General features: G+C 58.8%; 101 protein-coding genes and 1 tRNA gene (1 of these 102 running past the window's edge). 54 read left to right on the top strand and 48 right to left on the bottom strand.

Annotation, left to right across the window (positions count from 1 at the left end):
• The 4 genes from VK574_RS01310 to VK574_RS01295 all read right to left on the bottom strand — a co-directional run.
• Positions 1-376: the 5' end (the start) of a protein kinase domain-containing protein gene (locus tag VK574_RS01310; RefSeq protein WP_472797984.1), read on the bottom strand. The gene continues 2,090 nt to the left of window position 1, outside the view; only the first 376 of its 2,466 coding nucleotides appear in the window; the start codon lies at positions 374-376; its stop codon lies beyond the left edge, outside the window.
• A gap of 334 nt (positions 377-710) precedes the next feature.
• A complete protein-coding gene (locus VK574_RS01305; RefSeq protein WP_472797983.1) occupies positions 711-965 on the bottom strand; it encodes a hypothetical protein in 255 nt (84 codons plus the stop codon).
• Positions 966-980: 15 nt separating this feature from the next.
• Positions 981-2,810: a sodium:solute symporter family protein gene (locus VK574_RS01300; protein ID WP_472797982.1), complete on the bottom strand. Its 1,830-nt coding sequence runs from the start codon at positions 2,808-2,810 to the stop codon at positions 981-983.
• A 198-nt stretch (positions 2,811-3,008) separates the two neighbouring features.
• Complete coding sequence (locus VK574_RS01295; protein ID WP_472797981.1) at positions 3,009-4,145, bottom strand: cation:proton antiporter; 1,137 nt, start codon at positions 4,143-4,145, stop codon at positions 3,009-3,011.
• 105 nt (positions 4,146-4,250) lie between these two features.
• Between VK574_RS01295 and mtnA the strand changes: the two genes are divergently transcribed.
• From mtnA to mscL, 3 genes are all read left to right on the top strand, one after another.
• Positions 4,251-5,300, top strand: coding sequence for an S-methyl-5-thioribose-1-phosphate isomerase (gene mtnA, locus VK574_RS01290; protein ID WP_472797980.1), 1,050 nt, complete (start codon positions 4,251-4,253; stop codon positions 5,298-5,300).
• Positions 5,301-5,327: 27 nt separating this feature from the next.
• A complete protein-coding gene (locus tag VK574_RS01285; RefSeq protein ID WP_472797979.1) occupies positions 5,328-5,624 on the top strand; it encodes a permease in 297 nt (98 codons plus the stop codon).
• Between the two features lie 161 nt (positions 5,625-5,785).
• Positions 5,786-6,178, top strand: coding sequence for a large conductance mechanosensitive channel protein MscL (gene mscL, locus VK574_RS01280; RefSeq protein WP_472797978.1), 393 nt, complete (start codon positions 5,786-5,788; stop codon positions 6,176-6,178).
• A gap of 19 nt (positions 6,179-6,197) precedes the next feature.
• On the opposite strand, the gene VK574_RS01275 is transcribed toward mscL, so the two are convergent.
• The gene (locus tag VK574_RS01275) at positions 6,198-7,499 is read right to left on the bottom strand and encodes an MFS transporter (protein WP_472797977.1); all 1,302 of its coding nucleotides are present in this window, start codon (positions 7,497-7,499) and stop codon (positions 6,198-6,200) included.
• 130 nt (positions 7,500-7,629) lie between these two features.
• On the opposite strand from VK574_RS01275, the gene VK574_RS01270 reads away from it, so the two are divergent.
• The 9 genes from VK574_RS01270 (at position 7,630) to VK574_RS01230 (ending at position 15,946) form a co-directional block, all read left to right on the top strand.
• On the top strand, positions 7,630-9,774 hold the full coding sequence (locus tag VK574_RS01270) for a M28 family metallopeptidase (protein ID WP_472797976.1): 2,145 nt from the start codon (positions 7,630-7,632) through the stop codon (positions 9,772-9,774).
• A gap of 122 nt (positions 9,775-9,896) precedes the next feature.
• Positions 9,897-10,433 carry a cytochrome c maturation protein CcmE gene (locus VK574_RS01265; RefSeq protein WP_472797975.1) on the top strand — a complete coding sequence of 179 codons (537 nt, stop codon included), beginning with the start codon at positions 9,897-9,899 and terminating at the stop codon, positions 10,431-10,433.
• Positions 10,434-10,437: 4 nt separating this feature from the next.
• The gene (locus tag VK574_RS01260; protein ID WP_472797973.1) at positions 10,438-11,121 is read left to right on the top strand and encodes an ABC transporter ATP-binding protein; all 684 of its coding nucleotides are present in this window, start codon (positions 10,438-10,440) and stop codon (positions 11,119-11,121) included.
• On the top strand, positions 11,118-11,636 hold the full coding sequence (ybaK, locus tag VK574_RS01255; protein WP_472797972.1) for a Cys-tRNA(Pro) deacylase: 519 nt from the start codon (positions 11,118-11,120) through the stop codon (positions 11,634-11,636). The genes VK574_RS01260 and ybaK overlap by 4 nt, the downstream gene beginning before the upstream one ends.
• A 127-nt stretch (positions 11,637-11,763) precedes the next feature.
• A complete protein-coding gene (locus VK574_RS01250; protein ID WP_472797971.1) occupies positions 11,764-12,432 on the top strand; it encodes a heme exporter protein CcmB in 669 nt (222 codons plus the stop codon).
• Between the two features lie 72 nt (positions 12,433-12,504).
• The gene (ccsA, locus tag VK574_RS01245; RefSeq protein WP_472797970.1) at positions 12,505-13,215 is read left to right on the top strand and encodes a cytochrome c biogenesis protein CcsA; all 711 of its coding nucleotides are present in this window, start codon (positions 12,505-12,507) and stop codon (positions 13,213-13,215) included.
• A gap of 33 nt (positions 13,216-13,248) precedes the next feature.
• A complete protein-coding gene (locus VK574_RS01240; protein WP_472797969.1) occupies positions 13,249-13,398 on the top strand; it encodes a hypothetical protein in 150 nt (49 codons plus the stop codon).
• 141 nt (positions 13,399-13,539) lie between these two features.
• The gene (aroF, locus tag VK574_RS01235) at positions 13,540-14,616 is read left to right on the top strand and encodes a 3-deoxy-7-phosphoheptulonate synthase (RefSeq protein WP_472797967.1); all 1,077 of its coding nucleotides are present in this window, start codon (positions 13,540-13,542) and stop codon (positions 14,614-14,616) included.
• A complete protein-coding gene (locus VK574_RS01230) occupies positions 14,597-15,946 on the top strand; it encodes a YncE family protein (RefSeq protein WP_472797966.1) in 1,350 nt (449 codons plus the stop codon). The genes aroF and VK574_RS01230 overlap by 20 nt, the downstream gene beginning before the upstream one ends.
• Before the next feature lie 14 nt (positions 15,947-15,960).
• Here the strand turns inward: VK574_RS01230 and VK574_RS01225 are convergent, their stop codons facing one another.
• Positions 15,961-17,592: a tetratricopeptide repeat protein gene (locus tag VK574_RS01225; RefSeq protein WP_472797965.1), complete on the bottom strand. Its 1,632-nt coding sequence runs from the start codon at positions 17,590-17,592 to the stop codon at positions 15,961-15,963.
• Between the two features lie 130 nt (positions 17,593-17,722).
• Positions 17,723-18,670, bottom strand: coding sequence for a YihY/virulence factor BrkB family protein (locus VK574_RS01220; protein WP_472797964.1), 948 nt, complete (start codon positions 18,668-18,670; stop codon positions 17,723-17,725).
• 457 nt (positions 18,671-19,127) lie between these two features.
• Between VK574_RS01220 and VK574_RS01215 the strand changes: the two genes are divergently transcribed.
• Together VK574_RS01215 and VK574_RS01210 are read left to right on the top strand one after the other, a co-directional pair.
• Positions 19,128-19,337, top strand: a complete 210-nt coding sequence (locus tag VK574_RS01215; RefSeq protein WP_472797962.1) for a cold-shock protein — start codon at positions 19,128-19,130, stop codon at positions 19,335-19,337.
• Between the two features lie 188 nt (positions 19,338-19,525).
• Positions 19,526-19,936 (top strand): VOC family protein, encoded by a 411-nt coding sequence (locus tag VK574_RS01210; protein WP_472797961.1) that lies wholly within the window; start codon positions 19,526-19,528, stop codon positions 19,934-19,936.
• 185 nt (positions 19,937-20,121) lie between these two features.
• Here VK574_RS01210 and queG read toward each other — a convergent pair whose 3' ends face one another.
• Entirely contained in the window at positions 20,122-21,243 is a 1,122-nt protein-coding gene (gene queG, locus VK574_RS01205) for a tRNA epoxyqueuosine(34) reductase QueG (RefSeq protein ID WP_472797960.1), read from the bottom strand.
• Between the two features lie 323 nt (positions 21,244-21,566).
• Here queG and VK574_RS01200 point away from each other — a divergent pair, with 323 nt between their 5' ends.
• Positions 21,567-21,926, top strand: coding sequence for an STAS domain-containing protein (locus VK574_RS01200; RefSeq protein WP_472797959.1), 360 nt, complete (start codon positions 21,567-21,569; stop codon positions 21,924-21,926).
• A gap of 596 nt (positions 21,927-22,522) precedes the next feature.
• Here VK574_RS01200 and VK574_RS01195 read toward each other — a convergent pair.
• Positions 22,523-23,203, bottom strand: coding sequence for a hypothetical protein (locus VK574_RS01195; RefSeq protein ID WP_472797958.1), 681 nt, complete (start codon positions 23,201-23,203; stop codon positions 22,523-22,525).
• Positions 23,200-23,655 (bottom strand): hypothetical protein, encoded by a 456-nt coding sequence (locus VK574_RS01190; RefSeq protein WP_472797957.1) that lies wholly within the window; start codon positions 23,653-23,655, stop codon positions 23,200-23,202. Before VK574_RS01190 ends, VK574_RS01195 begins: the two co-directional genes overlap by 4 nt.
• A 671-nt stretch (positions 23,656-24,326) precedes the next feature.
• Between VK574_RS01190 and ppdK the strand changes: the two genes are divergently transcribed.
• A complete protein-coding gene (ppdK, locus tag VK574_RS01185) occupies positions 24,327-27,062 on the top strand; it encodes a pyruvate, phosphate dikinase (RefSeq protein WP_472797956.1) in 2,736 nt (911 codons plus the stop codon).
• A 203-nt stretch (positions 27,063-27,265) separates the two neighbouring features.
• Here ppdK and VK574_RS01180 read toward each other — a convergent pair whose 3' ends face one another.
• The gene (locus VK574_RS01180; RefSeq protein ID WP_472797955.1) at positions 27,266-28,255 is read right to left on the bottom strand and encodes an energy transducer TonB; all 990 of its coding nucleotides are present in this window, start codon (positions 28,253-28,255) and stop codon (positions 27,266-27,268) included.
• A 130-nt stretch (positions 28,256-28,385) separates the two neighbouring features.
• Here VK574_RS01180 and VK574_RS01175 point away from each other — a divergent pair, with 130 nt between their 5' ends.
• Positions 28,386-29,246 (top strand): transglutaminase-like domain-containing protein, encoded by an 861-nt coding sequence (locus tag VK574_RS01175; RefSeq protein ID WP_472797954.1) that lies wholly within the window; start codon positions 28,386-28,388, stop codon positions 29,244-29,246.
• A gap of 25 nt (positions 29,247-29,271) precedes the next feature.
• Here the strand turns inward: VK574_RS01175 and VK574_RS01170 are convergent, their stop codons facing one another.
• From VK574_RS01170 to VK574_RS01140, 7 genes are all read right to left on the bottom strand, one after another.
• Positions 29,272-30,456 (bottom strand): VWA domain-containing protein, encoded by a 1,185-nt coding sequence (locus VK574_RS01170; protein WP_472797953.1) that lies wholly within the window; start codon positions 30,454-30,456, stop codon positions 29,272-29,274.
• Between the two features lie 230 nt (positions 30,457-30,686).
• Entirely contained in the window at positions 30,687-31,421 is a 735-nt protein-coding gene (locus VK574_RS01165) for a hypothetical protein (RefSeq protein WP_472797952.1), read from the bottom strand.
• A 193-nt stretch (positions 31,422-31,614) separates the two neighbouring features.
• Complete coding sequence (gene zwf, locus VK574_RS01160) at positions 31,615-33,015, bottom strand: glucose-6-phosphate dehydrogenase (RefSeq protein WP_472797951.1); 1,401 nt, start codon at positions 33,013-33,015, stop codon at positions 31,615-31,617.
• Between the two features lie 177 nt (positions 33,016-33,192).
• A tRNA-Glu gene (locus VK574_RS01155) sits at positions 33,193-33,267 on the bottom strand.
• 89 nt (positions 33,268-33,356) lie between these two features.
• Positions 33,357-33,632, bottom strand: coding sequence for a DUF507 family protein (locus VK574_RS01150; protein ID WP_472797949.1), 276 nt, complete (start codon positions 33,630-33,632; stop codon positions 33,357-33,359).
• Positions 33,629-33,907: a DUF507 family protein gene (locus tag VK574_RS01145; RefSeq protein WP_472797948.1), complete on the bottom strand. Its 279-nt coding sequence runs from the start codon at positions 33,905-33,907 to the stop codon at positions 33,629-33,631. The genes VK574_RS01150 and VK574_RS01145 overlap by 4 nt, the downstream gene beginning before the upstream one ends.
• Before the next feature lie 197 nt (positions 33,908-34,104).
• Positions 34,105-34,506 carry a (2Fe-2S) ferredoxin domain-containing protein gene (locus VK574_RS01140; protein ID WP_472797946.1) on the bottom strand — a complete coding sequence of 134 codons (402 nt, stop codon included), beginning with the start codon at positions 34,504-34,506 and terminating at the stop codon, positions 34,105-34,107.
• 104 nt (positions 34,507-34,610) lie between these two features.
• On the opposite strand from VK574_RS01140, the gene VK574_RS01135 reads away from it, so the two are divergent.
• Both VK574_RS01135 and recJ read left to right on the top strand, forming a co-directional pair.
• Entirely contained in the window at positions 34,611-35,087 is a 477-nt protein-coding gene (locus VK574_RS01135) for a hypothetical protein (RefSeq protein WP_472797945.1), read from the top strand.
• A gap of 5 nt (positions 35,088-35,092) precedes the next feature.
• Entirely contained in the window at positions 35,093-36,877 is a 1,785-nt protein-coding gene (gene recJ, locus VK574_RS01130; protein ID WP_472797944.1) for a single-stranded-DNA-specific exonuclease RecJ, read from the top strand.
• A 94-nt stretch (positions 36,878-36,971) separates the two neighbouring features.
• Here recJ and VK574_RS01125 read toward each other — a convergent pair whose 3' ends face one another.
• Together VK574_RS01125 and VK574_RS01120 are read right to left on the bottom strand one after the other, a co-directional pair.
• Entirely contained in the window at positions 36,972-37,979 is a 1,008-nt protein-coding gene (locus VK574_RS01125; RefSeq protein WP_472797943.1) for a YXWGXW repeat-containing protein, read from the bottom strand.
• Positions 37,980-38,251: 272 nt separating this feature from the next.
• The gene (locus VK574_RS01120; protein WP_472797942.1) at positions 38,252-39,220 is read right to left on the bottom strand and encodes a DUF3034 family protein; all 969 of its coding nucleotides are present in this window, start codon (positions 39,218-39,220) and stop codon (positions 38,252-38,254) included.
• A gap of 275 nt (positions 39,221-39,495) precedes the next feature.
• On the opposite strand from VK574_RS01120, the gene tmk reads away from it, so the two are divergent.
• Positions 39,496-40,155: a dTMP kinase gene (tmk, locus tag VK574_RS01115; protein ID WP_472797941.1), complete on the top strand. Its 660-nt coding sequence runs from the start codon at positions 39,496-39,498 to the stop codon at positions 40,153-40,155.
• Positions 40,156-40,204: 49 nt separating this feature from the next.
• On the opposite strand, the gene VK574_RS01110 is transcribed toward tmk, so the two are convergent.
• A complete protein-coding gene (locus VK574_RS01110) occupies positions 40,205-43,159 on the bottom strand; it encodes an endo-1,4-beta-xylanase (protein WP_472797940.1) in 2,955 nt (984 codons plus the stop codon).
• Between the two features lie 509 nt (positions 43,160-43,668).
• Here VK574_RS01110 and VK574_RS01105 point away from each other — a divergent pair.
• Both VK574_RS01105 and VK574_RS01100 read left to right on the top strand, forming a co-directional pair.
• Positions 43,669-44,922 carry an alkaline phosphatase family protein gene (locus VK574_RS01105; RefSeq protein ID WP_472797939.1) on the top strand — a complete coding sequence of 418 codons (1,254 nt, stop codon included), beginning with the start codon at positions 43,669-43,671 and terminating at the stop codon, positions 44,920-44,922.
• A 316-nt stretch (positions 44,923-45,238) separates the two neighbouring features.
• Positions 45,239-45,970 carry a hypothetical protein gene (locus tag VK574_RS01100; protein ID WP_472797938.1) on the top strand — a complete coding sequence of 244 codons (732 nt, stop codon included), beginning with the start codon at positions 45,239-45,241 and terminating at the stop codon, positions 45,968-45,970.
• Between the two features lie 301 nt (positions 45,971-46,271).
• On the opposite strand, the gene VK574_RS01095 is transcribed toward VK574_RS01100, so the two are convergent.
• Together VK574_RS01095 and VK574_RS01090 are read right to left on the bottom strand one after the other, a co-directional pair.
• Positions 46,272-47,549 carry a hypothetical protein gene (locus VK574_RS01095; RefSeq protein ID WP_472797937.1) on the bottom strand — a complete coding sequence of 426 codons (1,278 nt, stop codon included), beginning with the start codon at positions 47,547-47,549 and terminating at the stop codon, positions 46,272-46,274.
• 135 nt (positions 47,550-47,684) lie between these two features.
• Positions 47,685-48,095: an ArsR/SmtB family transcription factor gene (locus tag VK574_RS01090; RefSeq protein ID WP_472797936.1), complete on the bottom strand. Its 411-nt coding sequence runs from the start codon at positions 48,093-48,095 to the stop codon at positions 47,685-47,687.
• An 80-nt stretch (positions 48,096-48,175) separates the two neighbouring features.
• Here VK574_RS01090 and arsM point away from each other — a divergent pair, with 80 nt between their 5' ends.
• Both arsM and VK574_RS01080 read left to right on the top strand, forming a co-directional pair.
• Positions 48,176-49,105 (top strand): arsenite methyltransferase, encoded by a 930-nt coding sequence (arsM, locus tag VK574_RS01085; protein WP_472797934.1) that lies wholly within the window; start codon positions 48,176-48,178, stop codon positions 49,103-49,105.
• Between the two features lie 14 nt (positions 49,106-49,119).
• On the top strand, positions 49,120-49,533 hold the full coding sequence (locus VK574_RS01080) for an arsenate reductase ArsC (protein ID WP_472797933.1): 414 nt from the start codon (positions 49,120-49,122) through the stop codon (positions 49,531-49,533).
• Here VK574_RS01080 and VK574_RS01075 read toward each other — a convergent pair.
• Positions 49,530-50,012, bottom strand: coding sequence for a DinB family protein (locus tag VK574_RS01075; protein WP_472797931.1), 483 nt, complete (start codon positions 50,010-50,012; stop codon positions 49,530-49,532). The two genes, VK574_RS01080 and VK574_RS01075, sit on opposite strands and share 4 nt — an antisense overlap.
• 166 nt (positions 50,013-50,178) lie before the next feature.
• On the opposite strand from VK574_RS01075, the gene VK574_RS01070 reads away from it, so the two are divergent.
• From VK574_RS01070 to VK574_RS01045, 6 genes are all read left to right on the top strand, one after another.
• On the top strand, positions 50,179-50,439 hold the full coding sequence (locus VK574_RS01070; protein WP_472797930.1) for a hypothetical protein: 261 nt from the start codon (positions 50,179-50,181) through the stop codon (positions 50,437-50,439).
• 96 nt (positions 50,440-50,535) lie between these two features.
• Positions 50,536-50,895, top strand: a complete 360-nt coding sequence (locus VK574_RS01065; RefSeq protein ID WP_472797929.1) for a hypothetical protein — start codon at positions 50,536-50,538, stop codon at positions 50,893-50,895.
• A gap of 45 nt (positions 50,896-50,940) precedes the next feature.
• Positions 50,941-51,327 carry a hypothetical protein gene (locus VK574_RS01060; protein WP_472797928.1) on the top strand — a complete coding sequence of 129 codons (387 nt, stop codon included), beginning with the start codon at positions 50,941-50,943 and terminating at the stop codon, positions 51,325-51,327.
• A 115-nt stretch (positions 51,328-51,442) separates the two neighbouring features.
• A complete protein-coding gene (gene secA / locus VK574_RS01055) occupies positions 51,443-54,436 on the top strand; it encodes a preprotein translocase subunit SecA (RefSeq protein WP_472797927.1) in 2,994 nt (997 codons plus the stop codon).
• Between the two features lie 236 nt (positions 54,437-54,672).
• Positions 54,673-55,146 carry a hypothetical protein gene (locus VK574_RS01050; RefSeq protein ID WP_472797926.1) on the top strand — a complete coding sequence of 158 codons (474 nt, stop codon included), beginning with the start codon at positions 54,673-54,675 and terminating at the stop codon, positions 55,144-55,146.
• A 607-nt stretch (positions 55,147-55,753) separates the two neighbouring features.
• Positions 55,754-56,110, top strand: coding sequence for a hypothetical protein (locus VK574_RS01045; protein ID WP_472797925.1), 357 nt, complete (start codon positions 55,754-55,756; stop codon positions 56,108-56,110).
• Here VK574_RS01045 and VK574_RS01040 read toward each other — a convergent pair.
• Entirely contained in the window at positions 56,100-56,675 is a 576-nt protein-coding gene (locus tag VK574_RS01040; RefSeq protein ID WP_472797924.1) for a class IV adenylate cyclase, read from the bottom strand. The genes VK574_RS01045 and VK574_RS01040 overlap by 11 nt on opposite strands.
• Between VK574_RS01040 and VK574_RS01035 the strand changes: the two genes are divergently transcribed.
• Entirely contained in the window at positions 56,668-57,816 is a 1,149-nt protein-coding gene (locus VK574_RS01035) for an L-threonylcarbamoyladenylate synthase (RefSeq protein ID WP_472797923.1), read from the top strand. The genes VK574_RS01040 and VK574_RS01035 overlap by 8 nt on opposite strands.
• An 11-nt stretch (positions 57,817-57,827) precedes the next feature.
• Here VK574_RS01035 and VK574_RS01030 read toward each other — a convergent pair whose 3' ends face one another.
• From VK574_RS01030 to VK574_RS01010, 5 genes are all read right to left on the bottom strand, one after another.
• Positions 57,828-58,172 (bottom strand): RNA chaperone Hfq, encoded by a 345-nt coding sequence (locus tag VK574_RS01030; RefSeq protein ID WP_472797921.1) that lies wholly within the window; start codon positions 58,170-58,172, stop codon positions 57,828-57,830.
• A 268-nt stretch (positions 58,173-58,440) separates the two neighbouring features.
• Positions 58,441-59,541 (bottom strand): DNA polymerase III subunit, encoded by a 1,101-nt coding sequence (locus tag VK574_RS01025; protein ID WP_472797920.1) that lies wholly within the window; start codon positions 59,539-59,541, stop codon positions 58,441-58,443.
• Positions 59,542-59,624: 83 nt separating this feature from the next.
• On the bottom strand, positions 59,625-61,052 hold the full coding sequence (locus VK574_RS01020) for a cytochrome P450 (protein ID WP_472797919.1): 1,428 nt from the start codon (positions 61,050-61,052) through the stop codon (positions 59,625-59,627).
• Between the two features lie 104 nt (positions 61,053-61,156).
• Complete coding sequence (locus tag VK574_RS01015) at positions 61,157-61,540, bottom strand: TlpA disulfide reductase family protein (RefSeq protein ID WP_472798039.1); 384 nt, start codon at positions 61,538-61,540, stop codon at positions 61,157-61,159.
• A gap of 20 nt (positions 61,541-61,560) precedes the next feature.
• Positions 61,561-62,022: a hypothetical protein gene (locus VK574_RS01010; RefSeq protein WP_472797918.1), complete on the bottom strand. Its 462-nt coding sequence runs from the start codon at positions 62,020-62,022 to the stop codon at positions 61,561-61,563.
• 222 nt (positions 62,023-62,244) lie between these two features.
• Between VK574_RS01010 and VK574_RS01005 the strand changes: the two genes are divergently transcribed.
• Together VK574_RS01005 and VK574_RS01000 are read left to right on the top strand one after the other, a co-directional pair.
• Complete coding sequence (locus tag VK574_RS01005) at positions 62,245-64,293, top strand: ABC transporter ATP-binding protein (RefSeq protein WP_472797917.1); 2,049 nt, start codon at positions 62,245-62,247, stop codon at positions 64,291-64,293.
• 71 nt (positions 64,294-64,364) lie between these two features.
• Complete coding sequence (locus VK574_RS01000; protein WP_472797915.1) at positions 64,365-65,831, top strand: DHA2 family efflux MFS transporter permease subunit; 1,467 nt, start codon at positions 64,365-64,367, stop codon at positions 65,829-65,831.
• An 85-nt stretch (positions 65,832-65,916) separates the two neighbouring features.
• On the opposite strand, the gene VK574_RS00995 is transcribed toward VK574_RS01000, so the two are convergent.
• Entirely contained in the window at positions 65,917-68,523 is a 2,607-nt protein-coding gene (locus VK574_RS00995) for an alkaline phosphatase family protein (RefSeq protein WP_472797914.1), read from the bottom strand.
• A gap of 690 nt (positions 68,524-69,213) precedes the next feature.
• On the bottom strand, positions 69,214-70,266 hold the full coding sequence (locus tag VK574_RS00990) for a ketose-bisphosphate aldolase (protein WP_472797913.1): 1,053 nt from the start codon (positions 70,264-70,266) through the stop codon (positions 69,214-69,216).
• Between the two features lie 322 nt (positions 70,267-70,588).
• Here VK574_RS00990 and VK574_RS00985 point away from each other — a divergent pair, with 322 nt between their 5' ends.
• On the top strand, positions 70,589-71,983 hold the full coding sequence (locus VK574_RS00985; RefSeq protein WP_472797912.1) for a M28 family metallopeptidase: 1,395 nt from the start codon (positions 70,589-70,591) through the stop codon (positions 71,981-71,983).
• 314 nt (positions 71,984-72,297) lie between these two features.
• Positions 72,298-74,298, top strand: coding sequence for a CocE/NonD family hydrolase (locus VK574_RS00980; protein WP_472797911.1), 2,001 nt, complete (start codon positions 72,298-72,300; stop codon positions 74,296-74,298).
• Between the two features lie 69 nt (positions 74,299-74,367).
• On the opposite strand, the gene rph is transcribed toward VK574_RS00980, so the two are convergent.
• A complete protein-coding gene (gene rph, locus VK574_RS00975) occupies positions 74,368-75,111 on the bottom strand; it encodes a ribonuclease PH (RefSeq protein ID WP_472797910.1) in 744 nt (247 codons plus the stop codon).
• Positions 75,112-75,461: 350 nt separating this feature from the next.
• Here rph and VK574_RS00970 point away from each other — a divergent pair, with 350 nt between their 5' ends.
• The 4 genes from VK574_RS00970 (at position 75,462) to VK574_RS00955 (ending at position 80,869) form a co-directional block, all read left to right on the top strand.
• Positions 75,462-76,340 (top strand): sensor histidine kinase, encoded by an 879-nt coding sequence (locus VK574_RS00970; RefSeq protein ID WP_472797909.1) that lies wholly within the window; start codon positions 75,462-75,464, stop codon positions 76,338-76,340.
• A gap of 96 nt (positions 76,341-76,436) precedes the next feature.
• On the top strand, positions 76,437-77,867 hold the full coding sequence (locus tag VK574_RS00965; protein WP_472797908.1) for a sigma-54-dependent transcriptional regulator: 1,431 nt from the start codon (positions 76,437-76,439) through the stop codon (positions 77,865-77,867).
• Positions 77,868-77,963: 96 nt separating this feature from the next.
• On the top strand, positions 77,964-78,494 hold the full coding sequence (locus VK574_RS00960) for a hypothetical protein (protein ID WP_472797906.1): 531 nt from the start codon (positions 77,964-77,966) through the stop codon (positions 78,492-78,494).
• Between the two features lie 143 nt (positions 78,495-78,637).
• Complete coding sequence (locus VK574_RS00955) at positions 78,638-80,869, top strand: spermidine synthase (RefSeq protein WP_472797905.1); 2,232 nt, start codon at positions 78,638-78,640, stop codon at positions 80,867-80,869.
• Positions 80,870-80,935: 66 nt separating this feature from the next.
• Here VK574_RS00955 and VK574_RS00950 read toward each other — a convergent pair whose 3' ends face one another.
• From VK574_RS00950 to VK574_RS00930, 5 genes are all read right to left on the bottom strand, one after another.
• Positions 80,936-82,294: an aminotransferase family protein gene (locus VK574_RS00950; RefSeq protein ID WP_472797904.1), complete on the bottom strand. Its 1,359-nt coding sequence runs from the start codon at positions 82,292-82,294 to the stop codon at positions 80,936-80,938.
• A gap of 141 nt (positions 82,295-82,435) precedes the next feature.
• Positions 82,436-83,845, bottom strand: a complete 1,410-nt coding sequence (locus tag VK574_RS00945; RefSeq protein WP_472797903.1) for a M16 family metallopeptidase — start codon at positions 83,843-83,845, stop codon at positions 82,436-82,438.
• A complete protein-coding gene (locus VK574_RS00940) occupies positions 83,842-85,233 on the bottom strand; it encodes a M16 family metallopeptidase (RefSeq protein ID WP_472797902.1) in 1,392 nt (463 codons plus the stop codon). Before VK574_RS00940 ends, VK574_RS00945 begins: the two co-directional genes overlap by 4 nt.
• Positions 85,234-85,452: 219 nt before the next feature.
• The gene (locus VK574_RS00935; protein WP_472797901.1) at positions 85,453-87,918 is read right to left on the bottom strand and encodes an ATP-dependent Clp protease ATP-binding subunit; all 2,466 of its coding nucleotides are present in this window, start codon (positions 87,916-87,918) and stop codon (positions 85,453-85,455) included.
• A gap of 329 nt (positions 87,919-88,247) precedes the next feature.
• Positions 88,248-89,039, bottom strand: coding sequence for an ABC transporter ATP-binding protein (locus VK574_RS00930; RefSeq protein ID WP_472797900.1), 792 nt, complete (start codon positions 89,037-89,039; stop codon positions 88,248-88,250).
• A gap of 322 nt (positions 89,040-89,361) precedes the next feature.
• On the opposite strand from VK574_RS00930, the gene VK574_RS00925 reads away from it, so the two are divergent.
• Positions 89,362-90,195 carry a hypothetical protein gene (locus tag VK574_RS00925; RefSeq protein WP_472797899.1) on the top strand — a complete coding sequence of 278 codons (834 nt, stop codon included), beginning with the start codon at positions 89,362-89,364 and terminating at the stop codon, positions 90,193-90,195.
• Here VK574_RS00925 and VK574_RS00920 read toward each other — a convergent pair.
• The 6 genes from VK574_RS00920 to VK574_RS00895 all read right to left on the bottom strand — a co-directional run bounded on the left by VK574_RS00920 (position 90,192) and on the right by VK574_RS00895 (position 97,932).
• Positions 90,192-91,628 (bottom strand): NCS1 family nucleobase:cation symporter-1, encoded by a 1,437-nt coding sequence (locus tag VK574_RS00920; RefSeq protein ID WP_472797898.1) that lies wholly within the window; start codon positions 91,626-91,628, stop codon positions 90,192-90,194. The genes VK574_RS00925 and VK574_RS00920 overlap by 4 nt on opposite strands.
• A gap of 441 nt (positions 91,629-92,069) precedes the next feature.
• Complete coding sequence (gene hydA, locus VK574_RS00915; RefSeq protein WP_472797897.1) at positions 92,070-93,467, bottom strand: dihydropyrimidinase; 1,398 nt, start codon at positions 93,465-93,467, stop codon at positions 92,070-92,072.
• A gap of 115 nt (positions 93,468-93,582) precedes the next feature.
• Positions 93,583-95,004 carry an NAD-dependent dihydropyrimidine dehydrogenase subunit PreA gene (preA, locus tag VK574_RS00910; protein WP_472797896.1) on the bottom strand — a complete coding sequence of 474 codons (1,422 nt, stop codon included), beginning with the start codon at positions 95,002-95,004 and terminating at the stop codon, positions 93,583-93,585.
• Positions 94,997-96,325 (bottom strand): FAD-dependent oxidoreductase, encoded by a 1,329-nt coding sequence (locus VK574_RS00905; RefSeq protein WP_472797895.1) that lies wholly within the window; start codon positions 96,323-96,325, stop codon positions 94,997-94,999. Before VK574_RS00905 ends, preA begins: the two co-directional genes overlap by 8 nt.
• Before the next feature lie 100 nt (positions 96,326-96,425).
• Positions 96,426-97,295, bottom strand: coding sequence for a nitrilase-related carbon-nitrogen hydrolase (locus tag VK574_RS00900; RefSeq protein WP_472797893.1), 870 nt, complete (start codon positions 97,293-97,295; stop codon positions 96,426-96,428).
• Positions 97,296-97,452: 157 nt separating this feature from the next.
• A complete protein-coding gene (locus VK574_RS00895; protein WP_472797892.1) occupies positions 97,453-97,932 on the bottom strand; it encodes a nucleoside deaminase in 480 nt (159 codons plus the stop codon).
• Positions 97,933-98,087: 155 nt separating this feature from the next.
• Here VK574_RS00895 and allB point away from each other — a divergent pair, with 155 nt between their 5' ends.
• From allB to pucL, 10 genes are all read left to right on the top strand, one after another.
• Positions 98,088-99,452, top strand: coding sequence for an allantoinase AllB (gene allB, locus VK574_RS00890; protein ID WP_472797891.1), 1,365 nt, complete (start codon positions 98,088-98,090; stop codon positions 99,450-99,452).
• Between the two features lie 47 nt (positions 99,453-99,499).
• A complete protein-coding gene (locus VK574_RS00885; protein ID WP_472797890.1) occupies positions 99,500-100,675 on the top strand; it encodes an allantoate amidohydrolase in 1,176 nt (391 codons plus the stop codon).
• A 32-nt stretch (positions 100,676-100,707) separates the two neighbouring features.
• Positions 100,708-101,445 carry a (S)-ureidoglycine aminohydrolase gene (gene allE, locus VK574_RS00880; protein ID WP_472797889.1) on the top strand — a complete coding sequence of 246 codons (738 nt, stop codon included), beginning with the start codon at positions 100,708-100,710 and terminating at the stop codon, positions 101,443-101,445.
• A gap of 2 nt (positions 101,446-101,447) precedes the next feature.
• Positions 101,448-102,692, top strand: coding sequence for a M20 family metallo-hydrolase (locus VK574_RS00875; protein WP_472797888.1), 1,245 nt, complete (start codon positions 101,448-101,450; stop codon positions 102,690-102,692).
• 75 nt (positions 102,693-102,767) lie between these two features.
• Positions 102,768-105,029: a xanthine dehydrogenase family protein molybdopterin-binding subunit gene (locus VK574_RS00870; protein ID WP_472797887.1), complete on the top strand. Its 2,262-nt coding sequence runs from the start codon at positions 102,768-102,770 to the stop codon at positions 105,027-105,029.
• Positions 105,026-105,517: a (2Fe-2S)-binding protein gene (locus VK574_RS00865; protein ID WP_472797886.1), complete on the top strand. Its 492-nt coding sequence runs from the start codon at positions 105,026-105,028 to the stop codon at positions 105,515-105,517. Before VK574_RS00870 ends, VK574_RS00865 begins: the two co-directional genes overlap by 4 nt.
• Positions 105,507-106,385, top strand: a complete 879-nt coding sequence (locus VK574_RS00860) for an FAD binding domain-containing protein (RefSeq protein ID WP_472797885.1) — start codon at positions 105,507-105,509, stop codon at positions 106,383-106,385. The genes VK574_RS00865 and VK574_RS00860 overlap by 11 nt, the downstream gene beginning before the upstream one ends.
• Positions 106,382-106,891, top strand: coding sequence for a 2-oxo-4-hydroxy-4-carboxy-5-ureidoimidazoline decarboxylase (gene uraD / locus VK574_RS00855; protein WP_472797884.1), 510 nt, complete (start codon positions 106,382-106,384; stop codon positions 106,889-106,891). Before VK574_RS00860 ends, uraD begins: the two co-directional genes overlap by 4 nt.
• Positions 106,888-107,253, top strand: a complete 366-nt coding sequence (gene uraH, locus VK574_RS00850; protein WP_472797883.1) for a hydroxyisourate hydrolase — start codon at positions 106,888-106,890, stop codon at positions 107,251-107,253. The genes uraD and uraH overlap by 4 nt, the downstream gene beginning before the upstream one ends.
• Before the next feature lie 3 nt (positions 107,254-107,256).
• The gene (pucL, locus tag VK574_RS00845) at positions 107,257-108,099 is read left to right on the top strand and encodes a factor-independent urate hydroxylase (protein ID WP_472797882.1); all 843 of its coding nucleotides are present in this window, start codon (positions 107,257-107,259) and stop codon (positions 108,097-108,099) included.
• Positions 108,100-108,101: 2 nt separating this feature from the next.
• Here pucL and VK574_RS00840 read toward each other — a convergent pair whose 3' ends face one another.
• Positions 108,102-108,689, bottom strand: coding sequence for a nucleotidyltransferase family protein (locus tag VK574_RS00840; protein ID WP_472797881.1), 588 nt, complete (start codon positions 108,687-108,689; stop codon positions 108,102-108,104).
• Between the two features lie 87 nt (positions 108,690-108,776).
• Positions 108,777-109,274, bottom strand: a complete 498-nt coding sequence (locus VK574_RS00835) for a DUF2165 family protein (protein ID WP_472797880.1) — start codon at positions 109,272-109,274, stop codon at positions 108,777-108,779.
• Positions 109,275-109,559: 285 nt separating this feature from the next.
• Here VK574_RS00835 and VK574_RS00830 point away from each other — a divergent pair, with 285 nt between their 5' ends.
• The 4 genes from VK574_RS00830 (at position 109,560) to VK574_RS00815 (ending at position 113,401) form a co-directional block, all read left to right on the top strand.
• A complete protein-coding gene (locus tag VK574_RS00830; protein WP_472797879.1) occupies positions 109,560-110,573 on the top strand; it encodes a putative zinc-binding metallopeptidase in 1,014 nt (337 codons plus the stop codon).
• Positions 110,574-110,612: 39 nt separating this feature from the next.
• Positions 110,613-111,653: a D-alanine--D-alanine ligase family protein gene (locus VK574_RS00825; RefSeq protein ID WP_472797877.1), complete on the top strand. Its 1,041-nt coding sequence runs from the start codon at positions 110,613-110,615 to the stop codon at positions 111,651-111,653.
• 67 nt (positions 111,654-111,720) lie between these two features.
• Positions 111,721-112,056, top strand: a complete 336-nt coding sequence (locus VK574_RS00820) for a cupin domain-containing protein (protein WP_472797876.1) — start codon at positions 111,721-111,723, stop codon at positions 112,054-112,056.
• A gap of 43 nt (positions 112,057-112,099) precedes the next feature.
• The gene (locus VK574_RS00815) at positions 112,100-113,401 is read left to right on the top strand and encodes an amidase (protein ID WP_472797875.1); all 1,302 of its coding nucleotides are present in this window, start codon (positions 112,100-112,102) and stop codon (positions 113,399-113,401) included.
• A 393-nt stretch (positions 113,402-113,794) separates the two neighbouring features.
• Here VK574_RS00815 and VK574_RS00810 read toward each other — a convergent pair whose 3' ends face one another.
• Both VK574_RS00810 and VK574_RS00805 read right to left on the bottom strand, forming a co-directional pair.
• A complete protein-coding gene (locus VK574_RS00810; RefSeq protein WP_472797874.1) occupies positions 113,795-114,574 on the bottom strand; it encodes an NIPSNAP family protein in 780 nt (259 codons plus the stop codon).
• 28 nt (positions 114,575-114,602) lie between these two features.
• A complete protein-coding gene (locus VK574_RS00805) occupies positions 114,603-115,061 on the bottom strand; it encodes a nucleoside deaminase (protein ID WP_472797872.1) in 459 nt (152 codons plus the stop codon).
• Between the last annotated feature and the right edge of the window lie 282 nt (positions 115,062-115,343).

Raw genomic sequence — 115,343 nt, 5'->3', positions numbered from 1 at the left:
CGAGTGAGTGTGCAGCCTGCAGGCCATCGGCGATCTGGATGCCGACGGAAAGCACGAGTTGCGGAGTGGCTGGGCCGCGCACGATGAGTTGATCAAGCGACTGGCCGGGCACGTACTGCATGACGATGTAGCCTTCGTCGCCCGCTTCGCCGACTTCGTAGATGGCGCAGACGTTGGGGTGCTCGATGGCCGACGCGAGCCGGGCTTCGCGCAGAACTGTAGTGCGCAACTGCTGGGCCGAGAGGAGGCCGGTGCGGAGGATCTTGAGCACCACGGGGCGCTGCAGCAGAGTGTCGTTGGCAAGGTACACCACGCCGCTGCCGCCCGCGCCAAGGCGGCGAATGATTTCATAATGCTCGATGGTCTTGCGTTTCATCGCTGCTTTCAGTGTAGTTGCAGCGTCATGAGGGTCGTATCAATTTCCGGTGAGGAGCTGATATCTCCTGCGCACGCTTCACAAAGGGACGAGGGAATAGTTAATAACAATCTCAAAAATATCAAACTTCTGAATAACAAACTCCCCTTCTCCCTGGTAAACGCCCACGCCCCTTCTCCCGATGAACAATCTTGTCATTCCGACCGAGCGCAGCGAGTGGAGGAACCCGCAGTTGCTTTTCAATTGCGCTGAGCGATTAGCTTTTGCGGTTGCTAAGTTTAGTCCCTGTTCCCTAGTCCCTAGTCCGCTGATCCCTAATCCCTAATCCCTGCTTTTAATGTCCCCGCCGCACATCCCCTTCTTCTTCCGGCGGTGGTGGGTTTTTGGCGAGGCGGCGCTGGCTTCGCTGGCCGAGGATGAACATCGCAAGCCCGAACGCAAGCAGCACCAGGCCCCACCAGAGGTTCGCATTGATGCCAAGGCTTTTTTCGTAGATCGCGTCGCCGTTGGTCTTGATGCCCCACGTGGTCATGATGGCGCCGGTGAAGGTAAACATCAGTCCCATGGGTATGCGCAGATCGAGATTCATGGCTCTCCTTCCGGCTCAGAAAAAGAAAATGTTCAGCGCGACAGCGCCAAGCAGCACAGCGATGCCAAGTGCCTCGGGGCTCTTCCACCAGCGGTCGTGCGCGCGCGGCGGCTTGGGTGTGAGCGAGTGAACCAGCCCCACCAACTCCGACTCGGGCCGCGGCTTGGTGAACAGGCTCACGATCACGGTGATGATGAAGTTGGTGGAGAATGCGAAGATGGCGCCCCAGAAATTCTGCGCCATGTCGCTGGGATAGTGGTGCACCACGGTGATCCATCCGCCATGGATGCCGGGATGCGCCTCAATGGGCAGCGTAAGCCCGTGATGCAGCATCGCGGCAAGCGTTCCGGAGATGAGGCCGGTAAACGCCGCGTGGCCGGTCGTGCGCTTCCAGAACATGCCCAGCAGGAACGTGGCAAAGAGCGGCGCGTTCACAAAGCTGAAGACGAGTTGCAGCGTATCCATAATGTTGTTGAAGTTGATGGCGGCATATGCCGTCGCGATCGACAGTAGAATTCCGCCGACCGTAGCCCATCGGCCTACCGCCATGTAGTGCCGATCGCTGCCGCCCTTGTGAATGTAGGACTGGTAGAGGTCGTACGTGAAGACGGTATTGAAGGCCGTGACGTTGCCGGCCATGCCGCTCATGAAGCTCGCGAGGAGAGCGGTAAGCCCGAGACCGAGAATGCCGGTAGGAAAATAGTGCAGCAGCATGTTGGGCGTGGCCATATCGTAGTCGAGCAGCGGATGGCCACTCGCATCAAGCATGGCCTTGCCGGTGACGGGGTTGATCTTCGCGGGAACAATTCCCTTGCCCTCTTCGGCAATCTTTGAAACCACAGTGGTGTCGTGATAGATGATGCCGTTGGCTTCGTGCATCGTGGTGACGGTGTGCGGCGTGGGCAGCGAGATCGCAATCAGGCCGGGCAGGATCACGAGAAACGGAAACACCATCTTGGGCACTGCGGCGATGAGCGGAACGCGCCTCGCTGACTCCATGTTCTTCGAGGCCATCGTAGTCTGGATGACGAGAAAGTCGGTGCACCAGTAGCCGGAGCCGAGCACGAATCCCAGGCCCATGCCGATACCGATGATCTCAATGCCCATCGGATTGGTGCTTGAGTGCATCACGCCCTTCCACTCATGCATCATGCGCGGATCGACGGCGGAGACTGCGATCTTGAGCCCATTCCAACCGCCAACGTTTTTCAGGCCCAGCAATACCAGGGGCAGAAAGCCCGCGATGATGAGGAAGAATTGCAGGACCTCGTTGTAGATGGCGCTGGTAAGGCCGCCGAGAAAGATATAAAGCAGCACAATCACCGCCGACATCACAATCGAGAACGTGAAGATGCCTTCCGGCGCCCAGCCCAGTGTGCGGAACAATCCATCGAAGACATGCAGCGCCTGGATGAGCCGCGCCATCGCGTACATCGAAATGCCCGAACTGAAAACGGTCATCACCGCAAATGAGCAGGCATTCAATGCGCGCGTCTTTTCGTCGAAGCGGAGGCGCAGAAACTCCGGCACCGAACGCGCCTTCGACCCGTAATAAAAGGGCATCATGAAGATGCCCACGAAGACCATGGCGGGAATAGCGCCGATGCCGTAGAAGTGCGCAGTCTCCAGGCCGTACTTGGCGCCGGAAGCGCCCATGCCGATGACTTCCTGCGCGCCGAGGTTGGCGCTGATAAAGGCCAAGCCGCAGATCCAGGCAGGCAGCGCGCGTCCGGCCTGAAAGAAATCCTTGCTGGTTTTCATGTAGCGCTTGAGGGCAAAGCCGATGCCCAGCACAAACACGAAATACAGCAGCATGATCAGCCAATCGACAAAGGTGAGTTGCAAAACGGCTCCTCGGATTCGGGGCACACAAGGGATTTGGAGAAACCCCGAAAATCGGTCGTTCCCATGTAACTCGATAATACGCAAACCACTCTACTGACGAGGACTCCGGCACGTCCAGCGGAAAATGAAAATGTTTTCATTTCAACGAAGATGCGCGTTTGCGGCTCTCTTCTGAAGTCATTAAGAACCATCCTGTGATCAGCGAATGATTCGGGCGAAGACCGGCCCGAAGATCGCCATGAGCAGGACGTACGCCGCAGCCAATGATCCGAGGCGCGGTTCAATTCCCGCTCCAAGTCCCGCGATCACAATGGAAAACTCGCCGCGGGCGACAAGGGTGAATCCAGCCCTGAGCCGTGATCGCTGATCCAGGTAGCTCTTGCGCGTTGCCCAATAGCCGGTGAGGATCTTCGTGATCGTTGTAAGCGCAGCGAGTGCGACGGCGGTCAAGAGCACTGGCGGCAAGCTGCGTGGGTCGATCTCCAATCCGAAAAAGAAAAAGAATGTCGCGGCGAACAGATCGCGCAATGGTGTAAGGAGCCGATGCGACTGCTCGGTGATCGGACCGGAGACTGCAATTCCCACGAGAAATGCACCGATCGCGGCCGATACCTTGAGGTGCTGCGCGAATCCTGCAACAAGGAGAACTGCGCCGCAGATGCTGAGCAGCACAACTTCGTCTGACTGATGCGCGATGAATGAACTGAGCGAGTGACCGTATCGCGTGGCAACAAAGAGCACCACGAGAACTGCGGTACATGCAACTCCAACCGACACCAGGATTTTGGTTGGTCCGCCGCCAGCCAGAAGGACAGCAATGAGGGGCAAATACACAGCCATCATGAGGTCCTCGAGCACGAGGATCGAGAGCACCGTGGGTGTTTCGGGAGAGTTCATGCGATCCAATTCGGAGAGCACGCGGGCAATGATTCCGGAGGATGAAATTAAAGTGATGCCGCCCAACAGGACCGAGGCGAGAGGCGACCAGCCAAGCAGAAATCCCGCGATGAGCCCCGGAGGAAAATTCAGAAGCAGGTCCAGACCGGCACCGGAGAAACCCTTGCGCAGGCTTTGAGTTAAATGTTCTCCGGAATACTCAAGTCCAAGCATGAAGAGCAGCAGAAGAACTCCAATCTCCGCGCCGAGCTGAATGAAGTCCTTGGTGAGATTGAGCGGTGCAATCCCGCCCTTGCCGAACGCAAGTCCTCCGAGCAGGTAGAGAGAGATGGCGGAGAGACCCCAGCGCTTCGCCAGGCGCGCCAGCACCGCAAGGCCAACCGCGACGCAGCCCAGTTCAATGAACAGAAGCGAATAATCCGGCGCTGGTCCAGTCAACGGACGCTCCTTAAGGGTTTGGAGCCGGTCCCACTGGAGCAAGTCTAGACGAGGAGATGCTGAGCTGATGCGGCATCAGCCAAAAGCCGTTTACACTAAAAGAGCATGATTCCTACCCTTGCCTGGACCCCGGAAGGCGTCCGTTTCATCGATCAAACGAAGCTTCCTCTCGAAGAAAGCTATGTGCTCGCCACCGATTACGAACAAGTCGCCGATGTCATTGTGACCATGGTGGTGCGCGGCGCCCCCGCCATCGGAGTTTCCGCTGCATACGGCATAGCGTTAGGGGCTCTGCGCTCAAGGGCTGAGAGCGCGGAGCGCTTTACGGCGGAATTTGGGAAGATCTGCGCGCGCCTGGCAAGCACTCGGCCCACAGCCGTGAACCTGTTCTGGGCTATCGACCGCATGAAGCTGGTATTCGCCGGATTGAAGTCTTCCGAAGCGAGCATGAAGCAGGTGCAGGACAAGCTCCTGGCCGAAGCCCACGCCATGTACGACGAAGACATTGCTGCCTGCAAAACCATGGGCGCCTTTGGCGGAGCACTGCTGCCGGACGAGGGCGGCGTGCTGACGCACTGCAACGCCGGCGCTCTTGCCACCTGCGGCTACGGCACGGCTCTGGGCGTCATCAGATCTGCGATTGAACAAGGCAAGCGCATCCAAGTCTACGCAGACGAGACGCGGCCGTTTCTGCAAGGCGCCCGACTTACCGCGTGGGAGTTGATGGCCGATGGCATCCCCACAACGGTGATTTGCGACAATATGGCCGCCAGCTTGATGCGTGCCGGCAAAATCAAGGCCGTCGTCGTAGGTGCAGATCGCATCGCCGCCAACGGCGACTTCGCCAACAAGATCGGCACGTACAACGTAGCCATCCTTGCCAAAGAGCACGGCATCCCGTTCTATTGTGCAGCGCCCTGGTCGACGATCGATACGGCGACAGCGACGGGCGATGCCATTCCGATCGAAGAGCGCTCGGCGAAGGAAGTGACGCACCACGGCGGCAAGCAACTGACGCCGCACGGCGTGGGTATCTGCAATCCGGCGTTCGATGTGACTCCGGCGAAGTACGTCACGGCCATCATCACGGAGCGCGGTGTCTTACGCGCGCCCTATACCGAGTCACTCAAGGAGATGGAACTGGTCGCTCGGTAGGCAGCTGCGTCTACAGTTGTAGGAGTCGTGTCTCCCCTCCTTGCCATCTTTCGGCTACGGCAAAAATCTCTCATACGCGGGGTTGTGCTATCTCTCAGTGCATTCATCGCGAGCCTGCTGCTGGCAGGATTTCCGCATATTGAAAAATTGCACGGATCGCCATGGCAAGTGGCGGCATTGCTGATCGCGGCCTGGGGCATGGCAGAAACCGGTCGCTGCATGCGCGGCAAATGGAGCCTGTATCACGCGGGAGTTTTGATTCTGCTGTACTCCGATCTCATGATTCTCACGCTCATCGTGTTCCTGGTCGCCTATCCCCTGTAATTCGAGATTCCAGCCTTCGTGTGCCTGCGATGCCCTTTTTCACCGCGGGTGTGTAAGATAGGCGGACGCGCAGAGACGCGACCAATATGGTCACTAGTTTTTGATTCCAGACCGGAAGGTCCGTCGAGTAGGATGGGCGCAATGACTTTCAGGAGGTAGACATGCTGAAGGGATTTCGTGATTTCATTTTGCGCGGCAACGTCCTTGATATGGCCGTTGGCATCATCATTGGCGGCGCTTTCGGAACGGTTGTAACCTCTCTCGTCAAGGATATCTTCACTCCGTTCATCGGGAACCTTGTGGGCAAGCCGGACTTCAGTGCCATTCAGTACAACCATGTGATGCTTGGCAACTTCTTCAATGCCGTCATCGCATTTCTGCTGGTTGCAGCCACTGTTTACTTTTTTATCGTCGCTCCGGCCAACGCGCTGATGGCTCGCTTCAAGAAGCCCGTGCCCGATGTGCCGCCCGCAACCAAAGCATGCCCGGAGTGCCTCAGCGATATTCCAATTGCTGCAAAGCGCTGCGCACATTGCGCACAGTTGGTAGCGTGATCCGCTCTCGGCGCGCAGCCTAATCCAGTTCGCGTAGCGGCTGCGAAAACGCAAAGAAGCCTATGAACGACAGCAGGGCCACGCTTGCCATCATCGCCAGCGCATGGCCCGTGTCAATGTGGCGTGAAAGCTCGCCGGCCAGCAGCGCACCGATGGGAGGCAGCCCCAGAAAACTGGTGGCGTAGATGCTCATCATGCGGCCGCGCATCGCATCCGACGACAGGTGCTGGATCGACACATTGAAGCAGGAGATCATCAGGATTCCCGAGAAGCCCTCGAAGAACGCCAGCGCCTGCGACAGCACAAAGACGTGGGAGTAGCTGAAGCCGATAATCGCAGCGAAAAACACTACGCCGCAGCCCGTCAGCACGCGCCCGCGATGCCGGATCACGCCGGATATCGCGATCGTCATCGCGCCCAGCACCGATCCAACCCCTGAACACGCGAGCAGCAACCCAAGCCCTCGCTCGCCTGCGTTCAATTGCACTTTGGCGAAGTAGGGGATAAACGTGATGAACGGAAATCCGAAAAAGCTCGCGAATAACGTCATCTTGATCATCACGTACATCTGCGGGTTGCTGCGCAAGTAGGCAAAGCCGCCGTGCAGGCTCTCCCACATGGTCTGATGGTGGCTCAGTTTCTCTTCCGGATACTCGATGCGTACCAGCGCCCACAGCACGGCGAGAAAACTTATGCCATTGAAGACGAAGTTGCCCGCCATGCCGAGCAGGGCCATGGAGTAGCCACCCAGCGTCGGCCCCAGAATGCGCGACATGTTGAACTGCGCGGAGTTGAGCGCGATGGCGTTGGTCAGGTCCTCACGCTTTACGAGCTTTGGCACCAGGGCCTGGTAGCTGGGCGCATTCATGGCCATCGCCACGCCGTTTCCGAAAGCGATGGACGCCACGCCCCACACGCCGATGGCGTGGAAGTACGTCAGGCCAGCGAGCAGAAACGCGAGCAGCATCATGATGGTTTGGGTGACCAGCAGCAGTCGGCGTTTGTTTACGCGGTCGGCAACGACGCCGCCGAAGAGCGTGACAAACAGAAACGGAATCGACCCCGCGAAGCCCACCACGCCCAGCCAGAAAGCAGAGTTTGTCAGCGTCAGCACCAGCCAGCCCTGGGCCACGTTCTGCATCCACGTGCCGATGTTGGAAGTAAAGTTGCCGGCCCAGAATAGGCGGAAGTTTGGATTGCGCAATGCGCGAATCGCCTGCGGCAGCTCCGCCGTTTCCGTCGGCGACAATTCCGGGACAATCGCTCCAGGAACAATCGCAGCCGCCTCGTCAGAAGCGGCGGCCAGGTTCTCTTCGTTCAATTTGGGCCTGGTATGCAGAGGGGGAGCTCCCAATCCATAGTGTAAGCTGTGGAAACTGTGCCGAAGCCGCGCGTCGCGGCGCTTTGGTCTCTCATTTTCATCCCACTTCGCATCTCAAAGGTCTCTCTTGATGATGATTCGCAGGCTTCCGGTTGCCCCTTTTCTTCTCGCCATACCTCTCGCTTTTCAATCACTGTCGGGCATAGCGCAGAGTTCGACAAACTCCCCCGCGCCCTCGCAAGTCTTCGGCTACACGGATTTCGCCAAGGAAGCGGGGATCGAAGAGAAGTTTCTCGCCGTGCCGAACGCAAAACTGGCGGGCGAAGCACTGAAGACGCTGACCGCGGAGCCACACGTCGCCTCAAGTCCTGAAGATCACAAGACAGCCGAATTTGTTGCGCAAAAGTTTCGCGCAGCCGGCCTCGACACCGAGATTGTTCCCTACCGCGTGCTGATGAACCAGCCTAAGGTCGTCAAGGTAGAGGCGTTCGATGCGGCCGGCAAGCCGCTCATGTCCGGCCCCACACCAGAGCATGTGGGCGGCGACCCTTTCGAAAGCGATCCCCGCGTGCTGATGCCCTTCAGCGGATCCTCGGGTTCGGGCGATGTAACCGGCGAGGTGGTCTACGCAAACTACGGCCGCCTCGAAGACTACGACGAACTGACAAAACAGCACATCGATCTGCACGGCAAAATCGTGATCGTGCGGTATGGCGCAAACTTTCGCGGCGTGAAGGTCTACATCGCGGAACAACGCGGCGCCGTCGGCGTCCTCATCTACTCCGATCCGCAGGACGACGGATACTACAAGGGCGATCCATATCCGCTGGGCCCCTGGAGGCCTGAGACCGGCGTGCAGCGCGGGTCCGTACAGTATTTGTTTAAATATCCCGGTGATCCAGAGACGCCTGGAGTCGCCTCAACCCCCGACCTTCCCGACACGGCGCGCATCAATCCCGAGGGCAACCAGCCGCACATTATCTCTATCCCGCTCAGCTATCACGATGCGGCGCCGATTCTGCAGGCGATGAAAGGCACCGGCGTGCCGCAGGGCTGGCAGGGCGCGCTTCCATTCCGGTATCACGTCGGGCCGGGCGGCGTGCGCGTGCACCTTGTCTCGCAGCAGGACTACCAGCGCCGCACCATCTGGGATGTGGTCGGCAGGATCAAGGGCACGGAGTCTCCTGAAAACTGGGTGGTCGTCGGCAATCACCGCGACGCATGGGTATATGGCGCGGTCGACCCAAACAGCGGCACCGCCAGCATGCTTGAGGCTGTACACGGAGTGGGAGCGCTGCTGAGAGAGGGATGGAAGCCGAAACGCTCCATCATTTTCTGCAGTTGGGACGCGGAAGAAGAGGGTCTGATCGGATCCACCGAATGGGTGGAGCAGCACGCACGGGAACTAATCAACGCGGTCGCATACTTTAACGTTGACGTGGCCGTCTCAGGGCCAGACTTTTCGGCATCCGCTGTTCCCTCGCTCAAGAACTTCATGCGCGACATCACAAAGACCGTTCCGAGCCCCATGGGCGAGACCGTCTACCAGGAGTGGCGCGCCAACCGCCACGGCACCAACGAGCACCGCGCCAGCAATGCTCCACCAACTGCCGGCGAAGATGTGCACGTCAGCGATCTCGGTTCGGGCTCGGATTTTACGCCGTTCCTGCAGCACATCGGGGTTCCTTCGACCGACATTGGCTCCGGAGGCCCCTATGGCGTCTACCACTCGGTCTTCGACAACTATGCCTGGTTCGTCATGAACGCCGACCCTCACTTTGTCTACCTGCAACAGATGGCGCGCGTGCTCGGGCTTGAAGCTGTTCGCATGGCCGATACCGATGTGCTGCCGTATGACTACGAGGAATACGCACGCGAAGTGAAGGCTTACATCGAATCGGCCAAACGCAAAGCCGGAGATGACGCTCTTTCCGGTCTCGATTTCGGCCCGGCGCTCGCGGCGACAGCAAAGTTTGCCGCAGCTGCCACGCACGCGCACCAATTGCAGACCAATCCACCGGCTGACGTCGCCGAATTCAACGCAACCCTCCGCGCTGCAGAGTCGGCGCTGCTCTCGCCGGAAGGCTTGCCCAACCGGTCCTGGTACAAGCACACCATTTATGCGCCCGGGGAGTATACGGGCTATGCGGCAGTGGTGATTCCGGGTGTGAACGAGGCCATTGAAGCCAAAGACTCCGGCCGGGCCGCGCAGCAACTCACGAATGTAACCCATTGCCTGGAGAGAGCCGCGCAAACCCTTGAAACTGCGCACTAAACGGCACTTCGATCGCCCTTGATGGGGGCTGAAAACGGCCGCTAAAATTGTGATTCATATCACTCATGTTGCCTCGCGCCATTGACCCGTCCGATCAGCCCTCGTATCGTAAAAGTCGGGATATGAATAAAAACTCCAATTCGGTTCGGATCGGCATTGCGGTCGCGATTATTCTTGGCACCATCGGCTGGCTGGCCTTTTCCGGTTACGGCTCCAGCAAGAGCTACTACGTCACGGTTGCCGAACTTGGCAAGATGGGCGACAAGGCTTACAAGAGCAATCTCCGCGTAGAGGGTTTCGTTCAGCCCGGCTCGATCCAGCAGAATGGGCCGCATGTCGTATTCGTTCTCAATGAGTTTGAAAGTCACTCGCCGAAGGCTGCCACTGGTCGCCGCTTGACAGTTGTCTACAAGGGCGCCGAGCCGCCGCCAGATACATTTAAAGACGACGCGATGGGCATTGCAATCGGCACGATTGGCCGTGACGGAGTCTTCCAGGCCACGGCCCTGCAGGCCAAGTGTGCCAGCAAATACGCCCCCGCGACGCCCAACGGCCAGCCCGGAAAGGCTCCGGCCCAACCCGCTCCGGCCAACCCGCGCGCCAATGCGACGCCGGCTCCCCAACCAGGCAGCGCCCCAACGGGAATCGCCACGAATTGATTCCATGACAGCGCAAGCCCCGGAAGCCCCGAGTTCCACGCTTTGCGCCCGCCTCGAGAACGTTTCCAAACTTTTTGGCTCATTTGCCGCGTTGCGCCAGGTCTCCGCCGATCTTGAGGCCGGCAAGTGCTATGTACTGATCGGCGAAAACGGCGCCGGAAAATCGACGCTCTTGCGGATTCTCGCCGGTCTTTTGCACCCAACTGGTGGAACAATTAAGGTTTTTGGCGGCGAAGAACCGCACGACGCACGCGGTCGCATTGGCTACATGAGCCACGCGCCCATGCTTTACGACGAGTTCACCGGCCAGGAGAACCTGCGCTACTTCGCCAGCCTTTATCCGGGCCGCCAATGTCTCGACCCTGCTGAAGCACTGCGCCAGGTCGGGTTAGACCCCGATCTGCCGCGCACGCTCGGCCAGTATTCGCAAGGCATGCGCCAGCGGACCTCGCTGGCCCGCGTGCTGATGTCCGTGCCTGAATTGCTGCTGCTCGATGAGCCGTTTTCCAACATGGACATTGAGTCGACCCGCCAGATGGTTGAATTGCTGGCTGGCTTCCGGCAGAAAAACCGCACCATCGTGATTACGACGCACCAGCGCGAGCACGCCGCTCCAATCGCCGACTGGGTGCTGCGCCTGAAGGCCGGACGCGTCGCCGATTTCGCGCCGGGGAACCCGACGCTATGAAGACCAATGGCGCACGCTTCCTCGAATCGCTCGGCATCCCATTCGAACTCCGCGAATACGAGGTCGACCCCGAAGATCTTTCCGCGATCACCGTGGCCAGGAAGATCGGCATGCCGCCGGAGCAAGTCTTCAAAACTCTCCTGGTTACTGGTGGACCGAATGTTTACCGGTTCGCCGTGATTCCCGGCGACGCCGAACTCGACTTCAAGAAACTTGCGCGCGCCGCAGGTCTGCGCAAGGCCGAGATGGCTCCGCTGAAAGACGTGCAGCCGCTGACAGGCTACATTCGCGGCGGCGTTACACTCTTCGGCTCAAGAAAAGTTTTCCCGGTCTACATCGACGAGACGGCGATCCTGTTCGACACCATCAGCGTCTCGGCCGGAACGCGTGGCACGCAACTCATCCTCAGCCCCGACGATTATCTGAAAGCCGCTCATGCACTCGATGTGGAAGTGCAAACCGCCGACCTGATCAAAAACGGGCCGCGACTTACGGCGGAGGGACACTCCGCATGAAAGCGTCCTCCAAACCCATCCTCTTCGCACCTTCCCAATCCTGCTTGACCGTGGGTGCCCCATCCATGGCAACGGCTTCATCGTTGACTTGGGTGGGAAACCGAAAATTCCAACAGCGAGGGTCCGCATGACCTCGACCTTCTGGACGCACTTCGCCAAAGACATTCGCATCGAATGGCGCTCGCTCGACGCCATTGTCTCGATGTTGTTCTTCTCCGGCCTCGTGGTTGTGCTGTTTTCGATTGCCTTCGATCCACGCGGCGTTTTTTCTCAGCAGATTGCAGGCGGCGTGCTCAGCGTCGCAACCATGTTTGCTTCGGTATCAGCCCTCAACCAGGCGTGGGCTCGCGAGATTCGCCACCAGGTGATGGATGCGCAGCGCATGACGCCAAGTTCGGGCGCGCAACTCTATTTCGCGAAGGTCCTGGTCAACTTCATCTTCGTTACCATCGTCCAGATCGCGCTGGCCCCATTCTTTTTCGTGATGTACAACCTGCACATCGCGGGGAATGCGTGGCTTCTGGCACTGGTACTTCCGCTGGGAACCTGGGCGCTGGTGGGCAATGGAGTCTTCTTTGCCGCACTCTCGATTCGCAGCCGGAACCGCGAATTGCTCCTGTCCCTGATCCTGTTTCCGATCTTCATTCCCGCGTTGCTCGGGATGGTGCAGGCCACGACTTCGATCCTCACCGGGGACGGCGATCCCTGGGTGTGGATCAAGATGCTGACCGGCTACGACATCATCTTCGCCACCGTAAGTTATTTGCTATTCGACGTCGTGTTCCATGCGGAGTAGCGAGCCCACCTTCCGATGGAGACGACCGCGCAAATCGCGGCGTAAACTTAACTTGTTCGCTCAGGATTTCGTATGAAAAAGGTTCTACTCACCATCTTTCCCTTGATCACCATCCTGCTGATGATTTGGGGATACCACCAGGCCATATACGTCGCGCCCGATGACGCGATGCAGGGCTACGTCTTCCGCATCATCTACTACCACGTGCCCTCAGCGACTGTGGCGTTTTCCTTCTTTGCTGTCAGCCTCGCCGGCTCCATCGTCTTTCTCGCGTATCGGCGCAGCAATCCCGAGCGCGCGCAGGTTGGCGACGCATGGGCGCTGGCCGGCGCGGAAGTCGGCGTAGTCTTCTGCACCGTCGTTCTCACCACCGGCCCGTTGTGGGGACGCCGCGCCTGGGGCATCTGGTGGACATGGGATGCACGCCTGACGACGACGCTTGTGCTCTGGCTCATCTACGTCAGCTACCTGCTGCTGCGGCGATTTGCCGCGGGCCCGCAGATGCAGACGCTGGCCGCGGTGCTGGGAATCTTCGGCGCGCTTGACGTACCCATCGTGTACATGTCCAACCGCTGGTGGCGCACGCAGCATCCCGCCCCGGTTTTTGGCGGCGACCCGGGTTCTGGCATGAAAGATCCCACCATGGTCAACGCACTCCTCTGGAATATGCTGGCGTGGTTCTGCTGGGGCATGCTGGTACTGTTCCTGCGCTACCAGGTGGAACGCCGCCATCAACAGTACGCTGCGCAAGAGGCCCAGGAAGCTCTCGAAGCGAACGTTTAAGGCCAATAAACTTAGTCCAAAATGAGGTAAACCATGGACGAACGCAACATTCTCGATCATCAATTCGTTGTCGCGGCCTACACCGTCACCTGGGTGATCCAGCTCGGCTACCTGGCCTTTCTCGGCCTCAAGTGGCGCAGCGAAAAGCGCAATGCCGAGCGTAGGTCGCGCCAGACGCGCTAGTGAGGCGCCCGAACCCGGCTGGAATCTCCGGGGTCCCCGGCGACAGGCGGGAACCGGGTACCCTCGGGGTGGGGTGGTCGCTGGGGTGGTTGAAACGCAGATTTCCGCCGTTTGCCGTAAACTTGGTATGAGGATCCACTGATGTTAGTCGTGATGAAAGCGCAGGCCACTGCGGAACAAATTCAGGCAGTCTGTGCGCATATTGAGGCCCTTGGCTACCGCGCTCACTCGATGCCCGGAGCGCAGCGCACCGCAATTGGAATCACCGGCAATCAGGGCGAAGTAGACCGCGGCAACATCGAAGAGATGGCCGGCGTTGCCGAAGTCATTCGCGTGTCGAAGCCATATAAGCTGGCCAGCCGCGACGTCAAAGAAGAAGACACCATCATCCGCTTTCCTGGCACTGATGCCACCATTGGCGGCCGAGACCTGGCCATTGTCGCCGGTCCCTGCTCCATCGAGAGCCGCGAGCAGGCATTCGCGATTGCCGAGCAGATTGCAGCCGCCGGCGCACAGTTTTTTCGCGGAGGCGCATACAAACCCCGCACGTCGCCCTATGCCTTCCAGGGCCTTGGTGTCGAAGCACTCAAGATCATGGCCGAGATCCGCGATCGTTTCGGGCTGCGCATCATCACCGAAGCCATCGACAACGAGACACTCGAGCTAGTCGCCGAATGGGCAAACGTTGTCCAGATCGGCGCGCGCAACATGCAGAACTTCTCGCTCCTCAAGCATGCCGGACGTCTGCGCATGCCCATCCTGCTGAAGCGCGGCATGAGCGCAACGCTTGATGAATTTTTGATGGCCGCCGAATACATTATGAGCGAAGGCAACTACGAAGTGATCCTGTGCGAGCGCGGCGTGCGCACCTTTGCCGATCACACGCGCAACACGCTCGACCTCAGCATCGTTCCTGCCGTACAGAAGCTCAGCCACCTGCCCATCCTTGTCGACCCGAGCCACGGTACCGGCAAGCGCGACAAGGTGCTGCCCATGGCGCGTGCAGCCGCAGCCGTCGGCGCAGACGGCATTCTGGTCGAAGTTCACCACCAGCCGGAGATGGCGCTTTCAGATGGGCCGCAGTCGATCTATCCCGACCAGTTTGCGCAGATGATGGACGAAATCGAGCAGATCGCCCCCATCGTCCATCGCAGGCTGCCCCGCGGCATTCACGTCGAAACCGCCGCAGCCGAACCCCATGCCGCCAAAGCCAAGTAAAGGCCAACAAAGCACTGTCATCCTGAGCGACCGAAGCGCAGCGGAGGGAGCCGAGGGATCCGCGGTTGCTTTTGGGGCCGGCATCCTGAGCCGGGTGCCGGGTGCCCCCGGTCTCGCCTTTGAGACCGGGGATAGCTCTGTTGTTCGTTTGCGGGTCCCCCCGGTCTCGCGTTTGAGACCGGGGATAGCTCTCCTATTCGTCTACCCATTCGCGCTCCTCACCGCCTGCCGCCCGCACGACTTTCCCCAATACGATTCGAACTATCGCGAATACGCCTATGTCACCAATGGCGGCAGTGGAACGGTCTCGGTTTACGACGTCGTGAACGTCCGCGTCGATCGCGAAATCCCAGTAGGCCAAAACCCAATTGCCGTCACCGCCAACCCGGCACGCAACGAAGTCTACGTGGTCAACTCCGGCACGCCTGACGGCCAGGGCTCTGTCGCCGTGATCAATACCGAGAACAACTCCGTCGCGGCCACGATCCCGGTGCACAAACTTCCCGTCGCGATGACGGTCGACGCAGACGGCAACATTGCCTACGTGGTCAATGCTGGCTCGAACAGCATCTCGATCCTCGACCTCAAAAGTCGACGCGAATTGGCGCAGATCGGCGTCGGAGAAGGTCCTGCCGCAGCGCGCGTTTCGCCCGATGGCAACACTCTGGTGGTCGCCAATCGCGGCGGCAATTCTGTCAGCATCATCGACACAACCACCCGCAAGGTGCGCTCCGTCATCGAGGGCTGCCCCGGCGCCAGCGACGTCGTCGTCCTGCCCGACTCTTCGAAAACCTTCGCTGCTTGCTCTTCAGGCCACCAGGTAATGGCCATCCAGCTTGCGCATGCAGCGCGGCCCGATGGACGCCCAGCAACAACGGATCAGCTTGAATCCCTGCTCGATGTAGGCCGCGCGCCTGTGCAACTCGCGCTCAAACCCGATGGCGGTGAGATCTTTGTCGCGAATTCGTTGTCAAACTCAATCTCAGAGATCTATGCCAATACCGATGACGTGGCGGGCGCTTATCTCATGGGTGCCGACCCGGTGCGCAGCGTCGTCTCCGCGGACAATACCCTGCTCTACGTCGGCAATCTGCACTCCGCTGAAGTAACCATCTACTCCATCGAAGACGGCAAACGCATTGGCTTCATCCACGTTGGTGATGGTCCCTCGGCGCTCGCATTCTCCTCGGCCGGTCACCTCTTGTTCGTGGTCGACGCGCGCTCTGGCGACGTAGCCGTGGTGCGCACTAAAAATGCGAAGATGTTCACCATGTTGCCCGCCGGCCGCGGTCCGAATGCGATTGCGGTGAAGGCATTCAAGATCTCGTAGCGCCGGGATCAACTTTAAAGATCTTCCACTTTCAGCGTCACATCCGCGCCCTGCCATGCAGCTTCAAACTGTTGCTTCACCCACGAAGCGTCATAGTCGCGCTTCTGCTGCGTCAGAGCTTCAGCCAATCCAAAGAGCGACCGAGGATTGCGCGGATTCTGTTTCAAGTCATCGCGAAAAACCTGCTCCGCCCCCTTGGCATCGCCGGATTGCAGTAGCCTCCCGCCGAGCGATTCGCGCACCGGGAAGTACCAGTCGGCCGGCTCGTCGTACAGCAACTGATCCTGATTGATGACGGCATCGCGCAGGAGGCTGATCGCGGCGGCTTTGTCTCCCCGCGAAGCTGCAATCCGCGACGCAAGAATATCTCCGGCAATGTGGAAGATCTGCCACGAGCGATTCTCCACCGGCGGCATAAATATATCGTCGCGCGAAGTCGCCTTCTCGATTGCGGAGAGCTTCTTCGCCATGGCATCGGCTTCGTCAACTTTGCCGCGCGCTGCCAGCGCCATGCCTCGGCCGAACAGCCAGTAAGCCTTCAGTGCGGAAGTCTGCGCCTGTGGCTCGCTCATGGCCAGCAGATCGTCCCAGCGGCCGCAGCGCACGTCGATGGCATATTGCATGCCGACGAACGATTCAACCATCGGCATTTCCTTCACCATCGGACGCAAGCGGTCGGCCAGTTGGCTGGCCATGCGTCGCGCGTCCTGGCATCGTCCCTGCATGCTCGCCGCAACCGCCCCGAAGTGCAGATTGTGCGAGTAGTACATCATCATGTACATGCCCTGCTGACCAGTCGATGCGGCATACGCTTCATCGGCTTTCGCTGCGGCTTGGTTCTGCGCGCGGGCCCCGTCGAAGTTGCCGGTACGCTCGTAGATGTGTGCTGGCATGTGCACGAGATGTCCCGCGGCCGGAGCCAATGCCGCAATGCGATTCGCATAAGGCAGCGCACGCTCGGGATTGGACGAGGCTTCGACCGCATGGATGTAGAGGTGCATCGCCCCGATGTGGTTCGGGTCGCGTCGCAGGACGCCCTCGAGCGTCGCGACAATTTCATTTGTACCTTCAGCGGGAGTGCCATCGGCATTCCAGAGCTTCCACGGGCGCAGATTCATCAGGCTGTCTGCATAGAGGGTTGCTGCATCAAGGTCATCGGGATAATCATGTGCCAGCGCCGCCATGGCCTTGGAATAGTTGACGTCGAGCTGGTGGTAATCGGGCTTGGGGTCGCTCGAGAATCGAGCAGCAATCGCCGCGATATAGTCCCGCTCGACAGGCATCGCATTGCCGACGAGCGAATTCGCCCTGGCAACCGCTTCAGCTGCAATCTTCTCGTGCTCGGGATCGACGGGCAGGTTATAGTTCGGACCAACGGCGAGCGCCACGCCCCACCACGCCATGGCAAGCTGCGGATCGAGCTCAGCCGCCTTGCGAAACGATCGCGCGGCCTCGTCATGGTTAAAGGCATAGACAAGCCGCAACCCCTGGTCGAAGAACTTTTGCGCCTCGGCGTTCTTCGTCGAAACCGGATGGTGCAGGTTGCCGAGGCCATCCATGAGGAACGCCGGCTTTGCAGTTTCCGGCTGCTGCGCGACTGCGATGCACGCTGTCAGCATCACGACGAACGCCGCACACATCTTCATAAAGACCTCCGTCACTTAGCAGTTTGGGGTCTCAGGATACAACTCGTGGGATGGGAACTGGAACAGGTTCTTGAGTCTGAAAAGAGGGCTGGGCGACGCATGGATTCGTGTCGCAGCCCTTGTCGCCGAGTTACGCCCGGGGTTCCGCCGTCTTCTCAACCGAAGGAATAGCGCTGAATTGTGCCCCGGCAAACAAGATAAGCCCCGAGATGTAAGCCCAGAACAGCAGACCGACCGTTACATAGAACGGTCCATACAACGCCTTCAGATCGAGATGCGGCAGAACCGCCACAAACCCCTCCTTCGCGACCAGCCAGACCGCGCCGGTTATCATGGCCGTCCGAACCACGCGTCGTGCTGGAATGCGCCGGTTGGGCAGGAGCCAGTAGATCGCGAAGAAGAAAAGGATCGATGCAACTCCGGTTGTCGCCGCGAGCCACAGGTAGCTGATGCCTTCAAAGACAAAGTTGTCGGTGTGATGGAAGAAGATCAATCCAAGCAGCTGCCGTTGCCAGGTGCTCAGCAGGACGCTGCCAAGAGCCAGAATCACCATGAGGATCGCGAGCCCGAATGCCACCAGCTGATTCAGGAGATAGTTGCGGCTCTTGGCCACGCCCCAAGCCTGGTTGAGCGCCACTTCGAGCGGCAGAAAGATTCCTGTGCACGAGATCAGGATCATGAGCAGAGAGAGTGCCTGCACTCCGTGCCGGGCGGGCATGGCGATGACGTCCTTCAGCAGCCAGTAGGTCAGATAGTCCTGACTTCCCTGCCTGGCGGTAGTGGGCAGGAACTGCTCCACGATCTTGTTCACCACGCCAACCATCTCCTGCGAGCGGAACACCGAGATCGCCAGGGTATACAGCAGCACAACTAATGGAATGAACGAGATAATCGCATTGGCCGCAACGCTGAAGGCGTAGGTATGTACTTCGGCGTCGAGCAGATAATCCGCAACTGCCATGCCGCTCTTGCGCCACAAGAACCACTTTGAGGTTGCTGCCGGCTGCGTTTGATCAAAACCCCGGGCGGCCGGCGGTGCCTGTTCCATGCTCGTACCGGGATTTGAGATATGCTCCACCGTGATCTCCTTGAGTCAGGGTACAGAAGTCCACTCTTTTCCCTGTGTGCTCCCCCTCACTAAGCAAAGGGAAAGCCATTCATGACATGTAAAAAGGCGTGTTTTCATTCTTCCACAATGGAAGAAAAGCGACTGGTTACCTTGGGTACGAAAGTAAATTTTCTCCTTGCTTTTGCCCTAAGTTCCTGCCATAAAAGGAGCACGGCGCGCCGGGAGCACGCCGTTGCAAGTTCAGGAAGGCCATAGCATTGGAAGTTTTGGTGTTCGGAAGCACAACCCCAATTCTGGATCGATTTCGAGCTGCCTCAGCGCGACCGTTTTGGACGCGTGGGCGGCTCGCGCCGTTTCCGGGTTGAGGTAAATCCGACCTACCGCGTCCTGCGGAGTCCACAAGACAGGAGAGCGGCGAGCGAAGGTTTTTCCCCAATGTGCTCACCACAGAAGAAGGAGAAGGTACATGAAGGAACAGGGTGTAGTGAAGTGGTTCAACGGCGCCAAGGGGTACGGGTTTATTCAACGGTCGAGCGGCGAGGATGTTTTCGTACACTTCTCCGCTATCCAGGAGAACGGCTACAAGACGCTGAACGAGGGTGACTCGGTCGAATTTGAGTGCCAGCAGGGGCCCAAAGGACTGAGCGCAGCCAACGTCAGCCGCGTGCTCGGGTAGGACTGTTTTTCGCGGCCTCGATGGTGAGGTCGCTTTGAATTGCCGGTTGCCTTTGCGGTTTTCCGATCCGGGGGTCAACTCAACAACCAGCGTGCGAAGCGCCCATAGTGCGGCGGCGCGCAATCGTGCGCCTGCGATTTCCCGCTGCCATTCGCAGATACCCTGGGCTATGCTGAGAGCTGACGGCCATGCTGATTAGCGCCACCCCATTTTTCATTGTCGACGATTTGACGGCTACCCTCGACTTCTATCAATCGAAGCTTGGCTTCAACGTGCCCTATAAAGGCGGCGGCGACGGAGAAGTCGAGGACTACTGGGCCTTCGTCGGGCGCGACAAGATCATGCTGATGTTCAAGGCAATTGCGCCTGACGTGCATCCACAGCCGAATTCCTCACGCCACCCGTGGTCGCGCTGGGACGTTTACATCTACACCGACGATCCTGATGGGCTCTATGCGGAGTTTGTTGCGAAAGATGTTCCCATGCATAGCGCACTTGCGAATACGAGCGACGGATTAAGAGCCTTCGAGATCAAGGACAATAACGGCTACGTTCTATGTTTCGGGCGACCGCTTGCCTCGGGCTCTCCAGGATCCTAGAAATCCCCTCCCGGTTGCCGTGTCATCCTGAGAGAACGGGGCCCCAAACGCACTTCTCGGGGTCCCCAAAAAGTGATTTGTGCTTTTTGGGGCGGAGTTTGGGGGTGGTGAGCGAAGGATTTGCTTTTGCAGCTTTTCTCAGCTCTATTGTGAATTTCACTCACACCACACAAAGTGTATCCGCGTCAGAACATTTCGTCAGTCAACTTGCTCAGTGCCCAACGTGCCGCACCGCGCAGCCCCTCGTCGGTTGATTCCATCCATTCCTTCAGTCGCGACACATAACTCTGTTCACCGCTGTTGCCCATGGCGATGGCGGTGTTGCGACGCATCCCAATGAAACCTGCGCGGCGCACCGGTGAGCCGTTGAAGACTCGCTCGAATTGCTTCTCGTCCAGTGAGCTCAACCACTCCAACGAAGGATTGACGAGTTCGTCGCGCGGTTCCAGCTCCGGGTCTGCGCTGATCGGCGCCTTGCGATTCCACGGGCACACATCCTGGCAGATGTCGCAGCCGAAGACCTGCCGCCCCATGCCCGCCATCATGTCCGGCGCGATGGTTCCCTTGTGCTCGATGGTGAGATACGCGATGCACCTTGTAGCATCCATCTTGTACGGCGCAATCAAGGCACCCGTGGGACAAGCTTCGAGACAACGCGTACACGTCCCGCAATGATCGCGAACGAGTCCCGCTGTTTTTTCTTCTGTCTTGACATCGAGCGAGGTCAGCAGCACCGCCAGAAATCCAAACGACCCCAGCTTTGGATGAATGAGGCAGGTGTTCTTGCCAGTCCATCCCAGTCCGGCAGCAGTTGCCATTGAGCGTTCCACCACTGGTCCCGTGTCGACGTATGCGCGCGACTCAAACCCGCCGAACTGTTCGCGCAATTTTGCATCGAGAGTCTTCAGTCGCTTCAGCAGCACCTTGTGATAATCACTGGGCCGCCGCTCGCCATGTGCATCAATGCGACTGCTCCACGCATAGCGCGCGATCCATCCGCTCTGCGGGTCTTGCGATTCAGTTGAAAGCGGCGCGTCGGAATGGTAAGACGCAAAACACACAATGGCCGAGCGAGCCCACCCGAATGGCGTATGCACACGCGCACGCACCAACTCACCCTTCTCCGTTGCGCGCGAAAGATAACGCATACTGCCCGCGTGCCCCGCGGCAATCCACTCTGCGAAGCGGTTCGCATCGCGAGACTCCTCACTATGCGGTAGAGCCACCAGCCCAGCCACCGTGAATCCACAAGCCTTAGCCAGTTCCTGCGCTGTATCTCTGTCGAGATATGTCGATCCGGAATCCAAGCATGCACCCGTCTCATCAAATATAGGGAACTTCTCTACAACCCCAGTGCGTAATGACAATCAGCATTACCCCGGCAGGCAATGATCATTTGCCGGGTACTCAGATGAGACTGTTCGAATGTGGACGTGGAACAGGGATTTCGAACAGTTTTGAGCGTAGGGCATCTTGGAATCATCGCTCGTAACTATAGCCGTTTCAGTGGTTTTGCTTCGGCAATCACTTTGGCGGCCCAGGTGCAGAGTAAGAGGACGAGAAGCCGATCCCCCGTTTCCATCGGCTTTTCCTGCGGACGCCGCGGATAGGCGTTTCAAAGGAGGTTTTTATGACAAGCAATTATCAAGTTATGGACAGTACGATCATCATCGAGGGCAATCTTCACGAACTGGTACGTGGTGAGGAACAACGGCTGGTGAAGGAGTTGCAGCCGATCGTGCGCGCGCAATCCGTCACCTTCGACATGCGCCACATTGAGCGCATCGACGCCGCAGGCATCGCCGTACTCATCTCTCTCTACGGAGAGGCACGCATGTCTGGACACGAATTCACGATCATCAATGCATCACATCGTGTTGGTGAAATTCTTGAACTGGTCGGGCTCGATCGCATTCTCATCTCGCAAGATGCACAGAGGGCAATCCCTTGCCCGCAGGGCGAAAACTGCTACGAGATGCCGGCCGCGTAAACCAGCGCGGTCCATCTCGCGGGTCTAATTCCGCGGTTTCTACACGTAAAAATAACATCACTTCGACTCTCGCGATTCCGTCTCTTGTTTAAGGCACAGAAAGTCGGCGCTCAAGGGAAAAAGTCAAGTCAAAGAAGTTCAAGTGCCCGGCCTAGGAAACAAATCCGGCTCTGCCTCATCCCGGGATCTCCAGGGCGTCGTCGTGTTCTTCGGGATGTTGGACGAAAACAGAAAACAGAAGACCGAGGTTCGAGGTCCCCTATATGTCTCACAAGCGAGACATGGGGCACCCGGCCGCCCGCCACTTTCCTTCTGTTTCACGTGAAGTCCTTCTGGTCCCAAGATGTCTTCATCAACAAACCAAGGACCGTATCAGTCTCAGTGTTGATGAAACATGGACCAGGCCAGATATACCCCGATCATGCTATCCACCAAGCACAGAAGAGTGGTTCCCAGGAAGACGCCTCCTTCAAGATAATGGGTACCGACCGTGAAGCCATTGGTCTTCGGGTAGAAGCGCAGTAGCATCCCACTGGCCACGATGCAGGCTAAGTTGAACAGCAGACAACGAATAAGCAATCGGGTCATGGTGACTCCTAGTCGCAATTAACGGACGAGCCGGACAAATAGGCTTTGCCTATCTCTGTACATTTTCCATTCTCTGAAAGACGTCTATCGATCATCCAGGGAAATGCACAGGCCTGAGCCGAATGAGCATATATAACCCCCTCGCCGCAGAGCGCGGCGGCATTTCCATTAGGGCATTGTTGGTAGTAAGCACCGTCAGACGTACCTATCATGTGGTCAAATTTATAGGCTGTATGATGGATCGCCAACAAGCTGGACCCTCCAGAACCGAAAACACCTCCTCCCATAGTGCAATACACCGCCCCATTCCAATTGAATGTGTAGTTCCCGCTGCTGGATGCCGCCATGCTTTGGTAATTCGTGGTGGAAAGGTAGCAGTTAGGACATTCGCCCGGTCCTGACTGCTGACCGCCCACGTAAGAACCACCAGGAGCAACGATGATATTCAGTGCTTGGGGAATGTGCTGAGCATTGCTGTAATTGATGCCAGAACATCCCTGTCCGCCTGTGATGGTCATCGATCCGCTTCCGTCAACCGTCACAGAGGTGTAGATATTATCGCCGTCGCTGTCGATGCTGTTGTACGTGCCGTAGTTGTTGCTGAAAGTGAAACAGCCCTGAGCCGACGCACTCGTTCGCGATGCGGTCAGCAACCCGATACAAATGCAAAGCCAGATGAGGTTCTTCATTGTCCGTCCTCCCTTTGGCTGAGTCTCATGAAGTGCTTTTCTGCATTGAGATGAGCATCAAGAAGAGCCCACCCGCTTGCACTCAGATTGGCTTTCAACGCATCGTAGGTGGACTGCACAATCTGGTCCCGTTGCAGCATGAAATCCGCAGCGTTGGGGCTTCCCCCTTTTGCCCAAGCAGCCGTTGCTTCTGCATTGTAAGAGGCGATTAAGCTCAGATATTGAGTCTTGAAAGTCGCAAGGATACCGATGACAATCTTCTGATCTTGAGCTCCTAGCAATGCCCTGTTCAGTTGGGCGGCCTGATGCTTCATTTCGGCGTCAGTCGAAATAGGCCCGCGAGACACGGATACGAACCAAAGACGATATGCTGTGAGATCTGGGATCAGTTCCGGATGAACTGATCCGTCGATAACTGGAGATTGTGGGTTTTGATGGGCTTGTTGTGACATTGCTGGCCCAGCTAGTGAACACATGCCAGCACCATAAATGCGGATACATACGGTCTCATGATGCTCTCCCGGGTTTGTCTGAGTTGACCGGGAACACAATTACACGATTTGCCTTGACTTGAAAGTGATCGCGGCCACACCAGAAATGTGGCTTGATCTGAATCAATTCAGGCGGGCGGCGGTGAGCCCACGCCGGGTGCCCCTCGATAAGAAGAAGGCTTTGTCTCAAAATCGAGACTTGGGGTACCCAGAGTTTGGTTAATCAGATCTGGGGACACGCGACCGGAATCCCGTAATGTGGTCTGTGATCCGCAATCCGGGTCTGTCGGCGAAAACGCTTCGAGATTCGATTTCCGGGGTCTATCCCGCATCCCCTTTCCCAACCCACGTCTACCACCTCCGCCAAAAAATCCCGGCCAAATATCCGCGTAAGTCTCGGCGTATGTTGAGGGTCTGTGACCACTGGCACAGGCAAGTGTATACTTGCCGCGATATTTGTACTTGCGACGAAGGAATAGCCAAAAGGCACAGTCCTGTGCCGGATGACCGCTCGCACTTGGTTTCCCAAACGCTTTTAAAAAGCAACTGAGCCAAGCACGCGTTCTGCCCTCCAGTACGGGCTCGCCGCTGCGGATATTCACGGTGCAAATTTATATCGGAGGCTTTATTCCATGGCGCAGGGCGTAGTGGATCAGCAGCTTGCCGTACCGGCAGGCTCGACTTCAACGACAACTCAGTATGTGTACTTCTTCGGTGACGGCAAGGCGGACGGCAACGGCCGCATGAAGGACATCCTCGGCGGCAAGGGCGCAGGCCTGGCCGAAATGACCAACGCCGGATTGCCCGTCCCTCCCGGATTCACGATTCAGACAGAAGCCTGCCGCGAATACATGCGCGGCAAGGTGAGCCCGCAGATCGATGTCGAAATGCACGAGGCACTGGCGCGGCTTGAAAAGCTGCAGGGCCAGGAACTCGGCATCGGCGAGAATCCTCTGCTGGTTTCAGTCCGCTCCGGCGCAAAGTTCTCGATGCCCGGCATGATGGACACAATTCTGAACCTCGGCCTGAATGACAAGGCCGTCGAAGCGCTGGCCAAGCGCAGCGGCAATCCGCGCTTTGCATATGATTCCTATCGCCGCCTCATCCAGATGTTCGGCGACGTGGTTCTCGATGTGCCGAAGAAGAAGTTCGAGCACATCTTCGACGCTATCAAGCTGCGCGAAAAGGTCAAGTTCGATTACGAGCTTCAACCCAAGGCGCTGCAGGACATCATCGCCGAGTACAAGAAACTGGTGAAAAAGGAAACCGGCAAGGACTTCCCGCAGAAGCCGCTCGAACAGCTCTCTGCCGCGCGTGACGCCGTTTTCAGGAGCTGGCAGAACGAACGCGCCAAGACCTATCGCCGCATCAACCACATCGACGACTGGCTGGGTACAGCGGTCAACGTGCAGGCCATGGTTTTCGGCAACCTCGGCGAGAACTCCGGCACGGGCGTCGGCTTCACCCGCAATCCCGCCACTGGCGAGAAGGTCTTCTTCGGCGAATACCTGATGAACGCGCAGGGCGAAGACGTTGTCTCGGGCGTACGCACTCCGCTTTCGATCAGCGAACTCGAACGCGCCATGCCCAAGGTTTACGACCATCTCAAGGCCATCACCTGGAAGATGGAAAAGCACTATCGCGATATGCAGGACTTCGAGTTCACCATCCAGGATGGCAAGCTCTATATGCTGCAGACCCGCAATGGCAAACGCACCGGCCTCGCTGCCGTTCGCGTGGCCATCGATATGGTGCGCGAAGGCCTCATCACGCAGGAAGAAGCCATCTTCCGCGTCGAGCCGAACCAGCTGTATGACTTCCTGGTTCCGCGGCTCATCGAAAAGGGCGAGAAGATTGAAGTGCTCGCCACCGGCCTGCCGGCATCACCCGGCGCGGCTGTCGGACAGATAGTCTTCACTGCGGAAGATGCCGTGAAGCACCACCAGAAGGGCGACTATAAGTCGATCATCCTCGTCCGCGGCGAGACCACACCGGAAGACATCGCCGGCATGGAAGTTGCATCGGGCATTCTCACCTCGCGCGGCGGCATGACGTCCCACGCTGCTGTCGTTACCCGCGGCATGGGCAAGTGCTGCGTGGCCGGCGCCGGCGATTGCGTCGTCGACGAAAACGCCAAGGAACTCCGCGTCAAGGGCCATACCTACAAGGCGGGCGACTGGATTTCGCTGGACGGCACTACCGGTCGCGTAATCGCAGGCCAGCTGAAAACACTCGCCGCGCAGCCCGACGATCAAGACCTCGTGAAGTTCATGAGCTGGGTCGACCCGCTTCGCCGCCTCAACATCCGCGCCAACGCCGACATCCCTCGTGATGCCAAGCAGGCTCGCCTGTTCGGCGCTGAAGGAATTGGTCTCTGCCGCACCGAGCACATGTTCTTTGCAGAAGACCGCATTCAGCACATGCGCACCATGATCCTCGCCAACAACGAGAAGGACCGCCGCGACGCGCTGAAGAAGCTGTTGCCCATGCAGCGCGCCGACTTCGTCGGTCTCTTCAAGGCCATGGAAGCGCTGCCCGTCACCATCCGCCTGCTCGATCCGCCGCTGCACGAATTCCTGCCCAAGCGGGAAGACCTGCTCGTCGAAATCCAGCACCTCGAAGACACCAAGCCCCGCTCGCCCAAGCTGAAGGAACTTCGTCCGCTGTTGGCGCGCGTGGAAGAGTTGCATGAGATGAATCCGATGCTCGGATTGCGTGGCTGCCGCCTCGGCATCACGTTCCCCGAGATCACCGAAATGCAGGCTCGCGCGATTCTCGAAGCCGCGGTCGCGGTCAAGTCCAAGGGCGGCGATCCGCACGTCGAGATCATGATTCCGCTCATCGGCTCCATCGAGGAGATGCGTCACCAGGCAACGATCGTACGCCGCGTCGCCGAAGAGGTTTTCACTGAGAAGAAAACCAAGGTCGACTACATGGTGGGAACCATGATCGAGCTGCCGCGTGCAGCGCTGACTGCCGATCAGATCGCCGAAGAAGCCGAGTTCTTCTCGTTCGGCACCAACGACCTGACGCAGACCACCTACGGCATCTCGCGCGACGACATCAACAACTTCCTGCCTGCGTACCTCAAGGCCGGCATCTTCAAACACGATCCGTTCGCCACGCTCGACCAGGCCGGCGTCGGTCAACTTGTGAAGATGGCGACTGCAAAAGGACGCAACACGCGCAACAACCTCAAAGTCGGTATCTGCGGCGAGCACGGCGGCGACCCTGAGTCCGTCAAGTTCTGCCACAAGATCGGCCTGAACTACGTCTCCTGCTCGCCCTTCCGCCTGCTCACGGCACGCCTCGCGGCCGCCCAGGCAGCGGTAGAAGAAAAGACGGGAACGTCCCACACCAACAAGTAACGGTCGTATAGGCCAGTGACAAAAGGGCGTCCGCTTCGGCGGGCGCCCTTCATTTTGCGCCCTCGAACCAGATCGCTCCAACCACTAGGTGTCATCTTGAGAGAACGGGGCCCCAAACGCATTTCAGTTTGGGGGTGGTGAGCGAAGGATCTGCTTTTGAGAATTCAAGCATGCCGTCTGTTGCTGACGAGGGGGACACGCATCTATTTCGCATCCGGCGCGCAGTTCAATCCGAATCGAATAGACCCTTGAATTACTTTTCCGGAGTCGTCGTTGGAGAACTTCCATTTTGCGATTGCATCGGATGTTGCCTGCCACAGCATCTTCGGGCCAGAGTCAATCGCCACATCCTTTGGAACTCCGTCACTCCCGACCGCTAAATGGAAATCGACGATCCCGTGGACCCGCGCCGCCTTAGCAATCGGCGGATAGATGGGATCCACGAAAATGCTGGGGCGAACCGGATCGCTCTTCGTCAGCTCGATGAAGGGCTGCCGTGGCACGTTCTGAGCGAGGCGATAGAGTACAGACGGGCGGTCGGAAACGTCTCCAAAAACCTCGTCGTACTTTCCATTCGCAATGGCTTGCAGCACCGCTGATTGCGATGTCGGGGGAACCGGCGGGGCCGAGTCAGGAACGGGAAAAACGGGTTTCTCCCATGGTTTCTGACCGGTGGCCTGGTCGAGCTTCTCAAAAAGGGTTCGCGACCAGGAAGTGTATTGCGGCGTCTTTCCGTGCTCGCCAAATATATCCCGATCAAGAATATCTGCGTGGATTACGCGCGATCTTGTGCTGCATTGGACTTGAATTGAGACATTCATTCCGCTGAAGACCAGGCCTTTTTTTCGGCGCTTCAATTCAGCCTTGAGCGGTTTCTCGGGAATCGTGCAGGGATTGATGTTTTGGAGGAGATCGGACAGAGGCTCCTTGAGTTTGATATGCGCGACCTCGATCTCCGCACGCGGATAACAGGCGTCGGATGGCGGCGTGAGGCTAACTCGCTCAACGTCCGTGCTGTCTCCTTGCGAACGCAGAAAAGTTAAATCGTAGTAGTTGAACGGCGGACCGACGTCAATGAAACTGTCCCTGGCGATCACTACTTCGGTCGGAAATTTCTCCGGATGTTTGCGTTCTTGAGCGATGCAGGACCCGGCAACAATCACTGCAGAGCAAAGCGCAAGCAGCTTCTGCATACCGGGTCTTTATAGCAGAGGCACCATTCTGAAGCGAGGGGAAAGAAGATATCCGCTTCGGCGGCCGCCATTTCTGCGTTTTGCAACTATTTCCGGCAAATTTTGGGAATCTGCATCAAACTCAACTGACATGCTGATTCGCTTAGGATACGACATACAATTCGATCTTCCCGCCCCCGCCGCAATAGTGGCGCTGCTCCACGTTCATCCCTCCCGCGATAAAGACCTTCTCGAGCCGGACGACCTCCACATCGAACCGCAGATGGACGCCGCCGAGTACGTCGACGCCTTTGGCAATCGTTGCACGCGCTTCGTCCCCCCGGCCGGGCTGCTCCGCCTCCACAATTCCACACTCATCCGGGACTCCGGCCAGCCCGACGAAGCGAACCCCCACGCCCGCGAAGTTCCCGTCGGCGATGTGCCCAGCGAGTTTCTCTGCTACCTGCTCAACAGCCGTTACTGCGAAGTGGACCGCTTTTCCAACATCGCCTACGAACTCTTTGGCCACATCACACCCGGCTGGTCCCGCGTGCAGGCAATCTGCGACTGGGTGCATGGCAAAGTCACGTTCAGCTATCCCCATGCGCGGCCCACCAAGTCGGCCCTCGACGTCTACACCGAGCGCATCGGGGTCTGCCGCGACTTTCAGCACCTCGCCATCACCTTCTGCCGTGCCATGAATATTCCCGCACGCTATGCGACCGGCTACCTTGGCGACATCGCCTGGCCTGTCTCTGGCCCCATGGATTTCAGCGCATGGTTTGAGGTTTATCTCGAAGACCGCTGGTGGACCTTTGACGCGAGGCACGCTACACCGCGTATCGGCCGGGTGTTGATGGCCGTTGGCCGCGATGCATCCGATGTGGCGATGACTACATCGTTCGGCCAAGCCGATCTGCGTCACTTCACGGTTGTCTCTGATGAAGTGACCGAAGCCGTGCTCGACGCACCCCTGCTCGCCGAACCGGCAATCGAATCCGCAGCAAGCTGAAGAGGCCGCCGAAGCGGCCCTTCCTCTACTTCGAATCGTCCCCGCCGCCGGGAGCATAATAGCCTTCGCGTGTAGCCACCTGCAGGTCGCCCTTGGTCGCCTTCAGTACGACCTTGTGGAAACCGCCCTGGTTATCGACGATATCGGGCGTGTAGGTCAGCAGGTACTGACTGCGCAGCTCTTCGGCAATCAGCTTGTAGATGGCTTCAAGATCGTCGCGCTTCTTGGCCTCGTAGGCGTGACCGCCAGTTCGCTCGGCAATCTGCGCCATGATCTTTTTACCGTCAACCGCGGGCTTCTCCCCACCGCCGCGTCGCTGTCCGCCACCGCCGGGATAGCCGCCTCCACCGGGGTATCCGCCGCCGCCGGGATAGCCCATCCCGCCGCGCCGGCCGCCGCCTGGAAACCCTCCATTGGAATTCCGCTCTTCTTCGCCCTTGAAGTAGATGGTGTAAACCACAACGTTCGAGCGATCGGCTGCGTCGATGGCATCGTTCATCGTGTCCTTGCTGCCGCGATCCACGCCGTCAGAGAAGACCACCAACGCCTTCCGGCCATCCTGGTGCCTCATCAGGTCGTCGGATGCAAGAAAGATTGCGTCGTAGAGCTGGGTTCCGCCGCGCGCGCGCGATGGTCGCTCGCGATCGTCGCCCGTCGTCTCCGGGCCCTGTGAGTCATCGCGCGTCTGGCGAGTGGCGCTCATATCGTCGAGTTCGTGGTGCAACTTGTCGCGGGACGGGGTGAAGTCCTCAAGCAGTTCAACCTGGCGATCGAAGTGGATGAGAAATGCTTGATCCGGATCCTTGGCGCGCGGCTCGGCCGGCAACATTGTGTCCACGAAGTCGCCTCCCGCCTTGCGCTCGTTTTCGAGCGCGCCCGAAACACTGCGGCTGGTATCGACCAGCAGGCCAAGCTTGTAGGGCAGGTTGGTTTCGTGCGAGAAGCTCTTGATGGTTTGCGGCCGCCCATCCTCGGTCAGGGTGAAGTCGCCTTTGTCCAGGGTGCCCACGAAGGCGCCCTTCTTATCGCGAACCGTGACCGGCAGCAGCACTTCGCGGGCCTGCACTTTAAGCGTTGCAACCGGCTTGTCGTCCGGCGCAGGTTGGGCTGGCTTGGAGTTGTTGGCTTGCTGGGCCAGCAGTGCCGCCGGCGCGCTTCCCAGCGCAAGAACGGATACGGCGACTCGGAGAAGTATCTGATTTCTCATCATGTTTCGCTTCATGGGGGATTCAAAGCACACTTTCAATGAGTTAGACGCCGCAGACCGCCGAGTGTTGACTGCCAGGCTCTGTGAACACGAATCCAGGGGAGGAGGTCAAAACACAAGAGCCAGGCGTGATCCCAGCCAGGAGAGGCGCGCGCTGCCAGTTCATACCAGCAAGCCTAATCGGTCCGGTATTGCAGCACAACCGCCAGCCGGTTTCGCCCGGAAGCTCCGAACTACTGGTTCGACCCAAAGTGGGGAACATCATCGTTCATCGAGAACACATCCTTCAGATCGTTCTCGAAGGGAAACACATGAACCATCCACGTGAACATGGTTGGATAAAACGTGCCCCTCTCAGCCTTGCACGCCTCAGCAGTTTTGATTGACCCGAACATGCCAAACTTCGGATGCTTGCCCAGGTATTCCTTTACCTTGTCGGCCGGGGCCGCGCAGAAGTTAACGTGCTTGTGCCAGCGCACCACGCTCAGCGGAATGCGCTCGTTCAGCTCATCCTCGCTCGCGGTGGGAGGCACCGTGAACATGACACCCTCCAGCCTGTAGCGCTGCGTCGGCGTCTGGAAATAGAGCAGCGCTGCTGGCTTGGTGGGATCGAAGTGGTGCTCGGATTCAAGCACGTTGGATTCCTTGACGAAATGAAATTGTGGCTCATCCACTTTCGGATTCCCGATGACGTATCCGTCTTCAAGCGCCTTATGATAATCCCGGTAGCGCTCAATCGAGGCTTTAACCTGAGCGACGAGTGTCTTTACCTTCTCTTCATCGCCCGGCTGTCTGGGTCGCAGCGGCGTAACGTACATGTGCCCCGCCATCATCGCCATGCTGGGACCCATGTCCTTCATGTCGCCGCTCATTTCCATGCCGGCCATGCTTCCGCCGCTTGGCTTGGATGAGTCCTGCTGCGCAAGTGCCGTTAGCGGCGCCGTATGCACAAGCGCCAAAAGCAGCATGGGGACACACAACTCACGAAGTACGCATTTTCGTCTGCGGCGTTGAACAATACGGGAAGCGAGGCGATGCAGCGTGCTCAGGATCGGCAGGGGAAACCTCATGCGCGCATTCTAGCCGCGATGTTGCGATCCGGAGAGCCCTATGTTGCCGGATGGACGGCCAGCAAATCAAACGGGCTTGCGGAGAATGCATTCAAGCTTTCGCGCAAGGGTCGTCCTCTACGATTTTCGGATCCACCCAGGGCCCGTCATTCGCAATCAGCTGATGGGCTTCTTCCGGACCCCAGGTTCCGGGCTCATAGGGGTAGAGCGGCGTGACGTTGCCCATGATTGGATCGACAATTCGCCATTGCGATTCAATGAGATCCTGCCGCGAGAAGAGTTCGCTGTTCCCTTTGCTCGCATCCCCCAGGAGTCGCTCGTAGGGCGGCATATCGTCGGCGGCCCGGCGGTGCATTTCCAATTCAACATCGCGGCCCACCATTCGTTCTCCAGGCGTCTTGACGCGGACGCCGAGACCGATCGTCATGTCTGGGCTCATCCGGATGCGCATGTGGGCCGATGAGGCTGGAACGATTTCTCCAAACGTCTCCCTCGGTGGACGCTTGAACTCGATCAGGGCTTCGGTGGATGTGACAGGCAACATTTTTCCTGCCCGAACATAAATGGGCACACCCGCCCATCGCCAACTCTCGATTTGCACTTTGATCGCAACGAAGGTTTCCACCAGAGATCCCGGAGCGACACCCGAAACCGATCGATAGCCCTTGTATTGCCCGCGCACCACGTCATTCTGGCCGAGAGGGCGGATTGCCCGCATGAGTTCGGCCTTTCGATCCCGCACCGCATCGTGGTCTTCGCCGGTGGGAGGATCCATGGTAAGGTTCGCCACCACCTGCATCATATGGTTCTGCACCACATCCAGCAGCGCGCCAACCTCGTCGTAGAACTTGCCCCGATCCTGTACGCCGAAATCCTCTGCCATGGTGATCTGAATGCTGCGAATATGGTCGCGGTTCCAGATCGGCTCAAAGATGGGGTTGGCAAAACGCGTGTAGAGGATGTTCTGCACGGGCTCTTTGCCGAGGTAATGATCGATGCGGAAGATGTTCTCCTCTGCGAAGTATTTGTGCAGAGTTTGGCCCAACTCCTGCGCGGACGCCAAGTCGCGACCGAATGGCTTTTCGACGACGACGCGTGCATTCTTCGAACAGCCTGAAGCAGCGAGCCCTTCCGCAACCAATTCGAACAGGCTTGGTGGAATCGCAAGGTAGTGCAGGGGCCGCTCAGCATTGCCCAGTTCGGTGCGAAGCTGGGCAAAGGTGCCTGCGTCGCCATAGTCACCATCGACATAGCGCAAAAGACTGAGAAGCTTTTCAAAGGCCGGCTGATTGATCCCTCCGTGCTGTTCGAGGCTTTCTTTGGCGCGAGCCTTCAATTGATCCAGGTTCCAGCCGGCCTTCGCGACGCCGATGATCGGCAGGTTGAATCCCTCATCGCGAATCAGCCCTTGCAGAGCCGGAAAAATCTGCTTATTTGCCAGATCACCGGTTGCGCCAAGAAACACAAATGCATCGGAATGCAAAGTCGTCATCAGTTTGCTCCAGGTAGGTGGACGCCGAGACCCTCCAGGAAAGAGTTCTCAGCCCTCCTGATGACCCTAAATGCCACTACGCGTGCGCTGCAAATAGATCGGCCAGTCGCGTGTGTTGCCCGACGTTTAGCGCAAGCAAAAAGCCCGCTGCACTCGCGGGCTTCTATGGATCCTGACTGGTAGCGCTAACGGGAATCGAACCCGTGTTTTAAGATTGAGAATCTCACGTCCTAACCCCTAGACGATAGCGCCACATTGGGAGGGGCAGCCTCTCGGGCCGCCTTCTTAATCTATCAAAAAATTAATGGTATGCCAAAGCCCGTTTGAAGCGAAAACAGCTGTTAGATGCCCAGTTTTCGCACTTCCTCGTTGTAATACTTGCGGTACAGAATCTCCCACTCCTGCGAGCCTTCGAGGATGATCTTGCGCTGCGAGGCAATCTTCTGGCGTGCGGCGGCGTCAATGCGGGCTTCCTCGGTGAGCAGGTCTTCGAGCGCCTTGCGCGCCTCCTGGCGGATGGTGTTGCGATCCTCCATGAAGCCTACGGCATCGATGTCCGCCAGCGTATCGGCAACGGTATGGGCCAGCTTGTTGAGTTTGTCGCGATTAATTCTCATAGCACCGCCTTGTATTTCTTGGCGAGCTCGGTCTTTACCTTCTTGAACATCTCGGCATATTGCGCGCCCGATTTGCGCATTTCTTCGGAGTACGCCTCAAGAATGACGCGCACTTCTTCATTAATGCGATCCTCAAGCGCGAGCTCCTCCGTCAGCCCTTCTGTCACGCGCGCCTCTGTGCTCTTCAAGTCGCTGGTGGTGATCAGTTTGGCGTCAATGAGGTGCTTGACCGTACGGCGGGCGAGATACCCAATGTATTCACGAGAAAAAATCATGGGCTAAATTTCAGGATACCGCATTAGACCGGGAGGTGTACACCGGAGACGCCAGTGAACAGTGCACAGAGGACAGTGCACAGCAGAAAGGGTTGTGCCAATGAGACCCTGGGCCTCTATCCACTGTCCACTATCCACTGTTCACTATCCACTGTTCACTGTCCACTGTTCACTTCCACTGTTCACAGTCCACTGCTTCACTGCTTCACTGCTCCACTGTTCACTGCTTCACTGCTTTCCTGTCCACTGATCGGTCGATGCGGGCAGGCCTTGGTGTTGATGCAGCCATCGGCCAGCCGCAGCCGCTCCACCGGCCGCCCGTTGATCAGATGCTCCTGCACAATTTCCGCGGCATCTTCGGGCTTCACGTGGCCGTACCAGACCGCCTCTGGATAGACGACGACCGTCGGCCCGTGCTCACACTGGTCGAGGCAGCCGGATTTGTTGATGCGCACGCTGCTTCCCAGGCCCGCAGCCTTCGTCAGTTGCTGCAGCTGCGTATGCAGTTCGCTCTTTCCATCCGCGGTGCACGAAGGCCGCGGCGCGTCCACAGGACGGGTATTATGGCAGACAAAAACGTGGCGCTCGAACAGGGGCAAACGTTGCTCCTCCTCCTTCAAGCTTACAGGGCCGGATTCGCCGCAAACTTTCCACATTTGCGCCCGCTCAACCGACTTCCATCTGAGAGAATGATTGCTTGACTATGAGCACGGACAATCTGCTGTCGCTGAAAGACGATATGGTGGCCTTCATCGAGGGCCATGGTCTCGTCCGTCTTCCCGGGTACGTCACCGAAGATGTTCCCTCGATAGTGTGGGAAGGCGAAGGCAATCCTGACGCGTGGAAGGATTTTGTCGAAATGGCCAAGCGCGTCGGCGCTCCCTTCGTCACGTTCAGCGAAATGCTGCTGGAGCGCGAAGAGCTCGATCACCTGATCGAAGAGGCCGGCGAAATGAACTTCCCGGATGAAGAAGCCTCTGAGCTCGTCGAAGCGCAGTGGCTGCGCAAATACGCCGGGATGGTTGGCTACATCCAGCTCGGCTTCATCTACCAGGGCATCGTATTTCTGCACGAGACCACCACCGAATGGTACGAGCGATTCCAGTCGCTGCTTGAAGATGTTGAGAGCTTCAACGACATCATCATCGAAGATCACGAACACGACGAAGAGGACGAGTAATCGCGGTGAGCGCCCCCGTGGCAGCTCAAAACGGCCCCGCAGTTCTCAGGACTCCGCGCCAGCGTTGGATTTTAGCCGAGCCGCATCCTCAAGAGGCCGAAGCCCTCGCAAAGTCGGCGCGCATTCCCGTGGTCCTCGCCGAACTCCTCATCGCGCGCGGCATCGGTACGCCCGTCGAAGCCTTCGCATTTCTCAATCCTGAACTGGCTCAACTGCACGATCCTCTGTTGATGCTGGGCATGCAGGCCGCGGTGGAACGGGTCGAAGCAGCCATCGCCCACAAAGAACCCATCCTGCTTTACGGGGACTACGACGTCGACGGCACCACTGCCGTGGTACTGCTGAAGACCACGATCGAGATGCTTGGCGGCGAGGTGCGCTTTCATGTTCCGCACCGGCTGCGCGAGGGCTACGGGCTGCAGTCTGCCGTACTTGAAGCTGCATACGCCGACGGCGTGCGCCTCGTCATCACCGTCGATACGGGCATGCGGGCTTTTGCCGAAGCTGAGACTGCGCAGCGCCTCGGGCTCGACCTCATCATCACCGATCATCATCTTGCGCGCGTCGATGATGCGGTTCCGATCGCTCTTGCAATCCTCAACCCCAACCAGCACTGCTGCGGATATCCCGAGAAATCGCTTTGTGGCGCGGCCATTGCGCTCAAGCTGGCGCAGGCACTGCTGGAACGCCACGATGCCGACCGGGCGCGGACCAGGCTGCTCCCCAGTTTTCTCAAGATGGCCGCCATCGCCACGATTGCCGATGCGGTTCCACTGCGCGGCGAGAATCGCGTCATCGCTGCGCTGGGGCTGCGCGAACTCCGCCGGCCCGTTGGCGCTGGATTATGCGCGCTCTTCGCCGCCGCCCAGCTCGATCCCGCTAACAAGCCGATCACCAGCTTCGATGTCGCCTTCCGTCTCGCGCCCCGCATCAACGCCGCAGGCCGCATGGACGTGGCTTCTGAAATCATCGAGCTCTTCTGCACCCGCGACGCCGCCCGGGCCTGCGAACTCGCCAACAAGCTCGAACGCCTCAACCGCGACCGCCGCGAAACGGAAGCCCGCGCACTTGCGGCGATTGAAGCCCGCCTGGCCACAGAAGCAGAGCTCGCAGACGCACGCCTCGTTGTCATGGACGGCGACGGCTGGCACCGCGGCGTTATCGGCATCCTCGCCTCGCGCGTCGTTGAACGCACCGCCAAACCCGCCCTCGTCATCAGCGTGGAAGACGGTGTGGCGCACGGCTCGGGCCGATCTGTCGATGGCTTTCAATTGCTCGAAGCGATTGAAACCTGCGCCGATCTCTTCACGCGGTTTGGTGGACACGCATTCGCAGTCGGGTTTGCACTGCCAGCCGCGTCGTTGCCCGAGCTCAAGCGCCGTCTCGCCGACTGCGCCGCTGAGCGCCTTGCCGCGCGCGAGCCGGAACGCGCTCTCAACATTCACGCCGAGCTTCCGCTGCACCAGATCACCGCCGTCCTCGCCGGCTGGCTGCGCAAGCTCGAACCGCTGGGGCACGGCAATCCAGAACCGATCTTCGTCGCGCGCAATGCCCGCGTGATCTCCACACCGCGCGTTATGAAAGAGCGTCATCTCCGCCTCGAACTCGCGCAAGACGAGGGCGCTGCTGCCATGCGCGCAGTCGGCTGGGACATGGCCACACGATCCGTGGAGCTCGCGCTTGCGCAGGGCTCGCGCATCGATGTCGCTTATCGCATCCGCGAAAATCTTCACCCCGACTTCGGCGGTCTCGAGATTGAAATCGCCGGACTCCGGCCTGTCGGCGACTGAATCAAGCTCTGTCTTCCGTAATTCTCTCTTCACACATACGAAGACCCACGGGAATCCGTGGGTCTTCGTGACTGCCGCTTGAAGGGTGCGTGGATCAGTGGTCCTTGTGCTCCTTCGGGGCCTTTTCTTCATGTTGAGATTGCGGCCTCGATTGCTCATGCTGCGGAGCAGGACGAGACTCATTCCGTGGCTGTTGATCGTTCCCGTGTGCCTGGGGCTGATTCCCATGCTGCTGTTGCTGATATTGTGGCTGATTCCCATGCGGCTGCTGCTGATACTGCGGCTGCCGCGATGGCTGGTTCTGGTACTGAGGCCGGTTCTGGCCTCCGCTTTGCACGTTGCCGTGGTTGTTGTTGAATGAAGGTTGCTGCGGCCTCATGTTGCTCGGCGCGCCATGATTGTTGCTGTAGCCCATCGGCCGATCAGCTGCCATGGTCTGCGGATGCCCGCCATTGTTTTTCGCATAGAAACTGCGATCTGAACGCGCGGCCTGCATATGCTGTTGCTGCGCCGAGGTCGCTGCCATGTGCTGTTCGCGCATCGCGTTCCGCTCGTCGGAGGAAGCGTCGTGCCGGATGCCGCCGGGTCCGCCGCTGTAGGCTACGTGGCGGTCGTTCACAATCGTGTTGCGCTCCACAACCGTTCTATCCACATAGACGTTGCGGACGTGCACGTTGTTGACGCGCACAACGGCTGTGTTGTACCGGAAGTCGTGACCATGCCACTCGCCGCCTGCAAAGCCGATGCCCATGTACCCGAAGCCGTAATTCACGCCGCCATAGTAGCCAACGTGGCGTCCCCAGTAACCGGAATGGAATACATAGATTCCGCTGGACCATCCCCAATAGGGAGGTGTCCACAGCGCGCCTTCATATGGCGCGGGTACCCATGCGCCGGGAACCCAGTAGTAGCCTTCATCACCGTAGGCCCAATAGCCTGGCGTCCACATCCACCCGGGTTGCGGGCATTCGGGCTGCACATAGACCGGCAACACCGGTGGCGCGAAACCGACGCTGATTAAAACACCCGCGAAAGAAGATGCGGGAACAAGAGAGAGCAGAAGCGCCAGAAATATCCAGCGTGATTTGCGAAGTAAATTCATGGGAACCTCCTGGAAAGTCTTTAACCCGCTTACGAGCAGCGTCCATCCATCGGCGCGCAAGGGGGAATGTTGATCTAACGCAGCTTTTAGTTACCCTCCGATGGGTCCATCAGGTACACCTCTTGCCGCGTATTCAGACTACGCATGAGTGAACCCTGGGCGCCATGGAAAGTTGCAACCCGTTTGGAAACTTTAGTGACGCAGTTCCAAGCAGGTTGCAGAGGGCACACAACTTAGCAAGTGCGCTCCAGCGGGAACGGGAACCCAATTCGTTAGTAGCGGATGCTGAGGCCTGTCCCTATCACCTTGTTCGCTTTCAGATCGATGGGCACAAGGATGAAGGGCGGGTTGGGGACGCCGGTGGGAACGGCCGTGTCGCCGATCACGCCTGCCACGTGACCGATGCCGATATCGAATGCGAAGTGCGGATTGTCTTTCTGCGTAATCCGAACCGCGTAGTCCATCGTCGTCGGGATATGCGCCCCGCTTCCCGGTGGAAACAAAATCGGCTTGAGGTTCACGACTTGCGGAGGCTCTTGCGTGAATCCAACCGCCGGAACCGCGGCAAGGTTGTGAGAGAGTGGGATCGGAATTCCAAGCCCGCCAAACAGCCGCCCTCCAAAACGTGTGGCCTGGCCGCCAAGCCCATAGATCGACGCATTGGTCATCTTCAAACCGAAGTTCAGCAAAAATGGCACCGGCGGATGGAGCCACGTCTTCGTTGCAGCCACGTAGACATCGCCGTTTGTGTACGACTTCAACGATCCGCCCAGTTTCTGATTCAGCGCGCCGCTTACAAACTTGTCGTCTGTACGCACGACGAATCCCGCGCCGATACCCGGCATCCATGGCCCGAACTGCCCGTCCTTGATTCCCACGACCTTGGCGTTAAATATGTTCATCCCCGAATAGTCCCAGAGGCTGCTGAAAATCGGATCGTTGCCCTTGGTATGGACGCTGCGCGTGTAGCCGAACTCGAAGCGGTTTGCCACTCCCTCTTCAATCGAGAAAGTGTGAACGTAGCCAATCACACTCGACGCATTCACAAAGTGATAGCCGACTGCCGGATGCGACCACACATGATCCTTGTCGCTGTAGACCACGTAGGCCGTCGGCGTAATGAAGCCGCCGGTCTGACCTTCGAGCGTCAGGTTCTGCGCGTTCATGCGTGCGGTGGCAAACAGTGCCGCCGCAATGGCGCCGCCAACGGCGAGCCTTTTGAAAGAAGAGAGCGTAGACATGGGGGACTCCAGTGGCGCTACCTGTCGTGCGCCGGTCTTTTTTTTAAAACAGATCGAGCAGAAAGCGATGAATCTCCGTTGCCATGGTCGAACCAGGAGGAAGCCTGACACACTTCGGACTCGATTTGTAAATTGAGATGTTGTAACACAGCCGAATCGGGATCGTCATGGTCACGGCTCACACATGTGTTGTGCACCTTGGTGCGGGATTCGCCCACTGCGCGGAAACCTTGTGCCGTATCGGGCCTTTGCACTTTGAGTGTTAGACTCACCCCATGCCGCGCGGATTGTTCATCACACTCGAGGGCCTCGACGGCTCCGGCAAGACCACGCAAATCAAGCGCTTGGCAGCCTGGATGCAGAAGCGCGGCCTTGATCCCGTGATTATTCGCCAACCCGGCGGAACGGCCACCGGCGACCGCATCCGCGCACTGCTGCTTGACTCCGGCGCCACACCACTGACGCCCATGACCGAAATGGCCCTCATGTTCGCCGACCGTGCCCAGGCGATCGCCGAGGTTATCGAACCTGCGCTCGCGTCGGGTCGCGTCGTCGTCTGCGATCGCTTCACCGACTCCACCGAGGCCTACCAGGGAGGTGGCCGCCAGCTCGGCTCTGAACGCGTGCTCCAATGGCACCGCCTGGTCTGCGGCGACCTCCAGCCCGACCTCACGCTCCTGCTGCTTCCCTCGCTCGAGTCAAGCCTGGCCCGCGCGCGTAACCGCAACGAGCGCACCACCGCCCAAACCGGCCAGGACGAAAACCGCTTTGAACGGGAGCAGGGCGAATTCTTCAGACGCGTCTGGGAAAAGTATCACGAGATCGCCCGCCGCGATGCGAACCGCGTTGTCCTCATCGAAGGCAACCTCACCATCGACGAAGTGCACGAGCAGATCGCCGACGCCGTCTCCGAACGCCTTCTGGCAATCCGCTAATCCCCCGACGGTAGTCGATTGGCATCGACCACCGCCAGGTCATGCAATCCTACTTCCTGAAGTTCAGGTTCGTCATAAACGTTCCCGTGTCATACACCGCCGAACTCCACGGCACGCTCAACGTAAACTGCGCATTCGGATTGCATCCGACAATGCTCAGCGTGAACGAAGCGCTCGCCGACGCACCCACCGCGAGATCGCCCAGCACCGCTGGCGTGCTGCCCGCCGTGACCTTCGGCGTACACTTCGGCCCCGAAGTCTGCGTCAGTGTGAATCCGTTCAACGTTGTTGCATAGGCCGTTCCCACGTTGCCGTTCGTTGCCGTCACTTTCAACGTGCGCGTATCCGCCTTTCCCGCGCCTTCGACAACCGCGAACGTCATCCCATAACCCGGCAGCTTCGTGGGATCTACGATGCCCCAGTATGCTGGCTTCGCCTGCAAGCCGTGGTCGAAGGGCAAAGGATAATCCGTGCGCGTAACCGGGAAGCCGTCCAGCCAGGTGTCGTCGTCGGCCATGCCCCAGAACGTCACCGCGCTTAGCTTGCCGCTCAGTTCCTTGAATGCGTCGAAGTACTGCTTGTAGAGCCAGCCCTGCTCCGCCAGAACTGCGGGCGGAACGTTGTTTCCGAAGTTCGACTTCGTGTCGCCCGCGTTGTACACGCTCATGTCGAGTTCGGTAACCTGCTGTTCGATATCCGGAAACGCATTCGCAACCGTATCAATGGCATTCACCATTGCCGCGGGCGATGGGAAGTTGATCGCGTTGTGCATCTCGTGCCCAACGCCGTCAAGCGGGATTCCCCTCGCGCGCAAATCGCCCACCACCTGCACCAGGCAGGCGAGCCTGTTCGGATCTGTCGTGCTGAAATCGTTGATGAAGAGCTTCGTCCCCGCCGGTGCATACTGACGCGCCGCCTGCAGGGCGATATCAATGTAGCTCTTGCCCAGCACCTTGTAGAACGGCCCGTGCACCAGGCAATCCGGTTGGCTCGGATCCAGTGGCTCGTTCACCACATCCCACGCATACACCTTGCTCCCAAAGTGCTGCACCTCGTTCTGGATGTGCTCCTGGATATTTGCGGTCACAAGCGCCTGGTTTGCAGAGGAATTCGTACCGTCCCCTGTAGCGTACGCGGGCGTCTGTGACCCGTTCGCCCACACCAGGTTGTGTCCGCGAATGCGCATGTCGGCGCACGCCGCCACTCCAGCCTGCGCATCCGCATTCGTGTAGTTGAAGCTTCCTTTCGTGTTCTCCACCGAGCCCCACTTCATGTCATTGCCCGAAGTGATGCTGTTGAAGTGCATGGTGAGCAGTTGCGCGTGCGGTCCGGCGACATCCGCCATATCCACCTCCGCGCCCACAGGGAAGAACTGCGCGAGCGTCTTGTAGATGGATGGAATGTCGGTCTGGATCTGTGGCGGCGCGACGTACGTCAGCTGGAAGTCGTCAATGTAGAACGACACCAGGTCGCTGCCGGATGGCGGCATGGTCTGAAAGTAGAGGAATGCCTGTCCCTGGTCGTAACTGCTCGCCATGTTGTAGCCGTTCACGCTGATCTGGTGCCACGCACCATCCGCGGGAATCGTCACGCCGGGGAAGTTCGTCACACCTGGGAAACTCGTCACTCCATCCAGCGTCGTCTGCAGGCTCACATTGATAATGTGGTTCGTTCCATCCGCAGGCGTCAGCATGATCCAGCCGCCGACGTTGTATACCGATCCGGGATACATCTTGTTGCTCACGCTGACCTGCGGTCCGTCAAAGTTCCCAATGCGACCCGTCGTCAACAGGCTGTGTGATCCCGAATGCGATACTCCGTCCGCATTCGTCACGCTCGATTGCCCTGAGTGTGAACTCCATCCGTCCAGTCCGCCATCTTCAAATGTGCTCGAAATCCCGCTATTATCCTGCTGGCTCGGGTCCGGCGGCGGCGGAGCAATTTCGCTGATCGTCACATCACTCAGGTAGAAAGAATCCGTCGCGCTGCTCGACTGCATGTACAGCGTCAGCGACGTTGGCGGTCCCGGCAGATTGCTGAAGCTGAACGTCCCCTGCACCTTCGTCCACGCCGTTGACGACAGCGCTCCCGAAGTAGCGAGATTCGCAAACGCACCCGCAGTTGCGCAGTCCGCCGTCTTCGTCGAAAGCGTCGCTGTAGGATTGCTGCTGTCTGCCGCTGCCAGCAACACGTACGCCGTCACCTGGTAAGTGGCTCCGGCCGCAAGTTTCAAACTCAGCAGGTTCAGGCTCGGTCCCATGAAGGTCGCCGTCCTGTTCGTCGTAAGCAGCGCATTCGGATCTCCAGCAGGATCCTGCAACGGCGGCGCCGCGTTGGTAAGAGTAGGTGACCCGAAAGGCGCCCAGCCATCGAGCCCCCCATCCGCCCACGTAAACGTCGCAACCGGCGTGCCACCCGGCGGCGGAGCCGTTTGCGTGATCACCACGTCATCCAGATAGAACGACTGCGCCGTCGTCGCGCCCACAAGCTGCGCATAGAGCGTAACGCCCGTCTCCGTCGTGCTTACCGTGTACGAGCCGCCTATCGCAGCCCAGCCCGATTCGTTCACCGGCACCTGGAACGTACCGACGGTGTCGAAGCACGTCCCTCCGGAACAGCTCGGGTCCGTACGCTTGATCGTGAGGTTCGCGTTCGTCGCACTCTCTCCGTTGGTCAAACGCACGAAGCCTGTGATCGTGTACTTGGCCCCAGCCTGCAGCACTCCACCAACATTGACGGATGGCCCACCCTGGCCCGTCGCCCCTGTTGTCGTCAGCAAGCTGTGTGAGCCGTCCTCTGACAGCAAAGTCGAATTGATGGGAACGCTCGCTCCATTGAACGATGTCCATCCTTGCGCCGTTCCATCTTCAAAACTGTACGTCGCGATCGTCTGCGCATTTGTTTGCGCAACACACAAAATTGAGAACGCGATGACGCCGCAGACGATAAAAATTACACGATTTTGGCGCACGAAAAGGCTGCTGATTCCGGGGAAGCGAATCATGGTGGCTCTCCTCAAATTTTCAGTGTGTTCAACCCTGAAAGCCCCTCGTGCTTGCGGGCAGGGGATCGTGCCGAGGGAAGAGTCTGATCGAATACTTCCGACAGTAATTCGATTTACTCAAAACACGGCGCGAGTATAGTCACGCATTTCAATGGCTGTCAAGAACTGCTTTTCGACTGCGCTCGAACGAAACAAAACGCACGATTTGCATCGCGTTCATCAGCGCTCATCTTTTATGTCTAGTCTCGGACGCACTCATTGGTCGATTTGGCAACCTGCGAAATGCGCCGTCCTGGATTGAGTTCATCGCCACCTCGTGAGTTCCGCGCGATGACATTCTAATTACATCTGTAGCCAGCCGACTGCCCTTCTTTAACGCACCAGTCATCTCTCCGCAACATTCGACTGCTACCAATCTCCATGCGGCAGGTTGACGGTCATGGTCCTGCACGAGGTGACCCTGAATGCCTTCGACCTCATACCGTAATTCCCCACAATACGAGGTTTCCATGCAAAGCTTCGCCCCACTCCGCCCTCTAGCAGGGCTTGCGCTCCTCGCTGCGCTCACCTGCACTAGCGCAATCGCTCAGGACGATCATGACAACCGGGACAATCGGGATATCAAGCATGTATTTGTCATCGCAATGGAGAATCACAATTGGACCCAACCGGCAACAGTTGCCGGGCAGATTCAGCCCATCTTTCAAAACGCCAATGCCCCGTTCATCAACAGTCTTGTCAATGGAACAGCCGTCACGTTCATCAACGGCCAACAGGTCAACATCAGCCAGCACGTCTCCTACGCGACGTCGTACCACAACGTCCTCGCCACCCAGAGCGGAAATAACCCTCACATTCACCCCTCCGAACCCAACTACCTCTGGGCGGAAGCCGGCACCAACTTCGGCATTGCCAACGACGATGACCCATTCAAGGACACTCCTCCCAATTCTCAGAACACAACTCAGCATTTGAGTGGCCTCCTGCAGAAAGCAGGAAAAAGCTGGAAGTCCTACCAGGAAGACATCGACCTCCAGACGGCGAATGGCAAAGTTATCAACCTTCCCCTGCCGGAAAATCAGTGGACCGTTCCTCTGGTCAGCGTCAGCGGCGTCTTCGGTACCGGCAGCCTTTTAAACCAGTACAACGACTCGCTGCAATACAACTACGCCGTCAAGCACAATCCGATGGCCTTCTTCGCGGACACCAATGGCGGCAATAACACCACCACGTCAAATCCGCTTCGGTTCAACTACGCGCCCCTGCAACAGTTGGAATTCGATCTCGACAACAATCGCGTGGCAGACTACGTCTGGATCACCCCAGATCAGTTCAACGACCAACACAGCGCTCTCAGTGCCGGCTTTGCAGGTCTTACGGGTGATTCCTCGCAGCTCAAGGCCGGAGACAATGCCATTGCCCGACTCGTGCCCATGATCATGGCCTCCAAGGCCTACCAGGATGGCGGCGTCATCATTCTCTGGTGGGATGAGAGCGAAGAAGACGGCGAGACCAACGACAACGCGGATGACTTCAGCCACACGATCCCCGAGATCGTCATCTCCAACCTCGCGCACCCCAACGAAAATGGCATGCCCTATGCCAGCCCGGTGGACTTCACTCACTCGTCCGACCTGCGCACCCTGCAGAATATCTTCCACGTGAAGGCCAACTCGAAGACCTCGCCCTACCTTGGCGACGCCGTCAACGCGACCGATCTGTCCGACCTCTTCGCCCCCGGCGTTATTCCCTCGCGCCCTTAACCCAGGTTCCCTCCCCCACCGCACTACCCCGGCGCAGATCCCAACCAGGTTCTGCGCCGTTCCTTTTTTCTCGCGTCGCTCTCACAAACGTCTGTCATGTTGAGCGGAGGTCAACCGCGAAAGCGGATGACCGCAGTCGAAACACCTGCAGTTGCTTTTGGGAATTGCTTTGGCCCTCGCTCTTCAAGCCACGTTTAGACTTCAGTACGAAGGAAGAGCGGCAGTTATATCGCCACTTCCGTACTCGCGGAACCAAATCCTGCGTCAGAACGTACAGACAGTTCGAGCATCCCCAAGGCTCGCCCCGGAGGTCCCCATGCCCTCGCCTCTTCGCAACTCCGCATGCCTCTTCGCCTTATTAGCCTTCGCGTCCGGCGCACTCGCCGCTCAATCTGATCACGACATAAAGGGCATGGCCCACATGTCCGGCCACATGTACATGACGACGCTGAGGCCGAAGAAGCCCGGCGATCAGGCAAGGGCCGACGCACTTGTGACCGCCGCCAAAGCGGCCATGGCGCCGTATCAGGACTACCACCAGGCTCTAGCCGACGGCTACCGCATCTTCCTTCCCAACATTCCGCAGCCCATGTATCACTTCACGAAGACGGAATACGGCGTGGCGGCATGGCGGCATTTTGACCCACTCAAGCCAACGTCGCTGCTCTATCGCAAAACCCCCGACGGCGGCTACAAACTCATCGGCGTCATGTACACCGACCGCGTCGATGCCAATGAGGATGAGATCAACGACCGCATTCCCCTCAGCATCGCCCACTGGCATCAACACACTAATTTCTGCAAGGCGCCCGCAGGTCAATTGGCCGCATACTTCGGCCCCAACGCGAAATTCGGACTGCTTGGATCCATCCATACACCGGAAGCTTGCGACCAAGCCGGTGGAGTTTTTCTTCCCCATGTCTTCGGCTGGATGGTGCACGTCTATCCCTATGAAACCGACCCGCGCAAAGTCTGGTCTGTAGACGATGACGACAGCGGGCACGACAACATGGACCGCTCATCGATGCCCGGCATGAAAATGGATTAGGCGCGTTTCCTAAATCCCGCTTTGTATCAGCGCACGACTTGCCGGGTGCCCCATCCTTGACCGTCTTTTGGTCAAGGGTGGGAGAGCACAAACCTAAACCGGGCGCTGGGTGCCCCATCCTTGACCGTCTTTTGGTCAAGGGTGGAGAGAGCACAAACCTAAACCGGGCGCTGGGTGCCCCATCCTTGACCGTCTTTTGGTCAAGGGTGGAGAGCACAAACCTAAACCGGGTGCCCCATTCATGGGACGTTTTTCCGTCCCATGAGTGGGAGGCCACGAGTCCCCAGCGATTCCTACTCCATCAGCGAACCCTGGACCGCATGACCAATCCCGGCGACAGCTTCTCGCCCGCCTTCACATCGCCATGCTCATCGAGCACATCCCATCCAGAATTCGCGATGTAGTAAAACCATTCCCCCACCACTACCCCGTGTGTCGGATCGCCGAGTGTCGCAGTCGATCGTTCAATCAATTCCTCCGACATCACGCTTGTCTGCGCTCGATCGAGCTTCATCCGTACAACGCGTTCTGGCGACGTCCCATTCTGCGTCAGGATGAACGCATCATCGACGTAGTAGAGCCCGTCCACCCCGTTCAGCGCCACTTTCGCTCCTCCATGCCGATTGACCCACTGCACCTGGCCGCTCCGTAGATCGAGAATGCCAATCCCCCGCATGTAGTCGGGAACCGCGACGAGATTCCCTCCGGGAAGCACCACCGGGGTCTGCGGAGAAATAAAATCCTTCCCGTTGATCAGTTCAAGACGCCCGTCTTCAACCTTGTAAACACCGCCGCCCTCGCCGTCGCTCACAATCGGAACGCCCGCCGCAGTCAGCACCATATCGCCGAGCGCAGTGTGCAGCGGGCCCTCAATCCGGTTCAGCAACTTCCCCGTCTCAAGATCGAAACACAGGACAGCCGATTTTCCCCAATCGCCATTGGGCGCGGCCGTAAAGCCGTTCAGCGCAACCTCCGTAGACCACACCCGGTTCCGCTGTGCATCCACCTTGATCGCCATCATCGGCCATCCGCTGGGCGAAGATGCAAATGCCGACACCTGTCCCGAAGATGTGACGCGAACAATCTTCTTTTCTAGAACGCTCGTAATCAGAAATGTCTTCGACAGCGGATCGATGTCGATATCTTCCGCAATCAGCCCGGAATCCGTCAGCGTAAACGCCAACTCCGAGTGCTGCACTGCTTTTTCGTTCTGCCGGAAATGCTCGAGTATGGATTTGTATCCAGGAAGATCGTGAAGCGACGTGAACGTCTGGTCTTTCCCGGCGAGCATCGTATCGTCTGCCTGCCCCATTTCGGCAAGCTCTTCGAGCGCCCGCAAAGCATGATCCTTGTCGTTCAGCTCAGCGTACCCAAGAGCGCTAGACTCAATCGCACCCGGCGAATCATTCAGCAGACTGCGAACCTTGATAACTGCCTCGAGGTATCCGCGATGATCGCCGGCGGCGCGTGCTGTGTGCGCCTGATTTCGCAGTTGCGCCAACTCTTCCACCGCAGTGGGCACGCTCTGCGCACCCATACTCCACAGCACGATTGCTGCAACCAGGTGAACTCTTGCCACGTCAGGCCTCGCTGGTTGCCGCCCTCACACGACATCCACATTGACCGATGAAAGTGGAATTCCGAGGAGCCGGCAACTATCCAGCAATCCTAATTCCGCTCTGCAGCAAGAAGCTAGGATTTGTGACGGAACGGCCTACAGCGCCGTCGAACAATCCACCGCAGCGGGCCGCGGCGCGCTCTGCAGCGTGACGAACCTTGCCGGGCTGCAACAGGCCTTCGAAAGCCGCGCCGCGTCTGCCTGCATCGCACGATCTTCACCGAGCCAGGCCAGCGTTTGCCGCAGCACCTGCGCAGCACCAGCGTTAGGCGGCATCACGATGCGATAGTGCATCCACTTCCCTTCGCGCCGCGCCTCCACGATCCCCGCACGCCGCAGATATGCAAGGTGCCGCGAAATCTTCGGTTGCCCCTGCGCCAGGATCTCCACGAAATAGCAAACACAGATTTCCTGGTACCCCATCAGGTTCAGCAGACGAAGCCGCGTATTGTCACCCAGCGCCTGGAAAAAGCGCTCCATGTTGAATTGAGATGATCTGGCCGGCATGTTTAATATATACGCCTTGACGAATACGTTGACAAGAAATATATTCGCCTAAGTGAATATGTTTTCTTGAGGAGTACGTCGTGGCGGAACAGATTCTTGATTTGGTGAAATCAAAGTACGCAGCGGTGGCAGAGAGTTCTTTCTCCAGTCAAAATGCCGGCGTCAAAGCCGTGGCCGAAGCTTTCGGCTACTCGCCTGAAGAACTCACGTCCATACCCGCCGAAGCCAACATGGGGCTCTCCTGCGGCAATCCCACTGCAACCGCGCACCTCAGGCCCGGCGAAGTTGTCGTCGATCTTGGCTCCGGCGGCGGTCTCGATGTCTTTCTCGCGTCGAAGCAAGTCGGGCCTCAGGGCCGGGCCATCGGCATCGATATGACCCCTGCCATGATCGAGCGTGCCCGCGCCAACGCTAAATCCGGCGGCTACACCAATGTCGAGTTCCATCTTTCCACCATCGACAAGATCCCGCTGCCAGACGCGTCCGTCGATTGCGTCATTTCGAATTGCGTTCTGAATCTTGCGCCCGACAAGCCCGCCGTCTTCCGTGAAATCGCCCGTGTCCTCAAGCCGGGCGGCCGTCTCGCCGTAAGTGACATCGCGTTGAAGAAGGAACTGCCCGAAGCGATTGCCAAGAGTGTCGCCGCATACGTTGGCTGCATCGCCGGAGCTATTCGCATCGACGACTACCGCAGCGGTCTGCTCGCCGCAGGCTTTGCGCATGTCGAAATCGTCGACAGCGGCTCCGATCTCAACGCCTACGCCAAAATCGAAAACCAGTCCGGCTGCTGCTCGCCCGCGATGGACAAGGCAGACACGTCCAATCCCCTACAGCTTGTCGAGTCCTCGTGCTGCTCGCCGGCGCCCGCCGCATCCGCGCTGCACGAGGACATGAAGACGCTGCTCGCAAACTACGACGTCAACACAGCCGCCGCCAGCGTGAAAGTCTACGCAGTCAAGCCCGCAGTCGCGCAGGCAAAATCCTGCTGCGGCCCGGCCTGCTGTTCGTAACGGAAGACAAAGCCATGTTCAGAGTCATCTTTGCCTGTGTACACAACGCCGGCCGTTCGCAGATGGCGGCCGCGTTCTTCAATCAGCTCGCCGATCGTGCGAAAGCCGAAGCTATATCCGCCGGAACCGAACCCGGCCCGCGCGTTCACCCCGAAGTGCTCGCCGTCATGCAGGAAATCGGCATCGACCTCAGCCACGCTACGCCGCAAAAACTCACCGAAGAACTCGCGCGCGACGCTCAACTCCTCATCACCATGGGCTGTGGCGACAAGTGCCCCTGCGTCCCCGGCCTCCGCCGCGAGGACTGGCCGCTCCGCGATCCCAAGGGCCAACCTCTGGAAGAAGTCCGAATGATCCGGGATGAAATTCGCGCCAGGGTGAAATTTCTTCTGGCACACGAAGATCTGGGCAATTCGCCGCGAGCTTAGTTCCACGCTCCCAGCAGCCTCCTCACCAGCACCAACTGCCCGACGTGATACGCATTGTGATCTGCCGCCAGCAGCGCCTCGCGCAAAATTGTCTGCCCGTCGCCGTGCGGAATCTTCGCGAACAAGTCCGTCTTTTCGTCCTCGATCAGTGCAACCATCGCCTTCAGATCTTTCCTGAAAGCCCGCACGCTCTTGTCCCATGCCTTGTCGTCTGCCGGAGCTTTCTCTTTCGGCCAATACCCCTCCGGCCACTGGGGCGATTCGTGTTTTGAATCGCGCGAAAATTCCAGAATGTCCAACTGCGCGATCCGCAGATGTTCAAGCAACTGCCACGGCGAGTGCTCCGCCCCCTTCGGCACCTTCCCCTGCAACTCCACCGGCAGCCCCTTCACCGCCTGCTCGAACGTGGCGTGCGCATGACCGCCCGTCAATACTTCCACCAGGTGCTTCCGCAACGCCGCATCGTCCTTGTTCGCCATCAAATCCCTCCGCATCAACGGATTCCGCCACATTCCGAAAGATTCGAAAATCAGTGTCCGGGTCGAGAATGCACCGGATTCGTTGCAAAACGTGCACTTCGCTCTTCGCGTTGAAACTCATGACCACAAACTGGGAACCAAACAATTGCTATACTCGGCGCAGGTTATGAGCGGTTTTCGTCAGCAACGTGCCTGGTATTGGATAGCGATCGCAGCCATAGTGATCGCCCTCATTGCGCTGCTCGTACCCCACGGACACGCCACCGGCGCGCCTGCGTGGATGGCGCTTCTACCCACGTTCTTTGTGGGCTTGCTCGTGCCCTTCACCTTGTTGCCGCTGCTGCCGGTTCTCTCGCTGGGCCACAAGCCCGATTCCCCATCTCTGGCTCCTTCCTTCCAGCGCCCTCCGCCCTTCCGACTCGCTTAGATTCTTCAATCGGTTGCAGGACACTCGGCTCGTGCCGCGGCATCCTTGTGATCCACCAATGACGAATTTCTGCCCCTCAGCGGAAAGGCCATCTCCATGGACCGCATATTCAGCGCAGTCGCTGCGCTCGCAATGGGCTCGCCGTTCCTGGCGATTCTTCTGATCCTGGCTTACTACTACCTGTTCCGCGTGCCATGGGGTCGCAAGCGAAAACGAGCGGGCCGCCGGTCGACATTCCTCTGGTCCACCGCGGGTCTTGGAACCGTTCTTCTCGGCCTGACGCTCTTTTATCGACCGCGCCTTCAGTTCGCCGTCGAAGCGCAGCACCGCCAGGTTGAAGACGTGGACGAGGACGACAACGGCGACCCCGACATCCCCTCCCGGCACCTCATGCGTCAACTGCGCCGAATCCGCCGGGGCGAGGAGGTGGAATCCCTTTCCGTGCGTCGGGAATGATCTCTCCGCGGAGCATTTATGACACAATAGAAGAGGAAGTTTAGCATGCCCGGACCTCGAAACAGGAACGCGTTGGTATGGGTAGCGATCGCTGCGATTGCATTCGCGTCGGCTGCCCGTGCCGAGGCAGGCTTGCAAAGTGCCAAGGCCTACGCACACCCGGTCTTCGAGTTTCTTGCCAAGAGCCAGATTCAATATGCCGCCAAGCCCGGAGTTTTACGGTTCTCGCAGGCAGGCTCGAGGCGTCAGAGCAAGGCAATCTCAAGCGATGCAGGCATTGGCTTGTGCATGGCGATGCTTCCTGTGTTCTTCATCGGGCTTGTTTCGCCGCTGAGTCTTCTTTCTGCTGCATCCATCCAGGGCCTTCACCAGTCGCCCGCGGCGCCGCTGCTTCCCTCTTCATTCCAGCGTCCCCCGCCCCTTTTCATCTGATCCTTTGTACCCCCGCGAAGCCGCCTGAGCAGCAATGATCCGGCGAACTCATGATCGCAGCCCGGTGTCCCTTCGCTGCAAATCATGGCACCCACACTGGTAAATGGAGATTCACGTGTTTTACGATAAGGCACTCACGAAAATATTCGGCACCGCCAACGAGCGGGCCATCAAGAAGATTCTCCCCATGGTCGGCCACGCCGGCGCCTTTGAGCCGGAGATGGAAAAGCTTTCAGATGAACAGCTTCGGGCCAAGACAACCGATTTTCGCGCCCGCATTGCCGCCCGGCTTCAAGGCATCACCGATCCTGAAGAGATCAAGACCGCCGAGCGTGCCGCGCTCGATGAAATTCTGCCTGAAGCCTTCGCCGTAGTCCGCGAAGCCGGCTGGCGCGCCGTCAAGATGCGCCACTTTGACGTGCAGCTCATTGGCGGCATGGTTTTGCACCAGGGCAAGATCAGCGAAATGAAAACCGGCGAAGGCAAGACCCTCGTTGCCACTCTCTCCTGCTATCTCAATGCGCTTGCCGGTCACGGTGTTCACGTGGTGACCGTCAACGACTACCTGGCTAAGCGCGACGCTGAGTGGATGGGCAAGATCTACGAGTTTCTGGGACTGACCGTCGGCGTCATCGTCCACGACCTCTCTGACGATGAGCGCCGCGCAGCCTACGGCGCCGACATCACCTACGGCACCAATAACGAATTTGGATTCGACTACCTCCGCGACAACATGAAGTTCGAGATCGCGGATTGCGTGCAGCGCGGCCACTACTACGCCATCGTCGACGAAGTGGACTCGATCCTCATCGACGAAGCCCGCACCCCGCTCATCATCTCCGGTCCCACCGACCAGACCACCGACAAATATGCGCGCGTGCGCAAGATCATTCCCGCCCTCGAACTCGGCGAGGAAGTCGACAGCCTTGAAGGCAAGACTTTCTCGGGCGACTACGTCGTCGACGAGAAACACCGGACGATCGGTGTGACCGACGAAGGTTGGGTCACCATCGAGAAAGCGCTCGGCATCGATAACATCGCGAGTGCCGATAACTGGGAACTCAAGCACTACGTCGAAACCGGCATCAAGGCACACGCCCTCTACAAGCGCGACGTCGACTACGTGGTCAAGGATGGCGAAGTCATCATCGTCGATACCTTCACCGGCCGCCTCATGCCGGGTCGCCGCTGGTCCGACGGACTCCACCAGTCCGTCGAAGCCAAGGAAGGCGTGAATATCCGCAAGGAAGATCAGACCCTCGCGACCATTACCTTCCAGAACTACTTCCGTCTCTACAAAAAGCTCAGCGGCATGACCGGTACGGCTGAAACCGAAGCTGCCGAATTCGAGAAGATCTACAAACTCGAAATCGTCGTCATCCCCACCAACAAACCGCTCCTCCGCGTCGAAAACCCCGACGTAGTCTTCCGCACCGAGAAGGAAAAGTTCAAGGCCGCAGCCGAAGACATCGGCCGCCTTCACGAGGAGCAGCAGCCCGTGCTCGTGGGCACCGTGTCCATCGAAAAGTCCGAACGCCTCTCGGCCATCCTGCAGCGCAAGGGCATTCGCCACGTGGTGCTCAACGCCAAGCAGCACGAACGCGAAGCCGAATATGTCGCGCAGGCTGGCCGCCTCGGCATGGTCACCATCGCCACCAACATGGCCGGACGCGGTACCGACATTCTGCTCGGAGGCAATCCCGAGTTCATGGCCCGCCAGGAACTGGTGAAGAAGGGCCACGCCAGGGCAATCAGCGTGGCCGAGGGAGCGATCAGTCCGATGGCACCCGCCGGCTTTCAGCGCTTCTACTACCAGGGACAGGAATTCGAAGTTTCCGATTCCGATTGGACCGAGACCTTCTCCGTCCACAACGAGTCCGCGCAGAAAGAGCATGAACAAGTGATCTCCAAGGGAGGCCTCTTCATCCTCGGCACCGAACGCCACGAGTCACGCCGCATCGACAATCAGTTGCGAGGCCGCGCCGGCCGCCAGGGTGATCCCGGCGCCTCGCGCTTCTACCTGTCGCTCGAGGACGATTTGATGCGCATCTTCGCGCGTGGATTTGCCAACACCATGATGCAACGCATCATGGAAGAAGATGTGGCGATCGAGTCGAAGATGATTACCCGGCAGATTGAAAATGCGCAGAAGGGCGTTGAATCGCAGAACTTCGAATCGCGCAAACACCTCCTCGAATACGACGACGTAATGAACAAGCAGCGTGAAGCCGTCTACGGCCTGCGTCGCCAGTTGCTCGAGGGGGTCGAACAGCGCGAACTCATTCTGGAAGATTATGTAGGCGGAATCCTCAGCGGCATCCTCGACGAATTCGCGCCGGAAGACAAGCATCCCGATCAATGGAACTTCAAAGGCATCGAAGAAAAATTAATGGGCCAATTTGGCTTCAGCATGTCGGCCGCCGGCATCCACCCCAATGAGCTTGCCCGGCACGAGCTTGGCGATCAGATCTTCGAAAAGCTTAAACAGCAGTACGAGCAGAAGGAACACATCCTCACCGCGCCGCAGATGCGCTATCACGAACGCATGGTCATGCTCAGCGTGATCGACGGCCTCTGGAAAGATCACCTGCTCGCGATGGATCAGTTGAAAGAGGGCATCGGTCTTCGCGGCTACGCGCAGCAGGATCCGCTGGTCGCCTACAAGAAAGAATCCTTCGACATGTTCGAAGCCATGCTGGCGAAGTTCCAGGAAGATACCGTCCGCTTCCTCTTCCGGATGCAGATCCTTGGCCCCGATGGCCGACCCATTGAAATGGCTCCCGAACCGCGCCGGGCAGTGCCTCCGGCTCCGCCGGTAGCCAGCGCCGAGCAGTTGACGCTGAATGGTGATGGCCAGCCTGCCGTGTACGATGCAGCCCCGCGCGAGATCTCCATCCCTACGCGCGCGCCTTCCACGACGATCGATCAGTTGGAGAAGGAGTTCCACCGCAAAAAGCAGCGCGAACTCGAAGCTGCAACGCGCGCCGGAGGCGGGAACGGCAGCCAGGCTGCCACGCAGCGCCGCACCGGCGAGAAGGTTGGCCGCAACGATCCCTGCCCCTGCGGCTCAGGCAAGAAGTACAAAAAGTGCCACGGCACCGAAGCCTAGCGCAAACCTGAGCGTGTGTATCAGCCAGAAGAATGTTGCGCAAGAAGTACGTCCGGTTAGACGGTCATCCAGGTGTTACGGGTAAGTGAGACCTCTTTGCGCGGATGGGCGGTGAAAGTCCCAGGATACTAGCGCACCTTTCGTGACAATTGCGGAACGCGGAAACGACGAAGCATCGAGGTGGTCTTTTGGAGGTGAAGAACGTAGACTGACTTCGTTCTGATAGGAGATCCAAGGTGCCAAGACCTGGCGGACTCAGCTTCATAAATGCTCTGGGCCACATTGGCCTTTGGTTCAGCTCCTTGCTGGTTGCGGTTCTCCTCTTCAGCCTGGTTTTTAGCCGGATCTTCGTCGAAGCAGGACCGATCTTTCCAATCTTTCGCATTACCTTGACGTGCGCGTTGCCGGTCGCGTGCCTGTATATGCCCGTTCTGATCGTCCTCAGAAACACAGAAGAGCAACGAATGCCGATCATCATCCTTCTCGGCGGAATTCTGATTGGTCCTGCATCGATTGCCCTTTGGGGTCTCGTTCTTCAGTGGACCGGCGGCGACTCGCACACGATTTGGCATGGCGATCCGCTTACGGGTGTGGGCGGCTTTGCCATGATGCTTTTCGCATTGATTGTCGGATCCCTAACGACCTTCTTCTATATCTTTGCGTTGAAGGTTACTCATCGCAGATGGTCTGGTTCACGCCATTCTGGATGAATTGTTTGCCAACTCGGAAGGTTCGAGGGTTGCGCTGCATTCCAATCGGTCCCCGACACCATGAAAAACACCTGCATAGTATCTCGGCCCGAAAAGCGAGATCACCTACGCCGAGCTGCCCAAATCCCTTTGCGCTGCTTAGGCGGCGGACCATGCCAGTAGTTACCAATAAAGCAATAGCCAAAGCGCTTCGGAGAGTCGGCCATGCTTTCCGACGGCGGACCCAGCCTCGCCTTCCCTTCAAAGTCAACCCCCCTTTCGAAAAATATCTTGTAACCCTATATTTCGGAATAACTTCCAACCGCCCCCATTTTGCAGGTAATTATCACCCTCGGGCGCACAATGGAATTGGCATCGGGAAATCGGCTCTAGCGCAGTGAACATACATCAGACAGCTGGTCACTGATCACTGACCACTGTCCACTGTTCACTGCCCACTGTCCACTGTTCACTGTCCACTGTCCACTGTTCCTAAGTCCTTTCCCGGGAAATCTCTACACCCAAGTTCTTTCTTATGAAGTTCCTGGCGGCCAGCCCGCCGCCAAATCGCTGAAACACGCAATTTTACGTACAGAGTATGGGGGGGCACCCCCCGAGGAGCACGCCCATGTTCATCGAATGTCGACACATCATGCCCACCGGCCGCAAGTGCCGCGCAGCCGCACTCCGCGGCAAGCCTTTTTGCTTCTTTCACGCCAAGCTTCACTTTCGCAAGACGGTCACCCGCAGGCCAGGAAAGCGCACCGAGCCCAGGATCGAGGATGTTTCCGCCATCACGGCAGCCGTGGCCAAGGCCCTCTCGGCTCTGTGTTCGCCCCTCACCGACACGCGGCACGCAGGCCTGCTTCTCTATGGCCTTCATCTAGCCGCCAGCCTCTCAAAACGAGTTCCTTTGCCGGAACTCGAGGAAAATCAAGCTAAAGAGTCCGGCAAATACGGGAGTGATTCTGCGCTCAACGCGTGACCGACACGGCGTCAAATGTCAGGTCATTGGCCGCTGAATGATGCTCGGCGCGCCACTGCTCAAACAGCCGGCCGTAGCTGAGCGTCAGGTATGCTGAGCGGTCCACGCCGAGCCGGTCGGCGCTGCGGTCGATCCACTCCGGCGAGCCTTCCAGCTCCGCGTAGTCGCCGATCGGTGTCTCGTCGATCACGCAATGGCCTTCACCATCGCTCCACTCGCTGCGCCATTTTTCGTAGCGAAAGGCTGCCGTCAGGCCCAGTGAAAGAAAAATCTGCGCCAGCACATCGCCATCGGCAACTTCGGTCTCCGTCTCCACGCGATGCTTGTGCGCATCTTCGCCCGGACCCACGTCGGGCAGACGCTTGTGCGTCACCGTCCACTTGCCCGCATAGCTGCGAATGCGCAGAATCTCGGTCCGCGCCCGCATCGTGCGGTCCGGCGTATCGTACAGAACATTGCTCTCGAAGGTTCGTGGCGTCTGCTGGGAAAACCCTGCCTGGCGAAGCTGATTCTCCAGCTTGCTTATGTTCTCAACGCGAAATTTGACTTCTGTTTCGATGGCCATCGTAAAGAGCGAGTATACGCACGTAGCGGCAACGGCTTCAAACGGCGACAATAAGTACGTGAAGACTCTGCGCCTTTCGGTTGACCCGGCCCACATCGATACGGAAGAGGCGCGAGCCGCCATCGCTCAGGCCGCGCAGATTCTTCGCTCCGGCGGCCTCGTTGCGCTGCCCACCGAAACGGTCTATGGACTCGGCGCCAATGCCCTCGACCCCGCCGCCGTTGCCCGCATCTTCGCCGCCAAGCAACGCCCCTCGTGGGACCCCGTCATCGTCCACGTCGCCGGGCCCATCTTCAAGAACCCGATGCTCGATCCGCTGCTCGCGGAATTTCCACCGGTGGTTTACGGATTGATGAAAGCCTTCTGGCCCGGTCCCCTGACGCTGCTGCTGCCCCGCTCCACCGCCGTGCCCGACATCGTCACTGCGGGCCGTCCGCTGGTCGGTATCCGTATGCCCGCGCATCCCGTCGCGTTCGAGGTGATCCGCCAGGCCGGCGTTCCCATTGCTGCGCCCAGCGCGAACGTCTTCAGCCACATCAGCCCCACCACCGCCGCGCATGTACTCGACGATCTCGACGGCAAAATCGACGCGGTCATCGATGCAGGAGCCACCCGCCACGGCGTCGAATCCACCGTCCTCGATCCAACGCAGAGTCCCATGATGATCTACCGCCCCGGCGCCATCACCGAGCAACAGATTCGCGAGGTTGCAGGTCCTGTGGTCTATTACGAAGATCGAATGCTGCCGAAGGCTGCTGCGCCCGAGTCGCTTCCCTCACCCGGCATCGGCCTGCGCCATTACGCGCCGCGCGCACGCCTGATCCTCGTGGAGGGCAAGCTGGACGAACTCCCCGCTCGCCTGGCTGAAGCCGCTGGTCAGCACGCGAAAGATCGTTTGGGAATGATGCTTCCAGCGGAGTTGGCGCCCACCAGATTCGAGCCGCCGCTGCGGGGAGCAGCTGAATTTCCCTGGGGTCATTGGAGCGCACCCGAAGAATTAGCCGAAAGACTCTACGCCGGCCTTCGAGCGCTCGACGCCGAAGGCTGCGCCGTGATTCTCTGCCCGATGCCGGAAGCCGAAGGAGTCGGCGTGGCTATTCGTGATCGCCTGCGCAAAGCTGCTCGCTCGGCGAAGGACTAGAAACCGGATCCCTATTGCCCGGCCTCGCCAAGCTTGTACATGTACTTGATCGCGGACTTATAGATAAGCGTCTTTGCGCGGCCGCGAATCTTCAGCACTCCGCGATCGTACCACTCGATCTGACCTTCAAGTTTCTCGCCATCCTCCAGCACAATCACCATCGGCGTCTGAGATTGAATCTGCTTCTGCAGATAGAACAGCTCAGCCTGACGGTGCGCGCCGTCTTCCTCGATCTCATAGTTAGTGAATCGAAACGATGGTGTGGAAAGGGAAGCGTGCTTCTTGCGATTCGGTGTGTATAAGACGCCATCGCGGCGCTGGCCTTCCAGGCCCGGCGAAATTGTCTGTGTATTCATAAAGTAAGATCCTCCATCGCCACGGAACTCCTGATTGAACAGATGCAGAACTACTACTTCACTTTGCTTGTCGGGGAAAAGGAAGGATCCCGATCTCGGAAATGCAGAATTAGAGCCCTTTTGGGGGACGCCAAACCATCGGCACAACCGGTATCAGACTCTGGGTTGGTCTTTTGCCTTTGAGAGTGTTCTGATTCTACCCCAAAAGATGCTTCGGGCGAGGTTGTGGTTGCATACTTTCGATCGAGATATCTGTGGAACGCCGCCGTTATCGCTCCTGCAGGCTAACGGCCATGGCATCCAACGAGAGCGAGCGCAATAGATTGCGCCGCATTCCCTGCTCAACCTGCACAACTGCCGAGGAAGTCGCTGCGATCCAATCCACCGTGAGCCCTTGCGCCATACGCTCCAACTCAACCGAAAGATCGAGATTGCGAATGAGCGCCGGCGTACCCGCCACCATCAGCAGCAGGTCTTCGAGCAAACTCCCGAGTGCGCGCAGCAAGTTGATGGTTTTCTCCTGGCCGTCGGCTCCGCCGCGGTAGCTCTCCGTCGCGTGAAAAAGCTGCGAGTAGTCTGGCTCGCGCAACGCCGTCCGCAGTATCAGCAGCGCATCCTGGCGGCTTGCGAGATAGATTTCCAGATCGGTCGTCAGCGCGCGCCCCACCGCTCCCTCCGCCAATCGCGCAGCGAGCGCCCTCTGTTGCGGTTGCAACTCTGGTCGGCGCTCGGCTAACAATGCCTCGATCTCAGCAGCCGGCAACGCTCCCAGCCTGTAGAGAATGGAGCGCGACCGAATCGTCGGCAACAACTCGTGCGGATTTTCCGTGAGCAGAATAAGCGACGTTCGTTCAGGCGGCTCCTCGAGCACTTTCAGCAGGCTATTCGCCGCTTCTTTCATAAAGGCCGAAGTTGTAAAAATCGTAAACGCCCGATGCGCGTTGGCCGGCGGCCGATAAAAGGCCGCGTGAATCACCGTCCGCACCTGTCCAAGCTTGATCAAAAGCTGCGGCGGATCCGGCGGCACAATCAGCACATCAGGGTGTGTCTGGATCAGAATGCGCGTCTCGCGCTTGTCCACGTCGCGCATCTCGTCGCGCACCGCCACCGCCTCGGCAACCCGCTCTTCAAGATTCGTCGACTCGGCAATCCGCAGGCAATTGGCGCAATGCCCGCAGAAATCCGGCAGCCCATCGCTCTCTATCGGCTCAAGGCAATTCACAACCTGCGCCAGCATCAGCGCAAGCGTGTACTTGCCCGCACCCTTCGGTCCAGCAAGAATCAGCGCCTGCGGAAAGTGGCCGCTACGCAACCCCTCCCGCAGGTGCCGGACCGTTGCGGCATTGCCATGAAAGCTTTGGAAACCCACACTTCGAGTCTACGGCATTGTCATTACAAGATTCCGCGAGTCTGTGAATCCGAAAGAATGCAAAGGGCGTGCAGATTGTCTCGTTAGTCCCGGCGCATGACCCGCACCTGTATCCCATTCTTCGGCCGCAGCGTTATCTTCGGCTGCAACTCGATATTCTGTGCGGGAACTAGTTCAACGCGCCAACGCTGCGCAATCGTTGCGAGCGCCAGCACGGCTTCCATCCAGGCAAACGACTCGCCGATGCACTGCCGGCCGCCGCCGCCGAAGGGAAAATACGCGAACCGTGGCCGTCCGGACCTGGCCGCCGGGGCAAATCGCTCGGGGCGAAACCGCTCTGGTTCCGGAAACCACCGCGGATCCCGGTGCACAATGTACTGGCTGAAGAACACCATTGTTCCCTTGCGCAGCCGGTACGGCCCTATCGACACATCCTCAAGCACTTCTCTGCCCATGGCCCATGCCGGCGGATACAGGCGCATCGACTCCGACAGCACCATGCCCGTGTACTCGAGCCGCGGAATGTCCTCAAGCGTCGGCAACCGGCCGCCGCCCAGTACCGCATCCAGTTCGGCATGCAGGCGCGATTCTGCCTCTGGATTCTTCCCCAGCAGCATCCACGTCCACGCCAGCGCATTGGCCACCGTCTCAAACCCGGCGAGAAATAGCGTCAGAACCTGGTCGCGGATCTGTTGGCCATCCAGTTTGAGCCCGTCACCTCCGGCCTGGTCGTCCCGTGCAGCCACCAGCATCGAAAGCAGGTCGGCATGGCGGTCTAGGTTCGCATCCGCGCGCCGCGCCCTGATCATGCCATCGACCACTTCATCCAGCCGCTTTTTTGCCGCGCGAAACCGCCGCATCTGCGGCAGGGGCGAATTGAGGAAAAGTTCAGCCCGCGGAAACGCAACCAGGAAATTGTAGAGATCCATCACGACATTCACCTGGTCGTTGATCTCGTGAATCTCCGGCGTCACTTCCGTATCGAAAAGCGTGCGTGCCGTGATCTGCAAAGCGAGCCGCATCATTTCCGCGGCAATATTCAATTCCGCTCCGGGCATCCATTGCACACGAAGCGCGTCGGCGATTTCCACGATTTGCGCGGCGTAGCGTTCGATGCGGCGACGGTGAAATGCGGGAGCGGCAATGCGTCGTCCCCGATTGTGCGCCTCTCCGTCCGACGTGATCATCCCCTCGCCGAGCAGGATCTTCATGCGCTTTTGCGTCCGGTCCTTGCCGAAAAAAGCAGCTTTGTCGATGAGCACTTCCCCAATATCGGCAGGATCGTTCAACAGGACAACGTCGCGCAGCAGGATACGATAGTGCGCCGCACGGCCATAACGCTGCAAATGCTCAAACAGGAGAATGGGATTCGTTGGATCAAAGAAGCGATGGAACCGGTAGAAAGGCAGATTGAAGCGCAAGCCCGGCGGATAGACATACTCTCCACGCCGCACCACTGCAGGCGGATCGGGGAATCCAGACGAATCAACATCGCTTGCGTTAAGACCCACGGTTCGAGTCTAGTGCAGATGCCGCATGACGCGACCTGGCCTCTTTCACCAAATGAAATCGCCCGTCCGGAGCCTCAACCGCGAGGCTCCGGGTTGAATCGCGCTCAGGGATGAATGCCTGCCGCAGCCAGCATGTTGAGAAACTGCCTCTGCGTACGCATGTCAATTGCCACTGCAACAAGCTTTCCGTCGCGGTCGAAGACGAAGCTCTTGGGGATTCCGCCGTCAAGGTGAAACTGCTTGGCCACCTTCCCACCGGGATCGAGCAGAACCGTCGGATGGAAACGCATCGGCTCTATCGTCCTGGCAATCAAAAAAGCATCCGAAGCAGGGACATCCTCGGGATCGATCGAAAGAACCACCAGTCCCTGCGCCTCCAGATGTGTGTAGATCGCATCAAGATCGGACATCTCAAGCCGGCAGGGCAGGCACCACGTTGCCCAGAAATTTACCAGCACAACCTTACCCTTGAACTGAGAGAACGTAATCTTCTTGCCGTGCAGATCCTTCAGAGTGAAATCAACTTTTCCACCTCGGCGTCGTTCTTCGCCAACGCATCGGAAGCTTTCGCAAACAACGGGTCGTTCAGAGTCGACGTGGCATGCTCGTAGCGCACCAGTCTTGCCAGATCAAAGTAGGGCGCAGGCGGCCAATCCTTCTTTGCAGGGATTGGAGTTTCGGTGAGCGCGTGTGAAAGCGTATCGGCAACAGCCTGAATCGTCTCGGCTCCCTGATCGCCCTCGGTGGCGATATGAGACAGGTTGTCTGCGAGGGTCACCTTCGATTTCCCAGCTGCGAGCGCCATGATGTCGGTCGCCAGCTTGGCTGTCGCTCCCGGCCGCTCTGCCTTCGACAAATCGCGCAGATGGTCCATCTGCTTTTGAATCGCGTCTTCCGGACCCTTTGCGAAGAGGACCGGCGCAGCGAAGAGAAATAACAAACCAAGAAACACACGGGTATTCCGGATCATGCGGTCTTCCTTTGACTCAAAAACCTGAGCTCATTCCTGCAGTGATTTTGAATGCGGCGAAATTATACCGGTGCTTTCGGTCTACAGAATGTGATTCTTGACCCCTAGAAGCATATCGAAGAAACCGCCGCGCCCTGAAAGCCCGTAAGTTCTTTGACCCCCACGTTTGCGCGCCTCCATCTCCCTCCCCGTACAATGGACAATGGTAATCAATGCTGACCCATGCCTGAAGCGGAGCAAAAATCCAGCCAAACCAAGGCACTCGAACGTGATCCGCGGAACGGCGCAGCGCGCCCGAAAGTCGACGAAGATCCAGTTGGCAAGGTCTACGATTCGCGGCTGATCAAGCGCCTCGGGCACTACCTGCGGCCCTACTGGTGGCAGGCCACCGTTTCCTCCATCTCCATCTCCCTCAAGTCCGTCAGCGATGTCGCGGGCCCGTACCTCGTCATGGTGGGAATCGACCGCTACTTCCCCACCGACAATGGCGCCTCCGGGACAACTCTCCTGAGCCATGAGGGCGGACCCACAAGTTTCCTCATCCGCCATTTGCCCACCAACCCGGCGCAAGGCATCACTCGCCTCGCCTTGATTTTCCTGGTGGCCCAGGTCTCCGCCTATCTCTTCGAGTTCATCCAGACCTACCTGATGCAGTGGACCGGCCAGAAGATCATGTTCGACCTGCGCCGCGATATCTTCCAGCACATGCAGCGCATGCACGTCGGCTTCTTCGATACGCATGCCGTGGGGCGCCTCGTCACGCGCATTACCTCCGACGTCGATGCCATCAACGAAATGTTCACCGGCGGCATCCTCGCTATTGTCGACGACTTCTTCACCCTCACCATCATGGCCATCGTGATGCTCAACATCAACTGGTGGCTGGCGCTGCTGGCTTTCGCCGTGCTGCCACTCATCCTCGTCGTCACGCGCTTGTTCCGTAACAGCGTCCGCGAGAGCTACCGACGCGTGCGTGCCGCCATCGCCCGCATCAACAGCTTTACCCAGGAACACATCAGCGGCATGGCTGTTGTGCAGCTCTTCAACCGCGAACAGCGCGCCTACGACGACTTCGAAGCCGTCAACCGCCTGCACATGATCGCGTTCAAAGACACCATCTTCGCCTACGCCCTTTACTACCCCGCTGTCGAAATCCTGTCTTCGATTGCCATCGCCCTCGTCATCTGGCGCGGCGGATTCGGCGTGCTCTCCGGCACCGTCACCATCGGCATGCTGGCCGCTTTCAATATGTATTCGCAGCGTTTCTGGCGCCCCATCCAGGACCTGAGCGACAAGTACAACATCCTGCAAGCCGCCATGGCTGCTTGCGAACGCATCTTCAAGCTGCTCGATACCGCGCCGGAGATCGTGAGTCCTGCCCATCCGCGCTCGGGCGACGGATCAAACCGAATTGAATTCCGACACGTCTGGTTCACCTACCAGAAACTGACTGCGGAACAGAGAGGCCTCGTTAACCGCGTCGCCGACTCGCCCGAGCGCGCCAAAGAACTCGCCGCCCTCACGGACATCGAGTGGATCCTCAAGGACGTATCTTTCACCATCGAGCCCGGCCAAACCATCGCTGTCGTCGGCCACACTGGCGCGGGCAAGACGACCGTGACCAGCCTGATGATGCGCTTCTACGATGTGACGGCCGGATCGATCTGTCTCGATGGCGTCGATCTCCGCGAACTCGACCTCGCCGCGCTGCGCAGCCACTTTGCCGTTGTTCTGCAAGACCCGTTCCTGTTCACCGGCACCATCGCTGAAAACATCCGCTTCGGCAACGAAGCCATCACTGCAGAAGCCATGCGACAAGCCGCACGCGACGTGAATGTGCTCGACTTCATCGATTCGCTGCCGGCCCAGTTCGACGAGCCCGTTCGCGAGCGCGGTAATTCGCTCTCGACAGGCCAGAAACAGCTCATCAACTTCGCCCGCGCGCTAGCCTTCAATCCCCACATCCTTATCCTTGATGAGGCCACTTCCAGCGTCGACACCGACACCGAGCTACGCATCCGCGGCGCACTTGAGCGCATGGTCGAGGGCCGCACCAGCGTGCTGATCGCGCATCGTCTCTCCACCATCCAGAGAGCCGATACGATTCTCGTCATGCACAAGGGCCAGTTGCGCGAGATGGGCACCCATCAGGAGCTTCTTGCTAATCGCAGCCTCTATTGGAAGCTCTATCAGCTGCAGTACAAGGACCAGGAACTCGGCGTGGGCACCGCGCCACATCGCGAACCGTCCCCGGCACCCGCCGTACCCTAGATATCTGCCGGGTTCTTCTGACCGCACCGTTTACTGTGTCACAACTAATTCTTCTCCATTCAACAAAGTTCATGAGTTCATCGCCGACATCCAAGGCCGCCGCCGAAGTACCCGAACCCTCCGACGCCGCACTGCGCCTGCTGCCGTGGCTGGTTGCGGTGGCCTTCTTCATGGAGTCGCTCGACACCACGATCCTCAACACCGCCGTGCCCGCCATCTCCGAAGCTCTCAGCGTCACGCCACTCAGCATGAAAGCCGTGCTGGCAAGCTACACGCTTAGCCTCGCAGTATTCATTCCCATCAGCGGTTGGATGGCCGACCGATTCGGAACACGCCGCGTGTTTGCATCTGCGATCGGCATCTTTACGTTCGGCTCGTTTCTCTGCGGCATATCCACGAACATTCATCTGCTGGTCGCGTTTCGTGTCGTGCAGGGCATGGGCGGCGCCATGATGGTGCCGGTAGGCCGGCTTACCCTGGTCAGAACATTCCCAAAATCCGACCTGGTGCGCATCATGAGCTTCGTCTCCATTCCGGCGCTCATCGCTCCCATGCTGGGTCCGGTGACCGGCGGCCTCATCGTCGACTACTTCCATTGGCGGGTAATCTTCTTTCTGAACATCCCCATCGGAATCATCGGCCTCATCATGGTCTACCTTCACCTTCCGAACTACGCTGAAAACGACACGCCTCCTCTCGACATCGTAGGTCTAATCCTCTTTGGCTCCGGAATTGCACTGCTTTCCTACGTCCTCGAAGTCTTCGGCGAACATACACTGAGCGCCCGCGAAATCATCGGCATGCTGGCGATCTCGATTTCGCTTTTGATCGGATACTGGCTGCACGCACGGACGCTCGAGTTTCCCCTGCTTCGTTTGAAACTCTTCAGCATTCGCACATTCCGCGCCGCCGTGAACGGCAGCTATTTCACGAGGCTTGGAATCGGCGGCGTGCCATTTCTGCTTCCCCTGCTCTACCAGACTGGCCTCGGCTTCACGCCGGTTCAATCCGGCCTGCTGATCATGCCGCAGGCTCTTGGCGCCATGAGCATCAAAGCGATCATCCGTCGCCTGCTGGCAAGGTTCGGTTATCGCGGCGTACTCATTTCAAACACCATCCTCATCGGCATCCTTCTCCTGTTGTTCACCACGATCGGCCAGCACACACCCGTGTGGTTCATTCTGCTGCTGGCATTCTTCTATGGCGGCTTTACATCGCTTCAATACACCAGCATGAACACCCTGGTCTACGCGGACGTCTCAGAGCACGACGCCAGCAGCGCAAGTACCATCGCCAGTACCATGCAGCAGATGTCGATCAGCTTCGGCGTGGCCGCTGCCGGACTCACGACAGCCTTCTTCGTACCGAGCGGCGCATCCAGAATTCCGCAGGAGATGATTCACGGCATTCACCTCGCCTTCCGCACACTCGGATGTCTCACCATTTTCTCGACAATTGTCTTCGCTACGCTAAAGCGCGGAGATGGCGACGCTGTGAGCCACCAGAAAGTCCTCCGCCAACACCATCCCGACGGATAAACAGCGGCGTCATGAGCGCAAGAAATAGCAAGGCCGATCTGCTGTTCGCAGATCGGCCTTTTTCCGCTTTCAATTTGCCAGAACCTCACGGACCCATGCTCGCCGGCAGGCAAGGATTGAAGCCCAGCGACGTTGCGCTCGCGGGTGAGGGCGGCGTGGGCGGCGCTGACCATGGAACGCTATTGAAGTCGAAGAACTCGAGCAGATTCGGTTGTGCGGCGTCACGATTTGTCAGATGCGCCGAAGAATTGATGAAGCGGCTCTCCACGAACTTGATTACCGCAGTGTGATCCATCGGCGTATGCGAGACGTAGTGCTTCCGCGTGAACGGCGAAATGATCATGTTCGGCACGCGGAATCCGATTTGAGCTGCAAATCCCTGCACCGCTGCCGCATCACCCGAATGTGCACCCGGAGACGCGGCGCGCAGATCGCAATGCTGCGTGTACTGACCAGGCGTTGGCGGCAGGCATGGGTTGAAGCCGTCAGGGTTGACCGCGATTGAGGATATGTCCGGGATCGAACCCAGCGACGCATCCGTGTTCTGGTTGGAATCACCCGGAACCGGCGGAACGTGATCATACGGCCCACCACCCTCGTCGTAGCCGAAGAAGAACACGGAGTTTTGCCACGACGAACTGGCCATGAACTTGTTGATGACATTCGCCATCGAGGCTTGCCCGTTCAGGATTGACTGCTGCGAGCCCGGATGTTCATCGCTGTCGCTCGCTTCGATGAACGCAAACGCCGGCAGGGCGTTGTTTTGCAGATCGGTAAAGTACTGCGAAACAGGCGCAACGTGGTTGGGATCGATGCAGAACGAGTTCGTAGAATCTCCGACTACGCTTGAGGGTTGGGTAAAACCGGTACAGGAATTCGTGCTCGTCTTGTGGTAAAGGAACTGATTGGCCCAACCGAAGTAAGAGAAGATCGTGTCGGGGTAATTCGAGGTAGTCTTCGAATAGTAAATCTTCCACGGAACACCGGCATTATTGAGTTCCTGGAAAATCGTCATCGAGCTCTGCTGCGCCACATGATCGTCCAGACCCGGGTCAAACACCAGCCCTTGGGTCGTGCCGCCCGAGAAAGTCGCAATTCGATTCGGCGTGCTCTTGCTCGCAACGGGTGAGAACCACCTGTCCGACACTGCGAACTGCGATGCCATGTAGTAGTAGTAATTCAGGAAATCCTGATCGTAATACCCCATGGCTCGCTCGCCCGTCACGTCGGTATATGCACCTCCGCAAGTACCGGAATTTACGCAGCTCTTTGCATAACCCTCCGCCGTGTGTACGAAGCCATCCATTTTGATTGGCCGCGAGGTCAGGAAGTTATACCGGTCTACGTCGCCATAACTCGCAAGCCAGTCTGAGCTGTCGTCGTCGATGCATGTGGTACGGAACTTGTACAGCCCGTACGTCGTGCCCTCGTCATCCTGGTTGGTAATGGTCGTGAGCTTATCGTCGATGCCGTCCACGTCGTAGGTCTTGCCGTCATCGCCGATATCCCAGCCATTGGAATGCCGGTAGGGATTCAGCATGCCGAAGTAACTGTCGAAGGTGCGATTCTCCTGCAACATGAAGATAACGTGCTGAATCTTGGTAACGCCTGCCGAGGATCCCACCGTTACTGTCGTCTCCGCCGAAGCTGTGGCCCCAGCCGCATTGCTCGCCTCCGCCGTGTACGTAGTGGTCGCGGCCGGAGTCACCGTCTGTGTGCCTCCTGTAGCCGAAAGCGTATAAGAGCTTCCGTCGGATCCGGTCACCACAACCTTGGTGGCGTTCGTCGCGGTCACTGTCAGCGTGTCGGAACTGCCTTGACTGATCGAGCTGTTCTGCGCGGAAATCGACACCGTGGGATTCGGTGTATTTGCAGTCACCGTAATCGTGGTCTGCGCCGTCGTGCTGCCACTCGAGTTTGTCGCTGTTGCTGTGTAGGCGGTGGTGGAAGTTGGAGCTACCGTGATGCTTCCGCCAGAGAAAGGCAGTGTGTAGGAAGTGCCATTCGATCCTGTCACGTGGACTGAGGCAGACCTGGATGCCGTTACGGTCAGGGTGTCGGACTGTCCGGATGAAATGCTGCTGGCGCTTGCTGTGATCGAAATAACGGGGAGGGAACCTGTTGAGACGGTAACGGTGGTACTTGCTGTCGCGGTGGCACCAGACGAGCCTGTGGCAGTCGCCATGTAGGTAGTAGTGGATGAAGGCGAAACGGTGACGGTGCCGCCGGAAGCCGCCAGGTTGAATACCGAACCGTCAGATCCTGAAACCTTGACCGAGGCCGCATTGGAGGCGGTCACGGTCAGCGCATCGGAACTGCCGGGACTGATCGAACTGTGCGCTGCCGTGATCGAAACCGTGGGAGTCGGCGTGCCCGAACCCACTATGATCGTGGTCTGGGCGCTGGCGCTGCCGCTCGAGTTCGTAGCGGTCGCCGTGTAGGTGGTAGTGGAAGTTGGCGCTACGGTAAGCGTTCCGCCGTTATAAGGCAGAGTGTACGAAGTGCCGTTGGATCCCGTTACATGGATGGAGGCAGCGCTCGTTTCGGTCACTGTCAGGGTGTCGGTCTGTCCGGATGTAATGCTGCTGGAACTGGCTTTGATCGAAACGGTGGGAACGGCAGCTGCACTGTTGGCAAATGCTGAAATCGCGAGCAAAGCGAGAGGGGCTGCCAAGGACGGGATCGTCTTCACAGGGGGCCTGCCTTGATGTTGGTTTGTACCGGTTGCGCGGGAAGTATCCAGCGAAATGACCGGAACTAACCCTTTCGTTCGATGCTGTCGAAGCGTCGATAAGTTGGTGCGTGCTGCAGATTTCAGTTTTTGGTCTTCGGCGATTTCGCTTGTCCCCATACGGTGGCCCGCGGCCGACTAAGAAATGAACAATGCCCTTCCATCGGACCGGGCCACAACGCAACGGCGTGGCGGGAACTAGTTGGATGCGGAATGGTGGCCTAAGGCTGTCACCCTCAACATCTCGAACCCTCAAACCTTGGGAAAAAAGCAAGCAAGAAATTGCTTTCAAAAGCCATAGTCAAAGATTGTCCGCCGAGTGATAGTTCGTTGACATCTTTCACAGACGCCTCCGTCTGTCTTTGGTCCACGCTTCGAAAGTCCCTGTCGTCAGCGCGATGCTCTTCCTCGCGTACACGGATCCCAAGAGCACCACGATCAAGACCATCACCGAATTTGTCGGGGCTCAGCCGTTTGCTTTGTTCAAAGCCGGAATTGAAAAACAGCTCAGCGATACAACGCAAGCAATGGGAGAGCAAAAGTAGGGCCGCTGGTTCGGTCTGAATGCGACTGGAACTACGCTGCGTGATACGCAAAACAAACGGGCCGATCGCCGGCGCGGATCGGCCCGTCTTTTTCCTTGAATCCGTCCTACCGTGATGCCGTAAGCGACGGACGCGTGTCGAGCGAGCCGTTTGCATAGCCCTTCGCGATTTCGGTGATCGCAAGCGGCTTGTAGTCGCCCGCGTGTCCGGCCTGGCCGAACTGCGTCATACGTTGCGCCACAACCTTCTTCATGGCCTCGCGTGCAGGCTTCAAGTAATCGCGAGGATCGAACTTCTCCGGCGTCTCCGCAAACACCTTGCGGATCGCGCCCGTGATGGCGAGGCGATTGTCGGTGTCGACGTTGATCTTGCGGACGCCGTTGCGGATGCCGAGTTGAATCTCTTCCACCGGAACGCCCCACGTCTGCTTCAGCTTGCCGCCGTACTGGTTCACGATGTCCTGCAGTTCCTTCGGAACTGAAGAGCTGCCGTGCATCACCAGGTGCGTGTGCGGCAACCGCTGGTGAATCGCGATCAGCACATCCATCTTCAATACCGAACCATCCGGCTTCTTGGTGAATTTGTACGCGCCGTGGCTGGTGCCGATAGCGATAGCCAGCGCGTCCACACCAGTGCGTTCTGCAAACTCAACAGCCTGGTCAGGATCGGTAATGTGCTCGAGTCCCGTGCCACCCGCACCATGTCCGTCTTCCACGCCGCCCAGTACGCCGATCTCGCCCTCGACCGTCACGCCGCGTGCGTGCGCGTATTCCACCACCTTGCGCGTCACTTCAACGTTCTCTTCGAATGTCGAAGGAGTCTTACCGTCTTCCTTCAGCGATCCGTCCATCATGACCGAGGTGTATCCCAACTCGATAGCGCTCTTGCAAGTCTCATAGCTGTTGCCATGATCCTGGTGCATCGCAATCGGAATCTCGGGATTCAACTCCGCCGCTGCCTGGATCAGGCGGAAGAGATAAAGGTCTTCAGCAAACTGACGCGCTCCGCGGCTGGCCTGCACGATCACCGGCGACTTGGTTTCCTTCGCCGCCATCATGATCGCTTGAATCTGTTCCATGTCGTTGACGTTGAATGCGCCGACGCCGTATCCGCCCTTGGCGGCCTCGTCGAGAAGCTGCCGCATGGAGACTAATGGCATAGCAATTCTCCTTCTAAGGATCTTTCCAGAATTCTGCCGCCGTTACGCTCCGATGGGCCTATCTAGCGGCGGGAACTGCAATCGTCCTTATGGTAGCAGAGCCGCGCAACTAAAAAGTGTGCTCAGGCGCACAGCCTGCGCGACTATTGCGAAAACGCGTCAACCCGCAATCCAAACGAAGCAAAGGACCTCGCCCGGCGCTGAGGAATTCTGAGCGCGCCCCAATGAATCATGAAAAAGAGGGTCGGTGTCCTTCCATCCGTCCCCCTCCGGCATCAAGCTCCGGTTATCATGAGCCGTAGCATTTCCCGGGGGTATCTGATTGAAATCTCGCATTCGATGGATGGCCGCGTTTGCGCCCATCGTAGTTTCGGCTATGCTCTCTGCCCAGCAGAACTGGATCGTCAAACCGGAATGGGTCAGCGCGCACGAGAACTTTCTCGCGAGCGATGTTCTCGCCGGCCGCGGTTCCGCAACACGCGACGAGGAACTTACTGCCACTTATGTCGCGAGCGAATTCGAGAGCTACGGCTTGAAACCTGCACCCGGCATGACGGCCTATCTGCAATCAGCCGAAATCGTCGCACCCGAACTTGACGCGCACGCCACACTTCAGGCGGGGGATGCGACCATCGAGGAAGGAGCAGACTTCGTCCTGCTTACATCGCCCGGTGCTTCCGTCGCCGGTCCGTTGCTGAGAGTTGCCGCCTCCGACGTGCAGACAGCACACATTGCCGAGGGATCCGCAATTCTTCTTACCGGAGTGACCGATCAGCGAGCCCTATTCGCAGCGATGTCCGCGCTTCGCCGTCGCGGAGCAGCGGCAATCCTCGTGCCACAGACATCTTCCCTCGCCACTGTGCCACAAATATTCGGCGGTAAAACCCGCGTCAGCGTACGACTCGCGGATGATCCTGCGCGCAAGACGCCGACCGTCATCCTGATCCATGCGGAAGCTGCGGCCAGGTTCACCGCGAAGGACGGCACGCAGATCGGCATCACCGTCCATGCATTGCCGCAGGCCAAGCCACGCCAGACCTTTAATGCCATTGGATACCTGGCGGGCACCGACCCCGCCGCAGGCACGCTGTTGCTGACAGCACATCTCGATCACCTCGGTGTGGGACGCGCCGTCAACGGCGACTCCATCTACAACGGCGCCAATGACGATGCCGCCGGCACCACGGCGGTTCTTGAGTTGGCTCATGCGCTCGGCTCGGGTCCTCGCCCCCGCCGCAGCGTTCTCTTCGTCTGCTACGGGTCCGAGGAGATGGGAGGACTGGGCTCGACCTATTTTGGGAAACATACTCCTGTCCCGCTCACCGACCTTGTTGCCAACCTCGAGTTCGAGATGATCGGCAACCAGGACCCGAAGATGCCGCCCGGGGTACTGCTCCTTACTGGATGGGAGAGATCGAATCTTGGTCCGACCCTCAAGGAGCATGGCGCGCTGCTGGGGCCCGATCCCTACCCCGAACAACACTTCTTTGAACGGTCAGACAACTACCCTCTCGCTCTTCAAGGCGTTGTGGCACACACCGCGGCCGGTTGGGGAACAGTGCCCACCTATCACCAGCTGAACGATGACATGGCCCACCTCGACCTCGCTTTTATGACGCGCGCGATCCAGTCGCTGGTAGAGCCAGTGCGCTGGCTCGCCAACAGTGACTTCCGTCCCCAATGGAATCCCGGAGGCGCCCCCAAGCCCGGCAACTAGACTGCCCCAAAAAAATCGGCTGTCACAAAATAGGCGCTCATAAAACAGCCTGTCACAAAGTAGGCTGTCACAAAAGTAGGCTGTCATTCCGACCGTAGCGCAGCGAAGTGGAGGAACCCGCAGTTGCTTTTCGCCCACAGCCAAAGCGCTTGCGGCAGCAAATAAGCCCGCTAACCCCGCTTCCTCCGTACTGAGAGCCATGAATGCCCGGCAGTCCTCTGCCCGCAAGTTTTGGAATTTGCTCAATGCCCGGTCTGCCACTAGTCCTCTACAATCGTTTCCAATCTCAGCTGTCATCCAGGAGAGGTCCCGTCGTGCCAATCTTCCCACCATCGTGCGTTGCAGCAGCGATACTGCTGGGCTTCTCTGCCTCGGTTGCAGCCGGCCAGGCCACCACTGCCCAATATCCCAATTACCCCAGCGAAACGCCGGAGCATCTGCAGCCCGTCACCTCCTCGTTCGACTTCGAGCGACGCGAAGCCATGATCCCGATGCGCGACGGCGTCCATCTGCACACCGTCATTCTTGTTCCCAAAGGCGCTGGGCACGCACCGATCCTGCTCACGCGCACGCCCTACAGCGCCGACGAACTCACCACACACTCCGCCAGCGCGCACCTCGGACCAAATCTCTATGGGTATGACAACGCGGTCGATGTCATTCTCGATGGCGGATACATCCGCGTCATCCAGGACATTCGCGGCAAGTACGGCTCCGAGGGCGATTACGTGATGAATCGTCCCAACCGCGGGCCGCAGAATCCCACCCCTGTCGACGAGTCCACCGATACCTACGACTCCATTGAATGGCTCATCCACAACATCCCTGAGACAAACGGCAAAGTCGGCATTCTCGGCATCTCCTATGACGGCTGGCTTCCTCTCACCGCGCTCGTCCATCCGCACCCGGCTCTCAAGGTTTCGGTTCCCATGAATCCCATGGTCGACGGCTGGATGGGCGACGACTGGTTCCACAATGGCGCCTTCCGCCAGCAGAACATGCCCTACATCTATGAACAGACGGGCACCCGCGACAATGATGCCAAAGCCAAATGGTGGACCGCGCACTTCGACGACTACGACGAGTACATGAGTGCCGCCTCAGCCGGCGAACTCGGCCGCCGCCATGGCCTTGAACAAATTGGCTTCTGGAAAAAATTGATCGCGCATCCCGCCTATGATGCCTTCTGGTCCGACCAGGCCATGGATAAGGTCCTCGCCGCAGAATTCCGCGAACACGGCATCCAGGTCCCCATCCTCCTCGTTCACTCGCTCTGGGACCAGGAAGACATCTATGGAGCACCCGCTGTCTACAAGGCCATCAAACCTCTCGATAAAACCAACGACAAGGTCTTCATGGTTTTCGGGCCCTGGCACCACGGCCAGGAGATCGAGCCCGCCGATTCTCTCGGCGCCATCCGTTTCGGCTCCGACACCGGCACGTGGTTCCGCAAAAACGTTCTCGCACCCTTCCTTGCGCACTATCTCAAAGACGATGCTCCGCCGATGGACATTGCACCGGTAACCGCCTACGAAACCGGCAAAGACGAATGGCAAAAACTCCCCGCCTGGCCGACATCGCCTCAAACAAAGCCCCTCTACCTGCAACCCGGACTCAAGCTAAGCTTCTCGGCTCCGGCGTCAGGCGCTGCCATAGGGACGGCAGAACATTCCGCTAATTCCTCGGTTCCCCAGCTCGAAATTTTCGACGAGTACATCTCCGATCCCGCCAGGCCCGTGCCCTTCCGCGCCCGTCCCAGCCAGCCCGTCGGCTACGTCCTCCCGCTCACTTGGGCGCAGTGGCTCGTCGACGATCAGCGTGAAGCCTCGGGCCGCACGGACGTGCTCACCTATACCTCGGATGTCCTGACCGAGCCAATCCATATCACTGGACAGGCCATCGCCAACCTTGTCGCCTCGACCTCAGGAACAGACTCCGACTGGGTTGTGAAACTGATCGACGTTTATCCGGATGAAGTGGCCGGCGATCCAAATCTCGGCGGCTACCAACTGGCGATTGCCATGGACATCTTCCGTGGCCGCTACCGCGAAAGCTTCACCGATCCCAAGCCCATCGAATCCGGCAAGCCGCTCACCTATCGCTTCGCGCTTCCGCCAACGAACCACGTCTTCCTGCCCGGTCACCGCATCATGGTGCAAGTACAGTCGAGCTGGTTCCCGCTCTACGACCGCAACCCGCAGACGTATGTCGAGAACATCTTCTGGGCCAAGCCCGGCGATTATCAGAAGGCCACGCAGCGCATCTACCACTCGCCGGATCACGCCAGCGCCATCGAGTTGCCTGTTGTGCCGTGAAGGCGATGTTGCGCAAACGAATCAGCAGTTGCTAAACGGAGGCCTGGATTCGCCCGCAATCGGACAAACCTAGGCCTCAAGGACAGCTCGCTGAGCGTCAAATATCTCTTTAAGCCCAGCTTCTGCTAGATCGATCAGCCCGTTCAGAGCGCTGCGCGAGTAGCTTCCCTTCTCCGCCGTCGCCTGTGTCTCCACGAGGCCTCCATCCACCGTCATCACGATGTTCATATCGACCTCGGCTTGCGAATCCTCTTCGTAGCAGAGATCGAGCAGCGGCACGCCTCCGACAATCCCCACCGACGTCGCCGCCACAAGCTGCTTCAGCGGTGACTGCTTCAGCGTTCCGGCCTTGACCAGTGCGTTGAGGGCGATGGCCAATGCCACGGCAGCGCCGGTGATGGCCGCCGTCCGCGTGCCGCCGTCGGCTTGGATCACGTCGCAGTCAAGAATCACGGTGCGCTCACCCAGCGCCTGCAGGTCCACCACACCCCGCAGGCTCCGCCCGATCAGCCGCTGAATCTCATGTGTGCGTCCGCCGATCTTTCCGCGCTCGCTCTCCCGCGGCGTGCGCGTCACCGTCGATCGCGGCAACATGGCATATTCCGCCGTCACCCACCCCCTCCCCGAGTTGCGCAGCCATCCTGGAACTCCCGGCTCGATGGTGGCGTTGGTCAGCACGCGGGTATTGCCCAGCGTTACCAGCACCGAGCCCTCTGCGGTCTGTACGAAATCCGGCGTCAGCGTTAAGGGGCGAAGCTGGTTCGGTTTGCGATCGCCGGGACGAAAAAAGCTGCCATTTGTGGGGCGGTTCATAGGCCGATTGTACGAGACCAACTCAGGGCCGTTCGAAGGGGAATCCCATTCCGGGAACGACCAATTCGGGAATTGCACGCCACTATCGATCCAACTCCTTCTATTCGCACAATTTAAGGCCACAGCTGTCCAATGGGGTTCCAAAACGGTCCACTTCAGCGTCCAATCCTCCGCGTCCTGAATTGAGTGAAATGTAGATAAACCCAAATTTTTGAATGTCTTAACATAAGTGTCCGAATTTGGCACGTTGCGTGTAAGAAGAAAAGGCGAAGACTAGCAGCAAAAGCTCGGATCTGGCAGACGCGATTTCGATGCGGCTCATTCAGACACGAGAAGGAAGGGATTAAATCATGCAGCAGGTCGAAGAATTGCGCGAAATAGGCGCGAATGAACAACAGCAAGCCGACAAGGTTGTCGAGGTCCTCTCGACCCTGGGCAACCAGGGCGAAAACGTGGCGGAGATCGCACACGACGCTCGCAACATGGTCACCGCGCTTGACCTCTATTGCGATCTGCTCCAGGAACCCGGCGTTCTCGCCGCGCCCTTTGCGCACTACAGCGGCGAATTGCGACTTGTGGCGGCCGCCAGTCGCCGCCTGGTCGAAAAGCTTGTCTGCATGAACCCGGAGGGCACACCCGAGAGCGCCGAGTGCAGCGAAATGCCCGTGAATCCCGACCTTTGGCCGGTTTCGGCGAAGAAGACAAAGCCCCAGCAGTGGAAGAATATTCCCGCGGAACCCATCCGGAACCTGGCGGAGGATCTTTTCGCGAATCGAAGTCTTCTGGGTGCGCTCGGCGGTCCCACCATTGCTTTGACCGTTGACGCGCAGGGCGGCGCTGTTCCTGTCCGTATGACCAGCGAGGACCTGACTCGGATCCTTGTCAACCTGGTCAAAAACTCAGCAGAAGCCATGTCCGCAGTCGGCAGAATCCACATTTCGCTGTGGGAGAGCCGGGGGGAGCAGAATACTCCGTGGGTGACCCTGAATGTGGAGGACAACGGGCCGGGCTTGAACCACAAAATCCTGGAGAATCTCTTCGAACCCAAAAACTCCTCTTCACCCGGCCACGATATCTTCGCATCAAGCGAATGGCCGTTGCCCCACCGGGGCCTCGGTCTCTCCATCACGCGTTCCATCGTTGAAGCTGCCGGAGGCACTATTCACGCAGCGAACCGTGACCCGGTCGGTGCATGTTTCCAGATCGAGTTGCCCCTGCAGATGTCATAGCGAAATTCAACTGGCCGTCACACAAGTGATCTGGCCCACATAGCACCTATCAATAAGGCGACTACCATGCTTGCAACGTTTCCTTCTGCGCAGACCATGACTTCTCTCCCTCAGATCCCGACTCAGCCGTCCATGCTGCACGTGCTCGTGGTGGATCAAGATGATGCCGCTCGTACCGCATGCATCGAGGTCGCGACCAGTCTCGGATACGAGGCCAAGGGCATTGCGAACATGGACAGCGTGCGGTCAACCCTCGTTCGCCTCTCGACAGACATCATCCTGATCGATCTGCACAGGAACAACGAATCCGGCCTGGAAACCGTCGCTGAAATCAAGGCGCTCTATCCCGGCATCGCCGTCATTGCGATGGCGCCGGTGAATTCCGCCAGCGTGGCCCTGGCCGCGGTTCACTGCGGCGCCTCGGACTATCTCAACAAGCCCTTCACGGTCGACGAACTCGCTTCGTCCCTGGAGCGCGCCGGCGGTCAAACCCGCGTGGACGTGCAGGCTCGTCAGCTCAGGGAGCGCCTTCGCCAACACGAAGGAATGGGACAGATTATTGGCCACACGGCGCAGATGGACAAGCTCTATCGCATTCTTTCGAAGGTTGCTCAGACCACCCATCCGGTCCTGATCCTCGGCGAAAGCGGTACCGGCAAGGAACTCATCGCCCGTACCATCCATACCTTCGGACCAAACTCGGAAAAACCATTTCTGCCCGTGGACTGCGGTTCGCTGGTTCCCACACTCGTTGAGAGCGAGCTCTTCGGCTATGTCAAGGGCGCGTTCACCGGCGCCACTCATGCCAAGGATGGTCTTCTCGTGGCGGCTGGAGGTGGAACGGTCTTTCTCGATGAGATCGGCGAACTCTCGCTCGACTTGCAGGCCAAGTTACTGCGCTCTCTGCAGGAGCGTGAAGTCCGTCCGGTCGGCGCCACGCACCGCATTCCCATCAAGGCGCGCATCCTCACCGCTACCAATCGCGACCTGGCCGCAATGGTGGAACATGGCACCTTCCGCAAGGATCTGTACTACCGCTTGAACATCGTGAATCTGCGCCTGCCGCCCCTGCGCGATCGTCGCGACGACATTCCCATGCTGGTTGCGCACTTTCTCAACAAAATCAACAAGGGGCATCCGGCAAGATTCAGCATTCACGACGAGGCCTTGCGCGCGATGATGCACTACGATTGGCCGGGCAATGTCCGCGAGCTCGAAAACGCGATCGAGCATGGCGCCACAATGACGTCGGGCGGCGAAATCCAGCTGGGCCATCTGCCTACGCAGTTGCAGCAAGAGCCGCTTGTCGCGCTCCATGCCGCGGCATTGAAGGGAAAAAAGCGGGATGATACTTCATTGCCTGAGATTCTCCCGCTCGCCGTGCTGGAGAGGCACGCCATTCTCGACGCGATTCGGACCACCAACGGCGACAAGCTGATCGCGGCAAAACTACTCGGAATCGGCAAGACCACCCTCTACCGCAAGCTGAAGGAATACGAAATCAGCGATCCGTTGCAGAGCAATTAGCAAAGCATTCGCCGGGTCAGGAGCAAGAAGCCGCCCCGGCAATATCAGCTCGTGCGGGGTCGTTCGAAAACCGTGACTATCGAATTTGAGGAAGATATGAGCATTCTGATCATCAGTGGCATCGAAGGTGTTCGCAATTGTGCCGAGGTTCTCTCCAAACAGCTTGGGATAAAGGTTGAGGTTGCCGATGGCCGTCGCACGGCTCTCGCAGTCCTTCGCCATAAGGATTTCGCGGCCGTGGTGGTCGACGAGTCTCTGGCCGAGTGTGACCCGGCGGCTGCCGATGTAATCTGGGAGCGATCGGGCCTGGCTATTCCATTGCAGATCAACTTCGCCGTCTCCGGTGCGGCAAGAATCATCCGTGAAATTCGTGCAGCTTTGCAACGGCGCGCGCGCGAGCAGACCGTAGCGCTGGAGGCTGCTTCGGCATCGATTGAAATGGACCTCAAAAATACCGTCTCAGGGCTGCTGCTCCAATCCCAACTCGCCCTCTCCCTGGGCGGCATGCCGGCCGCGGTTGCCGAAAAACTGCAACTGGTCGTCAATCTTGCCGGAACACTGCGGGAGCAGTTGTCTGCCCCGACCCCATCAACACGACCAGCCGGTCCCTCATTGACCAATCGCTGAAAATGACGACGAAAGGCCCCTCGAACTCCAACACCTCCGCGGTTCGAGCACAGCGAAACAGGAGCTAATCCCGGGAAGCATCGTGGTATGGTTTTGAAAGTCTTCCTCACCTCGGAGCCTGTTGAATCCGCGGAGCATTCTCCATGCTTGTGATCATCTTTACGATCTCGATGTTCCTGAGCGCAGCTCTGCTCTTCGTCGTCGAACCCATACTCGCCAAAATGATGCTGCCCCTGCTTGGCGGCACTCCGGCAGTCTGGAACACCTGCATGGTGTTCTTTCAGGCCACGCTTCTGGGCGGATACCTCTATGCGCATGGCACAATCCGTTACCTGAACCGTGCGATGCAGACGGCACTGCAGATCGCGCTCGTGGTTGCGGCTAGCGCGCTCCTGCTCATGCGTTCGGTCGCGTTGCCGTCGGGTTGGGAGCCGCCGCCCAATGCGAACCCCGCACTCTGGCTGATCGCAGCGCTCTTCGTCATGGTTGGATTGCCTTTCTTCGTGCTCTCTTCGACGGCGCCCGTGCTGCAACACTGGTTTGCCAACTCCCGGCACAGACTCTCGGCAGATCCTTACTTTCTTTATGCTGCAAGCAACGCGGGCAGCCTGGCCGGGTTACTGTGCTACCCATTCCTGCTGGAGACCACGCTGCGTCTTAGCACGCAGAGGTTTCTGTGGAGCAAGACTTTTCCGTTGCTTGCGCTTATGGTCATCTTCTGTGCCGTCTTGTCGCGCAACAGGGCTGGCCAGGATGCGGAATCGGAGCGGAACAGCCCGGAAACAGGCGTAGCGCCGTGCGGCTGGAAGCAGAAGTTGCGCTGGGTCACACTCGCCTTCGTTCCGTCGAGCCTGATGCTTGGCGTAACAACACGCCTTACGACGGATGTACCTTCGCTGCCGCTGTTCTGGGTGCTTCCGCTCGCCACTTATCTGATCAGCTTCATTCTGGTGTTTGCGCGGCGCAAGTTGGTCTCCCATGAATGGATGGCGCGGCGCATGCCTGCGCTCATCCTCTGTTCTCTGATTCCCCAGCTGCTTGAAACGACATTTCCTCTGCTGGTGCTGGTTCCGCTGTACCTCGCCCTGATGTTCTGTATCGCCATGGTCTGTCACGGCGAATTGTCGCGCGAGCGTCCCGCAGTCCAGTTCCTCACGGAGTTTTACTTGTGGATCTCAGTGGGAGGCGTATTGGGCGGGATCTTCAACTCGCTTGTTGCGCCGGCCGCCTTCCATTCGGTACTCGAGTTCCCGATCGCGCTGGTGCTGGCCGCCTTCCTGCGTCCGACGGTGGGCGCCCCCTTGTTAAGCGGCCAAGCGGCGACGGTCGCGCGGCGAAACGATTGGGTGCTGCCGGTTCTGCTGGGGGCCGCGATAGCATTGGCGCTGATGGGCGTTGACAGGCTGCCGCAGGCCACGCATGTGATTCTTGCTATCGTTATTTTCGGCGTTTCAACCGGCGCGTGCTTCAGCTTCTGCATGCGTTCTCTACGCTTCGCTCTCGGTCTGGTGGCGATTCTGCTTGCGGCGAATCTTTACATCGGGCCATACGGACATATTCTCGACTGCGAGCGCAGTTACTTCGGGGTGACCCGCGTTACGAACGATGAATCGGGCCACTATCGCTATCTGCTGCATGGCGGTACATTGCACGGTCTGCAGAGTCTCGACCCCGCGCGAGCGCGTGAGCCGCTTTCCTACTACACGCGCGGCGGTCCCGCGGGTGAGGTCATGTCCGCGCTGAGCCAAAGCAATCCCCGCGCCAGCGTGGCCGTTGTGGGATTAGGTGCCGGATCGATGGCATGCCTTGGCAGTTTGACAAAGCAGCTTACCTTTTACGAAATCGACCCAATTGTTTTGAAGGTCGCGAGCAATCCTCTGTACTTCACCTTTCTACAGCAATGCGCATCCGACGCGCGGTTTGTTCTGGGAGACGCGCGCCTGCGCTTGAAAGCCGCTCCCGACGACGCATACAACTTGATCGTTCTCGATGCCTTCAGCGGCGACTCGATTCCGATGCACCTGCTAACGCGCGAAGCTCTGGCACTCTATCTGCACAAATTGGTGCCCAACGGAGTCATCCTCTTCCACGTGACGAACCATTACGTGCAACTCGCACCAAAGCTGGCCGATCTCGCACGCGACGCGGGGCTGGTGTGCATGGACGAGGCCGACACTGAGGTGACGCCCGAGCAGACCGCCGAAGGCAAGTTTGCCTCGGAGTGGGTGGTGATGGCCCGTTCGCGGCAGGATCTGGCCCTGCTGCAGTCGAATCCGTCGGCTCCGTTGCGTTGGACGGCTCTGCAAGGAAATCCGGGAGAACGCGTCTGGACGGATGACTACTCCAACCTGCTCAGCGTGATTCGCTGGCATTGAGCAAAATGAATTGGACCCGCACCGTGCGAGCTTAAATGGGTTGTGACTCGCTGTGCCGTTGCCTCGCTACTCCACAAGAGCATCGGCCATCCCAAGATGCCGATCGAGAGCGTCGATGCCGAAGTCGAGCTCTTCTTTGGTGACAATCAGCGGCGGCGCAATGACGAAGTGGCTCACCCATGCCTGCTGCGCCACACCATCGGCCATCATTTTCGCGGCAATCTGGTCGACCACCAGCGGCTTGCCTTCCACCTTGTCACGCATGGTATTGAAGGGCTGTTTGGTCTTGCGATTCTTGACCAGCTCAACCGCGAAGAAAAGACCCAGCCCGCGCACATCGCCAATCGACGGATGTTTCTCCTTGAGAATTTCGAGCTTCTGGCGCACATATGGCTCAAGCTCAGCGGAGCGCTCCACAAGCTTGAGTCGCTGCATCTCTTCGATGGTCGTCACTGCAGGCCCCAGCGTGATGGGATGCGCCTCGTACGTATGCCCGTGTGAGAAGTAGTGTTCTTCAAAGTAGTCGGCAATCTTTTTCGTTGTCGCGCAGAGCCCGAGCGGCACGTAGGCAGACGTAATCCCTTTGGCGGTGACAAGAATATCCGGCTTCACGCCCCAGTGATCGACCGCAAACCACTTGCCGGTTCGTCCCCATCCCGCCATGACCTCGTCATCGATCATCAGCACACCGTGCCGATCGCAGATTTCGCGCAGGCGCGGGAAGTACTCCGGCGGCGGAATCAGCACACCGTTGGTTCCCACCACCGGCTCAAGAATGATTGCCGCGACATCGCTCTCGTTCTCGATCATGTGCTCGATGTAGTCGACGCATGCGATGTTGCATGAGGGATACGTGTGCTTGATGGGACAGTCGTAGCAATTCGTCTCCGGCGCAAAGACGACGCCGCCTCCCTTGCCTGCCGGCTCCATCGCCCAGCGACGCGGATCGCCCGTAGCCGCGATCGAGCCCATCGTCGAACCATGGTAGGAGCGGTACCGCGAGATGATCTTGTTCTTGCCCGTGTACATGCGGGCGATCTTGAAGGCAGCCTCGTTGGCCTCGGTACCGCTGGTCGCAAAGAAGAACTTCTCCAACCCCGCCGGCAAAACCTCAAGCAGCTTGGCGCTGAGTTTCGCGCGAGCCGAGGTCGCGTAGCCCGGCGCGACATAAGCGAGTTCCCGTGCCTGCTGGCCGATCGCTTCGACAACAGCCTTGTTCTTGTGGCCCAGGTTCACGCACATCAGCTGCGAACTGAAATCGAGATAGCGCTTGCCGGCACCATCCGTAATCCAGCAGCCTTCGGCGTCCGCAATGTAGAGCGGCTTCCACGTCTTCTGGAACCGCCACGTTCCATAGTTGGTCTGGCGGGTAAAGTTGCTGATCTCTTCTGCGCTTAGCTCGGGATGTGTAACGGTGTCGCCCATGCCGGACCTCTCCTCGGGATTTCCACCTATGCTACGGCATCGCGCGCAACGACAGATAGTCTCCGACTCTCAGTTTTAGGCCCTACCCTCCCGAAAACTCGGATGTTCGAATGCGTTCTGGTTCTGACGGTCGATGTTGCGCTACGGTGCAGTGTTGAGCGGCAGTCCGAAGGGAGCAAGAGCGTCGCGCACCACCTTCTCTTCTCCGACCGCTACGATTGCGGTTTTCGCGGCCGGAAAGTACTTCTTTGCCGCGGTATCCACGTCCTGCGATGTAATGGCTGCGACCTTGCGACCGTAGGTGCCAATCGCGTCGGGCTGCAATCCGCTCACCCAGAGTCGGGCAAGTTCATCCGACACCGCCGAACGGGCCTGCAGCTGAATCGCCTCGATTCCGACGAGGAAGCGTTTGGCTGTATCCAGTTCATCGGTCGTGGGAGAGGTCGTAACCATGCGGTTGAGTTCGTAAAGAATTTCGTTCAGACTCGGTGCCGTAACAGCATTCCGGACGTCTGCCTGGGAGATCAGCATACCTGCAGCCTGGTAGTTCCGCATGACCGCAAACGGCGAGTAGGTGTACCCCTTGTCTTCGCGGATATTGCGGACAAGGCGAGAGCCGAAGGTTCCTCCGTAGATGGCTGTGGCCACCCGCGCGGCTTCGTAGTCCTCGGCGTTGCGCAGCGGTCCGAATGCGCCGAGTTCCAGCGTCGTCTGCACAGAGCCGGGACGTGGGATAACGTAGATGGCGTGTTGCGGCGTAACCGAAGGCGCGCCGGGGTCAGACACGGGCGATGTCGATGGCGACTTCCACTCGCCAAATCGGCTTTTGACGGCGTCGAGCATCTTGTCGCTCTCAAAATCTCCCACTGCTACGAGCAGCGCCTGGTCGGGACGAAAACGTTCCGCATAGATCTTGCGCAGATCGTCCGGCGTGGAAGCACTGATGGATCCCTGAGTGGCAGATGTGACGTGGTAGGGATGGTCCCCGAACAGGATCTTTGCCATTGCGCGTCCAGCTACGAATGAAGGCTGCGATTCCTGCTGGCGCAGCTGGTCGGCTGCATTGCGTTTGGCAAGGATGACTTCGGCGTCGGGGAAGATCGCGTTGCGGGTAAGGTCCGACAGCACAGTGAGCGCATCGTTCTGCCTGGCGCTGAGGACGCTGATGGAGAGAAGGATTGAGTCCTTCCCCGGGTTGGCGCTCAGATCTCCGCCGGCGGCCTGCAATTGCTGTGCAATCTGTTCCGCATTGAGAGTCTTCGTGCCCTGGTCGATCGTGTTCCCCAGCAATTGCGAGAGTCCGGGGCGATCGGACGGATCCGCGGCTAGTCCGCCGCGCACCGCAAAGCTGAACGAGACCTTGGGAAATCCTGGCTCGGATACAAGCCAGACAGTCAGCCCGTTGTCGAGCTTGGCGATCTTGACCGATGGTGCAGAGAGAGGCCGCTCAGGCCCGTAAGAAGGCAGGTCCTTGGGAAGCTGAACCTCCTTCTGTGCCCATGACTGAGCCGCAACGAAGAGAAGTGCACAAACCATAGCGAGGGTTTTCATTGTCCCGCTCCCTTTTCCTTTTCGCCAGCCGGCGCCGGAACGCGATTAATGATGGTGCGATTGGTGCTGACAAGATACTTGGCGGCGAACGCTTTTACCTGCGCCACGGTCACCTTCGAGAGTTCCTCTGGCAGCTGGTATACGGAGTCGAAGCTGTCGTCGAACAGGACCGCGTGGGACAGCGCAGAAGCACGGTTGATCGGGATTTCGAGATTGCCATAAATGTCGGATCGCATCTTTGTGACAATTCGATCGAGGTCCTGCTGGCTCGGTCCGTTTTCAGCAAGGTCTTTGAGGGCTGCATCATATGCGCCCAGCACCTGATCCTCGCTCACGTTGGGAGGGTACACGATAAATGAGGTCATGAGCGTTGGCCCCGCGAACTCAAACGGGGTTCCCAGCGGCCAGTTCACCCCGCCATCGACTGAGAGCGCGACTTGTTTGCCTTTCACGAGAGCCTGATAGAGACGAGAGGCCTGGCCATTGTGCAGCAATTCTCCCACGACGGCCCCAGCAAGAGCATCGGATGAGTGGCGCGGAGGCATGCGATATCCGATAGCGAGACCGGGCACCTTGGAGAGCTTGTCGGATTCGGATGATCGGCGCTCTGTCTTCTGCACGGGTTCCTCCGCCTTCGGCTTGGGCGGGGTGGGACGCGGCGGAATGGTGGCGAAATACTTCTCCACTTTGGAGTAAATATCGTCGGGATTTACGTCGCCGACGATTGCGATCACCGCGTTTCCCGGTGTGTAGTACTTTTCGTAGAACGCCTTCACATCTTCGATCTTCGCTGCATCAAGGTCGTTGAAGTCGCCATAGAAATTGTGCGCATTCGGATAAGTGTTGTATGCCTTTCCAGGAAGATCGATGGCAAAGAAGAGTCCGAACGGCTGGTTGATAACGTTGACCCTGACCTCTTCTTCTACGACGCTGCGCTGGTTATCGAGGTTTTTCGTGGAGAAGTCGAGGGTCTTCATACGGTCCGCTTCGATCCACAGAACAGGATCAAGGGCGGAGATCGGTGCGGTCTCGATGTACTCGGTGTAGTCGTAGCGGGTGTCGCCATTGTTGGTGCCGCCGCCGCCCTCAATAACGCGGTCCAGAACTCCCTTTGGCGCATTCGGCGTGCCTTCGAACATCAGGTGTTCGAAAAGATGCGCGAAGCCGGTGCGGCCCTCCGGCTCCAGCCTGAAGCCAATTCCGTAGCTGACGCATATGCCAAAGGTTGGCGCCGAGTGATCTTCTGACACCACCACCGTAAGCCCATTGGAGAGCTTCTTCATGCTGGTTGGCGCCTTCCATTGTTGTGCCGTAAGTGACTCCGCAGGCAATAGAAAGATGAGGGCGCAGAGTGCGATTGCGCTAGGAAGGATTCTTCGCTGGATCACCTGTATCTCCCATTCGAAACAAAAGGTCGTCGACAAAGTTTCATGGCAGCAGGAGTATACCCATGGTGCAAGGAGCCTGTCCATCTGTAAGTGACCAGCAACTGCTTTGCTTCCATCACATAACCCGGCTCGGGGCGAAAGAAGGTCGGATGTTGGCAAATCGAAAATGAAAACCCCCGGCTGGTTGGCCGGGGGTGTCGGTGGGTCCTTAATTGTTGGTTAAGCGCTGTAGAGCAAAATACCTGCTGGCTTCTCTTCGGTCGCCGTTTCGTCCGAGCTTACCGGGCGATAGAAGAGTTGATTGTTTTGGAGGTAGACCTCGAGGAACGCGGGCCGCTGCTGAATCTGTCCGGCGATAAGCGCTTCCGACAGAGGATCCTCAACGTAGCGCTGCAGCGCGCGGCGCAAAGGACGCGCACCATAGCTGCGATCACCTAGGGTCTTGTCGAGGATCCACTTCTTGGCTTCCTCGGTTACAGAGATGGTGATGGCCTTCTGCGCCAGGTTGTTGTTGAGCTGCTGCACGAGCAGTTCGACAATCTGGATCAGGTCGGCGTCAGACAAGGACAGGAAAAGAATGACCTCGTCCAATCTGTTCAAAAACTCTGGATTGAAGGTCTTCTTGACCTCCTGCTTTACCAGCTCTTCCACCTTGTCGTTGACCAGGTCTTCGCGGTCGCTCTGGAAGCCGAGTCCCTGCTTCTTCTGCAGGTGCCGTGCGCCAATGTTCGACGTCATGATCAGGATGGTGTTCTTGAAGTCGACTGTGTTGCCAAGTCCATCGGTCAACTGGCCGTCTTCAAACACCTGCAGCAGGATGTTAAATACATCCGGATGCGCCTTCTCGATTTCGTCAAGCAGGACCACGGAGTACGGCGAGCGCTTGACCCGTTCGGTCAACTGGCCGCCCTCTTCGTAGCCCACGTATCCCGGAGGCGAACCGATCAGCTTCGACACCGAATGCTTTTCCATGAATTCCGACATATCGAAACGGATAAGCGCCTTGTCCGATCCAAACAGGAAGTTAGCGAGAGTGCGCGCCACTTCCGTCTTGCCCACTCCGGTTGGCCCGAGGAACAGGAAGCTTCCGATCGGCCGCGCAGGTGACTTCAATCCAGCCCTGGAACGGCGAATCGCGCGCGCGAGTGCGGAGATTGCTTTCTCTTGAGAGATGATGCGCTTGTGGAGTTCTTCTTCCACGCGCAGCAACTTCTGCGTCTCCTCTTCCTTGATGCTGGTAACCGGAACCCCTGTCCAGCGGCTGACCACGTCTTCGATGTCTTCGCGGCCAACGATGCCGGCAGCGGAGTCATCGAGGTGGTATTTGTCACGCAGGGCGCGTAGGTTTTCGCGCTCCTTGCGCTCCTCATCGGAGTAGAAACGGGCTTTCTCGAATTCGTGATTCGCAATGGCCGAATCCATCCGGTGCACGATGAACTTGATCCGCTTCTGGACTTCGGTGATCTCCTCAGGCAGCGAGGTCTGGCGTAGCTTTACGCGCGCGCCGGCCTCATCGATCAGGTCGATAGCCTTATCGGGCAGGAAGCGATCCGGGATGTAGCGATTCGAGTGCGACACGGCGAACTCGATGGCTGCATCGGTGTAGCTGACCGCGTGGAATTTCTCGTAGCGATCCTTGATGCCGTTGATGATCTTGATAGCGTCCGCTTCATTCGGCGGCGGCACCTTGACAGCCTGGAAGCGCCGCTCCAGCGAACGATCCTTCTCGATCGACTTACGATACTCCGCCGGCGTGGTTGCGCCAATGCACTGAATTTCTCCGCGAGAGAGAGCCGGCTTGAGGATGTTGGCCGCATCGAGCGAGCCTTCTGCCGAACCTGCTCCAACTAATGTGTGCAATTCGTCGATGAAGATGATGGAATTCTGATTCTCCATCAGCTCTTTCATGATGGTTTTCAGGCGCTCTTCAAACTGGCCGCGATATTTAGTGCCGGCCACTATGAGAGAGAGATCCAAGGCAAGTACGCGCTTGTCCGCCAGGAAGCTCGGAACTTCGCCGTCGGCAATGCGCTGTGCCAGGCCTTCGACGATGGCCGTCTTGCCCACGCCGGGTTCGCCGATCAGCACTGGATTGTTCTTCGTGCGGCGGCAGAGAATCTGGACAACACGCTCCAGTTCGCCATCGCGACCCACCAGCGGATCAAGTTGTCCGTCCATAGCCGCCTGAGTCAGGTCGCGGCTGAACTCGGCCAGCAGGCTTGATTCCCGCTGCCGTGCTTGCTGCGGAGCCTTTTCCTGCGTTACACGAGCAAGCTCGTCGCGAATCTGCGCCAGCTTGAGGCCGCGCTCCTGCAAAATCTCCGACGCAAAGCACTTCTCTTCGCGCAGCAGGCCCAGCAGCAGATGCTCTGTACCGATATGTTTATGGCCGAGTCGCTCGGCCTCCTCGGCTGCGTAGGCCAGGACCCGCTTGCACTCGTTCGAAAGCGGTAGGTCGACAGACGTCGACACCTTCTCCCGAATCGTCGTGTGCGCCTCAATCTGTTTGCGGATCGACTCCACCGAGGCATGCGAACGCAAAAAGCGATTGGTTAACGCCTTGTCCTCGCGCAAAAGCCCCAGCAGCAGGTGCTCGGTCTCGATATAGGGCGAGCCAAACTGGCTGGCCTCATATCGCGCGAAAAAGATAACGCGTCGTGCCTTCTCCGTATAGCGTTCGAACATATTGTTTCTCCTCTTGCAGCAGGCTTGCGGTAGCAGTGGCCGTCCGATTTCTCGGCATCCCCAACGACCAAGACCTGTCGCTGGAACCCGCGATCGGCTTCAGCCCAACTCGCCGTGCCCTTCTCTTAACTAACGCTGCCGGTGGCCCCGGAAAATCTCTAAACTGCCCCGAACAGCTCTTTTGGATGGACCGGATTGCCCGACAACTGTTCCGGTCGCCCTGGAGTTCTTCCTCCTCAAGCACCCACCCACCGCTCGTGCGCCCGGATTGCAATTCCAGGCCCACCTATACAATCAGACTCAAAAACCAGCCGGAAAGGTGCTTTTCCTTAGCCTTTGCCGGGGTGAAGTCCCGCTCTGGAAGGGAATTCCATCGCGTGAAGGCGCCCGCCCTCCAGGCGCAGAGTCCGCGTACACCGCGCGGCCAGATCCAGGTTATGAGTCACCAAAACCGAAGTGAGCCCATGGGTTACGTGCAACCGTTCCAGAAGATCGAAAACGCGTCCTGCGGTCATTTCGTCCAGATCGCCAGTAGGCTCATCGGCAAGAAGCAGCCGCGGGTTGCCAACCAAAGCCCGGGCCAGAGCCACGCGCTGTTGCTCTCCCCCTGAGAGCTCTCCCGGCCGGTGCTCGCTGCGGTCCTCCAAGTCGACCTCCCTAAGCCAATTGGATGCAGTATCTAGCGCCTGACGGCGGCTAATTCCGCGAGCCAGCAACGGCATCGCCACGTTTTCGGCCGCTGAAAACTCCGGCAACAGGTAATGAAATTGCCAGACATAACCAATCTCGCGGTTACGAAAGGCTGCGGCCTCCCGAGCGATGAGAGTTGCCACGTTCGTTGAAGCGCAGTGTACAGTGCCTGCAGTCGGCGCATCAAGAGCACCCAGAATGTGCAAAAGTGTGCTCTTTCCTGCTCCCGATTGCCCAACGATGGCAATCAGTTCGCCGGTTGCGATTGTTAAATCGAGCCCATGGAACAGGGTCAGCGCTCCGCGGGCCGTGCGATATGTCTTTTCGAGATTGCGAACCTGGATGATGGGTGAACTCTCCTGCGCCCGCAAGTTCGACTCCCGCATGAAGCGGAGAGCCGGGTCGGCAGCCGCTGGAGTAGTTTGAAGCATTCGTTCCAACTATCTTATCGCGAAGAGCAAACAGAAAGTCATTGCCAAAGTCACATCCGTTCGCATTGGAGTAACCCTTTTTGCGGTGTCGTCATAAAGCAGGGTGCACCGCCACAACAATTTGCGGTCGCTGCAATCCAGTTCCGGCCCCGTCGAAGCTCCACAAGTGATCTTGATCCTTGCCTCGCGTCACGTCCTCACATGCCGATAAAAGGCATTGGGCACCCCGATGGTCCGTTCAAGTTCCAGGGAGGTAATCCAAACCAGGTGCCATCGGTCACAGAGTTCTGCTCTGAGACTCTGTAGAAACTTGAGTAGGCCTATGCGTGCCCATCGCTTCTTCTCGATTGTGATGCTGATTGCGCTCGCTGCGATCAGTTCCATCGGCATGCGCGCGCAGCAGTCATTCAGCGAGCACAACAGCGCCATGGCATCTCTCCAACCGGCGTTCATAACGCCACTGGTAGCGCCCGACCCTCGCCTCGTTCAGTACGATCGTTTCTCCGCCTCGCACGAATACACTGCGGCCGGAACAGAGACGGTGAACTACGGCAACGGGAAAGGCGGCGGCATTATCGCCGGGAAACATTTCGAACTTGATTTCATTCCGCCGCCCTACGTCCAGCACAACAGCTCCGCCGACGATGGTTTCGGAGATACGTCAGCGCTGGTGAAGTACCGCATCGCATCTGGCAACGCGGAACATGGGAACTTCGCGGTCGCCGCGATTCTCGGTCATTGCTTCGCAACCGGAAGCCACAAAAACGGAGCGACAACGGACTCCTACAGCCCAGCGCTCACAGCCGGCTACGCCTTCCGGCGCCGGTTCGACGTCATCTCCTCGCTCGGCGGCACTTTGCCCACCAGCAAAATCAACAGCCAGGGAAGGTCAATTGCCTGGAACGCTTTGGCGCAGGCTCACGCCACGCCGCATATCTGGTTCGAGTTGGAGAACAACTCAACTTTTTATTTCGCAGGCAGTCACGACGGCAAGATTCAGAACTTTGTCACGCCAGCGGCCTTTTACGTTGTCCGGCAAAAGGGCTGGAAGCCGACTCATCCGTTCTTCATCGTCGACACCGGCATGCAGATCGCCACGTCCGGCTTCCACACCTACAATCACAACCTGATCACCGAAGTGCGCGTCCTCTTTTAGTCAGCATCGCTCCGCGATCCTGCCGACTCAAATGCCGGCGCGCTCCCCGCAACCGGCGCGGCAAGCTTCATCAATGCGACATAAATGGCGCCCGCCGTGAAGAAGCCGACAAACCATGCATAGTCGTACAGGAAATGCAGCGGCTTTACCGCTTTCCCCACCAGCGCGAAGGCAACGCCAATCACCAGCGCTAAAATCGCGCGCGGATTGATTCCACGCGTGTAGTGGTAAATGCCTTCCGAGTGGTAAAGAGAGTTCAAGTCGAGCTCGGTTTTACGAATCAGAAAATAATCGGAAACCATTATGCCAGCAACCGGACCCAACAGTCCCGAGTAGCCAACGAGCCAGCCAAAGATGTACGCATCCGGAGTGGCCAGCAGCTTCCACGGGCACATCGCAAGCCCCAGAAATCCGGTAATCAACCCGCCGGTTCGAAAGCTGATGAGCCGCGGATAGAGATTCGAAAAATCATTCGAAGGCGAAACAACGTTAGCGCCGATGTTCACATTCAACGTTGCAATCAGGATTGCAATCAGCGCAATGAACGCAACCACCGGCTGATGAAATGCGCCGATGAGCTCGATCGGGTTCCAGATCGGCCGCCCGAACAGCACCGTCGACGCCGACGTCACCGAGATTCCGACGAAAGTGTATAGCGTCATCGCCACCGGCAGCCCGAACGCCTGCCCGTAAGCCTGCGCATGCTGCGACTTCGAGTAGCGCGTAAAGTCCGGAATGTTCAGCGCCAGCGTAGCCCAGTACCCCACCATCGCCGTCAGTGATGGGAAAAAGACCGCAAGAAACTCACTCGTGGAATGAAACTGACTCGGCGTCGACAGCATCGACCCGAAACTGCCCGCCTTGATCCGCACCCATATCAGCAGCGCCGCAGCCATGATGAACATGAAGGGCGCGCCGAAGGCCTGCAGATGGCGAATCGATTCGACCCCGCGCCACACAATCACCATGTTCAGCAGCCAGAACAGCAGAAAGCACGCCCACTTTGCAAACGCCGATCCGGCAGCGCTCGGCCAGATCACGGCAAGCATTGAGTGAATCGCTGTCCCGCCGATCCACGACTGAATGCCGAACCATCCGCACGCCACGACAGCGCGCAGAATCGCCGGCAGATTCGCGCCGCGCACCCCAAACGGCGCGCGAATAAACACGGGAAACGGAATCCCGTAGCGCGTGCCGGCATGCGCGTTGAGCAGCATCGGAACCAGCACGATGAGGTTCCCTAGCAGCACGGTGCCAATCGCCTGCTTCCAGTCCATCCCCTTCGCGATCAGCGACGAGGCAAGCTGATACGTCGTAATCTCCATCGACATGGAAAACCACAGCGCGATGTAACTGTATGTGGTCCATGTGCGCTGCGCCTGCGTCGTCGGTGCCAGGTCGCGATTGGATAAAGTGGGATCGACTGTACTCAAGAGGCCTCCGGCGTGGAGATAGATATACAGCAAGGACGATGAGAAGGCGATATGGAAGTTGTTTAAGGTCGCAGAAAGGGTGATCAAGCAATGCTGCGGATAAAAGAATTCCGAACTTCAAATGGTTACGTTACTCGCCGACCGGATCACTCTGGACTGCTGGGTGGTGTCCATCCCATTCGAGAGCCCGCAGAATTCGATTGAGGATGAGCGCTGTGTCAGCTTGACCCACCTCCCTGGCCGGCACCGTCAGACACAACGAAGCGGGAAACAAACGATCATCCTCGTACCCGATCTGAAATATGCCGCGTTCATCAGCGTAGTTGACGGTCCTATGGCCGTAGGATACGGTGAATCCCCCGTCAGAGCTTATTCGACCGAAAACAAACCATCTTCGCTTGAACATTTTGTCTCTCAGCAACAGCAGTCAAATACACCATTTCATTTCCACGCCCCGCCGCGAGCCTCACGGCGCAGATATTGCCCACGGCCGGGAGTGCCGACGAATTTGCCGCCCGAGACGATCAGTTCCCCACGCGAATAAACGTCCCGCGCATTGCCGCGTACCTTGAATCCCTCAAACATCGAGTAGTCCACCCGCATGTGATGCGTTGCGGCGGAGATGGTGTGATGCGCTCCAGGATCCCACAGCACGAGATCCGCGTCACTGCCGGCTGCCAGCACGCCCTTCTTCGGATACATCCCGAAAATCCGCGCCGGAGCGGTGGAGACGAGTTCGACAAACCGATTCAGAGACAAATTCCCCTGTCCCACGCCGTGGTGATGGAGCAATTGCAGCCGGTTCTCTATCCCCGGGCCGCCGTTGGGGATCTTGGTGAAGTCATCTTTGCCGAGCGCCTTCTGGTCCTCAAAACAAAACGGGCAGTGGTCAGTCGAAACGACCTGGAGGTTGTCTTTGCGAAGGCCTTCCCACAACTTTGGCTGATTGCGTTTCTCGCGGAGCGGCGGCGTGAACACATACTTCGCGCCCTCCCAGCCCTTGTCCTGCATGTTGTCTTCGATCGAGAGCAGCAGATACTGCGGGCAGGTCTCCGCAAACGCCGGCAGCCCCCGATCGCGCGCTTCCCTCACTTGATTTAATGCGTCCTCGCTCGACAGGTGCACGATGTAGACAGGAACGCCGGCCATCTCCGCCATCGCAATTGCGCGATGTACCGCCTCCGCCTCGGCAACGGTTGGCCGCGTCAGCGCGTGATAGATCGGAGCGGTCTTTCCTTCCGCCAGCGCCTTCTGCACGATGACATCAATTACGGACCCGTTCTCCGCATGCATGCAGATCAGCGCGCCATTCTTCGCCGTCTGGCGCATAGCTTTGAATATTGTCGCGTCGTCGACCATCAGGACGTTGGGATACGCCATGAAGAGCTTGAAGCTGGCCACGCCCTCGCGCACCATGTCGTCCATGTCTTCGAGGCCTGCGTCACCGAGATCGGTCACGATCATGTGCAGCCCGTAGTCGATGCAGGCCTTGCCCTCGGCCTTCTTCCACCACGTATCGAGTGCCGTGCGCATCTTCGTCCCACGCGCCTGGATGGCAAAGTCCACAATCGTGGTCGTACCGCCAATGGCCGCCGCCCGCGTGCCGGTCTCGAAATCATCCGCGGACTTTGTCCCGCCAAAGGGCATGTCGAGATGTGTGTGCGCGTCGATGCCGCCCGGCAGCACCAGCAATCCCGAGGCATCGACAACTGTTTCCGCAGCGCTCGCCGGAATCCTCGCGCGCACTTCCTTGATGACTGCGCCGTCGATCAACAGGTCGGCTTTTATCGTTGAGTCCGCATTAACGATGGTTCCATTTTGAATCAGAACGGTGGACATGATCTATCACCTAAAGCCGTGCGCCGATACAAGAGAATGCAACTGCAGGTTCCTCCGCTCGCTACGCTCGGTCGGAATGACAAGGCTTATTGACCTGGGTGGTGACGGCACCAAGTCATGACCGCTGCGGTTCCACGGCGCACTCCGCGCCATGCGTGCGTTGATCCCATGTCTCCCCCGGAACCCCGTTATCCACGCGCACCATGGTGATGCAGTCGTCCACCGGGCACACCAGAGCACAGAGATTGCAGCCCACACATTCGGTCTCGTCCACGCGGGGAATCTTCGCGAGCGGAGTCGGAAACGGCCCATGGTTTGCCGTCGCCGCGGCCCGCTCCTTGCGCGTCACCGGCGTCGTCGCAATCGAAGTCCGCGTGCGTTCCTCGATAGCCGGTGGCGTCACATGCATCTCTGCCGGACCATCGACTGCGCCCTCGACGCGATCGAGATGGATGCACTGGTGCGCACCATCCCAGCAGGCAATGTGGCACAGGTCGCAGCCAATGCACGTCTGCTCGTTGATATGCGCAACAATCTTGTAATTCAGATTCAGGTGCTTCCACTCGGTCACCTTGGGCACGGAGAGACCGCGGAAATCGTCGAGGGTTGCGAAGCCCTTGGTGCGCATCCAGTTCTCGAGTCCCTCGGCCATGTCCTCCACTACGCGATAGCCGTAATGCATCACGGCAGTACACACCTGGACCGTACCGCAGCCCAGCAGTATGAACTCCACCGCGTCCTTCCACGTCCCAATGCCCCCAATTCCGGAAATCGGCAGCGCAGCTTCAGGGTCAGCCATGATCTGCTGCACCATGTTCAGCGCGATCGGCTTCACCGCTGGACCGCAATACCCGCCATGCGAGCTCTTGCCGTCCACATTCGGCCGTGGCACAAAGGTGTCGAGATCGATCCCTGTAATCGAATTGAGCGTGTTGATCGCCGACAGCCCGTCGGCACCACCGCGCTTCGCCGCGCGCGCAATCGTCCGAATATCGCTGATGTTCGGCGTCAGCTTTACCAGCACGGGCGTACGCGCCTTCTCCTTCACCCACGCGGTAATCATCTCGGTGTACTCGGGAACTTGTCCCACGGCCGACCCCATGCCGCGTTCGCTCATGCCGTGCGGGCAGCCGAAGTTCAGTTCGAGGCCGTCGGCTCCGGCGTCTTCTGCGCGCTGCACAATCTCATGCCATGCCTCGCGCTTTGATTCGACCATCAGCGACGCAATAATCGCGTGATACGGATAGCTCCTCTTCACTTGCGCCATCTCACGCAGGTTCTCTTCAACCGTGCGATCGCTGATGAGTTCGATGTTGTTGAGGCCCATCATGCGCATGCCCTGCCAGTCCGTTGACGAATAGCGCGAGCAGACATTCGTCACGGGCTCGCCGATCGTCTTCCACACCGCACCGCCCCATCCCGCATCGAACGCGCGCATGACCTGCTCGCCGCAGTTGGTGGGCGGCGCCGAAGCCAGCCAGAAAGGATTGGGCGCGTCGATTTTGCCGGCAAACCCGCGAACGCGAATATCAGGCATAAGCCGCCTCCGCGATCTTCAGGATGGCTCGCGCTGCGCGCTTTCCATCGGCAACTGCATCTACCACTTCCCTGCCTCCGTTGGCACAGTCGCCGCCGGCAAAGTAGCGCGAATTGCCGGTCTGTCCCGTCTCCGGATCGGTCACGATCGTTCCGCCACGCAATTCAATGCGGCGCAGTTCCTGAACCAGCTGCGCAAACGGAGACTGCCCGATCGCCGGAATAACGTAGTCGCATTCAATGGTGTAGTGCGATTCCGGAATCGGCAGCAATGCCTTGTCCACTTCGCTTACCTGCACCGTATCCAGCAACAGCCTGCCGCGCTCGTTCGCCCGGATCGCAAATGGCTGCCGCCGCCACAGGAACTGCACGCCCTCCTGCTTGGCGTGCTCGTACTCAAAGTCGAATGCCGACATGTCGCGCTCGCCCCGCCGATACAGCAGGTATACCGTCTCCGCACCCAGCCGTCGCGCGGCATTGGCAGCATCAATTGCCGTATTTCCCGCTCCAACCACAACCACCGTTCCGCTTAGTTCGCGAAGACGCCCGGTCTTATACGACGCAATAAACTCGAGGGCGTTCAGCACGCCCTTCTGTTCCTCGCCTGGGATATTCATGCGCTGCATCGCACCGAGGCCGACGCCGACAAAGATAAAGTCGAACTCCGACTCCAGCTCTTCCAGCGCGTCCGCGGACTCAATGGGTGTCCCGGTCCGGAACTCGACGCCCATGCGGCGAATCATCTCGGCTTCACGCAGGCTGTCGGCCGCGCGAAGCTTGTATTCCGCGACACCATAAGTATTGAGCCCGCCCAGCAGATCCTGGCGCTCAAGAATGGTGGCCCATGCACCGTGGCGGCAAAGCTCGGCTGCACAGGCCAGCGACGCCGGACCGCCGCCGATGCAGGCCACCTGCACATTGCGCGATCCGCGCGGAGCCGTCAACAGTTCTTCGCCCGTAGCCTCAAAGGAATCCATCGCGTGACGCTGCAAACGCGCAATCTGAATAGGTGCGTGGTTGTAGCGATGCATCACGCAGGCGCCCTCGCACAGCACCTCCACGGGGCAGGCCTTCGCACAGCTGGCGCCAAGAATATTCGCATCCAGAATCCGCAGCGCCGAGCCGCGAAGGTTTCCTGTACTGATGCGCTTGATAAAGCCGGGAACGTCAATATGCGTGGGACATGCGCCTGTACACGGCGCGTCAAAACAATTCAGGCAACGATTGGCTTCAATCACGGCAGCCTGCGGCTCGAGCGGCGGCTTGATGTCGCTGAATCGCTCGCGGAGCAGTAAATCGTCGGGAAGTATCGCGGTACTCATGAAGACCTCGGAGAAGCTCTCTTACTCTCTGCAATCCTTCTTTGGCTATTCTCTGCCGTCCTTCTATGGATTGACGAGGGTTTTCGCTATCAGACTCTTGTTAGGAGGCAACCAGCGGACCATACATGTCAGGCCGGCGGTCGCGAAAAAACTGCCAGGTTCGACGAACTTCCGCAATTTGTTCAAGATCGAGATCGGCAGTCAGTACCTCGTCCTTGTCGCGCGATGCCTGGGCCACAATCTGGCCCCGCGGATTGGCAAAGTAGCTCGAACCATAAAACTCACCGATGTTCCAGGGCGCCTCGGTACCCACGCGATTGATGGCCGCGATGAAATAGCCGTTGGCGGCTGCGTGCGCAGGCTGCTCCAGTTTCCAGAGATACTCGCTCAACCCTGCCACCGTTGCCGATGGGTTAAAGACGATCTCCGCCCCGTTCAACCCGAGGCAACGGGCACCTTCTGGGAAATGCCGGTCGTAGCAGATATAGACGCCGATCTTGGCAAAACCCAGGTCGAATACCGGATATCCCAGGTTCCCCGGCCGGAAATAGAACTTCTCCCAGAACCCCGGCGCGACATGCGGAATGTGCGTCTTGCGATATTTGCCGAGATAGGTCCCATCACTCTGCAGCACAGCGGCCGTGTTGTAGAAGATCCCTTCCTGCTCCACCTCGTAAACCGGAACCACCATGGCAATGTGCAGTTCCTTCGCCAGCTGTTGCATCAGTTTGACGGTCGGGCCATCCGGAACAGGTTCAGTGGTCTCGTACCACTTTGTTGACTGTTCAGCGCAGAAATAGGGCCCGTTGAAGATCTCCTGCAGACAGACGATTTGGGCCCCTTCGCTGGCCGCCTTGCGAATCAGCTCCAGGTGTTTGTCAATCATCGCCTTTTTCTGCGTCGCAAGCGGCTCAGTGGCAGCGACGGCATTGGAGGCCTGGATGATGGAACATCGAACGACGCGCGGCATTCGGCAGCGGCTCCCGGTGAAAACGTTATGAGTATTAGACGTTATCGCATGGAAGCGGCTTGGGCAAGAGTTCCGGGTTGGATCCAAAGCACTTCGACCCAGGCTTTCCTGAGAAGCGATACATCCTTGCCTCGACCCCGACCAGGTTGAAAATGGGCTAGTATTCGATCTTGTTGGGCGAAGCCATCCAGGCCGCAAAACTGGCCCAGGCCTCGTCACGCAGCAACTGCACTGCCGGCAATGACCGCTCCGCTGGATCCTTGCGAAACTCCTCATACAGATAGGCGTCGTCGAAACCCGCCTTCGCCGCGTCTTCAGCCGACGCCCCGTAAAAAACCGCATCCAGGCGCGCCCAGTGCGATGCGGCCAGGCACATGGGGCACGGCTCGCAACTCGTGTAAAGCTCACATCCGGCCAGCGAAAACATACCCAGAGCCTTGCACGCCGCACGAATTGCCGTCACCTCACCATGCGCCGTAGGGTCGTTCGTCGCCGTCACCATGTTCACGCCTTCGGCGATCACTTTCCCGTCGCGGGCAATCAAAGCCGCAAACGGTCCTCCGCGGCCTGAGGTCACGTTCTCCGCGGCCAGCGCAATAGCGCGGCGCAGAAATTCAAGGTTTGGCTGACGATTCATTCTGTGTTGCCTTCGGCATCTGCGAAGGTAAAGTAAACACAGTATGGCACAGGCTTTAGAGCGTGTTTCATACTTGGCATACTTACCCTGCAAAGCTCATGGATCCCGGCCTGGTGCCGGGCTCCATCATCGGATAATCAGACATTCTCGTAGATATGAAACACGCTTTACGGTCAACTCGCGTTCTAACGGCCGACGGCCTGACACCCGCCACGCTCATCGTGGACGGCGAGAAGATCACCGCAATCCGTGCCTGGGACGATGCCGGCGGCGCCGGGCAATACCACGATTTTGACGACCTAGTTCTTCTCCCCGGCCTCGTCGACTCGCATGTCCACATCAACGATCCCGGCCGCGACTGGGAAGGCTTCAATTCCGCCACCCGCGCAGCAGCCGCAGGCGGAGTCACCACCCTCGTCGACATGCCCTTGAACTGCGTGCCCGAAACCATCAACGTCGCAGCGCTCGAGGCCAAGCGAACTGCTGCTCGCGGGAACGCCTGGGTCGACTGGGCTGCCTGGGGTGGCGTCGTGCGCGGCAATACTGCGGAACTGCCCGCCCTCGCCCAGGCCGGCGTTCCCGGATTCAAATGCTTCATGATCCACTCCGGCATCGACGGCTTCGCCTGGGTGGATGAGAGCGACCTTCGTCTCGCACTCGATCGACTACGCGGAACGCAATTGCCGTTGCTGGTTCACGCCGAAGTTGCGTTCCCGGTCGAAGCCGCAGCGGCCATGCTCAACCTGGCCCAAGCGAATTGGCAGAAATATTCGACCTGGCTCGCCTCGCGGCCCGATCTTGCCGAGGTCTATGCCATCAAGCTTTTGATCCAGCTGGCGCAGGAGTATCGGACGCCGATACACATCGTGCATCTCTCCAGCGCCAGGGCTTTGCCCATGCTTGCCGAAGCGCGCAGCCACGGAGTGCCCATCACTGTGGAAACCTGCGTGCACTATCTCGTGTTTGCCGCGGAGGAAATTCCGGATGGCGCCACCGAGTTCAAATGTGCGCCGCCGATTTGGGGCGCGGCCAATCGCGAACAACTGTGGGAAGCCCTTGAATCCGGCCTCATCGATTTGGTTGCCACCGACCATTCGCCCTGTCCGCCTGCGATGAAGCGTCGCGCCGAAGGTCGCTGGGACCTAGCCTGGGGTGGAATTGCGAGCCTCGGCCTGGCGCTACCCGTATTGTGGACCGCGATGCGTCAACGCGGATTAAGCACCGACGATGCCGCCGCAAGAGCCGGCAAGTGGATGTCGGCAAGACCAGCACGTCTCGCCGGAATCCTTGGCCAAAAGGGAACACTATCCGTTGGCGCCGACGCAGACATCGTCGTCTTCGACCCCCACGTAACGTGGACCGTAAGCCAAGACGACCTTCACTTCCGGCACAAGATCTCGCCCTATCTCGGTGCAAAGCTGCGCGGGCGGGTGCAGGAGACATGGCTGCGCGGCGAACGCGTCTTCCACTCAGGTCAATGCAGCGGCAACCCGCGCGGCAGAGAGCTGGTGCGGCTGTGAGCGACCGCGCGAGGCGAGCCATTGACGAATGCAGGCTCATTGCAACCATGACCGAGGAACCCGGCCGTACCACCCGACGCTTTCTCACTCCGCCGGTTCACCAGGTTCACCAGCACCTTCGCGCCCACATGGAAAGCCTCGGTATGGAAGTACGCTTCGATGCCGTCGGCAACCTCCGCGGACTCTGGAAGCCAATTGACTCAACGTCGGACAAACGCCTGATTCTTGGTTCGCATATCGATACCGTTCCTGACGCAGGCGCCTTCGACGGCGTCCTCGGCGTCGTTCTCGCCATTGAACTGGTCGCGTCAGCAAAGGCTCTCCGTCTTCCCCTCGCTCTCGAAGTCATCGCCTTCTCTGAAGAAGAGGGCGTCCGGTTCGGCTTTCCGTTCATCGGCAGCCGCGCCGTTGCCGGCCGATTCGATACGTCCATTCTTGGTCATAAGGACGCAGCAGGAATTTCGATCCGTCAGGCCATCGTGAACTTCGGCCTCGCTCGCGAGAATCTCCAAGGTGCTGTTGCCGATCAACACGCCATCGGCTTCGTCGAAATTCACATCGAGCAGGGACCTGTGCTCGAGGCCGAGGATCTGAAAGTCGCAGCCGTCAGCAGCATCGTCGGCCAGACCCGCCTCGACCTCAAGTTCATCGGCCACGCCAACCACGCCGGCACTACGCCGATGCACCTGCGCCATGATGCCCTCGCTGCAGCCGCCGAATGGATCACCAGAGTCGAAGCCCACGCACTCAAGACGGAAGGCCTGGTCGCCACCGTCGGCAAGCTGGAAGCTCACCCCAACGCGGGCAACGTCATCGCCGGATCCGCCGAATTCAGTCTCGACATTCGCCACGTCCATGACACGACCCGCGAAACTGCAGTCGACGAGTTGCTGCGAGAGGCCGGGGCGATTGCTCAACGTCGCGACCTCAAACTCGAATGGACTAAAAAGATGGACGAGCCGTCGGTACCGATGGACGAGCGCCTCACCGCTTTCATGTCGGACGCAATCGAAGCAGCAGGCTTCTCCGCCAAAGCAATGCCAAGCGGTGCCGGCCACGACGCCATGATCATGGCCGGATGTATGCCCACGGCCATGCTCTTTCTCCGCAGCCCCAGCGGCCTCAGTCATCATCCCGACGAAGCCGTTCGCGAAGAGGATGTCGAAGCCGCACTTCGCGTAGCTGAGAAATTCCTGCAACGGCTCGCAGCAGACATTCGTTAGAATCGGAAAACGCAACGCAAGCGAGGTCAACCTTGCATCACCTGGGAGCAACCCGAAGCAGCCTCAAGCACGACCACCTGCTGCAGACTCCAGATACTTTCGTCCGCATTCCATTGCCCGGCGCAACGGGAGTCGAATTCATCGTGCACGCCGGTCCACAACTGGGTGCAAACTTCTCCCAGTTGACCGCCGAATTTTCCGCCGGAGGCACCCTCGGGTCCGCGCCGGGACAGCGTTTCATCTATGTGCTCGCGGGCGAACTGGATTTGATGAGCGGCCCAAACCGGCATCTGCTGGGACCCGGCGGATTTGCCTATCTCCCTGCGGGCGCCGATTACTCCGTTACTGCCATGAGCGCCGCAAGGGCCGCGCTGATTGAAAAGATTCACGAGCCGATCCCAGGTGGCCTTGCACCCGAGGCCGTCATCGGCAATGAATCGACCATCGCGGAAGTTCCGTTGATGGGCGATTCGTCCCTTCGCGTACGCTCGCTCATGCCTGACTCCGATGCTTACGATTTCGCCGTAAATACCATGAGCTACGATCCTGGCGCTGGGCTCAGCATGGTCGAAGTTCACGTGATGGAGCACGGGCTTCTGATGCTCGAAGGCGGTGGCATCTACCGCCTCGGCGATTCCTGGTACCCCGTCGAGGCCGGCGACTTCATCTGGATGGCGCCCTTCTGCCCGCAATGGTTCGGCGCCATCGGCAAGAAGCCCGCAAAATATCTCATCTACAAGGACTGGCGCAGGCACCCGCTGGGAGCATGAACATGGACCCCCGCCCCGCTCTCTCTATCGACCGCCTAATCGCTGAACTCAATGCTCTCGCGCAAATCTCCGCGGCCGAACGGCCCGTCGTCACCCGCATTGTCTTTAGCGAAGCCGATCTTCGCGCCCGCGCCTATGTCAAAGGCCTCTGCCGCGAAGCCGGACTGAGCGTGCACGAGGACGCCATAGGCAACACCTTCGCGCGCTGGAGTGGAACCGACCCTGACCTGGCCCCCATCGGCACCGGATCGCACATCGACGCTATTCCCAACGCTGGCCTCTACGACGGATGCGTTGGCGTCCTCGGCGGCCTCGAAGCCATCCGCGTTTTGCAGCAGCTTGGTTTCAAGCCGCGCCGCTCTATCGAACTCGTCATATTCACCGCTGAGGAACCGACCCGCTTCGGCATCGGCTGCCTCGGCAGCCGCATGATGGCCGGCGCGCTCAGTCCCGCACAGGCTTTCGCACTCCGCGACAGGGAAGACCAAGGCCTCGATGAATTGCGAAGTCAGGCCGGATTCACCGGGACTCTCGCATCCGTCGTTCTCCCGTCCGGCCGCTTTCACCAGTTCATCGAACTCCACATCGAGCAAGGCCCCATCCTCGAACTGGAAGGGATCGACGTCGGCCTCGTCACCCACATCGCCGCGCCCGCAAGCATGCGCATCGTCATCGAAGGCGAAGGCGGACATGCCGGCGGCAAACTGATGCCCGGCCGGAAAGACGCACTCGCCGCGGCTGCCGAGGTGATCCTCGCGCTTGAAGCTGCAGCAAAGTTGACCGGCGCCATCGATACGGTGGGAACTGTCGGCGTATGCGAAGTCTTTCCGGGCGCCGTCAACAGTATTCCCTCCCGCGTGCGCCTCGAAACCGACATTCGCGACATCGACGACGCGCGGCGCGATGCCGTGATCGACAAGCTGAAAGACACATGCAGGGAAGTGGCCGAGCGCCGTGGCGTTTCCATTGCAACGGAGATGGTCAACGCCGATCCACCGGCGACCGGCGACCCCGCTATCCTCGACGCGATGGAGCAGTCCGCAAAGGCAGCCGGCAAGAGTTTCAAGCGCATGGTGAGCCGCGCCTATCACGACTCGCTCTTTGTTTCGCGAATCGCCCCCGTCGCCATGCTCTTCATTCCCTGCCGCGGCGGCGTCAGTCATCGTCCTGACGAATACGCATCGCCCGAGTGGATTGGCAGCGGCGTCCACGTGCTTGCACGGACGCTCGCAACTCTCGCGTCGTAGCGCGCAGGCTTTCAAAGTTTCTCGTGCCGTTGTATGCTATGCGTCAACCCGTACGGCGCTTCGCACTTCCCAACTATGAGCACGCCTGCGAAAAACCGCATCGTCGGCACCTCCGTCCCTCGCAAGGAAGGTGTGGATAAGCTGCGGGGCACCGCCCGGTACATCGACGATATACAACGCGAAGGCATGTGGCACGGTGCCACCGTGCGCAGTGCGGTTCCGCGCGGCTTCATCCGCTCTATCGGTTTTGATCGCAAGATCGACTGGAGCGAATTCGGCGTCGTCACTGCTGCCGACATTCCCGGCGAAAACCACATCCAGATGATCGTTGCCGATCAGCCGTGCCTCGCCGACGGCCAGGTCAATCACTGCGAAGAAGCCATCCTGCTGATCGCCCACCCCGACAAACACAAAGTGCGCGAAGCAGTCGACGCCGTGCATGTCGAATACGATTTGTTGCCGCCTGTCTTCAGCATCGAAGAAAGTGAAAATCAGCAAACGGTTATCTGGGGTGCCGACAACTGCTTCAAAAGCTTCCAACTCGAAAAGGGCGACGTTGATTCAGTCTGGTCTCACGCGACGCACATCGTTGGAGGCGAATACCGCACCGGTGCCCAGGAACACCTCTACATCGAAAACAACGGCGTCATCGCTGAGTACAGCGTGGAAACCGGCGTCACAGTGTGGGGATCGCTGCAATGCCCTTTCTACGCGCACAAATCGCTGCTTGCCGTCTTCAATCTCCCACCTGAAAAAGTCCGCGTCATCCAGACTGAAACAGGCGGAGCCTTCGGCGGCAAGGAAGACTATCCATCCGTCATCGCTTCGCACGCGGCGTTGCTCGCGATGAAGTGCGGACATCCGGTCAAGATGGTCTACGACCGCGTCGAAGATCTTGCGGCAACCACCAAACGGCATCCCTCGCGCGTCCGCCATCGCACCGCGCTCGACGCCAACGGCAAACTCCTCGCCATGGATATCGACATCGCGACGGACGGCGGCGCGTACTCCACGCTTTCCTCCACCGTGCTCTCGCGCGCGACACTCCATTCGCCCGGCCCGTACGTCTGTCCCAACGTCCGCATTCGCTCGCATGCCTGGGCCACCAACACCGTCCCCTATGGCGCATTTCGCGGGTTCGGCGCGCCCCAGACGGTGTTCGCTGTCGAGCGTCACATGGATGAGATCGCCGCCTCTATCAACATCGATCCGATTGAGCTGCGACGGAGAAACTTCATTCACGAGGGCGAAACCACCGCAACCGAACAGCTGATGCGCGAACCCATCATCCTAGACAAACTCCTCGGTCGCGCACTCGTCGAGAGCAACTACTACAACAAGCGCGCAGAATTCGCAAAAGAAAACTCTGGCAGCGCAATCAAGCGCGGCATGGGCATCGCCGCCTTCTATCACGGTTCCGGCTTCACTGGCTCCGGCGAACGCTATCTCAACTCGCTCGCCGGCATCGACGTTACCGCAGAAGGCAAAGTGCGCGTGCTCGTTTCCAGCACCGAATTCGGTCAGGGCACCAACACGGTGCTCACGCAAGTTGCCGCTGAAATCCTCGGCGTCGAATACGATGACGTCATCATGGCTCCGCCCGATACCGGCATTGTCCCCAACAGCGGGCCGACGGTTGCCTCGCGCACCGCCATGGTCATCGGCCGCCTCATCGAGCGCGCATCGCAGCAGTTGCTTTCCATGCTTCGCGAACAAGCCAGCCTGCCGGAACAGTTTTCGCGCCAACAGTTCTTCGCCGCTTGCGAGCAACTCCGCAAGAAAGCCGGCGAAGTCGTTTCCCTCTGCCGCTACGAAGCGCCGCCCGACATTTTCTGGGACGATCAGAAGTATCGCGGCGAAGCCTATCCCGCTTATGGATGGTCCGTCCAGATTGCGCAGGTTGCCGTCGATACCGTCACGTATTCCGCAGAGGTCGAAGAGTTCTGGTCCGCGCAGGAAGCAGGCCGCGTCATTCATCCCATACTTGCCACCGGCCAGATCGAGGGTGGCATCGCGCAAGGCATCGGCTACGCGCTCTACGAAAAGGTCGTCCTGCAGAATGGCCGCATGGCCAACAACCAGATGACTAACTACATCATGCCCACTGCTGAAGACGTGCCCCCGATCCACGTCTTCTGGGAAGAACTTCCCTTCGGGCATGGCGGATTCGGCGCCAAGGGTATCGGCGAATTGCCCCACGACGGTCCCGCACCTGCGATCCTCAATGCCATTCGGGACGCCATCGGCGTCAGTTTTAATTCCATCCCGCTTCTGCCCGAAGATCTGTTCGCGAAATTGAGCATCGCACCAAAGGTCGAGGAGCCCGCATCCGTATGAGCGCGGCCACGCCAATCCAGCTGAACGTCAACGGCGCGAATCTCACCGTCACTGTCCAACCCATGAAGCGCCTGCTCGACGTGCTGCGCGAAGACCTGCACCTCACTGGCACCAAGGAGGGATGTGGCGAAGGCGAATGCGGCTCGTGTTCCGTTCGCATGAATGGCGATCTCGTCAACAGCTGCCTCGTCCCCGTGCTCCAGGCCGCAAGCACAAACATCGAAACTGTGGAAGGGCTCGCGCGCGACGGTATCCTACATCCCTTGCAGCAGGCCTTCCTTCAGTGCGGCGGAGCCCAGTGCGGCATCTGCACGCCAGGTATGCTGATGGCCGCCAAACATCTGCTCGCGTACAATCCGCATCCCACGATGGCCGAGATCCGCGAAGGACTCGCCGGCAATCTCTGTCGCTGCACCGGCTTCATGCGCATCTTCGAGTCCGTGCTTTCCGCAGCCAGAAGCACTACGCAGGAGACGCATGCGAGGTAACGCCGCTGAGCACGAACTTGTTGCACCCGGATCGCTGCCGGCCGTGCTCGATCTGCTCGCCGGCGCGCCCGGCCAGTGGACGCCTATCGCAGGCGGCACCGAGTTGATGGTCGCCTTCGCCGCAGGCCGCCTCACCGCAAGCAAACTTGTCAGCCTCTGGGGCGTCGAAGAACTTCGCTTCTTCGACACGAGTCCTGACAAACTCATCATCGGTGCCGGAACCACCTTCAGCGATCTCCGATCCAATCCGATCGTCGCGGCCGACTTTCCTCTCCTCGACAAAGCCGCAAGCTGGATTGGTTCCATCGCCAACCAAACTCGCGCAACGCTCGGCGGCAATCTCGTAAACGGTTCGCCCGCCGCCGACTCTTCACCTGCGCTCCTCGTCTACGACGCGGAAATCGAACTCATCTCTGTCCGAGGCAAGCGCTGCATACCCTATCGCGAATTCCACACTGGCTACAAGCAGAACGCTATGACCGCCGATGAGCTTCTTTACGCCGTCCATCTGCCGCGACGCTTCGCGAATCACCGCCAATATCTGCGCAAAGTGGGCACGCGGCGCGCCATGGCCATCTCCAAAGTCGCGCTCGGCGCAACCGCCCTGTTGAAAGACGGCGCAATCGAACGGATTCGCGTTGCGGCCGCGAGTCTCGCGCCCTTCCCTGCCCGTCTCGGCAAAACAGAAGCCGCCCTGCTCGGACATAGGCTCAACCCCAGCCTCATCGAGACCGCCCGCAATGCTCTGCTTGCTGAAGCGCAGCCCATCGACGACATCCGTTCCAACGCGCAATATCGCAAAAGTGTGGGCGCAAATCTCCTCGAAGAATTCCTGCGAGCCCTTCTTTCGGAGTCCGCCGCCAAATGAATCCCGTGCTCGAAGCCTGGAACGCCGCTGACACTTCCGAAGCCAACCAGGCAATGCTCGCCTGCTGCGGCGCGCAACGCTGGGCTGGTCAAATGGTCGCCCTCCGCCCCATCACCACCATCGCCACGCTGAGCGAAGCAGCCGACCGGGTTTGGGCAGCGATGGGTGAATCCGATTGGCTCGAAGCATTCGCCTGCCATCCCCGCATCGGCGAACGCAAAGCGCCGTCCGCGTCCGAGCAATCTTCATCCTGGTCACAACAGGAGCAGTCCGGAACCACCACCGCAACCCAAAGCGCTCTCCGCCAGCTCGCCGAAGACAACGCACTCTATGAACAGCGATTTCGCTTCACCTACATCGTTTGCGCCACCGGTAAGAGCGCCGAAGAGATGCTCGCCATTCTTCAACGACGTCTCGGCAACACGCGCGTGGCAGAATTGAGAGAAGCCGCCGAAGAGCAGCGGCAGATCATGCAGATTCGTCTCGGAAAGTGGTTGGTGTCATGAAGATCACGACGCACGTCCTCGATACCGTTCTTGGAAAACCCGCCGCGGGTGTTTTGGTGCAATTGGACAGGATGTTGGGCGGGGCAGGTTGGTCAAGCGAGGGTGTGCGCCAAGAAGATGCCCAATGGATCATGATATCGACCAGCAAAACCGACACTGATGGGCGCTGCGGTAACTTGAAAGCCAATGCTGCGCCCGGACGCTACAGGCTTACGTTCAATACCGGCGTTTATCTGAAGGCGCTCGGCCGAAGCACCATCTATCCAGAGATTGTCATTGCATTCGAATGCGACGGCGCTTCGCATTATCATCTTCCGCTCCTCCTGAGCGACAACAGTTACACCACTTACCGAGGAAGCTGATCGATGGTCCGACTGGGTGAGAATCGCTATGGAAAATCTCGCGTGCGCCTGTCGCGCATCACGCGATCGGCTGATCAACACGACTTCAACGAGTGGACCGTCTGCGTGCTCTTGCATGGCGACTTTGAATCGAGCTTCACTGAAGCCGACAACAGCAAGATTCTCCCCACCGACACGATGAAGAACACGGTCTACTCCATCGCACGTGGTTCTAGCGCCGCCACCATTGAAGAATTCGCAATGGAACTAGGCGATTACCTGCTCAACAATAATCACCAGGTTTCCAAGGCAAGCATCGAGATCGAAGAAAAAAACTGGAAACACCTGAAGGTCGACGGCGAGCCCGATGCGAGTACCTTCCAGCTGGGTGGTCCGGAGTTACAGACGGTGCGCGCCGAGCGTGAACGCGGCGGCAGCTGGGTCATTACATCCGGCGTGGACGGGTTGACGATTCTCAAGACCACCAACTCCGCCTTCACCGGCTATATTAAAGACCGCCTCACTACGCTCAAGCCCGCGACAGACCGCATCCTCGGCACGCGCGCCACCATTCGCTGGGAATACCTCTCTGCCACGCAAAACTTCGCTAAAGTCCGCGCCCGGATCCTTGCAGCCCTGCTCAGGGAATTCGCCGGGCACCACAGCATGAGCGTCCAGCACACGCTTTTCGATATGGGCAATGCCGCGCTAGCTGCAGCGCCGGAGATCGCGCGCATCCACCTCACGATGCCCAACCTCCATCATCTGCTTGCGGACCTCAGCCCCTTCGGGCAGGACAATCCCAACCACATCTTCGTCCCCATCGACGAGCCGCACGGCTACATCGAGGCCACGATCGAGCGCTGATTCTAATTCAGCTCCGCCAGGTCCTCCGGCCGGTCGATGTCGACCTCGCCGCCTTCGAGCGGAATCTCCACGATAGGTAGCGACGTTTTCGCCAGCAGACCGCGGGCTCCCCTGTCGCCGCGAAGCGCCAGCAGATCCGCAAACATGGCCCGCGGGAATATTGCCGGAGTTCCCCGAACGCCCCCATAAGTCGACGCAATCGGCATTGTCCCTTCGTGCGCATCGAATTCCTCGAGCATCTGCAGCAAATGCTTCGCCGTAATCCGCGGCTGATCGCACGTCATCAGCAGTACACCCGCAACTCCGGCTCCCTCGTCCACTGCCCTAACGCCCGCGCGAATCGACGAAGCCATGCCCTCTTCCCATTCTGCATTTGCAACTACCGTCGTAGCGCCAAGTTCAACTGCCTTCTCTATCCGTTCGCGATACGCGCCCAGTACCACCAACACCGGCCCGGCACCAGCCTCCAATGCACATCGAACAGCCCGCTGCAACAGCGGCTCTCCGTCAACCGGCAACAGTTGCTTCGGCTGCCCGAGCCGGCTGCTCGCACCCGCGGCGACAATGATGGCGACCACCGGTATCCGCATCAGTCTACCCGTCTTCCTTGACTCCAATCGAACGCGCAGGGTTTGCGGCAGGCCGAAAGAAGGCCGCGGTCGGCGGCAGCTGAAACACTATGCCTGTGTATCGGTGTCCGGCTGCAGAAGCAAGAGCATCACGAACCCCACAATCACGAACATGCGGAACGCTTCTTCCTGGCCGTTCCAGGTGCGCGACTGCCACATCAGGAACCACTCCCCGCCCACATCCAGAAAAGCCACAAGCCACATCAGCAGCGACATCGTTAACGCAACGACCGCCGCGCGTTTCCCAGCGTTGAAAGCAATCGCCGATCCTCGGAACGCTCGTACGAGACAAATGAGCCCCCACCACGCAAGCATCCCCGTCGCGATTTCCCAGACGATGATCATCCAGTAGAAAACAAGATGCATCACGGGCCACGGCATTGCCCGCCACATCGCGTGGTTTCCCGGGAAGGTCGAATCCATCGATAGTACATGCCGGATGAACTCGTAGTTTGAATTGAAATCAGTGAGGTTGTTGAACACCACCAGCGTGTAGTAGAACGCGATCCCTGCCAGCAGCAGCAACTTCGCCGAGCGTGTCATCATCGGTGGAACCTCTGCATTGCTAAGGTTGCGAATTTCCGAACACTGCCAATTGCGCGCCGCCGTGAAAGTGTGCCTGCAGCCCGCACAATCCTAGCCTTGACACATCAACTCCTGTCCATCAAAAAACAGGCCCGGAACCCTCAGCCGACGCCAATCCGGCCACGCGTTGCGGAGCGAGCTGGCTCTTTCGGCAGGAAAAAGCCCCTCGGTTGCTCTAGAAGAGTCTACGTGTATTCCGAAATTGCTCTAAATCCCGCTCCGTGGTGTAGAACTCTGAGTAGCCCAGTGCGCGATTTCGAGAAAACCCGTACGGAATTCCAGGAGATACTCGCCAAGCCCATTCGCGAACTCGGGCTCAAACTCGAGGGTTCGCCGCTCGAACGATTTGTGCAGCAGCTCTATCGCGAACTGGAAGCCAAGGGCATCCACAAGTTCCGTCCGCAGTGCTACCTCACCGATGAATGGGGATGTCCTTCCGGCGAACCCGTCATCGGCATTCCGTTCTACCTCGCCAACCCCGACCTGGCAATGCTTGAGCGCGATATGAACGACCTGGAAGACGCTCGCGAAATCATGATGTACATGCGTCATGAGGCCGGACACGCATTCAATTACGCCTACCAACTCTACAAGTCGGCGGAGTGGCGCAATCTTTTCGGTCCCTTTCGCCGCGCCTATCGCGACAACTACCGTCCCATCCCTTTCTCGCGGAAGTTTGTCCGCCACATGGCTGGGTGGTACGCGCAAAAGCATCCGGACGAAGATTTTGCAGAAACATTTGCCGTCTGGCTCACGCCCCGCTCGCAATGGCGAAAGCGCTACAACGGCTGGGACGCGGTTGCCAAGTTGCAATTCGTCGATCGCATCGCGCACAAAGTCGGTGCCGTCGAGCCCATCCGGCGTCGCGGCCACACCGATATCACTGTCGATGAGATGGAGTCGACCGTCGGCGAGTTCTATCGTCTCAGCCTGCCGGAGGAGATCCCGGTACAGGAACTTGCCCTGGATGCCGACCTCCAGGACATCTTCAATATCTCCCTCAAGCGACGGAATGGCGTGCGACCCGCCGTCGAGATGCTGAATCAGCACCGCAAGCCCATTATCGACAAGGTCGCCTATTGGAGCGGCGTACAACGGCCGATCGTCAAGCGACTCGTTGAATCTATCTGCAGCCGTGTTGAGGAACTGGGCCTGCGCGTCGACGTCCGGCGCGAGTCCGAGCACCTCACGGAATTCACGGTTTACACAACTGCACTCGCAATGAACTACCTGGCACGTGGGAAGTTCATTCACCCCTGAGGTGGGCCGGCAGTTGCCGGCCTACCGCCTGGAGGACGCATGGCGAATTTGAAAGTCACGGTACTGTACGATCTGTGGGAAGAACAGCCCGCTGAAGTCGAGGAAGAAGTTCCTGCGCGCAAGCGCAAGGGACAGAAGAAACGCAAGAAGAAGCCGGTGAAGCACGACCGCGAAGAGATCTTCGAAGCTCTCGAGAAGCTCGGTCATGAGCCGTCGTACTACGTTCTCGACGGTCGCCCCCAATCGCTGCTCGGGCTCGCCAAATGCGGCGCTGATCTCATCTTCAATCTCACGGAATCCTATGCCGGCGATGACACCCGGGAGATGCACGTCACGGCATTCCTCGATCTGCTCGATATCCCATACACCGGCGCCGGGCCGCACGCGCACATCCTTGCACAGGACAAATCCATCGCCAAGAAAATGTTCGCCTTTCACGGCATCCAGTCGCCATACTTCGCGACTGCCTATCGCGGCAACATCGACCATGCCCACGACATCTCGTTCCCGCTCATCGTGAAGCCCACCTCTGAAGATGGCTCCATCGGCATCGATGCCGCCGCCGTCGTCACCAGCGTGAAGGAGTTGATGGAGCGCGTGAACTATATTCAGACCGAGTTCGATTCTCCCGCATTGATCGAGGAGTACATCGAAGGACGCGAAATCTACGCCTCCATCCTCGGTAGTTACGAGAGCGCGCGTGCGCTTCCGCTGGTGGAACTTGACCTTTCCAAGCTTCCCAAAGGCATGCCCAAAATCGCCAGCCAGGACGTGAAATTCGAGAAAGACACCGAAGCCTACAAGCTCACGAAATCGATCATCGCCGAGGATCTCGCTGAAGAAACCGTAACCAAACTCACCGAGACCGCGATCAAGGCCTATCGCGCCGTCAAGCTGCGCGACTATGGTCGCATCGACATGCGCGTATCCAGCAAGGGGGAAGTTTATGTCATTGAAGCGAATCCAAACCCCTGGCTCTCCAGTGGACAGGAGTTCGCCATGGCCGCGAGAAAATCCGGCCTATCCTACACGCAGATGATCGGAGAGATCGTCGACCTCGCCATGGCTCGGAATGCATGAGAACACTTCCTCCGCATCTGGTAGTCCGCTGATTCGCGAGGCTAAAGTGTGAATGCGAGGATTAAGAATGCCTAGTCACATTCCTGACGTCATCACTCTAAGCGCTGAGTCTTCAACTAACCTTGGTTACGATAATCATCCCGTCGCTCATACCAATGATCATGTTGTCAGGATTGCCACGATGACAGAGCCGTATCACTGGCATTTTCATCCCAACTCCGACGAAACATTCCTGTTCCTTGAGGGGCGTCTCGCGATCGAATTTGAAGACGGAGCGGTTGAGCTTCATCCTGGCCAATTGCTGACTATCCCTCGGGGAGTGCGCCATCGAACACGGCCGGTTGACGCGCGATCAGTGAACCTCACGTTTGAGATGGCCGCGTCTGAAACCGTGGCAGTCTGACGGACTTGGAATGCGCTTCAACTCACAGGCCTAGAATGCTGGAATGGACTCCTCTTCCAGGACGATTCGCAGCACACGCGAAGCGCTTGCCTCGGGAAGCGTGACGCCTGCAAATCTTGCCAGGGAAGCGATGCAACGCGCCAATCGAAACGCCGGCAAGAATACCTACCTGTGGCGCGATCCCGATTGGACACTGGAAGAGGCTGCGCGCGCCGCCGCGATTCCACGATCAGCCGGCGGCCAATTCGGCGATGGGCGCAGCAACCTCTGGGGCGTACCCGTCTCCGTTAAAGATTGCTTCGACCTTGCCGGCGCTCCCACCAGTTGCGGAGTCCACTTCTATCGCGATTTCAATGGCATCGCCCTGCACGATTCCTGGCTCGTTGAGCAGCTCCGCAAAGCTGGTGCCGTGATCACCGGCAAGACTCACCTACATCCCCTTGCCTACGGCATCACCGGCGAGAATCCCGAATTCGGCGACTGCGAGCAGCCCGGCAATCCCGGTGCGCTCACCGGCGGATCCTCCAGCGGCGCGGCGGCCAGCGTGCTCGAGGGCTCCGCGCTTGCAGCCATCGGCACTGACACTGGCGGCTCCGTGCGCGGTCCTGCGGCACTTTGCGGTCTTGCCGGCTACCGCGCCTCGCTCGGCCGCGGCGACTGGCGAGGAGGCGCGCATCTTGCACAGTCGTTCGATACGATGGGCTGGCTCTTTCGCCATCTCGAAGACGCTTCCCTGCTCGCCGATATCTTTGTCCCCGGCAAATCCAGCATCCCGCAGAAATTCACAACTTTCGCCGTCGTGCATGACGCGTTCCTGCATGACACAGAGCCTGCGATCATCGACGGCCTTCGCAGAGTCGAGCGCGATCTCCGCGCGCTCGGACTCAAAGGCACTACCATCAATGTCGGCTGGTGGGCCGATTCCTACGAAATCTACGCCTCCATCCAGGCATCGGAAGCGGCGCGCCTCCACGCTGGTCACTTTGACCGGATGCCGCCAGCCATTCGCGAACGCCTCGAGTGGGGCGCACGCATCACCGACGCCGAGATCGTCGTCCTGCGCAAACGCCACGCCGAATTCCGCGCCCGCATCGACGAATTGCTCCACGAACACGAACTGCTCCTGATGCCCGCCTCACCCGTAGCCCGCATCAGCATCGGCGCCGACAATGGCGAGGTGCGAAGCCGCATTCTCCGCTACACCACACCATTTAGTCTCGCCGGCGTGCCTGTCGTCACCATTCCCTGCTCCATCGGCGGAATGCAGCTGGCCGCTGCCCGCGAAAGCGACGAAGGCCTTCTCGCCCTTGCTGCCCAAATTGGTGCCTGCAGATCTCAGTCCTGAATTTGAGTGGTATGCAATCTGTAGATGCACCATCCGCAGTGCATTTCACTCTATATGGTGCAATACGCACCCTATCCAGATATTGATTCGATTAAAGTTATTTGAACAAAGCGAACAAAAGAAGAATAAGAAGGGGGAGGGGGTGGGGGGTACCCCTTTCGGGCGGTGTGTCTGACGCACGCCTGGCGATCTTGACTTCGAGCAGTCAAAACTGAACGGAGATCATTCGAGTTCCTGCACTTCTACTGTTATTGTGCGCCGGGCGATGGAAATTACCTGCAAACCCGTCAGAGTTTTTCTGCTCTTCAGAATCTGTGAGTTACCTCGCATCGTGGGCGATCGGCTATTGACAGATTCGCGGAGATTGCAACTCGAGCGATCCTTTTCGGCGATTCAGATCTGCGAGGCGGCAAGTGGGCTGAGCACCAGGTTGGTGATGTTGCTGACAATCGCTTCAAAGGCAAATCGCGGATCGGCGGATAGCTTCTTCCACGCAGGATCGTTGCGGAAGACATTCCACTTCGCGTCCAGGTCGGCAGAATCGGCAAAACCGAGCATGTACGTGAGGCTGGGCATGCGCTGCCCGATCAGCGTGTCGCCAAAAAAGACCGGTTGAAACCCCGCAGCCTTGAATATCTCGAACTCGCCCGAGTGAAACATCTGCACTTTCAGAATGTGATCCCGATAGCTGGGGCTCTCGTAGGTACGGAGCTGAAAGATGCGCTTGCCCTTCGCAGGCGGCGTGATACGCGGCCAGCCCTCGAAGGCGACGAGCAGCGACGAATCCATCCGCAGAAATGCGGGCGATGCGGCAGAGGCGCTCCAGAAGGGCTCGGCGGTTTTCACGTAGTCGGCATCCTGCGCGAGTTCGAACTCGAGAGTTCCAGCCATCGCGGGATCATGAACGGGAATGAGGACGTAAAAGCTGGGTGTCTCCGGACCGATGTCCAGCCGGAAAGCGCCGACGGGACCTCCCCGCTTGGCCATCGCGGGAATCAGCGCTTCGCTGATGTACTTCTCGGTCATCGCCACTTGCGGGCCCGTTTGCAATGTGTAGCGACGGAGTTGGTAGAACTCGCGAAGGCGCCCTGGACTGGCTTGCGCCTTGGCATTCTGCACAAGCGCGGCTGCGGAAGTGACAAGCGAAGCGGCGACAAACTTACGGCGATCCATGGGTTCCTCCAGCAGTGTTGCAGGCGAGCTACTCTTCGCCGATGTCTTCATTCCAGATTTCCGGGTGTTCCGCGATGTAGCCCTCGAGCAGTTCGCGGCATTCGCGATTATCGAGGTCGATCACTTCAACACCGTTGTCGCGCAGCCAGTCGAGACCACCGGCAAAGGTGCGGCTCTCGCCCACAACCACCGTGCCGATCCGGAACTGCCGCACGAGCCCGCTGCAGTACCAGCAGGGCGCGAGCGTCGTCACCATCACCAGGTTGCGGTAGCTGCGCTGCCGGCCCGCACGTCGGAACGCATCGGTCTCCCCATGCATGCTGGGGTCTCCCTGCTGCACCCGCCGGTTGTGCCCCCGGCTCACCAACTCGCCCGACCGGGTAAAGAGCGCTGCGCCAATCGGGATGCCGCCTTCCAGGCGTCCATAGTGCGCTTCTTTCAAAGCCACCGCCAGCATTCGTTCGTAGCTTTCACTATCAATCGCCATATTTGACGTTGATCATACGGGATCAAACTGCCAAAAGGCAGTGACCCCTTCTTCGGCCCCAAGCCGAAAGCGTTCGATGTCGGGACGCAATCAAAAGAAAGTCGCTCGTTTTTTTGAAACCTCGAGGTGAGAATCACCGTCCAAATTCTTTAAGAATTGTTAAGTCCAAAATCAAGGTGTTCCAGCTCGGCCCTTGATATCTGGTTTAGAAACTTGCGATTGGAAAACGGGATCGAATTCTTCAACGGAGTAACTGCCGACACACGGCCAGGAACGATAGGA

Origin of the sequence: Occallatibacter sp., assembly GCF_035317045.1 — a bacterium.
In the GTDB taxonomy this organism is placed as follows: Bacteria; Acidobacteriota; Terriglobia; order Terriglobales; family Acidobacteriaceae; genus Telmatobacter.
The sequence above is the reverse complement of the archived record's forward strand: the minus strand, read 5'-3'. Positions and strand labels throughout refer to the sequence as shown.

Coding starts and splice junctions, on each gene's coding strand:
- VK574_RS01305 (WP_472797983.1), bottom strand. CDS start 965: ATGAATCTCGATCTGCGCATACCCATGGGACTGATGTTTACCTTCACC.
- mtnA (WP_472797980.1), top strand. CDS start 4,251: ATGATTCCTACCCTTGCCTGGACCCCGGAAGGCGTCCGTTTCATCGAT.
- mscL (WP_472797978.1), top strand. CDS start 5,786: ATGCTGAAGGGATTTCGTGATTTCATTTTGCGCGGCAACGTCCTTGAT.
- VK574_RS01270 (WP_472797976.1), top strand. CDS start 7,630: ATGATGATTCGCAGGCTTCCGGTTGCCCCTTTTCTTCTCGCCATACCT.
- VK574_RS01265 (WP_472797975.1), top strand. CDS start 9,897: ATGAATAAAAACTCCAATTCGGTTCGGATCGGCATTGCGGTCGCGATT.
- VK574_RS01260 (WP_472797973.1), top strand. CDS start 10,438: ATGACAGCGCAAGCCCCGGAAGCCCCGAGTTCCACGCTTTGCGCCCGC.
- ybaK (WP_472797972.1), top strand. CDS start 11,118: ATGAAGACCAATGGCGCACGCTTCCTCGAATCGCTCGGCATCCCATTC.
- VK574_RS01250 (WP_472797971.1), top strand. CDS start 11,764: ATGACCTCGACCTTCTGGACGCACTTCGCCAAAGACATTCGCATCGAA.
- ccsA (WP_472797970.1), top strand. CDS start 12,505: ATGAAAAAGGTTCTACTCACCATCTTTCCCTTGATCACCATCCTGCTG.
- VK574_RS01240 (WP_472797969.1), top strand. CDS start 13,249: ATGGACGAACGCAACATTCTCGATCATCAATTCGTTGTCGCGGCCTAC.
- aroF (WP_472797967.1), top strand. CDS start 13,540: ATGTTAGTCGTGATGAAAGCGCAGGCCACTGCGGAACAAATTCAGGCA.
- VK574_RS01230 (WP_472797966.1), top strand. CDS start 14,597: ATGCCGCCAAAGCCAAGTAAAGGCCAACAAAGCACTGTCATCCTGAGC.
- VK574_RS01225 (WP_472797965.1), bottom strand. CDS start 17,592: ATGAAGATGTGTGCGGCGTTCGTCGTGATGCTGACAGCGTGCATCGCA.
- VK574_RS01215 (WP_472797962.1), top strand. CDS start 19,128: ATGAAGGAACAGGGTGTAGTGAAGTGGTTCAACGGCGCCAAGGGGTAC.
- VK574_RS01210 (WP_472797961.1), top strand. CDS start 19,526: ATGCTGATTAGCGCCACCCCATTTTTCATTGTCGACGATTTGACGGCT.
- VK574_RS01200 (WP_472797959.1), top strand. CDS start 21,567: ATGACAAGCAATTATCAAGTTATGGACAGTACGATCATCATCGAGGGC.
- VK574_RS01195 (WP_472797958.1), bottom strand. CDS start 23,203: ATGAAGAACCTCATCTGGCTTTGCATTTGTATCGGGTTGCTGACCGCA.
- VK574_RS01190 (WP_472797957.1), bottom strand. CDS start 23,655: ATGTCACAACAAGCCCATCAAAACCCACAATCTCCAGTTATCGACGGA.
- ppdK (WP_472797956.1), top strand. CDS start 24,327: ATGGCGCAGGGCGTAGTGGATCAGCAGCTTGCCGTACCGGCAGGCTCG.
- VK574_RS01180 (WP_472797955.1), bottom strand. CDS start 28,255: ATGCAGAAGCTGCTTGCGCTTTGCTCTGCAGTGATTGTTGCCGGGTCC.
- VK574_RS01175 (WP_472797954.1), top strand. CDS start 28,386: ATGCTGATTCGCTTAGGATACGACATACAATTCGATCTTCCCGCCCCC.
- VK574_RS01170 (WP_472797953.1), bottom strand. CDS start 30,456: ATGATGAGAAATCAGATACTTCTCCGAGTCGCCGTATCCGTTCTTGCG.
- VK574_RS01165 (WP_472797952.1), bottom strand. CDS start 31,421: ATGCTGCTTTTGGCGCTTGTGCATACGGCGCCGCTAACGGCACTTGCG.
- zwf (WP_472797951.1), bottom strand. CDS start 33,015: ATGACGACTTTGCATTCCGATGCATTTGTGTTTCTTGGCGCAACCGGT.
- VK574_RS01150 (WP_472797949.1), bottom strand. CDS start 33,632: ATGAGAATTAATCGCGACAAACTCAACAAGCTGGCCCATACCGTTGCC.
- VK574_RS01145 (WP_472797948.1), bottom strand. CDS start 33,907: ATGATTTTTTCTCGTGAATACATTGGGTATCTCGCCCGCCGTACGGTC.
- VK574_RS01135 (WP_472797945.1), top strand. CDS start 34,611: ATGAGCACGGACAATCTGCTGTCGCTGAAAGACGATATGGTGGCCTTC.
- VK574_RS01125 (WP_472797943.1), bottom strand. CDS start 37,979: ATGAATTTACTTCGCAAATCACGCTGGATATTTCTGGCGCTTCTGCTC.
- VK574_RS01120 (WP_472797942.1), bottom strand. CDS start 39,220: ATGTCTACGCTCTCTTCTTTCAAAAGGCTCGCCGTTGGCGGCGCCATT.
- tmk (WP_472797941.1), top strand. CDS start 39,496: ATGCCGCGCGGATTGTTCATCACACTCGAGGGCCTCGACGGCTCCGGC.
- VK574_RS01110 (WP_472797940.1), bottom strand. CDS start 43,159: ATGATTCGCTTCCCCGGAATCAGCAGCCTTTTCGTGCGCCAAAATCGT.
- VK574_RS01105 (WP_472797939.1), top strand. CDS start 43,669: ATGCAAAGCTTCGCCCCACTCCGCCCTCTAGCAGGGCTTGCGCTCCTC.
- VK574_RS01100 (WP_472797938.1), top strand. CDS start 45,239: ATGCCCTCGCCTCTTCGCAACTCCGCATGCCTCTTCGCCTTATTAGCC.
- VK574_RS01090 (WP_472797936.1), bottom strand. CDS start 48,095: ATGCCGGCCAGATCATCTCAATTCAACATGGAGCGCTTTTTCCAGGCG.
- VK574_RS01080 (WP_472797933.1), top strand. CDS start 49,120: ATGTTCAGAGTCATCTTTGCCTGTGTACACAACGCCGGCCGTTCGCAG.
- VK574_RS01075 (WP_472797931.1), bottom strand. CDS start 50,012: ATGGCGAACAAGGACGATGCGGCGTTGCGGAAGCACCTGGTGGAAGTA.
- VK574_RS01070 (WP_472797930.1), top strand. CDS start 50,179: ATGAGCGGTTTTCGTCAGCAACGTGCCTGGTATTGGATAGCGATCGCA.
- VK574_RS01065 (WP_472797929.1), top strand. CDS start 50,536: ATGGACCGCATATTCAGCGCAGTCGCTGCGCTCGCAATGGGCTCGCCG.
- VK574_RS01060 (WP_472797928.1), top strand. CDS start 50,941: ATGCCCGGACCTCGAAACAGGAACGCGTTGGTATGGGTAGCGATCGCT.
- VK574_RS01045 (WP_472797925.1), top strand. CDS start 55,754: ATGTTCATCGAATGTCGACACATCATGCCCACCGGCCGCAAGTGCCGC.
- VK574_RS01035 (WP_472797923.1), top strand. CDS start 56,668: ATGGCCATCGTAAAGAGCGAGTATACGCACGTAGCGGCAACGGCTTCA.
- VK574_RS01040 (WP_472797924.1), bottom strand. CDS start 56,675: ATGGCCATCGAAACAGAAGTCAAATTTCGCGTTGAGAACATAAGCAAG.
- VK574_RS01030 (WP_472797921.1), bottom strand. CDS start 58,172: ATGAATACACAGACAATTTCGCCGGGCCTGGAAGGCCAGCGCCGCGAT.
- VK574_RS01010 (WP_472797918.1), bottom strand. CDS start 62,022: ATGATCCGGAATACCCGTGTGTTTCTTGGTTTGTTATTTCTCTTCGCT.
- VK574_RS01005 (WP_472797917.1), top strand. CDS start 62,245: ATGCCTGAAGCGGAGCAAAAATCCAGCCAAACCAAGGCACTCGAACGT.
- VK574_RS01000 (WP_472797915.1), top strand. CDS start 64,365: ATGAGTTCATCGCCGACATCCAAGGCCGCCGCCGAAGTACCCGAACCC.
- VK574_RS00990 (WP_472797913.1), bottom strand. CDS start 70,266: ATGCCATTAGTCTCCATGCGGCAGCTTCTCGACGAGGCCGCCAAGGGC.
- rph (WP_472797910.1), bottom strand. CDS start 75,111: ATGAACCGCCCCACAAATGGCAGCTTTTTTCGTCCCGGCGATCGCAAA.
- VK574_RS00970 (WP_472797909.1), top strand. CDS start 75,462: ATGCAGCAGGTCGAAGAATTGCGCGAAATAGGCGCGAATGAACAACAG.
- VK574_RS00965 (WP_472797908.1), top strand. CDS start 76,437: ATGACTTCTCTCCCTCAGATCCCGACTCAGCCGTCCATGCTGCACGTG.
- VK574_RS00960 (WP_472797906.1), top strand. CDS start 77,964: ATGAGCATTCTGATCATCAGTGGCATCGAAGGTGTTCGCAATTGTGCC.
- VK574_RS00955 (WP_472797905.1), top strand. CDS start 78,638: ATGCTTGTGATCATCTTTACGATCTCGATGTTCCTGAGCGCAGCTCTG.
- VK574_RS00950 (WP_472797904.1), bottom strand. CDS start 82,294: ATGGGCGACACCGTTACACATCCCGAGCTAAGCGCAGAAGAGATCAGC.
- VK574_RS00945 (WP_472797903.1), bottom strand. CDS start 83,845: ATGAAAACCCTCGCTATGGTTTGTGCACTTCTCTTCGTTGCGGCTCAG.
- VK574_RS00935 (WP_472797901.1), bottom strand. CDS start 87,918: ATGTTCGAACGCTATACGGAGAAGGCACGACGCGTTATCTTTTTCGCG.
- VK574_RS00930 (WP_472797900.1), bottom strand. CDS start 89,039: ATGCTTCAAACTACTCCAGCGGCTGCCGACCCGGCTCTCCGCTTCATG.
- VK574_RS00925 (WP_472797899.1), top strand. CDS start 89,362: ATGCGTGCCCATCGCTTCTTCTCGATTGTGATGCTGATTGCGCTCGCT.
- hydA (WP_472797897.1), bottom strand. CDS start 93,467: ATGTCCACCGTTCTGATTCAAAATGGAACCATCGTTAATGCGGACTCA.
- preA (WP_472797896.1), bottom strand. CDS start 95,004: ATGCCTGATATTCGCGTTCGCGGGTTTGCCGGCAAAATCGACGCGCCC.
- VK574_RS00905 (WP_472797895.1), bottom strand. CDS start 96,325: ATGAGTACCGCGATACTTCCCGACGATTTACTGCTCCGCGAGCGATTC.
- VK574_RS00900 (WP_472797893.1), bottom strand. CDS start 97,295: ATGCCGCGCGTCGTTCGATGTTCCATCATCCAGGCCTCCAATGCCGTC.
- VK574_RS00895 (WP_472797892.1), bottom strand. CDS start 97,932: ATGAATCGTCAGCCAAACCTTGAATTTCTGCGCCGCGCTATTGCGCTG.
- allB (WP_472797891.1), top strand. CDS start 98,088: ATGAAACACGCTTTACGGTCAACTCGCGTTCTAACGGCCGACGGCCTG.
- VK574_RS00885 (WP_472797890.1), top strand. CDS start 99,500: ATGACCGAGGAACCCGGCCGTACCACCCGACGCTTTCTCACTCCGCCG.
- VK574_RS00875 (WP_472797888.1), top strand. CDS start 101,448: ATGGACCCCCGCCCCGCTCTCTCTATCGACCGCCTAATCGCTGAACTC.
- VK574_RS00870 (WP_472797887.1), top strand. CDS start 102,768: ATGAGCACGCCTGCGAAAAACCGCATCGTCGGCACCTCCGTCCCTCGC.
- VK574_RS00865 (WP_472797886.1), top strand. CDS start 105,026: ATGAGCGCGGCCACGCCAATCCAGCTGAACGTCAACGGCGCGAATCTC.
- VK574_RS00860 (WP_472797885.1), top strand. CDS start 105,507: ATGCGAGGTAACGCCGCTGAGCACGAACTTGTTGCACCCGGATCGCTG.
- uraD (WP_472797884.1), top strand. CDS start 106,382: ATGAATCCCGTGCTCGAAGCCTGGAACGCCGCTGACACTTCCGAAGCC.
- uraH (WP_472797883.1), top strand. CDS start 106,888: ATGAAGATCACGACGCACGTCCTCGATACCGTTCTTGGAAAACCCGCC.
- pucL (WP_472797882.1), top strand. CDS start 107,257: ATGGTCCGACTGGGTGAGAATCGCTATGGAAAATCTCGCGTGCGCCTG.
- VK574_RS00840 (WP_472797881.1), bottom strand. CDS start 108,689: ATGCGGATACCGGTGGTCGCCATCATTGTCGCCGCGGGTGCGAGCAGC.
- VK574_RS00835 (WP_472797880.1), bottom strand. CDS start 109,274: ATGATGACACGCTCGGCGAAGTTGCTGCTGCTGGCAGGGATCGCGTTC.
- VK574_RS00825 (WP_472797877.1), top strand. CDS start 110,613: ATGGCGAATTTGAAAGTCACGGTACTGTACGATCTGTGGGAAGAACAG.
- VK574_RS00820 (WP_472797876.1), top strand. CDS start 111,721: ATGCCTAGTCACATTCCTGACGTCATCACTCTAAGCGCTGAGTCTTCA.
- VK574_RS00815 (WP_472797875.1), top strand. CDS start 112,100: ATGGACTCCTCTTCCAGGACGATTCGCAGCACACGCGAAGCGCTTGCC.
- VK574_RS00810 (WP_472797874.1), bottom strand. CDS start 114,574: ATGGATCGCCGTAAGTTTGTCGCCGCTTCGCTTGTCACTTCCGCAGCC.
- VK574_RS00805 (WP_472797872.1), bottom strand. CDS start 115,061: ATGGCGATTGATAGTGAAAGCTACGAACGAATGCTGGCGGTGGCTTTG.